At 70.0% G+C, this 114,295-nt stretch carries 99 protein-coding genes, 1 tRNA gene and 2 pseudogenes (2 of these 102 only partly in view); 40 read left to right on the forward strand and 62 right to left on the reverse strand.

Translation table 11 applies throughout. The annotated features are described in order from the left end of the window. From OHB49_RS19940 to OHB49_RS19960, 5 genes are all read left to right on the forward strand, one after another. A protein-coding gene (locus OHB49_RS19940) for a hypothetical protein (protein WP_329161914.1) crosses the window boundary here: on the forward strand, positions 1 to 704 show its final stretch. The gene continues 838 nt to the left of window position 1, outside the view; only the last 704 of its 1,542 coding nucleotides appear in the window; its start codon lies beyond the left edge, outside the window; its stop codon occupies positions 702 to 704. A gap of 37 nt (positions 705 to 741) precedes the next feature. Continuing rightward, on the forward strand, positions 742 to 4,716 hold the full coding sequence (gene eccCa / locus OHB49_RS19945; RefSeq protein WP_329161916.1) for a type VII secretion protein EccCa: 3,975 nt from the start codon (positions 742 to 744) through the stop codon (positions 4,714 to 4,716). An 88-nt stretch (positions 4,717 to 4,804) separates the two neighbouring features. Then, positions 4,805 to 6,223 (forward strand): DUF6177 family protein, encoded by a 1,419-nt coding sequence (locus OHB49_RS19950; protein WP_329161918.1) that lies wholly within the window; start codon positions 4,805 to 4,807, stop codon positions 6,221 to 6,223. 187 nt (positions 6,224 to 6,410) lie between these two features. Beyond that, on the forward strand, positions 6,411 to 7,754 hold the full coding sequence (locus tag OHB49_RS19955; protein ID WP_329161920.1) for an esterase-like activity of phytase family protein: 1,344 nt from the start codon (positions 6,411 to 6,413) through the stop codon (positions 7,752 to 7,754). Positions 7,755 to 7,970: 216 nt separating this feature from the next. Next, positions 7,971 to 8,840, forward strand: a complete 870-nt coding sequence (locus tag OHB49_RS19960) for a hypothetical protein (protein WP_329161922.1) — start codon at positions 7,971 to 7,973, stop codon at positions 8,838 to 8,840. Between the two features lie 297 nt (positions 8,841 to 9,137). On the opposite strand, the gene OHB49_RS19965 is transcribed toward OHB49_RS19960, so the two are convergent. From OHB49_RS19965 to OHB49_RS19985, 5 genes are all read right to left on the reverse strand, one after another. Further along, positions 9,138 to 10,598 carry a glycosyltransferase family 39 protein gene (locus OHB49_RS19965; RefSeq protein ID WP_329166558.1) on the reverse strand — a complete coding sequence of 487 codons (1,461 nt, stop codon included), beginning with the start codon at positions 10,596 to 10,598 and terminating at the stop codon, positions 9,138 to 9,140. A 209-nt stretch (positions 10,599 to 10,807) separates the two neighbouring features. Beyond that, complete coding sequence (locus tag OHB49_RS19970) at positions 10,808 to 11,458, reverse strand: ABC transporter ATP-binding protein (RefSeq protein WP_329161924.1); 651 nt, start codon at positions 11,456 to 11,458, stop codon at positions 10,808 to 10,810. A 43-nt stretch (positions 11,459 to 11,501) separates the two neighbouring features. Beyond that, entirely contained in the window at positions 11,502 to 13,619 is a 2,118-nt protein-coding gene (locus OHB49_RS19975) for a hypothetical protein (RefSeq protein WP_329161927.1), read from the reverse strand. Between the two features lie 134 nt (positions 13,620 to 13,753). Beyond that, positions 13,754 to 14,044, reverse strand: coding sequence for a lactococcin 972 family bacteriocin (locus tag OHB49_RS19980; protein ID WP_329161928.1), 291 nt, complete (start codon positions 14,042 to 14,044; stop codon positions 13,754 to 13,756). A 678-nt stretch (positions 14,045 to 14,722) separates the two neighbouring features. Further along, the gene (locus tag OHB49_RS19985; RefSeq protein ID WP_158711248.1) at positions 14,723 to 15,007 is read right to left on the reverse strand and encodes a hypothetical protein; all 285 of its coding nucleotides are present in this window, start codon (positions 15,005 to 15,007) and stop codon (positions 14,723 to 14,725) included. Positions 15,008 to 15,749: 742 nt separating this feature from the next. Here OHB49_RS19985 and OHB49_RS19990 point away from each other — a divergent pair. Then, entirely contained in the window at positions 15,750 to 15,911 is a 162-nt protein-coding gene (locus OHB49_RS19990; RefSeq protein ID WP_158711247.1) for a hypothetical protein, read from the forward strand. 263 nt (positions 15,912 to 16,174) lie between these two features. Here OHB49_RS19990 and OHB49_RS19995 read toward each other — a convergent pair whose 3' ends face one another. Beyond that, positions 16,175 to 17,599, reverse strand: coding sequence for an integrin-like protein (locus tag OHB49_RS19995; RefSeq protein ID WP_329161929.1), 1,425 nt, complete (start codon positions 17,597 to 17,599; stop codon positions 16,175 to 16,177). A 203-nt stretch (positions 17,600 to 17,802) separates the two neighbouring features. On the opposite strand from OHB49_RS19995, the gene OHB49_RS20000 reads away from it, so the two are divergent. Together OHB49_RS20000 and OHB49_RS20005 are read left to right on the forward strand one after the other, a co-directional pair. Next, positions 17,803 to 17,943 carry a hypothetical protein gene (locus tag OHB49_RS20000; RefSeq protein WP_329161930.1) on the forward strand — a complete coding sequence of 47 codons (141 nt, stop codon included), beginning with the start codon at positions 17,803 to 17,805 and terminating at the stop codon, positions 17,941 to 17,943. A 16-nt stretch (positions 17,944 to 17,959) separates the two neighbouring features. Beyond that, a pseudogene (locus OHB49_RS20005) lies at positions 17,960 to 18,401 on the forward strand (tyrosine-type recombinase/integrase); the annotation flags it as partial. Between the two features lie 45 nt (positions 18,402 to 18,446). Here OHB49_RS20005 and OHB49_RS20010 read toward each other — a convergent pair. Further along, positions 18,447 to 18,520 (reverse strand) — tRNA-Thr (locus OHB49_RS20010). 240 nt (positions 18,521 to 18,760) lie between these two features. On the opposite strand from OHB49_RS20010, the gene OHB49_RS20015 reads away from it, so the two are divergent. The 3 genes from OHB49_RS20015 to OHB49_RS20025 all read left to right on the forward strand — a co-directional run bounded on the left by OHB49_RS20015 (position 18,761) and on the right by OHB49_RS20025 (position 21,302). Beyond that, on the forward strand, positions 18,761 to 19,897 hold the full coding sequence (locus tag OHB49_RS20015) for an ABC transporter ATP-binding protein (RefSeq protein WP_313938491.1): 1,137 nt from the start codon (positions 18,761 to 18,763) through the stop codon (positions 19,895 to 19,897). A 234-nt stretch (positions 19,898 to 20,131) separates the two neighbouring features. Further along, positions 20,132 to 20,548, forward strand: coding sequence for a hypothetical protein (locus OHB49_RS20020; protein ID WP_030977825.1), 417 nt, complete (start codon positions 20,132 to 20,134; stop codon positions 20,546 to 20,548). A 34-nt stretch (positions 20,549 to 20,582) separates the two neighbouring features. Further along, on the forward strand, positions 20,583 to 21,302 hold the full coding sequence (locus OHB49_RS20025; RefSeq protein ID WP_030977824.1) for a nucleotidyltransferase family protein: 720 nt from the start codon (positions 20,583 to 20,585) through the stop codon (positions 21,300 to 21,302). An 89-nt stretch (positions 21,303 to 21,391) separates the two neighbouring features. On the opposite strand, the gene OHB49_RS20030 is transcribed toward OHB49_RS20025, so the two are convergent. From OHB49_RS20030 to OHB49_RS20060, 7 genes are all read right to left on the reverse strand, one after another. Further along, the gene (locus tag OHB49_RS20030; protein WP_030977823.1) at positions 21,392 to 22,984 is read right to left on the reverse strand and encodes a DoxX family membrane protein; all 1,593 of its coding nucleotides are present in this window, start codon (positions 22,982 to 22,984) and stop codon (positions 21,392 to 21,394) included. A gap of 380 nt (positions 22,985 to 23,364) precedes the next feature. Beyond that, positions 23,365 to 24,321, reverse strand: a complete 957-nt coding sequence (gene rlmB / locus OHB49_RS20035; RefSeq protein ID WP_030929505.1) for a 23S rRNA (guanosine(2251)-2'-O)-methyltransferase RlmB — start codon at positions 24,319 to 24,321, stop codon at positions 23,365 to 23,367. Positions 24,322 to 24,402: 81 nt separating this feature from the next. Further along, positions 24,403 to 25,806, reverse strand: coding sequence for a cysteine--tRNA ligase (cysS, locus tag OHB49_RS20040; protein ID WP_030977822.1), 1,404 nt, complete (start codon positions 25,804 to 25,806; stop codon positions 24,403 to 24,405). Positions 25,807 to 25,897: 91 nt separating this feature from the next. Beyond that, complete coding sequence (locus tag OHB49_RS20045; RefSeq protein ID WP_030977821.1) at positions 25,898 to 26,302, reverse strand: PPOX class F420-dependent oxidoreductase; 405 nt, start codon at positions 26,300 to 26,302, stop codon at positions 25,898 to 25,900. A gap of 231 nt (positions 26,303 to 26,533) precedes the next feature. Continuing rightward, the gene (ispF, locus tag OHB49_RS20050; RefSeq protein ID WP_329161931.1) at positions 26,534 to 27,031 is read right to left on the reverse strand and encodes a 2-C-methyl-D-erythritol 2,4-cyclodiphosphate synthase; all 498 of its coding nucleotides are present in this window, start codon (positions 27,029 to 27,031) and stop codon (positions 26,534 to 26,536) included. Continuing rightward, entirely contained in the window at positions 27,021 to 27,767 is a 747-nt protein-coding gene (gene ispD / locus OHB49_RS20055; protein ID WP_030977819.1) for a 2-C-methyl-D-erythritol 4-phosphate cytidylyltransferase, read from the reverse strand. Before ispD ends, ispF begins: the two co-directional genes overlap by 11 nt. 299 nt (positions 27,768 to 28,066) lie before the next feature. Then, positions 28,067 to 28,549, reverse strand: a complete 483-nt coding sequence (locus OHB49_RS20060) for a CarD family transcriptional regulator (protein WP_006380568.1) — start codon at positions 28,547 to 28,549, stop codon at positions 28,067 to 28,069. Between the two features lie 598 nt (positions 28,550 to 29,147). Between OHB49_RS20060 and OHB49_RS20065 the strand changes: the two genes are divergently transcribed. After that, positions 29,148 to 29,858 (forward strand): hypothetical protein, encoded by a 711-nt coding sequence (locus OHB49_RS20065; protein WP_030977816.1) that lies wholly within the window; start codon positions 29,148 to 29,150, stop codon positions 29,856 to 29,858. A gap of 72 nt (positions 29,859 to 29,930) precedes the next feature. Here the strand turns inward: OHB49_RS20065 and OHB49_RS20070 are convergent, their stop codons facing one another. Together OHB49_RS20070 and OHB49_RS20075 are read right to left on the reverse strand one after the other, a co-directional pair. Further along, a complete protein-coding gene (locus OHB49_RS20070; RefSeq protein ID WP_030977814.1) occupies positions 29,931 to 30,611 on the reverse strand; it encodes a response regulator transcription factor in 681 nt (226 codons plus the stop codon). Next, positions 30,608 to 31,882 (reverse strand): sensor histidine kinase, encoded by a 1,275-nt coding sequence (locus OHB49_RS20075; protein WP_329161933.1) that lies wholly within the window; start codon positions 31,880 to 31,882, stop codon positions 30,608 to 30,610. The genes OHB49_RS20070 and OHB49_RS20075 overlap by 4 nt, the downstream gene beginning before the upstream one ends. A gap of 195 nt (positions 31,883 to 32,077) precedes the next feature. Between OHB49_RS20075 and phoU the strand changes: the two genes are divergently transcribed. After that, the gene (gene phoU / locus OHB49_RS20080; RefSeq protein WP_030977810.1) at positions 32,078 to 32,755 is read left to right on the forward strand and encodes a phosphate signaling complex protein PhoU; all 678 of its coding nucleotides are present in this window, start codon (positions 32,078 to 32,080) and stop codon (positions 32,753 to 32,755) included. Between the two features lie 549 nt (positions 32,756 to 33,304). Here the strand turns inward: phoU and OHB49_RS20085 are convergent. After that, positions 33,305 to 34,609 (reverse strand): MDR family MFS transporter, encoded by a 1,305-nt coding sequence (locus tag OHB49_RS20085; RefSeq protein ID WP_037853470.1) that lies wholly within the window; start codon positions 34,607 to 34,609, stop codon positions 33,305 to 33,307. A gap of 195 nt (positions 34,610 to 34,804) precedes the next feature. Here OHB49_RS20085 and OHB49_RS20090 point away from each other — a divergent pair, with 195 nt between their 5' ends. The 4 genes from OHB49_RS20090 (at position 34,805) to OHB49_RS20105 (ending at position 38,376) form a co-directional block, all read left to right on the forward strand. Then, positions 34,805 to 35,566: a phosphoglyceromutase gene (locus tag OHB49_RS20090; RefSeq protein ID WP_030977807.1), complete on the forward strand. Its 762-nt coding sequence runs from the start codon at positions 34,805 to 34,807 to the stop codon at positions 35,564 to 35,566. Between the two features lie 312 nt (positions 35,567 to 35,878). Continuing rightward, positions 35,879 to 37,567, forward strand: a complete 1,689-nt coding sequence (locus OHB49_RS20095) for a serine/threonine-protein kinase (protein ID WP_329161936.1) — start codon at positions 35,879 to 35,881, stop codon at positions 37,565 to 37,567. Between the two features lie 321 nt (positions 37,568 to 37,888). Next, on the forward strand, positions 37,889 to 38,137 hold the full coding sequence (locus OHB49_RS20100) for a hypothetical protein (RefSeq protein ID WP_030929472.1): 249 nt from the start codon (positions 37,889 to 37,891) through the stop codon (positions 38,135 to 38,137). Continuing rightward, positions 38,134 to 38,376: a hypothetical protein gene (locus OHB49_RS20105; RefSeq protein ID WP_030977803.1), complete on the forward strand. Its 243-nt coding sequence runs from the start codon at positions 38,134 to 38,136 to the stop codon at positions 38,374 to 38,376. Before OHB49_RS20100 ends, OHB49_RS20105 begins: the two co-directional genes overlap by 4 nt. 43 nt (positions 38,377 to 38,419) lie before the next feature. On the opposite strand, the gene OHB49_RS20110 is transcribed toward OHB49_RS20105, so the two are convergent. Then, a complete protein-coding gene (locus OHB49_RS20110) occupies positions 38,420 to 39,205 on the reverse strand; it encodes a hypothetical protein (RefSeq protein ID WP_329161939.1) in 786 nt (261 codons plus the stop codon). 157 nt (positions 39,206 to 39,362) lie between these two features. Between OHB49_RS20110 and OHB49_RS20115 the strand changes: the two are divergent. After that, a pseudogene (locus OHB49_RS20115) lies at positions 39,363 to 40,374 on the forward strand (phosphotransferase family protein). 18 nt (positions 40,375 to 40,392) lie between these two features. Here OHB49_RS20115 and OHB49_RS20120 read toward each other — a convergent pair. The 3 genes from OHB49_RS20120 to mshA form a co-directional block, all read right to left on the reverse strand. Continuing rightward, positions 40,393 to 42,093: a glycosyl hydrolase family 28-related protein gene (locus OHB49_RS20120; RefSeq protein WP_329161941.1), complete on the reverse strand. Its 1,701-nt coding sequence runs from the start codon at positions 42,091 to 42,093 to the stop codon at positions 40,393 to 40,395. Between the two features lie 121 nt (positions 42,094 to 42,214). Then, positions 42,215 to 42,724 (reverse strand): YbjN domain-containing protein, encoded by a 510-nt coding sequence (locus OHB49_RS20125; RefSeq protein WP_030977795.1) that lies wholly within the window; start codon positions 42,722 to 42,724, stop codon positions 42,215 to 42,217. 102 nt (positions 42,725 to 42,826) lie between these two features. Next, positions 42,827 to 44,179 carry a D-inositol-3-phosphate glycosyltransferase gene (gene mshA / locus OHB49_RS20130; RefSeq protein WP_030977794.1) on the reverse strand — a complete coding sequence of 451 codons (1,353 nt, stop codon included), beginning with the start codon at positions 44,177 to 44,179 and terminating at the stop codon, positions 42,827 to 42,829. A gap of 181 nt (positions 44,180 to 44,360) precedes the next feature. On the opposite strand from mshA, the gene OHB49_RS20135 reads away from it, so the two are divergent. The 3 genes from OHB49_RS20135 to OHB49_RS20145 all read left to right on the forward strand — a co-directional run bounded on the left by OHB49_RS20135 (position 44,361) and on the right by OHB49_RS20145 (position 48,096). Beyond that, positions 44,361 to 45,137, forward strand: coding sequence for a class I SAM-dependent methyltransferase (locus tag OHB49_RS20135; protein ID WP_313938469.1), 777 nt, complete (start codon positions 44,361 to 44,363; stop codon positions 45,135 to 45,137). Between the two features lie 216 nt (positions 45,138 to 45,353). Then, on the forward strand, positions 45,354 to 46,433 hold the full coding sequence (locus OHB49_RS20140; RefSeq protein ID WP_329161945.1) for a C40 family peptidase: 1,080 nt from the start codon (positions 45,354 to 45,356) through the stop codon (positions 46,431 to 46,433). 313 nt (positions 46,434 to 46,746) lie between these two features. Then, positions 46,747 to 48,096 carry a PP2C family protein-serine/threonine phosphatase gene (locus OHB49_RS20145; protein WP_030977791.1) on the forward strand — a complete coding sequence of 450 codons (1,350 nt, stop codon included), beginning with the start codon at positions 46,747 to 46,749 and terminating at the stop codon, positions 48,094 to 48,096. On the opposite strand, the gene OHB49_RS20150 is transcribed toward OHB49_RS20145, so the two are convergent. From OHB49_RS20150 to OHB49_RS20160, 3 genes are all read right to left on the reverse strand, one after another. Further along, complete coding sequence (locus tag OHB49_RS20150) at positions 48,078 to 48,416, reverse strand: DUF2516 family protein (protein WP_030977789.1); 339 nt, start codon at positions 48,414 to 48,416, stop codon at positions 48,078 to 48,080. The genes OHB49_RS20145 and OHB49_RS20150 overlap by 19 nt on opposite strands. 113 nt (positions 48,417 to 48,529) lie before the next feature. Beyond that, the gene (locus OHB49_RS20155) at positions 48,530 to 49,144 is read right to left on the reverse strand and encodes a hypothetical protein (protein ID WP_030977787.1); all 615 of its coding nucleotides are present in this window, start codon (positions 49,142 to 49,144) and stop codon (positions 48,530 to 48,532) included. A 27-nt stretch (positions 49,145 to 49,171) separates the two neighbouring features. Beyond that, positions 49,172 to 49,612 (reverse strand): helix-turn-helix domain-containing protein, encoded by a 441-nt coding sequence (locus OHB49_RS20160; protein ID WP_030977785.1) that lies wholly within the window; start codon positions 49,610 to 49,612, stop codon positions 49,172 to 49,174. 401 nt (positions 49,613 to 50,013) lie between these two features. On the opposite strand from OHB49_RS20160, the gene OHB49_RS20165 reads away from it, so the two are divergent. Both OHB49_RS20165 and OHB49_RS20170 read left to right on the forward strand, forming a co-directional pair. Further along, complete coding sequence (locus OHB49_RS20165) at positions 50,014 to 50,370, forward strand: VOC family protein (RefSeq protein ID WP_030977783.1); 357 nt, start codon at positions 50,014 to 50,016, stop codon at positions 50,368 to 50,370. Positions 50,371 to 50,731: 361 nt separating this feature from the next. Continuing rightward, positions 50,732 to 53,122: an excinuclease ABC subunit UvrA gene (locus OHB49_RS20170; RefSeq protein WP_329161949.1), complete on the forward strand. Its 2,391-nt coding sequence runs from the start codon at positions 50,732 to 50,734 to the stop codon at positions 53,120 to 53,122. 163 nt (positions 53,123 to 53,285) lie between these two features. Here OHB49_RS20170 and OHB49_RS20175 read toward each other — a convergent pair whose 3' ends face one another. Beyond that, positions 53,286 to 53,846 (reverse strand): GNAT family N-acetyltransferase, encoded by a 561-nt coding sequence (locus OHB49_RS20175; protein ID WP_329161950.1) that lies wholly within the window; start codon positions 53,844 to 53,846, stop codon positions 53,286 to 53,288. 362 nt (positions 53,847 to 54,208) lie between these two features. On the opposite strand from OHB49_RS20175, the gene OHB49_RS20180 reads away from it, so the two are divergent. Continuing rightward, on the forward strand, positions 54,209 to 55,015 hold the full coding sequence (locus OHB49_RS20180) for an SGNH/GDSL hydrolase family protein (protein ID WP_329166559.1): 807 nt from the start codon (positions 54,209 to 54,211) through the stop codon (positions 55,013 to 55,015). Between the two features lie 98 nt (positions 55,016 to 55,113). Here the strand turns inward: OHB49_RS20180 and OHB49_RS20185 are convergent, their stop codons facing one another. After that, positions 55,114 to 56,496, reverse strand: a complete 1,383-nt coding sequence (locus OHB49_RS20185; RefSeq protein WP_329161952.1) for a DHA2 family efflux MFS transporter permease subunit — start codon at positions 56,494 to 56,496, stop codon at positions 55,114 to 55,116. Between the two features lie 175 nt (positions 56,497 to 56,671). Here OHB49_RS20185 and OHB49_RS20190 point away from each other — a divergent pair, with 175 nt between their 5' ends. From OHB49_RS20190 to OHB49_RS20200, 3 genes are all read left to right on the forward strand, one after another. Then, entirely contained in the window at positions 56,672 to 57,214 is a 543-nt protein-coding gene (locus tag OHB49_RS20190) for a winged helix-turn-helix transcriptional regulator (protein ID WP_329166561.1), read from the forward strand. Positions 57,215 to 57,328: 114 nt separating this feature from the next. Further along, positions 57,329 to 59,173, forward strand: a complete 1,845-nt coding sequence (locus OHB49_RS20195) for a S9 family peptidase (RefSeq protein WP_329161954.1) — start codon at positions 57,329 to 57,331, stop codon at positions 59,171 to 59,173. An 81-nt stretch (positions 59,174 to 59,254) separates the two neighbouring features. Then, positions 59,255 to 60,064, forward strand: coding sequence for an SURF1 family protein (locus OHB49_RS20200; protein WP_329161955.1), 810 nt, complete (start codon positions 59,255 to 59,257; stop codon positions 60,062 to 60,064). Between the two features lie 77 nt (positions 60,065 to 60,141). Here OHB49_RS20200 and OHB49_RS20205 read toward each other — a convergent pair whose 3' ends face one another. From OHB49_RS20205 to OHB49_RS20235, 7 genes are all read right to left on the reverse strand, one after another. Further along, a complete protein-coding gene (locus OHB49_RS20205) occupies positions 60,142 to 61,479 on the reverse strand; it encodes a hypothetical protein (RefSeq protein ID WP_329161956.1) in 1,338 nt (445 codons plus the stop codon). Next, positions 61,476 to 62,051, reverse strand: a complete 576-nt coding sequence (locus OHB49_RS20210) for a SigE family RNA polymerase sigma factor (protein ID WP_030929408.1) — start codon at positions 62,049 to 62,051, stop codon at positions 61,476 to 61,478. The genes OHB49_RS20205 and OHB49_RS20210 overlap by 4 nt, the downstream gene beginning before the upstream one ends. Positions 62,052 to 62,430: 379 nt before the next feature. Then, the gene (locus tag OHB49_RS20215) at positions 62,431 to 63,495 is read right to left on the reverse strand and encodes an aspartate-semialdehyde dehydrogenase (RefSeq protein WP_030977765.1); all 1,065 of its coding nucleotides are present in this window, start codon (positions 63,493 to 63,495) and stop codon (positions 62,431 to 62,433) included. After that, the gene (locus OHB49_RS20220) at positions 63,492 to 64,763 is read right to left on the reverse strand and encodes an aspartate kinase (RefSeq protein WP_030929402.1); all 1,272 of its coding nucleotides are present in this window, start codon (positions 64,761 to 64,763) and stop codon (positions 63,492 to 63,494) included. Before OHB49_RS20220 ends, OHB49_RS20215 begins: the two co-directional genes overlap by 4 nt. 219 nt (positions 64,764 to 64,982) lie before the next feature. Further along, a complete protein-coding gene (locus OHB49_RS20225; RefSeq protein WP_329161959.1) occupies positions 64,983 to 65,642 on the reverse strand; it encodes a DUF5063 domain-containing protein in 660 nt (219 codons plus the stop codon). Between the two features lie 89 nt (positions 65,643 to 65,731). After that, positions 65,732 to 66,331 carry a recombination mediator RecR gene (gene recR, locus OHB49_RS20230; protein WP_030929396.1) on the reverse strand — a complete coding sequence of 200 codons (600 nt, stop codon included), beginning with the start codon at positions 66,329 to 66,331 and terminating at the stop codon, positions 65,732 to 65,734. Between the two features lie 73 nt (positions 66,332 to 66,404). Next, positions 66,405 to 66,740 (reverse strand): YbaB/EbfC family nucleoid-associated protein, encoded by a 336-nt coding sequence (locus OHB49_RS20235; protein WP_078852974.1) that lies wholly within the window; start codon positions 66,738 to 66,740, stop codon positions 66,405 to 66,407. Positions 66,741 to 67,112: 372 nt separating this feature from the next. Here OHB49_RS20235 and OHB49_RS20240 point away from each other — a divergent pair, with 372 nt between their 5' ends. After that, positions 67,113 to 67,901: an SLATT domain-containing protein gene (locus OHB49_RS20240; RefSeq protein ID WP_443079664.1), complete on the forward strand. Its 789-nt coding sequence runs from the start codon at positions 67,113 to 67,115 to the stop codon at positions 67,899 to 67,901. Positions 67,902 to 67,967: 66 nt separating this feature from the next. On the opposite strand, the gene OHB49_RS20245 is transcribed toward OHB49_RS20240, so the two are convergent. The 3 genes from OHB49_RS20245 to OHB49_RS20255 all read right to left on the reverse strand — a co-directional run bounded on the left by OHB49_RS20245 (position 67,968) and on the right by OHB49_RS20255 (position 70,965). Further along, complete coding sequence (locus OHB49_RS20245) at positions 67,968 to 68,618, reverse strand: hypothetical protein (RefSeq protein ID WP_329161963.1); 651 nt, start codon at positions 68,616 to 68,618, stop codon at positions 67,968 to 67,970. A gap of 133 nt (positions 68,619 to 68,751) precedes the next feature. Continuing rightward, complete coding sequence (locus OHB49_RS20250; RefSeq protein ID WP_030977756.1) at positions 68,752 to 69,483, reverse strand: GntR family transcriptional regulator; 732 nt, start codon at positions 69,481 to 69,483, stop codon at positions 68,752 to 68,754. A gap of 99 nt (positions 69,484 to 69,582) precedes the next feature. Beyond that, the gene (locus tag OHB49_RS20255; protein ID WP_329161966.1) at positions 69,583 to 70,965 is read right to left on the reverse strand and encodes an aspartate aminotransferase family protein; all 1,383 of its coding nucleotides are present in this window, start codon (positions 70,963 to 70,965) and stop codon (positions 69,583 to 69,585) included. Positions 70,966 to 71,143: 178 nt separating this feature from the next. Here OHB49_RS20255 and OHB49_RS20260 point away from each other — a divergent pair, with 178 nt between their 5' ends. Continuing rightward, entirely contained in the window at positions 71,144 to 72,997 is a 1,854-nt protein-coding gene (locus OHB49_RS20260) for a serine/threonine-protein kinase (protein WP_329161968.1), read from the forward strand. A 30-nt stretch (positions 72,998 to 73,027) separates the two neighbouring features. On the opposite strand, the gene OHB49_RS20265 is transcribed toward OHB49_RS20260, so the two are convergent. Beyond that, positions 73,028 to 74,479 carry a helix-turn-helix domain-containing protein gene (locus tag OHB49_RS20265; RefSeq protein WP_329166563.1) on the reverse strand — a complete coding sequence of 484 codons (1,452 nt, stop codon included), beginning with the start codon at positions 74,477 to 74,479 and terminating at the stop codon, positions 73,028 to 73,030. Between the two features lie 364 nt (positions 74,480 to 74,843). Between OHB49_RS20265 and dnaN the strand changes: the two genes are divergently transcribed. Further along, a complete protein-coding gene (gene dnaN, locus OHB49_RS20270; RefSeq protein ID WP_329161970.1) occupies positions 74,844 to 75,983 on the forward strand; it encodes a DNA polymerase III subunit beta in 1,140 nt (379 codons plus the stop codon). 157 nt (positions 75,984 to 76,140) lie between these two features. On the opposite strand, the gene OHB49_RS20275 is transcribed toward dnaN, so the two are convergent. Further along, positions 76,141 to 77,022 (reverse strand): glycoside hydrolase family 19 protein, encoded by an 882-nt coding sequence (locus OHB49_RS20275; RefSeq protein WP_030977749.1) that lies wholly within the window; start codon positions 77,020 to 77,022, stop codon positions 76,141 to 76,143. A 442-nt stretch (positions 77,023 to 77,464) separates the two neighbouring features. Between OHB49_RS20275 and OHB49_RS20280 the strand changes: the two genes are divergently transcribed. After that, entirely contained in the window at positions 77,465 to 78,994 is a 1,530-nt protein-coding gene (locus OHB49_RS20280; protein WP_329161972.1) for a substrate-binding domain-containing protein, read from the forward strand. Positions 78,995 to 79,052: 58 nt separating this feature from the next. Here the strand turns inward: OHB49_RS20280 and OHB49_RS20285 are convergent, their stop codons facing one another. Further along, positions 79,053 to 80,336, reverse strand: a complete 1,284-nt coding sequence (locus tag OHB49_RS20285; RefSeq protein WP_030977746.1) for an adenylosuccinate synthase — start codon at positions 80,334 to 80,336, stop codon at positions 79,053 to 79,055. Between the two features lie 186 nt (positions 80,337 to 80,522). Between OHB49_RS20285 and OHB49_RS20290 the strand changes: the two genes are divergently transcribed. Continuing rightward, positions 80,523 to 81,380 carry a hypothetical protein gene (locus OHB49_RS20290; protein ID WP_030977744.1) on the forward strand — a complete coding sequence of 286 codons (858 nt, stop codon included), beginning with the start codon at positions 80,523 to 80,525 and terminating at the stop codon, positions 81,378 to 81,380. 84 nt (positions 81,381 to 81,464) lie between these two features. Continuing rightward, positions 81,465 to 81,737, forward strand: coding sequence for a DUF1876 domain-containing protein (locus tag OHB49_RS20295; RefSeq protein WP_030977742.1), 273 nt, complete (start codon positions 81,465 to 81,467; stop codon positions 81,735 to 81,737). 48 nt (positions 81,738 to 81,785) lie between these two features. On the opposite strand, the gene OHB49_RS20300 is transcribed toward OHB49_RS20295, so the two are convergent. Continuing rightward, complete coding sequence (locus tag OHB49_RS20300; protein WP_030977740.1) at positions 81,786 to 82,319, reverse strand: GbsR/MarR family transcriptional regulator; 534 nt, start codon at positions 82,317 to 82,319, stop codon at positions 81,786 to 81,788. A gap of 113 nt (positions 82,320 to 82,432) precedes the next feature. On the opposite strand from OHB49_RS20300, the gene OHB49_RS20305 reads away from it, so the two are divergent. Together OHB49_RS20305 and OHB49_RS20310 are read left to right on the forward strand one after the other, a co-directional pair. Next, positions 82,433 to 83,356 carry an ABC transporter ATP-binding protein gene (locus tag OHB49_RS20305; RefSeq protein ID WP_329161976.1) on the forward strand — a complete coding sequence of 308 codons (924 nt, stop codon included), beginning with the start codon at positions 82,433 to 82,435 and terminating at the stop codon, positions 83,354 to 83,356. Then, entirely contained in the window at positions 83,353 to 84,951 is a 1,599-nt protein-coding gene (locus OHB49_RS20310) for an ABC transporter permease (RefSeq protein ID WP_329161978.1), read from the forward strand. Before OHB49_RS20305 ends, OHB49_RS20310 begins: the two co-directional genes overlap by 4 nt. A gap of 248 nt (positions 84,952 to 85,199) precedes the next feature. Here OHB49_RS20310 and OHB49_RS20315 read toward each other — a convergent pair whose 3' ends face one another. The 8 genes from OHB49_RS20315 to OHB49_RS20350 all read right to left on the reverse strand — a co-directional run bounded on the left by OHB49_RS20315 (position 85,200) and on the right by OHB49_RS20350 (position 93,792). Continuing rightward, the gene (locus tag OHB49_RS20315; RefSeq protein ID WP_030977734.1) at positions 85,200 to 86,429 is read right to left on the reverse strand and encodes a cytochrome P450; all 1,230 of its coding nucleotides are present in this window, start codon (positions 86,427 to 86,429) and stop codon (positions 85,200 to 85,202) included. Between the two features lie 38 nt (positions 86,430 to 86,467). Continuing rightward, entirely contained in the window at positions 86,468 to 87,130 is a 663-nt protein-coding gene (locus OHB49_RS20320; protein WP_267003650.1) for a response regulator, read from the reverse strand. Further along, complete coding sequence (locus OHB49_RS20325) at positions 87,127 to 88,446, reverse strand: sensor histidine kinase (RefSeq protein ID WP_329161981.1); 1,320 nt, start codon at positions 88,444 to 88,446, stop codon at positions 87,127 to 87,129. The genes OHB49_RS20320 and OHB49_RS20325 overlap by 4 nt, the downstream gene beginning before the upstream one ends. Before the next feature lie 132 nt (positions 88,447 to 88,578). After that, the gene (locus OHB49_RS20330) at positions 88,579 to 89,454 is read right to left on the reverse strand and encodes an alpha/beta hydrolase family protein (RefSeq protein ID WP_329161983.1); all 876 of its coding nucleotides are present in this window, start codon (positions 89,452 to 89,454) and stop codon (positions 88,579 to 88,581) included. 108 nt (positions 89,455 to 89,562) lie between these two features. Then, positions 89,563 to 90,801, reverse strand: a complete 1,239-nt coding sequence (gene kynU, locus OHB49_RS20335; RefSeq protein ID WP_329161985.1) for a kynureninase — start codon at positions 90,799 to 90,801, stop codon at positions 89,563 to 89,565. Continuing rightward, positions 90,794 to 91,642, reverse strand: coding sequence for a tryptophan 2,3-dioxygenase family protein (locus OHB49_RS20340; protein ID WP_030977725.1), 849 nt, complete (start codon positions 91,640 to 91,642; stop codon positions 90,794 to 90,796). The genes kynU and OHB49_RS20340 overlap by 8 nt, the downstream gene beginning before the upstream one ends. Before the next feature lie 161 nt (positions 91,643 to 91,803). Further along, positions 91,804 to 92,217, reverse strand: a complete 414-nt coding sequence (locus tag OHB49_RS20345; protein WP_030977723.1) for a DUF3151 domain-containing protein — start codon at positions 92,215 to 92,217, stop codon at positions 91,804 to 91,806. Between the two features lie 57 nt (positions 92,218 to 92,274). Beyond that, on the reverse strand, positions 92,275 to 93,792 hold the full coding sequence (locus OHB49_RS20350) for an MFS transporter (RefSeq protein ID WP_329161986.1): 1,518 nt from the start codon (positions 93,790 to 93,792) through the stop codon (positions 92,275 to 92,277). A gap of 130 nt (positions 93,793 to 93,922) precedes the next feature. Between OHB49_RS20350 and OHB49_RS20355 the strand changes: the two genes are divergently transcribed. After that, a complete protein-coding gene (locus OHB49_RS20355; RefSeq protein WP_329161988.1) occupies positions 93,923 to 94,567 on the forward strand; it encodes a hypothetical protein in 645 nt (214 codons plus the stop codon). Positions 94,568 to 94,625: 58 nt separating this feature from the next. Here OHB49_RS20355 and OHB49_RS20360 read toward each other — a convergent pair whose 3' ends face one another. From OHB49_RS20360 to OHB49_RS20400, 9 genes are all read right to left on the reverse strand, one after another. Then, positions 94,626 to 95,816: a MalY/PatB family protein gene (locus tag OHB49_RS20360; protein ID WP_443079544.1), complete on the reverse strand. Its 1,191-nt coding sequence runs from the start codon at positions 95,814 to 95,816 to the stop codon at positions 94,626 to 94,628. A gap of 55 nt (positions 95,817 to 95,871) precedes the next feature. Beyond that, on the reverse strand, positions 95,872 to 96,894 hold the full coding sequence (fbaA, locus tag OHB49_RS20365) for a class II fructose-bisphosphate aldolase (protein WP_030977715.1): 1,023 nt from the start codon (positions 96,892 to 96,894) through the stop codon (positions 95,872 to 95,874). Between the two features lie 213 nt (positions 96,895 to 97,107). Next, complete coding sequence (gene pyrE, locus OHB49_RS20370; protein ID WP_267003667.1) at positions 97,108 to 97,647, reverse strand: orotate phosphoribosyltransferase; 540 nt, start codon at positions 97,645 to 97,647, stop codon at positions 97,108 to 97,110. A 40-nt stretch (positions 97,648 to 97,687) separates the two neighbouring features. Then, positions 97,688 to 98,485, reverse strand: coding sequence for an aldose epimerase family protein (locus OHB49_RS20375; protein WP_329161990.1), 798 nt, complete (start codon positions 98,483 to 98,485; stop codon positions 97,688 to 97,690). Between the two features lie 21 nt (positions 98,486 to 98,506). Beyond that, on the reverse strand, positions 98,507 to 99,439 hold the full coding sequence (locus tag OHB49_RS20380) for an SRPBCC domain-containing protein (protein WP_030977710.1): 933 nt from the start codon (positions 99,437 to 99,439) through the stop codon (positions 98,507 to 98,509). Positions 99,440 to 99,527: 88 nt separating this feature from the next. Continuing rightward, entirely contained in the window at positions 99,528 to 101,126 is a 1,599-nt protein-coding gene (locus tag OHB49_RS20385; RefSeq protein WP_329161992.1) for a polyamine aminopropyltransferase, read from the reverse strand. An 85-nt stretch (positions 101,127 to 101,211) separates the two neighbouring features. After that, positions 101,212 to 101,733, reverse strand: a complete 522-nt coding sequence (locus OHB49_RS20390) for a DUF2617 family protein (protein WP_329161994.1) — start codon at positions 101,731 to 101,733, stop codon at positions 101,212 to 101,214. 1,032 nt (positions 101,734 to 102,765) lie between these two features. Next, entirely contained in the window at positions 102,766 to 104,061 is a 1,296-nt protein-coding gene (locus OHB49_RS20395) for an MFS transporter (protein WP_329161996.1), read from the reverse strand. Next, a complete protein-coding gene (locus OHB49_RS20400; protein ID WP_329161997.1) occupies positions 104,058 to 104,597 on the reverse strand; it encodes an ArsR/SmtB family transcription factor in 540 nt (179 codons plus the stop codon). The genes OHB49_RS20395 and OHB49_RS20400 overlap by 4 nt, the downstream gene beginning before the upstream one ends. 539 nt (positions 104,598 to 105,136) lie before the next feature. On the opposite strand from OHB49_RS20400, the gene OHB49_RS20405 reads away from it, so the two are divergent. Beyond that, positions 105,137 to 106,495, forward strand: a complete 1,359-nt coding sequence (locus tag OHB49_RS20405) for an FG-GAP repeat protein (protein ID WP_329161998.1) — start codon at positions 105,137 to 105,139, stop codon at positions 106,493 to 106,495. Between the two features lie 202 nt (positions 106,496 to 106,697). On the opposite strand, the gene OHB49_RS20410 is transcribed toward OHB49_RS20405, so the two are convergent. Then, entirely contained in the window at positions 106,698 to 106,913 is a 216-nt protein-coding gene (locus OHB49_RS20410) for a DUF6243 family protein (protein WP_329161999.1), read from the reverse strand. 539 nt (positions 106,914 to 107,452) lie between these two features. Here OHB49_RS20410 and OHB49_RS20415 point away from each other — a divergent pair. Beyond that, positions 107,453 to 108,631, forward strand: coding sequence for a pyridoxal phosphate-dependent aminotransferase (locus OHB49_RS20415; protein WP_329162000.1), 1,179 nt, complete (start codon positions 107,453 to 107,455; stop codon positions 108,629 to 108,631). A gap of 126 nt (positions 108,632 to 108,757) precedes the next feature. Here the strand turns inward: OHB49_RS20415 and OHB49_RS20420 are convergent, their stop codons facing one another. Beyond that, positions 108,758 to 109,315, reverse strand: coding sequence for a YbjN domain-containing protein (locus OHB49_RS20420; RefSeq protein WP_030929311.1), 558 nt, complete (start codon positions 109,313 to 109,315; stop codon positions 108,758 to 108,760). A 258-nt stretch (positions 109,316 to 109,573) separates the two neighbouring features. Then, entirely contained in the window at positions 109,574 to 112,171 is a 2,598-nt protein-coding gene (clpB, locus tag OHB49_RS20425) for an ATP-dependent chaperone ClpB (protein ID WP_030977693.1), read from the reverse strand. A gap of 226 nt (positions 112,172 to 112,397) precedes the next feature. Here clpB and OHB49_RS20430 point away from each other — a divergent pair, with 226 nt between their 5' ends. Next, positions 112,398 to 112,820: a pyridoxamine 5'-phosphate oxidase family protein gene (locus OHB49_RS20430; protein WP_329162001.1), complete on the forward strand. Its 423-nt coding sequence runs from the start codon at positions 112,398 to 112,400 to the stop codon at positions 112,818 to 112,820. A gap of 119 nt (positions 112,821 to 112,939) precedes the next feature. Here the strand turns inward: OHB49_RS20430 and OHB49_RS20435 are convergent, their stop codons facing one another. Both OHB49_RS20435 and OHB49_RS20440 read right to left on the reverse strand, forming a co-directional pair. Next, positions 112,940 to 113,260, reverse strand: a complete 321-nt coding sequence (locus OHB49_RS20435) for a hypothetical protein (RefSeq protein WP_030929305.1) — start codon at positions 113,258 to 113,260, stop codon at positions 112,940 to 112,942. Further along, positions 113,257 to 113,445, reverse strand: coding sequence for a hypothetical protein (locus tag OHB49_RS20440; protein WP_329162002.1), 189 nt, complete (start codon positions 113,443 to 113,445; stop codon positions 113,257 to 113,259). Before OHB49_RS20440 ends, OHB49_RS20435 begins: the two co-directional genes overlap by 4 nt. Positions 113,446 to 113,555: 110 nt before the next feature. Here OHB49_RS20440 and OHB49_RS20445 point away from each other — a divergent pair, with 110 nt between their 5' ends. Beyond that, positions 113,556 to 114,295 carry the 5' portion of a helix-turn-helix transcriptional regulator gene (locus OHB49_RS20445; protein ID WP_329162003.1) on the forward strand. 265 nt of this gene lie beyond the right edge of the window, so 740 of the gene's 1,005 nt are visible here — the first part of the coding sequence; it begins with the start codon at positions 113,556 to 113,558; its stop codon lies off the right edge, out of view.

The following is a 114,295-nucleotide window of genomic DNA, read 5'->3' on the forward strand; positions in this document are numbered from 1 at the left end:
GCGCCGGCAAGACGACCGTCGCGGCCCTGCTCGGCACCACGTACGCGCACTACCGGCAGGACCCGGTCCTCGTCGTCGAGGCCGATCCGGCGCTCGGCTCCCTGCCGCTGCGTCTCGGCGCGGAGACGCTGCGCTGGACCATCGGCGACTTCGCGGACATCGTCGAACCGCAGATGTCACTGCTCGACATCACCGGCTACCTCGTCCAACTGCCGGGCAACGCCTGGCTGCTGCCCGGCAGCCAGGGGCAGATCGGCGCGATGCTGGGCAGCAAGGCGTACGAGGGCGTCATGGTCTCACTGCGCCGCTACTTCGGTGTCACGGTCGTCGACTGCGAGACGCTGCCCGCCGAGGTCGCCCGGGTCGCGCTCTCCGCCTCCCAGGCCCGCGTCCTGACCGCCCCCGCCACGCTGGAGGGCGTCACCAGTACGTACTCGGTGCTCCAGTGGATGCAGGGGCTGCCGCAGCATGTCATCGCCGGCACGGTCGTCGTGCTCACCGAACTGGTGCCGCATTCGGGGCTCGACCTGGCCGAGGCCGCCGACAAGCTCAGGTCCACCGGGGCGAGCGTCCAGGTCCTGCCGTACGACCGGCACCTCGCGGCCGGCGGCCTGATCCGTACCGAGCTGCTCGCCCACTCGACCCGGGAAGCCGCCACCCGCCTCGCCGCGGACGTCTTCCAGCTCTCCCAGAAGCGCCACTGACCCAGATGCCGAGCCCGACCGTGAGTGACGGACGCCGATGAGTACCCGACTGATCCACCGCCCGGCGAGGACCACCCGGCCCGCGCCCCCCTCCGAGGCACGCACCATCGAGGCGCCGCCCAACCTCCCCGAGGGGAAGTCGGGCAACATCGCGATGTCGCTGCTGCCCGTCGCCGGTGTCATGTCGTCCGTCGTGATGATGACCGTCGTGCGCAACAGCCAGTTCGCCGGGCTCGGCGCGATCATCCTCGTCGTCACCGTCATCGGCTCCGTCGCGCTCGTCTTCTCCCAGCGCGGCAAGGCCCAGCGCACCCGCCGCACCCAGCGCGAGGCCTATCTCGCCTATCTGGAGGACCTGCGCGAGGAACTCTCCGGCGAGGAACGCGAACGGCGCGAACGCACCGAGATCCTCACGCCGCCGCCGGACGCCCTGTACGACATAGTGCGCGACCCGGCCCGGCTGTGGGAGCGCCGCCGCCACGACGGCGACTTCCTGCGGGTCCGCGTCGGCACCGGCGAGATGCCCGTACGCGATCTGAAGGTCGCCCAGCAGGGTTCCTCGGTCCTCTCCCCGCCCGACCGCTTCATGCTCAACGAGGCATCGGCACTGATGTCCCGGTTCCGCACCGGCACCGAACTCCCGCTCACGGTCCCGCTCGACCGCGTCGGCAACGTCAGCGTGATCGGGCCCCGCGAGGACTGCCTGCGCGTCGCCCGCGCCCTGCTCGTCCAGACCGCCGCCACCCATGCCCCCGACGACGTGGCGATGGCCCTCGCCGTACCCGGCGACCGGCTCGCCGACTGGGAGTGGGCCAAGTGGATGCCGCATCTGCTCGACCCCGAGCAGCTCGACGGCCCTGTCGCCGCCCGACGCATCGCCCCGTCCGCACCCCAGCTCGCCCGGCAGATCGGAGCGGAGCTGCGCCGACGCGCCTCGTACGCGGCCGAGGTGCGCCGCGGCCTGTCGGGCAAGGACGCCCTGTCCATGACGTCACGGCTGCTCGTCGTCGCCGACGGACACGGCGAGGACGCCGTGGACCTGCCCTGCCCCGACGACGCGGTGGGCCTGCGCGAGATGAGTGTCACGATGCTCCACCTGCTCGAACAGCGGGTCCAGGAGCCCGGGCACGTCGGCGTACGCATCACCGTCGACGGCGACCAGGTGCTCATCGAGGACCTGCGCGAGCAGGAACCGATCAGCGCCCACGGCACCGTGGACGAGGTCAGCATCCCGTTCGCCGAAGGCCTGGCCCGGATGCTGGCGCCGCTGCGGCTCGCCGCCGAGTCCCTCGTCGACGCCCCGCTGTCCGGACCCGTCGACTTCGCCGACCTGCTCGGCATCGACGACGTCGCACAGCTCGACCTGTCACGCCTGTGGGCGCCGCGCGGCGAACGCTCCTTCCTGCGCGTACCGATCGGTGTCAGCGACTCCCGCGAGCCGGTACTCCTCGACCTCAAGGAGTCCTCCGAGCTCGGCATGGGCCCGCACGGCCTGTGCGTCGGCGCCACCGGTTCCGGAAAGTCGGAGCTGCTGCGCACCCTCGTCCTCGCCCTGGTCGCCACCCACCCGCCGGAGGACCTCGCACTCGTCCTGGTCGACTACAAGGGCGGTGCGACGTTCGCACCCTTCGCCGACCTGCCGCACGTCGCCGGTGTCATCACCAACCTGGAGAACCAGGCCGGCCTCGTCGAGCGCGTCCACGCCTCGCTCGCCGGTGAGGTCAAGCGCCGCCAGCAGGTCCTCAAGGACGCGGGCAACGTCGCCGACATCGGTGACTACGCCGCCCTGCGGTCCGACAAGCGGCCCGACCTGGACCCGCTGCCGCACCTGTTCGTCGTCATCGACGAGTTCGGTGAACTCCTCACCGCCAAGCCGGACTTCATCGACCTGTTCCTGTCCATCGGACGCATCGGACGCTCCATCGGTGTGCACCTGCTGCTGTCCAGCCAGCGCATCGAGGGCGGCAAGCTCAAGGGCCTGGACACCTACCTCTCGTACCGGCTCGGCCTGCGCACCTTCTCCGCCGACGAGTCCCGCACGGTCCTGGACACCACGGACGCCTTCCACCTGCCGCCACTGCCCGGCTTCGGCTACCTCAAGGTCGACACCAGCCACTACGAGCGCTTCAAGGCGAGCTACGTCTCCGGCGCCTACCGCGGCCCCGTACAGCGCGCGGAAGAGGTCGACACCGGGCCGCTCGCCCTCGAGTACGAAGCGTTCAACACCCTCGCCAAGAAGGAGAGTTCCGGCGAGCAGGAGCCGACCGTACGGCGTCGCGAGACCGGGCCGACGGAGATGGGTGTCATCGTCGGACAGCTGGAGAACGCCGCCGGTCCGGTACGCCGCATCTGGCTTCCGCCGCTGCCCGACGCCATCGCCCTGGACAAGGTCGCCGGCCCGCTGGACGTCGGCCCGCGCGGCATGCAGCTGGCCAAGCGGAGCGGACCGCTCCGAGTTCCGCTCGGTCTGCTCGACGACCCCACCAAGCAGTGGCAGGGCCAGTGGTACCTGGACCTCACGGTCGCGGGCGGCCACGCCGCCGTCATCGGTGGCCCGCAGTCCGGAAAAACCACCCTGCTGCGCACACTCGCCCTGTCGATCGCGCTGACCCACACCCCGCAGGAAGTCGGCGTCTACGGCCTCGACCTCGTCGGTGGCGGCCTCCAGGCACTGGCGGACCTGCCGCACGTCGGCGGCGTCGCAGGCCGCGCCGACCGCGAACGCGCCGGACGCACCGTCGAAGAAGTACGCAACGCACTCGCCGCCCGCGAGGAACTCTTCCGCGAACACGGCATCGACTCCGTCGAGCAGCTGCGCACCCTGCACGCGGCAGGCCGGCTACCCCAGCTGGCGTCCGCCGAGATCGTGCTCGTCATCGATGGCTTCGGCGCACTCCGCGACGACTTCGAGGATGTCGACGACGCCGTCGTCGACATCCTCAAGCGCGGCGGCGGCTACGGCATCCATGTCGTCGCGGGCATGCTCCGCTGGAACGACGTCCGCATCGCCACCCAGTCGAACTTCGGCACCCGCGTCGAGCTGCGCCTCAACGACCCCAGCGAGTCCAGCATCGACCGCAAGCTCGCCCAGACCCTGTCGCCCGACGAACCCGGCCGCATCCTCACCGACGGCAAACTCTTCGCACAGGTCGCGCTCCCCCGTACGGACGGTCTCCCCGACACGTCCGACCTCGGCGCCGTCCTGGAACGGACGGCCCGCACCGTCCGGGCCACCTGGAGCGGCGACGTCGCCCAGCCCGTACGGGTCCTGCCGCACGTCCTGGAACCGCACCTGCTGCCCGGCCCGGTCGCCGAGCCCAAGCGGGTACCGATCGGCCTGGACCAGACGGCCCTCGCACCCGTCCTGCTCGACCTGTTCCACCACGACCAGCACCTGCTGATCATGGGCGACAGCGAATGCGGCAAGACGAACCTGCTCAAGACCGTCGCCGGCGGACTCATCGAGCGCTACAGCGAGGACGAGCTGGTATTCGCCGTCATGGACCCGCGGCGCGGACTGCGCGGCGCGATCCCCGAGGAGTTCCGCGGCGGCTACGCGTACAACGCCAAGATGTGCGCCGGCCTCGCCGCCGGCATCGCCACCGAGCTGGAGAAGCGACTGCCCGACGACAGCGCGGGCACCGAGGACCTGGAGCCCGGCAGCTGGGGCAGCGGTCCACGGATCGTGGTCCTCGTCGACGACTACGACGTACTGACCACCGCGGGGCTCGCCCCGCTCGCACCCTTCCTGCCGTACATCCCCTCCGCGGTCGACATCGGGCTCCACTTCGTCCTGACCCGCCGCGTCGCGGGCGCCTCGCGCGGCATGTACGAGCCGCTGATGCAGGGCCTGCGCGAATCCGGCGCCTCGGCGATCGTCATGGCGGGCGACCGCAGCGAAGGCCAGCTGTTCCCCGGGGTGTACGCCACCCAGCAGCCGGCCGGCCGCGGCGTGCTCATCCGCAGAGGCCAGTCGAACCGCCTGATCCAGACCGTGTACACCGCCGGATGACGCCCCCGGGAACCGTCCCGCGCACGGCGCCCACAAGCGGAACCGCACCGACATCCACGCCCCGCACCACGAAGGACCGGACGACCACATGACCAAGGACGTCATCGCCCTCACCCGGAGAATGCCCGACCCGCTGACCGTGCTCGCGGGTCTGCTCTCCGGAGGCCCCGACAAGCTGGTGGAGACCGTGGGCGAGGACGCCGTCGTACGGCTCTGCGACGAGGAAGGCCGACCTCTCGTCTCCGTCGAGGCACCGCTGCTCGTACAGGTCGCCGGCGAGGCCGAGCGGCTGCTCGGGACGACCGCACCCGCCGTCCCGTTCTGGTGGACCGAAGCGCGCGCCACCACCGGCGTCGAGGAGGCCGAGCGGCTCGCGGGCACCTTCGCGGCCCGCCTCATCAGCCTCGCAGGGGGCTCCGCCTGGCCACCGGAGGCCGCCCGCTCCGTCGCCGTGGTGAAGACCGACGGCGTCAGCGTCGCGCCCACGCCCGCCGCCGCCCAGCCCGCAATCGACGCGCTCACCGACAAGGTGGCCGTCGTCATCCAGGACCGGCCGGTGGTCGCCATGACCGCCTGGCTCTCCGACGCGTTCCGGGCCACCGCCGACGCCGAACTCGGCCTCCAGATCGTCACCTCCCCGGGCACCACGCTCTCCCCCGCCGTACGCAACAGCCTCACCGGCTGGCCGTCGCGCTGGGTCGTGCAGGACGAGCGCGACGGCTACTACGACGGCCTGTCCGGCGCCGTGCTGCGCTGGCAGAACGGCATGTTCGCACCGGTCGAGGCCGCCGACGCGACGCCCGACGACCCACGCACCCCGGTGGCCGCCTCCTTCAAGGAGTTCGCCGACACCGGCGAGCGCCAGCTCGCCATCTCGTTCCGCACCGTCCACCCCGCCGACGACCGGCTGGTCCTCGGCGGCGCCCTGGAATCGGTATGGCGCGAGCTCACCGGCAACCCCCCGGCGGGCTGGGGAACCGCCGAGCCCGCCAACCTGCCCTGGTCACTGCGCCAGCTCACCGATGTCGCCCACGACAGGTCGCCCGCGCCGACCTGGGTCGTGGTGGTCGGCAGCCCGGAGCGGCCAGGCCTCGCCACGGTCCGCATCAGCCGTACGACGGGGGGCGTGGAGGAGGACGTCACGCTGGCGTTCGGCTACGGGGCCGGCGAAGAACCACCGGTGGACGCCCTGCCCCGGGTCGCGGAAATCCTCGCCACCCGCCACCACCTGCAGTCGATGCTGATCCAGATCCGCAAGGCCCGACGCGACCTGGCGGTACCGCCCCGCTTCGAAGGCCCGGGCGTACCGGTGGCGTTCGTGCTCGGCGCGGAGGAGGTCCGCGAGATGCCCGGCGACCGCGCCCGGCGCACCCCGCTGTCCGAGCCCCCGGTCCAGCTCGGCCCGAAGACCCGCCCCGCGCTGTACTACCCGATGCCCGGCGACCCTTCGGACCTGTCGGGCTGGCAGGACTTCGAACGCCTGATGCGGCATCTGAAGGGCTCCTGACCGGTCTCCCCAGGGCAACTCACCCTGCGGCAGCACGCGCGCGCGGCGACCACCCCACCGGTCCGCGCCCCCGGCGATCCTTATCGACAGGGGCGCGACGCCCTCGCTTCACCACTCCGCTGACGGATGTTCATCACCGGTGACCAGCCTGGCCCTTCACTGTTTCCACTTGTGGAGGTACCCACACATGACTCGACCGGCCCGCCGCCGGGTCGCCGTCGCGGCAGTCTCGGCACTCGCCGTTTCCCTGCTGCTGCCGGCCGCGGCTGACGCCACCACCCAGTCGGGACCCGAGCAGGGTGTCTCCGGCAAGGTCGTCCGGACATCCACCCTCCCGGACATCCCGCTCGCCACCTTCTCCAACGCCCTGCTGCACCACTCGGTGGCCGACGACCACGGCGTCGACCTGGGCGGCATCGGCAGCGACCTCTTCCCGGCCGGGCGACGCGGGGAGTTCTGGACCGTCACCGACCGTGGCCCCAACGGCCAGATCAAGATCGACGGTGTCAACCGGCGGACCTTCCCGGTCCCCGGCTTCGACCCCGCGATCGTCAAGGTCAAGGTCGAGGGCTCCAGGCTCGAAATCCTCAAGGCGCTCCCGATCCGGACGCGCAGCGGCGCACCCGTGACCGGACTGTCCAACCAGAGCGGCCGTGACGAGAACCCGTACACCTACGACGCCTCCACCCCTTTGGGGTTCAACCCCGACGGGCTGGACACCGAAGGCATCGTGCAATCTCACGACGGCACGTTCTGGCTGGTCGACGAGTACGGCCCGTCACTCGTCCACGTCTCGGCGACCGGCCGGGTGCTCACCCGGTACGTCCCCAAGGGCCTGGCCCTGAAGGGCGCCGACTACCCGGTGGTCGAGGGCCTCCCGTCGGTCTTCCTCACCCGCAAGGGCAACCGGGGCTTCGAGGGCCTCGCCCAACTTCCGGGCGGGGACCTCGTCATCGCCCTGCAGAGCCCGCTGCTCAACCCCTCCAAGCAGGTCGGCGAGGCGTCGGGGACCACACGTCTGCTGCGCTTCTCGCCCCGCCGGGGCAAGGTCACGGCCGAGTACGCGTACGCCTTCGACCCGGTCGGCACGGTGGACCCGGGCGAGGACGACCCGACCGAGCTGAAGGTCTCCTCGGTGGTCGCGACCGGCCCGGACACCCTGCTGGTGCAGGAGCGCACGGACCGGGCCTCCCGACTCCACCGGGTGGTGCTGCGGCCCGGGAACAACATCCTGGGCACCGCCTGGGACTCGACCGCCACCACCCCGTCGCTGGAGGCACTGCCGAACCCGGCGGCCGCGGGGGTGCCGGTGCTGTCGAAGAAGCTCGTCGTCGACCTCAACACGGTGCCCGGCGCGCCGAAGAAGATCGAGGGCGTCGCCGTCGTCGACTCGCGGACGATCGCGGTCATCAACGACAACGACTTCGGCATGACCGACGGGGCCGGCGCGTTCGGCCCCGACGGCCGCCTCGTCGACAGCGGTGTGGAGACCACGCTGGTCCAGATCCGCCTGGACGCACGGCTGCGCTGAGTCCCCGGTCGCCGACGGCGGTCACGAGAGGTCCCGGCCCACGAGAAGTCCCGGCCCGCGCGCGGGCCGGGACCACGTGCCCGCCGGGACCGTCCCGGCGTCACCACTGCCAACTTTCACAACTGGCTTACATTTCGCTCCACTTGGCGTCAGACGTTCATGCGGCACGCATCCGCCGGTCAGCCGGTGATCATCATCGGCCGGGATCGTCCCCCCATGACGATCATCTCCCGCACCGCCAGGATCCGCCCGCCCGCCGCCGTGACGATCGCCCTGGCCGCGTCCGCGTCCCTCTTCGTCGGCACGACGCCCGCGCAGGCCGCGTCCAACGCCGTTCCGACCTACGAAGTGAAGATCAACCTCACCACCGCCGCACTGGACGCGTCGCACACCCCGCTCGCGGCCGTGAAATCCGCCTTCGGCATCACGGGTTCCGCCAAGGCCCGTTCGTACACGTACTACGACACCAGCGCCCAGGCCTTGGACACCCAGGGCTGGAGCGTCCGGCTCCGGCACAAGAGCGGCTCCTCGTTCGAGGAGAGCTACAAGAAGCGGTTCACCGTCACCGACGGCGACATCGACGGCGCTCTCACGACAGCCAACGCCGCCGGATTCGACGGCAGCGACACCAACTACGACGCCGAGGTCGACTGGGGCTACGCCAAGCAGACCCTCAGCTTCAGCAACGAGAAGTCCCACAGTGCCTCCGGCTACTCCGGCACGGCCATGCCGAGCAGCAGCACCGGTCTGAGCTGGCTGGTGAACGAAATCCCGGGCAAGCTCCAGGACTGGAACGCCGACAACTGGGGCAAGACCGCCCTCCAGGCCTCCCGGTCCCACGGTCCGGTGACCTCGCAGGTCTGGGAAGGCGCCTGGGAGGCGTCCGACGACGCCGGCATCGAGGTTCTCCCGGTCGTCGGGGCGAGCGGTTCGGGCACCGAGTACGTCGTCGAACTGTCCTTCAAGGCGGACAACTACGACGACGCGGCGAAGCTGCACACCGACGCCATCGACGTCGCGGAGTCCCACGGCTGGCTGTACCACGGCGACATCCTCAAGACCGGGCTGATCCTCGACCGCTACTAAGGGCTGTCCCGTCGGGCCGATATCGGGGTCGGCACGTCGCGGTGCCGGTGAGGCAGGCGCAGGAGCAGACCACGAGCCTGCGGCCCACGGGCCCACCCGGTAAAGGCCCGAGGCCGGCGCCGCGTCCTTCGGGGCCCGGGCCGCTCGCCGTAGGGTGCAGAAGGCGCCCGCGACGGAGACGCAGGTCGCCGTCAAACGCCATATGACTGATGGATGGGGCCACGTAATTCGTTCCGCATCCTGGAGCACCACGCCCTTCCCGGCGTCCCGCCGCCGAGTCGTCAAGCGCGTGGGCGCTCAGGCGTCCGGCCTCTTCCCGCGCCGGTCGTACACGGTCACCCGCCGCCCTCGGACCAGCTCGTCCGCCACCACCGTGAAGTACTTCTTCAGTACGGCAGTCTTCGCCTTGTCACGCCGCGCCGACACCGGCCGTGCCACCTCGGGCGCATCAGTGACCAGCAGGATCCGCTCTTGCGCCAACATCGCGGTCCGTATCCGGCCCGGACCGGTCTCCTCACCATTCAACGTCCCGGACGCCACGGGGCCCCTCGCCAGCGCGATGTCCCGCAGGCCGACGAAACCGTCGGGGGAGACCAGTGCAGTATCGCGCCGAGCCGCCGGTATGAAGAGCACTGCGTCCCCGGCCTTCTTCAACTGCCTCACGTGCGCCGCAACCGCCAGAACGTCATCCACGCGACTCGTCGGCGACCGTTTGGCCAGCGACTGCGGCAAGAGCGCCACCATCGCCGCCACCACCACTCCCAGGACGAGCCACCGCGATGCTCGCGGGAACCGCGGGCCGGTCGCCTCGACCGCAGCATTCAGCGCCGCGCCGAGCAGAAGGGCCAAACCCAACATGCTGAACAGCACATAGCGGTCGAGGAAGAGCGGCTGAATCAATGAGAGGGCGATCAGACCGACCTGTGGCGCTACCAGCAGCGGCAGAGCGACAGTTGCCAACGAGAGTCGACCCGTCCTCGGCCGGTCCAGCAAGGCCCCGACAGTACCCATTGCCAGTAGGACTGCCGGACCGATCATCATGTGCCACGTCAGCGGTGGGATCCAGGAAACCTGCTTGGACTGGCTCCGGCTGAACAGAATCAACGGCAATGCTGCTGCTATGGCAACAGTCGCGCTCGCCACCCAGGGGACCCACGTACTTCGCCCTGCCTTCGTCCAGATCAGGGTCATCAAGTGCGCGGGCAGAATGAGCAGTGACAGCCAGTTCAACAGCGCGCACACGAGGACAGCGCCTCCGTATGCCGCCCAGTGCACCGTTCGGCCACGCCCCTGCAACTGATTGACCAGCAGCAGTGTGGAAATACCGGCCCCCGCCGCGACAAGGGCATATGGGCGCCCCTCTTGGAGGTAGAACTGCACGGCCGGAAGCAACCCGAAGGCCAGTCCTCCTCCCAGGGCCGCCCAGGCCCCGGTCAGCCGCCGGCCGATGACCGTCACACATGCCGCGGCCATTGCCATCGCGAGCACGGAAGGCAGACGTAGTGTTGTGATGCTGGGACCGAAGCATTCGAAAAGTCCGTGCATCAGCAGGTAATAGAGCCCGTGCACAGCATCGACCTGCCCCAGCATGATCCAGATGTCCCCGACGGACCGTCCGGCCACCTGCCAGGTCGCGGCCTCGTCCCGCCACACGCTCTGTTGCCGGGACAACCCCCACAGACCGAAGACGAGGGTCGACAGAAACGGGATCAACCAGATGGGCAGACGGCGCCGGAGAATTGTTATGTGGCAAGCCATGGAGGCGGTCGGGTCCTTGGGGTGGCGGCGCGGACCGAAGTCAGAGTCCGGATGCATCGCAAGCGCGATCCGGAGGACGGTCGCGTGTGTGGAAAATGCCCCCGATCGACAGGAATTTGGATCGGTGGGATCCTTCTCCACTTCGGCCAGGGGCACTTGGCAGGTGATGAAGCCCGGCTGGTCCGTCCCGAGCGCGCGCGAGGCGACAGTCAAGCAACGAGAAGATTCTCATTGACTGCGAAGACGGCATCGCACCGGTCGCGGACGCGATCGTCATGGGTGGCAATAACAACGGCGCATCCGGAATCGCTCATCTCACGGAGGATGCCGATGACCGCCGTGGCATTGGTATGGTCAAGGGCTCCAGTCGGCTCGTCAGCGAGAACCAGGGCCGGCTGCTTGACCATGAGCCGGGCGAGCGCCACACGCTGCTGCTCCCCGCCGCTCAGATGATGGATCTTCTCTTCCTCTCGCCCCGCAAGACCGACGCGATCGAGGGCTTCGCTGATACTCACGCCGGTCGCGCCTTGCAAGGCCCGCCTCGGTTTGACAGCAACCCCCAGGTTAACGGCGACAGTGGCATTCTCGATCAGGGCGTAGTTCTGAAAAAGGTATCCGAGAACATCGCGACGGAATCGCCGGGTCTCGCCCCGCCCGAACCGAGTTATGTCCTTTCCTTCGTAACGAATTTCTCCCCCGTCCGGCTTGTCGAGGAGACCGATGCAGTTGAGAAGAGTTGACTTTCCAGATCCGCTGGGCCCGACAATAGCGACCATCTCACCACGATTAACGGTGGTGGTGACATCGGACCACAAGGTTCGAGTTCCGAATTTCTTGGACAGCTTCAAAATATCGATCACGACTGTACTCCTACTTGGACGGGGGATTTCATCTGCGCGGGACTCAAGTGGCGGTTGCCCCTTCCTTGACGATGCGCCGGTGAAACACTCCAAGAGCGAGAAGGACAGCGCAGAATTCAATGACAACCAGCCCGCCGATAGCGCTCAGGTCCAACACGGTAATCTGGACGGGCGGGAAGGGGGAAGGAATACCTCGAGAGGTGAATTCCTTGACGTCCTGATGCTGCTGCCACACCTGAATCGGCACCCACCAGGCAAGGAAAACTGCAACGAGACCTTCCACTGCGAGTACGAAACGGTGGGTTGCAGTGAATCTCCAACCGCTGATGTGCTGTGCGAACACGGCCTGAGCATTCTTGCGTGAGTGAATTATGCAGACCCCGAAGCCGGTAATGAGGAGCACGGCCACGGATGCAATGAGGTTGAAGAAAAGCAACCGAGCCTCGTTCACGGCTTCCCTCAGCCTCAGTGCAGCGTTCTGCCCCACTGGATTCACCGCTGCCACATAGGCTTGCAAACCATTTTTGTTTGCTTCAAGCGGTTTCAGGACGTCGCCAGGGTGAGGAAAGACGATCCCATCCTGCGTCGCGAAGGTGGTGTAGGCATCGTTGGTGAGGATATTCGAACCATTAGGGACCACGACGAGGACCGGATCGCGAAGCAAACTCCGATCATCGTCCGGAGTGTATGCGACATTGGGGCTTCGATCACCGGAGTTATACCCGAACACACGCTGACCGCTTTTGGCCTGGAGCGTCTCCACCTTGAGCCGCCGACGTACATCCGGATCCAGTCTGCCGAATACATCAGGGACCGTCGCCCTGATGTCCGACGTATGGCGTCCTAGAGTTTCGGGGATGATCAGCCGAACCGAACCGGCTTGTGCGTCCCTCTTGCCGCGCGGCACTGGCAAGTACCGCTGCCCCTTCAGCCCGAAGACCGGTTGTTCGTCGAGGAAGTTTTCATTGACGATGAGCATCTCGCCCTTGGGCAGGCGAGCTTTCGAGGAGATGTTCTGGAGATCTTCGCGCCCGGCAACAATGATCTCGCCTGCCGCATCGGCTCGCCGCAGCCAGCGCCCCACCTGCGCGACCACCGGCTTCGAGTCGCCACCCCAGCTGCCGTTGAGCCGGATGGTGACGGCATCACCCGCCTTGACATAGATGTCCTGGTTGTCCTGCCGTGCCATGACGTGCTGGCTCGCCAGTGTGACGTCCATGGCAAAGCCAAGGGCAAGCAGCACCGCGGGGATGCGCACCAGGTACGTAGCGACGAACGCCGTTCTGGCAGGCAGCTCACCCTTGAGGGCTCGCAGCACACCCACCCTGAAGGTGAGAGCGAGCGCAGCAGCATGGGCAACCAGCACGAACAGGATGAGCAGGCCGGCGAGGCACGCAGCCACCAAAGTGAACAGACCCAGCCAGGCGAGACCGTTGTAGAGGCCGAGGATGCCCAGCACCGCAGCCCCGACAGCGCCTGCGGCCAAGGTCCAAAAGGTCGCCAGCTGCCTGAGATCACGAGCAAGGAGATCCATGAAGGACTTGCCTTGCAGGCGTAGTACTCCATAGTTCTTGGCACCCAGCAGCACACTCGCGCCAGTCATGGTCACCGCAGCGAGAGCGACCACCCAGAAGGACCAGAGCAGATCATCGCCTGAGAAGAGAAGGGCCAGCTCGCTGTACGCAAGAGGATGCTGTGCACTTGCGCCCAAGCCTAGATCGGCGAACTCCGCCACCAACGCGTCTGCGGCTTCGGGCGATCCGAAGACGTAGTAGAAACCCCGTGGGTCACGCTGTCCGATCTCGACGATCGGATGCACATGTGTGGTCACATGCCCGCTGAACGCCGGGTAGCCCTCCTTCAGCCATGACGCTGCCTCGGATTTCGAATCACCCGAGGCCAGATACAGGTGCCGGTGGCCATCCGGATTCTTCACATCGGGTAGCTCGCGAGCCACGGCCACCCCGTACTCATCCGAGAATGCGGCAATCGCCCGAACAACCTGAGCGCCGCTCACCGAATCGTCGGAGTCGGACACCCAGATCTGAGCCGAACTGCCCAGCACCAACTCCTCGTCCAGTCCTCGAACGAACAGAAAGGACATCATCGCCGAGAAGACCAACACGGCGGCATGGACGAACTTGATACCTCGGTGGAGCATCAGTCACCTAGGCTCGGGCACTCCGGGAGCGCGCATTTCACGATAATTGAATGTAAAGACCTGGCTGCGGGGCGAAAGAACAATCCCGCAGCCAGGAGCAGCAGCTCAGGATTCAGCGCCGCGTGTACCAGGCATTAGCACGCCGGGTCGTAGTACGCCTTACTGACCGTCAGAGCCTTCTCCGCCGACGCCTTGGACCACAGCTTCTCCTTGGTGCAACCGCTCTTCGCCCAGTACTTTCCCTCGACTGACGAGGCGTGGTAATTGTCCTTGTGATAGTAGTTCGAGTACACGTAGTCGCCGCCAACGGCGTGACTCCATCTGCCGCCACCAGCGTCTTCGGAGACGGCCAGTGCGGGAGCCGCAGCGGCCACGATTATGAGGCTCGCGGCAGCAACAGTCTTAATTCCGTTCATCATCTTCATAATTGACTCTCTTTCGCATTTCGGTCTGGCTGGAATTTTCATCTCAGAGCACATCACAGAGATGACCGATAGGTCCCCTGCCCTCTGAAAGATATTGCTATCGATCGGCATCTTGCCAGACATTTTCCGCCTTAGCAGTTGTGTGCCGCCAAGTGCATCAGGAATGGCCGGCTCGCCCGGCGCCCGGCGCCCCACGCTGGGGAGAACCGCTCAGAGCTCACCCCGAGGGCCCTTTCCACATGGATTGCCGACCTCCGCGCGATGTGCGGTAATTTTGCTACGGCGTTCCGCCAAAAGGACGGACCGCGAGAAACAACTCAGGCAGCAACCCATGGAACGGGACAGATATGGGGGGCCATGCCTTCCGGGCACAAAGCCTTGATCACTGCCTTACGGATTGACCGCCATGTCCTCAGAGAGCACACCAAATGGACGCACAGCTCGACCGGTTCCCGGGCGCCGCTGCTCTGGCCGGGATGCTCCGAGGCCCACTGTTCCGCCAGAAATTCGTACGCGTCAGCGGTCTTCAGTTCGCTCCCGAAAACCGTGTGTGCGGCCCTCACTCCGACGATCCGGGCGCTGCGGAAAGCGACGGCCTCCTCAACGAGCTGTCTGGCCCGGGCCAGCCCTTGCTCATCTGCGTACAGGCCGAAGTTCAGCGTGCGCGTCCTCATTGCGTCAGCCCTTCACGATCTTCTTCTTGTCACAGTGCTTTGCGCGGTAGCCCTGGGGCATCTGGTCGTTGGCGTCCTTGAGAGCCGCCTTCCACGCGTCCGGCTGTGTCTTGGCCCAGCCGTGCCCGTTGAAATATCCATGGGCGGAGCTGTCTGAGATGCGCCACTTAACGCACTGCACGGTCGCATTCCATCCCCCTGCCGCCTGCGCGGGTGCGGCAACTCCAAAGGCGAGCGCAGCCGATATAGCAGCGGTGACGAGGCGGGAGACCGAAAGCATCTTGCGCATGTGTGTTTCTCCAGGAGCTCGACGTGCCAAATGGCAGGGGGCGGTTACGTTGCTGTGGCCCACACCTGCCCTGCTACTGCTAGGCACGTCAGATAGCGCCTCGGCCGCACAGGCCAGGCGAAATCTGAGAGTTGGTCCCCCTACCCCCTGGGTTTCACCCGCTGTCGGAGGTCAGCCGACCGGGTGAGCATGCCAAAACCTACGGGACGTGAAGGCCATTTATCAAGCGATCACCAATATTTGAATTCTCAACCTCGTTCCACGCAAGCGGACTTGGGTGTCCTCCCTGCGTAGGTAGTGCAATCTGCAACGAATTGATGGTTCATCACTCTGCACTCCTTCCGGCCAGGGGATCGACGTGATCGCCCTGTTCGGCGAACTTCCTTCCGCCGTAAGCGTGAACAACGGGGCTTGCTGTCCTGCTCATTCATCCCGACCCGTAGATTGGTGCAGCCCTACGCCAGGTGGCACCCGCCGGCACCGGCGGCTGACCCGCGTTCGGATTCCTTGGCCGCCGGGTGTGGCGGACGTCCTGGCAGTGTGTGAGCGGTGGCCCTGCCGGCCAGAGGCCGCTCTGCAGAGTCGGGGACCGCCGCGTGTACATCGCCGGCCAGGCTTCGGCGGGCCTACCAGGGTCTGATCGGCGGCGAAGCCCGATTCTCCCTTGTGGCCGTGCTCGGCGGCGGTCTCCTGGAGACGGACGTGTTCCTCGCCGATGAAGCCCAAGGAGCCAACGCAGTGGGTGCGCTTGTCACCGGTGAAGCGGCGGCTGGTGGGCTGTGCGCTCCTCACGGCGGGCTCGCCGGCAGCGCGCACGCGGCAGGAGGATCTCGTACTCGGTGGTGTGGAGCCGGTCCGGGTCGGGGCCTCCCTCGGCCACGTCCTTCTGGTCCGGCGCCCCTAGCGCTGGGCCCGCTCCGCCACTCCCCGGGCGGAGATCCCGAGTACCGGCCATGAGTCGGACTCCGGGTACTACCGGCTCCACCCCCGCCGTGGAAGTCCGCATCGGCCCGGCAAATGCCGAGAAGCAGCATCGACAACCCCGCTCGAGCCGGTGTGCCGGGGCGACGCCAGCGGCGTTGTCGGCGTCGACTGGGTTGGATGACGGAGCGCCTGGGTTCACTGTCAAAGGACACCCAGGTGCACGGGTCCCGGTCCGGGCCTGGCTTAGTCGAGCAGCGTCTCCCCGAGCCGTGATCCGCTCGCGAGGCCGAAGTCGGCGGAGCTGAGGGACTTGGAACCGGAGCCGGTGAGGCCAGACGAACTACCCGGCAGGGTCCACAGGCCTCCGCTGCGGTCGTTCTCAAAGGAGGCGGTCACCGCCAGGTCGGCCTTGCCGTTGTTGTTGTAATCGGCGAGCCGGACCTGGGCGCCGAAGAGGTCATCGGTCTCGGCGACGCCCGGAACGCCAGCGGTGTCCTGGGAAATGCGCACGACTCCGGACTGCGAGACACCAGAGGCGGAGCCGCGGAACACTGTCACGTCGCCGGCGTTCTTCAGGTCGCCGAGCCATTCGCCATTGGCGCCGACCACCAGTTCGGCCTTGCCGTCGCCGGTGATGTCGCCGATGGCTACCGAGGATCCCCAGTTGTCGCCGTCCTCGTCGGCGCCGGGGACACCGGTGCTGTTCTGGTGCAAGGTCACCGGGTCGCCGAAGCCCGTCCGGCTGCCGTACCGGACGGTCACGTAACCGGAGCCGTTGCTCGGGTCGTCGACGTAGTAGGAGTCGGGCCAGGTGAGGGAGGTGGCCATGTCGTCGAAGCCGTCGCCGTTGATGTCGCCGAGGGCGACCGCGGTGCTGCCGTCGTCCACGCGCTGTATGCGGTTCGGCCGGCCTTCCTGGCCTGTGTAGATGTCGGTGCCCGGGCGTCCGGTGCCGGGATCGCCGGTCACGGCCAAGTCATCCTTGCCGTCTCCGTTGACGTCGCCCACGGCTGCTTCCCAGTTGCGGAGCTGGGCACCCGGGACCGTCATGGTGTAGGCGGAGGTTGTCTGGCTCGCCCGGGAGTAGCCGCCCTTGTATAGGACGACCGCGTCCGGCTCGATTACGGCGAGGTCCGCGCCGCTGTCACCAGTGAAGTCCCCCACCGCCACGTCCAAGCCATGACTCTGCCACTGGTGTGGGTTGTCCACCGTGGTCGTGGTGCTGCTGGTGAACGGCTTGGTGCCGCCCCAGAGGATGGTCACGCTGCCCTGGCCCTCGTTGCTGGCCACATCCTCACCGTCGGCGCCCACGACGAGGTCCGCGTATCCGTCCGCGTCCAGGTCTCCGCTGGCGATCGACATACCGAAGCGGTCGCCGTCCTCCGGCGTCCCCGGAACCCCGGTCGAACTCTGGTTGAGCCCGACCCGCTTGGTGGTCAGACCGGTTGCGGAGCCGAAAGTCACGATCACGCCGCCCGCGGCCGGGGCCCCGTTGATGGTCTTGTACGGCATGCCGATCGCGAGGTCCCGGTGTCCGTCGCCATTGAAGTCGTCGGCGTATTTGGCGGGGGCGGCGGACGCCGGTGCCGCGGTTACAGCGGTGAACAGGCCACCAGCCAGCGCGGTTACGGTCGCGGCGGCGACAACGGTGCGGAAGGGCAGGGACATGACGGTCTTCTCCTTGGAGCAGTGCCGGGCGGTGCCGTAGACGAGCCAAGGGGTTGAAGGGTTGTACGAGACAGGGAGTACGTTTGCGCAACCTGACCGACGCGTCCGATTCCGCCGCCTTTGGGTCCGCGTCTATGGGCTCCCCTCACATTCCGCCCAGGCTGTCGGCTGACAATCCGGAGGGGACCGAGATCAGAGACCTTGTGGCGCGGGACACGCACAAGGGAGGCCCCAAGAAGCAGCTGCGCGAGCTGCGGCTCGTCCTCGGATGGGACATCGTCTCGCACCGGACCAAGGAGAACGGCGTCACCGCGGTGACCGATGAACGGCAGCGCCTGATCTAGTGGCTCGAGGCCGACTTCGCGGCCCTGCGCAGAAGAGCACCAACCCGGTACACCGATCCCGCCCGCCTTCATTCCCTACCTGATCGCGCACAAGGCACAGCAGGACGAACTACGGGAGGCAGCCGGCGAACTCTGGCAGGAGCACCAGGCCGTGTTCACCTGGGCCGACGGCCGAGGCGGGCATCGGTGACCGTCGCCTCTACGACGGGAGCCGCCACACGGCTGGCACGATCCTGAACGAGCTGGTCGTGGACATGCCCACGATCATGGAGATCCTTCGGCACACCCAGATCAGTCAGACGCGTCGCTACGTCAAGGGCCGCTCGCATCTCTCGAAGGACGCCATGCGTCGCATGGGAGACGCCTTCCTACCCGCTCCGGAACCGGCGCCTGAGCCCGCGACTGAGACTGAGAACCGCCGCGCGGCCCGCTCCCGCGCCCGCCGCCGCATCCGCTGACGACAAAAGCCCAGGTCAGAGCACATCTGACCTGGGCTTCACCTGAGCCCCCTGTCGGATTCGAACCGACGACCTACGCATTACAAGTGCGTTGCTCTGGCCAGCTGAGCTAAGGAGGCAACGCGCACGCCAAAGCCGCGCGCGCAAGTTCCCACACTCTACACAGCGGCCCACCTCCTGATCCACGACGTTCTTCCGCACCCGTGACCAGCCGGAAGTGCGAGATATCCGTCCCCCTCGAACTACTGACAGATTCTTAATGGCCAGGTAGCGTCGCTAAGGGTTCACTCAAGTGGACCAGACCACTCCCTTACTCGGATCGTCCGGCACGTTCCTGCCGGTGGAGGAGAAGATTCAGCATGGCCAGTGTCACGTTCGACAAGGCGTCCCGCGTCTACCCCGGCTCCACCAAGCCCGCCGTGGACCAGCTGGAGATCGACATCGCGGACGGTGAGTTCCTCGTCCTCGTCGGTCCTTCCGGTTGTGGCAAGTCGACCTCCCTGCGCATGCTCGCGGGTCTCGAGGACGTCAACGGCGGCGCGATCCGCATCGGTGACCGCGACGTCACGCACCTGCCGCCGAAGGACCGGGACATCGCCATGGTGTTCCAGAACTACGCGCTCTACCCGCACATGTCCGTCGCGGACAACATGGGCTTCGCGCTGAAGATCGCCGGTATCAACAAGACCGAGATCCGGGCGAAGGTCGAAGAGGCCGCCAAGATGCTCGACCTCACCGACTACCTGGACCGCAAGCCGAAGGCGCTCTCCGGTGGTCAGCGTCAGCGTGTCGCGATGGGCCGCGCCATCGTGCGTGAGCCGCAGGTCTTCCTCATGGACGAGCCGCTGTCGAACCTCGACGCCAAGCTCCGTGTCTCCACCCGTACGCAGATCGCGTCGCTCCAGCGCCGCCTCGGCATCACGACCGTGTACGTCACGCACGACCAGGTCGAGGCCCTCACCATGGGTGACCGCGTCGCGGTCCTCAAGGACGGTCTGCTGCAGCAGGTCGACTCGCCGCGCAACATGTACGACCGCCCGGCCAACCTCTTCGTCGCCGGCTTCATCGGCTCCCCGGCCATGAACCTGGTCGAGGTCCCGATCACCGACGGTGGCGTGAAGTTCGGCAACAGCGTCGTCCCGGTCTCCCGCGAGGCGCTCACCGCCGCCGCGGACAAGGGTGACACCACGGTCACGGTCGGCATCCGCCCGGAGCACTTCGACATCGTCGAGCACGGTGGCGCCGCCGCCAAGTCGCTCTCCAAGGACAGCGCCGACGCCCCGGCCGGCCTGGCCGTCTCGGTCAACGTCGTCGAGGAGCTCGGCGCCGACGGCTTCGTCTACGGCTCCGCGCAGGTCGGCGGTGCGGACAAGGACCTCGTCGTCCGCGTCGGCGGCCGCGCCGTGCCGGAGAAGGGCACCAAGCTGCACGTCGTGCCGCGCCCGGACGAGCTGCACGTCTTCTCGACCTCGACGGGCGAGCGTCTCGTCGGCTGACGTCGCGCACAACGCCGTACGACGGCCCCGCATCCCTCGTGGTGCGGGGCCGTCCGCGTATCCGAGCACATGTTGAGGTTTGAGCGAAGAGACTCGGGGACAGGGCCAAATACCCCGGTACTTCGGTCATTTCACCCGTGGTCGTCAACACGGAATTCGAAAAGCACCCTCGAACCATCCCCCGCGAGGGTGACGAAATGTCGCCAAATCATCACTGCCCGCTACGCTCGCTGCGTGACCCACACCGCGCGCCGCATCGGCCGAACTCTCGCTCTCGTCCTGCCCGTCGTCATGGTCCTCTCCGGGACCCTCGCGGTCACCCGTGTGCCGTGGGCAGCGCACAACTCCGAGTCGCAGGTACTCACCGCGTCGGCGGAGACCGTATCGAAGAAGCCCGCCGCGGCGCGCGCCCCGCAGGACGTGCTGCGCGACCGGCTGCTCGTGGAACTCCGGCAGAAGGACCCGGGTACCGCGCTGACGGACCTTCAGCGGACCGTCGAGGGACGCCCGTCGCTCGCCCGGCACTGCATGTCGATCGCCAGGGCCCTGGGCCGGGCCGCAGTCGAGCAGTACGGTCCCGCGCGGGCGCAGCGGTTCTCCCGTCCCGTCTGTGACACGTCGTTCGCCTCGGGTGTCGCTCAGTTCAGCTGACCGGTGCGGACGGGCACGGCATATCGTGCCTGGCATGCATACGTATCCGACGCAGGCCGTGATCCTGGCGGGTGGCCAGGGGTCACGGCTGCGCCCGTACACCGATGACCGCCCCAAGCCGATGGTCGAGATCCCGGGCACCGGGACCCCGATCATCGGCCATCAGCTTTCCTGGCTGGCCGCCGAGGGCGTGACCGATGCCGTCGTGTCGTGCGGTCATTTTGCCGAGGTGCTCCAGGAGTGGCTGGCCGAGGCCGTGTTGCCACTCCGGGTGACCACTGTGGTGGAGTCGGAGCCGCTCGGTCGTGGCGGCGGTCTCAAGTACGCCGCCACCCGGCTGCCGGATCCTTCGGAGCCCTGGTACGCCACGAACGGCGACATCTGGACCCGTTTTTCGCTGCGTGAGATGGCGGCGTTCCATGCGGAGCGCGATGCGACCGCCACGCTGGCCCTGGCCCGTCCGCGGATCCCGTGGGGTGCCGTGGAGACGGACGCGTTCGGGCACATCACCGACTTCATCGAGGCGCCGCCGTCGCCCTACCTGATCAACGCGGGTGTGTACGTCTTCTCGCCGACGTTCACGACGCTGCTGCCGGACCGGGGCGACCACGAGCGGACGACGTTCCCGCGGCTGGCCCGTGAGCGTCGGCTGGCCGGGTACCCGCTGCCGCTGGGGGCGTACTGGCGGGCCATCGACACCGCGAAGGACCTCACGGAGGCGGCGCGGGAGCTGGACGGCCCGCAGGCCCGCTGAGGTGGACGGAAGTGCGACGGGTACGGAGGAGGGGCGGTCGCCGGGTTTCCGGTGGCCGCCCCTCCTCCATGTCTGCCGGACGCCGGGCCTCAGCCGAGCAGGCCGCCGATCGGGTTGCGGCCGCCGCTCGACGTGCCGCCGGACGTCGAGCCGGTGGAGCCGCCGTCGGTCGAACCGCCGCCGGTGGAGCCGCCGCCCGTGCCTGTGGAGCCGGACGAGGTCGGTCCGGAGCTGGTGGCCGGGGGCTGCTGCGGAGTCGTCTGCTGCGGGGGCTGCTGGCCGGTGCCCTGCGTCTGGCTGGGCTGGCCGGCGCCGGCGGCCTGGCCGGCCTCGCGGACGGTGTCCGTACCGGGCGTGGACGCCTGCGCGGACGGGGTGGCGGAGCTGGACAGCGACGGTGACGGCTTCTGTCCGGCGGGGGTGTGCGACGCCTGGCCGCCGGTGGACTTCTGCGGGAGCGGGGTTCCGGGCAGCTGGTTGGTCGGGTTGCCGTGGGGGCCGGGCACGGTGACGACCTCGGAGGAGCGGACGGCGCCGCCGAGCATCGAGCCGACCAGAAGTGTGAGCCCGACGACGACGGTGGCGACGACTGCGCCGCGGCGCAGTACGCGGCGGCGCAGGTCCCAGATCGAGGAGCGCGGGCCGAGCCTGCGCCATGCCTCGCCGGCCAGCCGTCCGTCGACGGAGTAGACGGGGGCGCCCGCGATGATCAGTGGGCTCCAGGCGGCGAGGTAGATGATGTCCGGCGCGTCGTAGACGGCGACGGTGCGCCAGCTGACGGTGACCAGCAGCGCCGCGGAGAGCAGGGCGCCCACGGAGGAGGCGACCCGCTGCCACAGGCCGAGGACGGTGAGGACCCCGACGACGACCTGGAGGAAGGCGACGGTGAGCCCGGCGCCGACGGGGTGGGAGAGCGCGAAGTCCCGCAGCGGTTCCGCGAGCGCCCAAGGGCGCAGTGACGTCAGCCACTTGACCATGGAGCCGCGGTCGCCGCCGTCGAAGTACACGGGGTCGCAGAGCTTGCCCATGCCGGCGTAGATGGAGATGAAGCCGAGGAAGACCCGCATGGGAAGGAGTACGACCCCGAGGTTCATCCGGCGGCCGGGGTAGTACGCGTGCCGGACGGTGTCCGTGCCGTGGCGGTGCGACCGGCTCCCGACGGTCTCACCGAACTCGCCGTCCTCGTACCGCTCTTCCTCGTACGGCTCCGGCCCGTACGGGCCGGTGTCGACGGCGTCGTAGGCGCCGACCGCCTGCCGCATCGGCGGCAGCAGCGGGCCGTTGCCGGTCCGGCCGGGCTGGTGGGGTGCAGTGATGACGGGGTTCGGCTGGGTCTCGTCCAGGCGCGGGATGACCTGCGTGGCGCCCGGACCTCGATCGTCGTCGAACTCGGAGCCGTACGAGTTGTACGAACCGTACAAGCCGTCGGGGCGGCCCGCGGTGGAGTTCCGTACGGCCTGGAGGAGTCCGGTGGCGCCGGGGTCGCCGGGGGCGGACTTGCCGCTCCACACGACGGGCGAGCGCCGGCCGCGTCCCGCACCGGGGCCGCCCATGGCGGGGATCCTGACCGAACCCGCGGGAGCGGCACCACGCAGCCGTGCTTGCCGGCCGGGTGCGAGCTGCACCCGGAAGCTGGCGTGGTTGACGATGACCTGCGCAGGGTCGCAGTCCACCTTGGTCATACTCAGGGCGGGTAGCTCGTCGAACCGAGGCGTTCTGGTGTCCACACTCATCTAACCGAGTGATGTGTGTTTAGGACACTGCCTTGACGGACCCGATGTGTCCGAGGCCCGTCAACAGGTGGTGGCGGGTGCACCCTCCGTCGGCCGACGTCCGACCGGGTGCTTTTCCGTGGAGCGATTACTCGCGATACTGCGGCAGGCGTAGGGGAATTGGCACTCCCGCCCCGTCGGCGCAAAGGGCACGTCCGATGGCGGCCACTGCCTGCGGTCTCCCGGCGCAGCGGTTCGTTCCTGTCGGCAGACCCTGCCGACAGCGCCACACCGACCGTCGGGAGGCTTCGCTGACCGGTCCGGTCGGCCCGGACCGGTCACCCGGCGTGTCAGGCGCGGCGGCGTGCCGTCTCGTACAGCACGATGCCTGCCGCGACACCCGCGTTCAGCGACTCCGCGCCACCCGGCATCGGGATCCGCACCCGGTAGTCGCAGGTCTCGCCGACCAGGCGGCCCAGGCCCTTGCCCTCGCTGCCGATCACGATGACGACGGGGCCGCCGAGGGCCTCCAGGTCCTGCACGGTGTGCTCGCCGTCCGCGGCGAGGCCGACGACCGTGATGCCGGCCTTCTGGTAGCCCTCCAGGGCGCGGGTCAGGTTCGTCACCCGGGAGACCGGCGTACGGGCCGCCGTACCCGCCGAGGACTTCCAGGCGCCCGCCGTCATCCCGGCCGCGCGGCGCTCCGGCACGACCACGCCGTGGCCGCCGAAGGCGGAGACGGAGCGGACGATCGCACCCAGGTTGCGCGGGTCGGTGACCCCGTCGAGCGCGACGATCAGCGGGTCCTCGCCGTTGTCGTACGCGGCGGCGGTGAGGTCCTCCGGGTGCGCGTACTCGTAGGGCGGGACCTGGAGGACGAGGCCCTGGTGGTTCAGGCCGTTCGTCATCCGGTCGAGCTCGGGGCGCGGCGCCTCCATCAGGTTGATGTTGCCGCGCTGGCCGGCGAGCTGGAGCGCCTCGCGGACCCGCTCGTCGTTGTCGATGTACTGCTGGACGTAGAGAGTGGTCGCCGGGACGCCGTCGCGCAGCGCCTCGTAGACCGGGTTACGGCCCACGACCATCTCGGACGTGCCCTTGGCGCCACCGCGCCGTGGGGCGGGTCGGCGAACTGCGGCCTGCCGGGCCTGGGCGTTCGCCACCCGGTTCTTCTTGTGTCCCTTGCGGGCGGAGGCGGGCGGCGTCGGTCCCTTGCCTTCGAGACCACGGCGTCGCTGGCCACCGCTGCCGACCTGCATGCCCTTCTTGTTGGACGTGCGGCGGTTCCTGCGCTGGCTGTTCCCGGCCATGACCTACCTGTTTCGTTGCTTCAGACGTGCGTACGTAATGAAAGTGTGCCGCCCGGATCGCCGGGCGGCACACGGTGAGGACTACTGGCGCGGGCCGAGCGTCCATCGTGGGCCGGTCGGGCTGTCCTCGATGACGAGGCCCGACTGGTTGAGCTGGTCTCGGATCGCGTCGGCGGCGGGCCAGTCCTTGCGTTCGCGGGCCGACTGACGCTGGTCCAGGACGAGGCGCACGAGCGTGTCGACGACCCCGTGCAGGTCCTCGCCGCGGTCGCCCTCGCCCGCCCAGTGCGGGTCGAGCGGATCGAGGCCGAGGACGCCGAGCATGGCCCGTACCTCCGCGAGCCTCGCGACGGCCGCTTCCTTGTCGTCGGCGGCGAGAGCGGAGTTGCCCTGCCGGACCGTGGTGTGGATGATCGCGAGCGCCTGCGGGACGCCCAGGTCGTCGTCCATCGCCTCGGCGAACGCGGGCGGCACCTCGGAGGCGGCCGCGACCTCGCCGCCCGCCTTCTCGATGACGCGCTGCACGAAGCCCTCGATCCGCGCGAACGCGGACTCGGCCTCGCGCAGTGCCTCCTCGCTGTACTCGATCATCGACCGGTAGTGCGGGGTGCCGAGGTAGTAGCGCAGCACGATGGGGCGCCATGCCTTGACCATCTCGCTGACCAGCACGGAGTTGCCGAGCGACTTCGACATCTTCTCGCCGGACATGGTGACCCAGCCGTTGTGCACCCAGTACTTCGCGAATTCGTCGCCGTAGGCCTTGGCCTGGGCGATCTCGTTCTCGTGGTGCGGGAAGATCAGGTCGATGCCGCCGCCGTGGATGTCGAAGGCGGTGCCGAGGTACTTGTGCGCCATGGCGGAGCACTCCAGGTGCCAGCCGGGCCGGCCGCGGCCCCACGGGGTCTCCCAGCTCGGCTCGCCGTCCTTGGCGACCTTCCACATCGCGAAGTCGCGCTGGTCGCGCTTGCCGGTCTCACCGTCACCGGACGGCTGACGCAGATCGTCCAGGTCCTGGTTGGAGAGCTCCAGATAGCCGGGGAACGACCGCACGTCGAAGTAGACGTTGCCGTCCGCCTCGTAGGCGTGACCGCGCTCGATGAGGCCGCGCATCATCTCGATCATCTCGGTGATGTGGCCGGTCGCGCGCGGCTCGTAGGTGGGCGGGAGGCAGCCGAGGGCGTCGTAGCCGGCGTTGAACGCGCGCTCGTTCTCGTACCCGATCGACCACCAGGGTCGGCCCTGCTCGGCCGACTTGTTGATGATCTTGTCGTCGATGTCGGTGACGTTCCGGATGAACGTGACGTCGTAGCCGCGGTACTCGAACCAGCGGCGCATGATGTCGAAGTTCAGCCCGGACCTGATGTGCCCGATGTGCGGGGCGGCCTGGACAGTCGCGCCACAGAGGTAGATCGAGACACAGCCCGCTGTGAGCGGGACGAAGTCACGGATCTGCCGGGCGCTGGTGTCGTACAGGCGAATAGTCACCCCTCAAGGGTAGTGGGCCCGCACCAGTGCCCCGCGACCCATTGGGAATCGCGAGGACAACTTGTGACAGGGACGATCCCCGAACGGGTCCTCAGATACGCCCGACGATCTTCTGCGGGGTGATCCGGACGACGACACGCTCGTCGTCGTCGCCGGAGGCGGGGTTGAATTCCACGTACTTCTTGCCGGTGTACTTCACGGACAGTTCGTCGATGAGTTCGTCGCCGCCCTCCGTGGTGAGAGCGGCGACACCGCGGATCTCGGCGTAGGTGTACGGAGCGGCGAACGGCTGGACGACGACGGAGACGCGCGGGTCGCGGCTCAGGTTCTGCTCCTTGCGGCGGCCGCGGGTCGTCGAGAAGAGGACGTCGTCGCCGTCCCTCTTCACCCAGACAGGGGACAACTGGGGGCTGCCGTCGGGCTGGATGGTGGCGACGGTCACGAAGACAGGGGTGTCGAGAAGCGACCTGAGCTCGGCGGAGAGTTCGGCGGTCATGGCGTACGTCCTCCAGGAGACGGGGGTGTGCAGTGCTCCTACACGTACCCCGACCGGGCAACGCCGCCCCGCCTTCCCGCACCGCCCACCCGGAAGGTGGCCACCCCGACCGGCGCACGTGACGGGTCGGTCTTCGTCGCCGGTTCCCGCGCCGGTTCCGAGGAGACACCCCGAAGGGGCGCCGACCGCCACCCATCGGGCAGCGGCGGCGGCGCCCGACCGGACTCGCCGTCAGCCTGTCCGGTAGACCAGGGCCGTCGCGAGCCCCGCGAGTCCCTCCGCGCGGCCGGTGAAGCCGAGACCGTCCGATGTGGCGGCCGACAGCGAGACGGGGGCGCCGATCGCCGCCGACAGCACCTTCTGCGCCTCGTCGCGCCGCTTGCCGATCTTCGGCCGTACGCCGATGACCTGGACCGCGACGTTCCCGATCTCGAACCCCTCGGCCCGGACGATCCGTGCCGCCTCGGCCAGCAGGGTGACGCCCGCGGCGCCCGACCATTCCGGACGCCCTGTGCCGAAGTGCTGGCCCAGGTCACCGAGGCCGGCCGCGGAGAAGAGCGCGTTGCAGGCGGCGTGGGCGACGACGTCGGCGTCGGAGTGGCCGGCGAGACCGGGGCCCTCGCCCTCCCAGAGCAGGCCCGCGCACCACAGCTCGCGGCCCTCCTCGAAGGCGTGGATGTCCGTGCCGATGCCGACCTGCGGAATCACCGGTGCGTGCTCAGAACCCATCGTTCGCCCTCCTGCGCGCGAGAACCGCCTCCGCCAGCACCAGATCCAGCGGCCGGGTCACCTTGAATGCCTCTTCGTGCCCGGGTACGACGACGACGGGCGCCCCGAGCTGTTCGACCATGCCCGCGTCGTCGGTCGCGCCCTCGCCGTCGAGGGCGACCGTCGCGTGGGCGCGGACCAGGGTGTCCCGGTCGAAGCCCTGCGGGGTCTGTACGGCGCGCAGCCTGGCCCGCACGGGTGTGCCGAGCACCGGTTCCGGCTCGCCGGGCGCGCCGGGCTCGACCTCCTTGACGGTGTCGGCGAGGGGCAGTGCGGGTACGACGGCGGGCGCCCCGTCCCGTACGGCCTCGATCACCGCGTCCACGGTGTCGACGGGCACCAGCGGGCGGGCCGCGTCGTGGACGAGGACGACGGAGATGTCCTCGGGCAGGGCGTCGAGGCCGAGCCCGACCGATTCCTGGCGGGTGTCCCCGCCCGGCACGACGACGTAGTCGGTGCGTTCGGGCAGGGCGTGTTCGTCCAGCAGGTTCTTGACCTCGGGCGCGCCGTCCGGTGGCGCGACCACGACCACCAGGGAGACGGACCGGGACGCCGCCATGGCTCGTACCGCATGGATGAGCATGGGCGTACCGCTCAGCGCGCGGAGCGCCTTGGGGGCGCCCGGGCCGAGCCGTACGCCGCGACCGGCGGCGGGAATCACCGCGGCGGTGCGATACGGACGCGATTGATCAGACATCGGTTGCACTCCGAAGCATCAGCATGTTTGTTTCCACGGCCGACATGGGTATGGCCACAAGCGAGCCGGGCGCGACGCTTGACTTGACCGGGACCCTTTCCGTGATCCCCGGTCGGTGGGGCAGCCGCATCGGCCGCTCGGGGTCGGCTGTGCAAGATCGCAAGCAAGATATCGAAAGGTATCGATGGGGTGGTCCGGAGACCGGTTCCGGACATGCCGCAGCGCCCGACGACACACCGTGAATACGGCTGGTCAGCGGGCACCGCGGCACATTTATTTACGACCGGTGCGATCCCGGGTCAGGACGCGAGGACCTCGTCGAGCAGAGCCTCGGCCTTGTCTTCGTTCGTGTTCTCCGCGAGAGCGAGCTCGCTCACCAGGATCTGCCGTGCCTTGGCGAGCATGCGCTTCTCACCTGCGGAGAGTCCACGCTCGCGCTCACGACGCCACAGGTCACGCACCACTTCGGCGACCTTGATGACATCGCCGGAGGCGAGCTTCTCGAGATTTGCCTTGTAGCGCCGGGACCAGTTCGTCGGCTCTTCGGCGTACGGCGCGCGCAGCACCTCGAAGACCCGGTCCAGTCCCTCCTGCCCGACTACGTCGCGCACACCCACGAACTCCGCATTGTCCGCCGGCACACGAACCGTCAAGTCGCCCTGGGCGACCTTGAGCACCAAGTAGGTCTTGTCCACGCCTTTGATCTGGCGAGTTTCGATAGCCTCGATCAGCGCGGCCCCGTGATGGGGATAGACCACGGTGTCGCCAACCTTGAACGTCATGTGACAGGTACCCCTTCCGTGGCTATCCAGAGTAACACGAGAACGGCTTCTCCTGAATGGCGTTTTCGCAGGTCAGGGCATATCTCGGGGCTTGACAACAGCAACACGAACGTGCTGCGGAAGGCTTCCGGGAGACGGTATTCGCAGGTCGGAGCGGCTGTACGGGCGAGGCGAAACGTGCGCGTTACGCATCCTCGAACCCACTCCGAAGTGGTTGAACGTCCCGGTTTGCCGGATTCCAGATGGCGGACTTTCCCTACTCCGTTCGGAGATCGATCACCCGTACGGACGTAAAGTACCGATGGCCAATGAAATTGATCACCGCCCGGCCGCTGCGGAGATTATGTGCAAGGAATGCGTCAAGGTCCGGGGAATTGATCAAGCCCGTTATGTGAACGGCGCGCAAATCGCGAGGCGGCGACCGGCGTGGGGGCCCGGTGAGGGCTCCGGTGGTGATGCCCGGAGCGGTAGGGGCGGGTCGGGTGCGGGGCGGGGACGGCGGCTCGGTAACCTAAGGCCGCTGACACACCCTTAGGGCGGCTTTACGTCGCTCGCCCCTCCGTCCGTGAAGTCGTACGTTCAAGGAGTTGCCGCAGCCGTGAGCCGCAGCCTTCGACGCGGCGCCCTTGCCGCCGCCGCCATCGTGATCTCGATCGGTGCACTTTCCGCGTGTGGTGCCGGCAATGACGCGCAAACGCTCGAGATCAAGCCGGACAACGCTGCCACCACCCTCGGTGACATCAGGATCCAGAACGCGAACGTCATCACCCAGCCGGAGAAGGGCGCCGAGGGTCCGGCCGTCATCGCGGCGACGGTGTTCAACAACGGCACCAAGCGCCAGACGCTCGACGCCATCACCCTGCCGGGCTCCGACGTCTCGGTGCAGCTGCACGCCGCCGAGGGCGCGGGACCGGTCGTCGTCCCGGCCGGCGGCAGGGTCGTCCTGGGCGGCGAGGGCAACGCGTCCGCCGTGATCGAGAACGGCCGCGAGGCCGCGCAGAACGGCAACGTCCAGGCGGTCGTCTTCAAGTTCAGCGAGACCGGTGACGTCCCGCTCGGCGCGTTCGTCGTCCCGGCCACCAGCTTCTTCAAGGGCTTCGGCCCGAGCTCGCTGCCGAAGGCACCGGCGGAGACGCCGTCCGCCTCGCCGTCCGCGTCCGGAACCCCGGGCGCGCCGTCGGGCACCCCGTCCGAGGAGGCCGGCGCCGCGGGCAGCGAGGAGGACGCGGGCGCCGCGGGCAGCGAGAACGAGACCACTCCGACCGACGCGGCCTCCGCGTCGGTGTCGGCGGACACGTCGACCGACTGATGTGACGCACGTATGACGCAGGCGCCCCCCGGATCCGGGGGGCGCCTGCGTCATGTGGGCGTGCGGGCCGGTTTACGGCTCGAACTTGTACCCCAAGCCGCGCACCGTGACCAGGAAGCGCGGCGCCCCCGGGTCCGGCTCGATCTTGGCGCGCAGGCGCTTGACGTGGACGTCGAGGGTCTTGGTGTCGCCCACGTAGTCCGCGCCCCAGACGCGGTCGATCAGCTGCATCCGGGTGAGCACCCGGCCCGCGTTGCGCAGCAGCATCTCCAGCAGGTCGAACTCCTTGAGCGGGAGGTCGACCTTGCCGCCGGAGACCGTGACGACGTGACGGTCCACGTCCATCCGGACCGGACCCGCCTCCAGGGCGGCCGGCGTGACCTCCTCCGGCTCGCCGCGACGGCGCAGCACCGCGCGGATGCGGGCGACGAGCTCCCGCGAGGAGAACGGCTTGGTCACATAGTCGTCGGCTCCTATTTCCAGGCCGACGACCTTGTCGATCTCGCTGTCCTTGGCCGTGACCATGATCACGGGGACGTTGGACCTGCTGCGCAGCTGGCGGCAGACCTCGGTGCCGGGCAGACCGGGCAGCATCAGGTCGAGGAGGACGAGGTCGGCGCCGTTGCGCTCGAACTCGTCGAGCCCGTCCGGGCCGGTGGCCGCGATGGCGACCTCGAAGCCTTCCTTGCGAAGCATGTAGGACAGAGCGTCGCTGAAGGATTCCTCATCCTCGACGACAAGCACTCGGGTCACGGAAGGACCTCCGGGGCAGGGAATGTTTCAAGGGTGTCGGGGTTGGCGGTCCGATAGGTCCCGTCGCCACCGTTGACGATGAGCGGTCCGCCGGTTGCACGGTCTCGGTCCCGTACGGAACCCGCTTCGGGCAGCCGCAGGGTGAAGGTGGAGCCCTGGCCCTCCGAGCTCCACACGGTGACCTCCCCGCCGTGCGAGGCGGCCACATGCTTGACGATGGCGAGGCCGAGACCGGTGCCACCGGTGGCCCGTGAGCGGGCCGGGTCGACGCGGTAGAAGCGTTCGAAGACCCGCTCGCGGTCCTTCTCCGAGATGCCGATGCCCTGGTCGGTCACGGCGATCTCGATCTCGTCCCCACCCGGAACGGCCAGGCGCCTCGCGGCGATGCCGACACGGGTGCGAGCGGGGCTGTAGTTGACGGCGTTCTCGACGAGATTGCCGAGTGCCGCGGCGAGCTGGCCGCGGTTGCCCCAGATGCGGAGCTCCGCGGTGCCGCCGGCCGCCATGGTGATCTGTTTCGATCCGGCCTGCTGACGGCAGCGGTCGATGGCCTCGGCGACCAGTTCGTCCACCCGGACCGGCTCGGCGTCCTCCAGCGGGTCGTCGTTCTGCACCCGGGAGAGGTCGATCAGTTCCTGTACGAGGTTGGTCAGCCGGGTCGCCTCGATCTGCATCCTGCCGGCGAACCGCTCCACCGCCTCCGGGTCGTCGGAGGCGTCCATGACCGCCTCGGAGAGCAGCGAGAGCGCACCGACCGGGGTCTTGAGCTCATGGCTGACGTTGGCGACGAAGTCGCGCCGTACCGCTTCGATACGGCGCGCCTCGGTGAGGTCCTCGACCAGCAGGAGCACCAGCCGGGAACCCAGCGGAGCGACCCGGGCGGAGACCGCGAGGGCCTCGCCGCGGCCCGTACCGCGCCGCGGCAGGTCCAGTTCGACCTGCCGTATCTCACCGTCCCGGCGGGTGTCCCTGGCCATGTGCAGCATTGGCTCGACGGCCAGCCGGCCGCCCCTGACCAGGCCCAGCGCATACGCGGCGGAGCTGGCCTTGACGACGCTGTCGCTCTCGTCGAGCACGACCGCGGAGGAGGAGAGGACGGAGAGGACCGTGTCGACTCCGGGGGGCAGTGCCCCGTTGCTGTCGGGCCGCAGAGACGTGCGCGTCGGTTTCTTCTGGTCGCGCTCGCTCCAGCGGAACGCCAGCATGGCGATCACACCGGTACACAACCCGGCGATCGCTGCAGCTGCGGCGACCGCCGCGTTCACGTCCATACCTAAAGGTTAAGCGGGTCCGAGCCCACTCTCCCAGCCGTCCGGGTGCCTACTCGAACACTCGTCGCCCAGAGTTCACCGAGGGGCAAGCGTTGGTTCACTTGGTCGGCCGGATCCGGACGCGTACGACACGCAGGGTGAGAGCGTGGGGTTCAGACCTGGCCCCGGGCTTAGTGAGGACTGGAGAGGACTTCCATGCGCGACGCTTACCACGAGGAACTCGACTCGATCGGCGAAGGCCTCGTCGAAATGGCGCGGCTCGTCGGGTCGGCGATCGGGCGGGCGACGACGTCCATGCTCGACGCCGATCTCAAGCTCGCCGAGAGCGTGATCGCTGCGGACCAGAAGGTCGACGACCTGCAGCACGACCTGGAGGCGCGGGCGATCGCCCTGCTCGCACGCCAGCAGCCTGTGGCGACCGACCTGCGGATCGTGGTCACCTCGCTGCGGATGAGCGCCGATCTGGAGCGCTCGGGCGACCTCGCCCAGCACGTCGCCAAGCTGACCCGGCTGCGCTTCCCGGAGTCGGCGGTGCCGAACGACCTGCACGCCACCATCCTGGAGATGGGGCAGCTGGCGCAGCGGCTGATGGCCAAGGCGGCCGAGGTGATCATTACGAAGGATGTCGACCTGGCGCTCCAGCTGGAGCAGGACGACGACGAGATGGACCTGCTGCACCGCACGCTGTTCCAGCACCTGATGGACGACCGCTGGAAGCACGGCATCGAGACCGCCGTCGACGTCACGCTGCTCGGCCGTTACTACGAGCGTTTCGCCGACCACGCGGTGTCGGTCGCCAAGCGGGTCGTCTACCTGGTGACGGGCGAGCACGCCGATGACCTGCAGACGCAGACCCCGGTGGAGGGCGCGTAGCGAAGATCGGGCGGCTTCTGCGCTAGTGCGCCGTCGGTGCGCCGTTCACGTGCGGGCCCGTTTGGGCATGCAATGGGGTGGGGCGGCACGCCGACGTCGTACGCCCCGGTCGTACGTCGTCGTCAGTCGTACGGCCCTGTCGTACGCCTGGATGTACGTCCTTGAGGAGGAACGATGTCCGACTCCCCCACGACCGACCCACAGCAGGAGACACCCGCTGAAGTGGTCCATCTGACGGTGCTCGGTGCCTGTGGCTGCGGCTCGGGCTGCGGGTGCGGCTGCCAGTCGGGCGCCCCGTGCCAGTGCGGCGGCTAGCCGAGACTGACCGGACGCAAGCGTGCAGACGGCGCCCCGTGCGGAACTCCGCGCGGGGCGCCGGTCATGCCCGTTTCAGGCGGCGGTGACGACACCGGTGTTCTGCCTGTGGGCCCGCCGGGGCGAAGCGGCGCCGGTCCCCGACCGGCGGGACGCACCGCGCGAGCCGGCGGGCACCGCGTAGCGAACGCCGTGCGGGGGCGAGCACACCCGCACCCGCACCCCGATCGCCGGTCAGACCGCCGGCTCCACCACGCCCTGCGGCGCACCCGAGGCCGCATCCGGCTCGGCCTCGGCAGCCGTCACCACCCCGGTCACCTTCTCCTCCGGCGAAAGCCCACGCATGAGCATCCAGTACCCGAGCGCCGCCACGGTCCCCAGCACCCCGCACATCCCCCACAGCCACTTCGCCCCGTAGTGGTCGATCACCAGACCGGACATCAGCGGAGCGACCAGCGCCGCCGCCGACCACGACAGCGTGTACATGCCCTGATAGCGGCCCCGGCCGTGGGCCGGGGAGAGGCGGACGACCAGGTTGCTCTGGACCGGTGCGTTGATGATCTCGCCGATCGTCCAGACACAGATCGTCAGCGCGTACACGGCCACCGATCCGGCGAACGCGGTCAGCCCGAATCCGTACCCCGCCAGCAGGGACGACACGATCAGCAGCCGACGCGGGTCGCGGTGCTGGATGAAGCGGCCGACCGGGATCTGGAGTGCCACGATCATCACACCGTTGACGGCGATCGCGGTGCCGAAGTCGGAGCTGGAGAGCCCGTCCGTACCCATCGCGACCGGCAGCCCCACGTACCCCTGCTGGAAGATCAGCGCCACCACGAACGACAGCCCGACGACGCTCATGAACCGGCCGTCGCGCAGCACGGTGGACAGCCGGACGTCGGGCTCGGCCGGCAGCGTGCCGCCGGCCGCCGCGGGCGCCTTCTGCGGCCGGGACTCCGGCACCTTCAGGAAGACGACGACCGCGCAGAACAGCGTCATCGCGGCCTCGACCATGAACCCGGCGAGATAGCTGTACTCGGCGATGAACCCGGCACCGGCGGAGGAGACCGCGAAGCCGAGGTTGACCGCCCAGTAGTTCAAGGAGAACGCACGCACCCGGTCCTCGGGGCGGACGATGTCGGCCATCATCGCCTGGACCGCGGGCCGCGACGCGTTGCTGGCCATACCGACGACAAAGGCGACGGCGGCGATCGCGACCGGATGGACCATGAAGCCGAGCACGGCCACCGACACGGCGGTCGAGCTCTGCGCGATCAGCATGGTGGGCCGGCGCCCGAGCCGGTCGGTCATCACCCCGGCACCGAGCGAGGAGATGACCCCGCCCAGTCCGTGCAGCGCGGCGACCAGACCCGCGTACGAGGCGGAGTAGCCGCGGTCCAGAGTCAGGTAGAGCGCCATGAAAGTGGCGACGAACGCCCCGAGCCGGTTGACCAGGGTGCTGGTCCACAGCCACCAGAACTCTCTGGGGAGACCGGAGACGGTCTCGTGTGCGGCCCGTCTGAGACCGGCGACAGACATACGGGTTCCCCCAGGGACGTGCGGGACGGATGCGGTCGGTAAGTGTCCCGGCCGCAGTCCGAACATTACGAAGCGGGGGTTCCCGACCGCCACTCGATTGACGCGCGCCGTCAATCGTCCCCGGCCGCCCCCTCGCACTGTCCGCCCTGTGACCGGGGGAGCGAGGGCCCGGAGGCTTCGATTACGCTCGGGCTCATGGCCGACGCACCGTACAAGCTGATCCTCCTCCGCCACGGCGAGAGCGAATGGAACGCGAAGAACCTGTTCACCGGTTGGGTGGACGTCAACCTCACCGAGAAGGGCGAGAAGGAGGCAGTCCGCGGCGGTGAGCTGCTCAAGGACGCCGGTCTGCTCCCCGATGTCCTGCACACCTCCCTCCAGAAGCGCGCCATCCGCACCGCCCAGCTCGCGCTGGAGGCCGCGGACCGCCACTGGATCCCGGTCCACCGCTCCTGGCGGCTGAACGAGCGCCACTACGGCGCCCTCCAGGGCAAGGACAAGGCGCAGACGCTCGCCGAGTTCGGCCAGGAGCAGTTCATGCTCTGGCGCCGCTCGTACGACACCCCGCCGCCGGCCCTCGAGGACGGCACCGAGTTCTCGCAGAGCGACGACCCGCGCTACGCCACGATCCCGAGCGAGCTGCGCCCGCGGACCGAGTGCCTCAAGGACGTCGTCGAGCGCATGCTGCCGTACTGGTACGACAACATCGTCCCGGACCTGCTGACCGGTCGCACGGTCCTGGTCGCCGCCCACGGCAACAGCCTCCGCGGCCTGGTCAAGCACCTCGACGGCATCTCCGACGCCGACATCACGGGCCTGAACATCCCGACCGGCATCCCGCTCGTCTACGAGCTCGACGCCGACTTCCGCCCCCTGAAGCCGGGCGGCACATACCTCGACCCGGACGCGGCAGCGGCCGCCATCGAGGCCGTGAAGAACCAGGGCAAGAAGAAGTAGCCTTTTTTGATCATGCCTCCCACCTGCGCAATCGGCGCGGTTGGGAGGCATTTTCGCGGCCCGGGCACTCCGATCAGGGCCCTCAGCGGCCCCGGATCGGAGTGTCCGGGCGGTACGGCCCTCGGCAAACCGTCTACGAGCGGCATCGCCGCCGGAAGGCCGACGCCACCTGGAAAGCCGTGCTGAGCGGCACTCCGGCCATCGCCGCGATCGTCATCCGGCTCCGCGACACGGTCCAAGAACCGAACGGCCTAGGCTACTTCCCGTCGGTCAGCAGCAACTCACTTGTTGACCAGGGGATCAGGGGGACGAATGGCGACGTGCGATGCGCCTGAAGTGTTCCAGCCGCTGCAGGCGGACGATCCGTCCGTGGTGGCCGGTTATCGTCTGGCCGCGCGGCTCGGTGCAGGCGGCATGGGGCGGGTCTACCTGTCGCACACGCAGGGCGGCCGGCCGGTGGCGATCAAGGTCGTCCGGCCCGAACTGGCCGACGACCCCGCCTTCCGGCGGCGTTTCCGCCGGGAGATGGAGGCCGCCCGGCGGGTCAGGGGCGCGTACACCGCGGAGCTGATCGACGGCGACGCGGACGGCGCACCGCCCTGGCTGGCCACGCTGTACGTACCCGGACCCTCGCTGGCGGAGGCTGTCGGACGGGCTGGGGCGCTGCCGGTGCCCGCGGTGCTGTGGCTGATGGCCGGAGTCGCCGAGGCTCTCCAGGCCATCCACGGTGCGGGGATCGTGCACCGCGACCTGAAGCCGTCGAACGTCCTGCTCGCGTCCGACGGCCCGCGCGTGATCGACTTCGGCATCTCGCTGGCCGCGGGCGTCAGTTCGTACACCGCCACGGGGTCCACCATCGGCACGCCTCAGTTCATGGCTCCCGAGCAGGCGTCCGGGGGCGAGGTCACGGCGGCGACCGACGTGTTCGCGCTCGGCCAGACCGCGGCGTTCGCGGCGCTCGGTGAGCCGCTGTACGGGGATGGTCCCGCGGTCAGCGTGCTGTACCGGATCGTGCACTCCGAGCCCGATCTGTCGCTGCTGCCCACTCGGCTCCGCCCGTTGATCGCCCGCTGCCTGGCCGCCGATCCGGCGGAGCGTGCCACCCTGGCGGAGGTCGTGGAGTGGTGCCGCCAGGAGCTGGGCGGGGACGCCGACGCGGGCGCAGGGCCGACCGTCTGGCGAGAGGTCATGGGGCCGGAAGTGACGGTGCCGCCACCCGTGTCCGATCCCACGCCGGCACACACGCTGCCGCTGGTCGCCACCGGGCCGCAGCAGGCGCGGGATCCGTGGGCGGCGCCGACGGACCCGGGCAGGGCGCCCTCACGAAGACGCGGGACCAGGCCGGCCATGGGCGCGGCTGTGACGGCGGTCGTGCTGGTGCTCACGGTCCTGGCGTGGACGGTCATGGACGCGACGGGCGTGTTCCGTGGCCGGGACGATGGCCGCTCGGGTGGTACGGGCTCGGCGGCGGCGGCCGGTCCGGGGACGACCGCGGAGGCGTCCACCTCCCCTTCCCCGTCCGCCCCTGGGGCGAAGTCGGGGGCCGATGGCGATGGGGCGGGCGAGGGGCCGGGCGAGGCGTCGGGAGCAGCCAACCCCTCAGCGACCGCACCCGCGTCGACGCACGGCGAACCGTACACCGGGCAGTGGCTGGACGCGAAGAACTCACTGAGCTTCAAGAAACCGGTCCAACGCAAGGACCGCAAGGGGGACATCCGTTTCACCTGCGCGAAGGACGCCGGCTGCACGCTGGAGAGCGACACCAGCGTGTTCACCATGGTCTTCGGCGATCCGGTCGCGGGCCCCGACGAGTGCCGCCTCCTCACCAACGGTCAGACGGCCCATCGCCTCCCGCTCGCCGCGGCGGCGTCCGGCAGGGAGATCTGCGTCCAGCACCGCAACGGGGACATCGCGCTGCTCGTAATCGTGACGAAGTCGACCGCGATGCCGGACATCGCCTTTGTGACCGCGGACATGACGGTGTGGCGGCGGGCGGGCTAAGGGCTGTCCCGTAACCCCCGGCGGGCGCGCGACGACAGCTACGGCACCTCGCCGCGTTGTCGGAACGCCCGAATACGCCCACTATGAGGACGCCCCTCCGCCTTGCGATGCACCGCATCTGACGCCGCGCGCTGATCCACCAGGGATTAAGGGACATCCCTTAGGGCTGTCAGCCCGATCATCGCTGAGGGGAAGTCGTTGGCACCGAGTCCACAGTTACTTGGCTCTGCGTCCACACCGACCTGACCATTCCCTGTCGCACTGAAGGGCGTTACAGCCCCTAGATTGGGGCGCGCGCGTTGAGAGATCGGGAGAACGAACATGGGTGAGCCTCTGAAGACCTTTGTCGGCGGCACCGAGGTCGAAGTGCCCAACAGCATCCCGGACATCCGTGCCACGCTCCCCGAGGACAGACGCGAGGAGTTCGACCACGCCATCAACGAGGCCGGGGTGCACGAGATCCAGGCCGTCATGCGGCACTGGATGCTGGAGGCCGTGCCCGATCCCGAGGCCGAGCGGATCCTGGACCGGCTGGCGCAGGACGAGGCGGAGAGGCGGAGCGTCTCTTGAGTTTCCGCATCTCATACGCCCCGCCCGCCGACGACACCCTGGCCAAGATGCGGGAGAGCGGTACGTTCCGCGACGAGATGGCGCGGACCTTGGGGCGCGACCCGTACGCGCACGGGTCGTCGGCCGTCAAGAGTGAGCACGACCGCCGCGAGGCGACGGTCCTCGGGGCCATCGTGCTCTATTACGTGTCCGGGTCCGTTCTCACGGTCACCGTGGTGCGGCTCGTCCCGCTTCCCTGAGGCCGTTCGCCCCGGGCCCGTTCGCCCGGACGGGTCCCGCTGTTCAGGCCAGCTTCGCGAGCTGCGCGTCGACCACCGCGGTCGGCAGCGGGTAGTCCTTGCCGGTGCCGGACGCCGCCAGGTTGAGCGATGTGAACGAGGCGATCGTGGCGCCCTGGCGCACGACCACGAGTTTGAACGGGGCCTTCTCGCCGCCCTGTTCCACTGTCACCGTCCAGGCCGCGGCCTCCTCGCCGCCCGAGATCTTCTCCTCCTCGATCTTGACGACCTTCTGCTTGTCGCCGGCCACGGTGAGGCCGAAGCCGCCGGAGCACGCGGTGGCCGCGGTGCGCAGGCCGTCGATCGTGTCCTGGGCGCCCTTGCCGTCGTACGAGGAGAGGGACGCCATCGTCGTCGTGATGTCGAAGGCCGCGATGAACGCCTCCTCCGCGTCCGCGCTGTCCTGCTTCTCCTTCTGGTCCTTCTTGGGCTCGCTGACGACCTTGCGCTGGTTGGCCGCCACGGGCTTGCCGACCCGGGCGCCCAGCAGTGCGTCGGCGAAGGTGTCACAGGCCTTGTCGTCCACGGTGACCGCGGACGCGTCGACGGCGTCGTCCTTGCCCGCCTTGCTGACCTTGTGCCCCTTGACGTCGCCCTGGACCAGCGCCGCCTTGTCCAGTTCGGCGGCGGTCAGCGCCTTGACCGCGGCGGGCTCGGCCGCAGCGCTCTCCTTGCCCTTTCCGTCCGCGCCCCCACTGCCGGAATCCGAGCCTCCGCAGGCGGTGGCGACCAGAGCGAGGGAAGCCGTGCAGGCGGCAACGGCGGCGCGACGTATGACAGTAGGTCTCATGACCCAACTCTATGAGTCAGCAGTGGTTTGACGATCAACCAATTCGGGCACAGGAGTTGATCGTAATTGCGTTGTGATCATCCGGTGAAGACGCCGGGCGGGTACCCGGGTCGGCGCAGAACCGTCCGGTCCACAACCGGCGCGAAGGGGCACGCACATGCAGAGCCGAGCAACCGTCTCCACCGTCCTCGACGACATCGGAATCGGGGCCGGCCGCATCGCGGCGTGCGGCCCGCTCACCGGTGGCACGTACAACGCCGTCACCCGCGTCACGCTCACCGACGGGCGGGACTGGGTGGTGAAAATACCGCCGCCGCCGACCGCCGCGGCGATGACCTACGAGCGCGACCTCCTGGTCAATGAGGTCACCTTCTACTCGGCGGCGGCAGCGATGGGGGACGTCGCGGTCCCCGGTGTCGTGCACAGCCGGCTCGATCCCGGCTCCGCGACCGGACCGTACCTGATCATGTCGGCCTGCCCCGGGCAGCCCTGGTACGGGATCAGCCCGGCCCTGGCGGACGGCGAGGAGCGGCGGCTCAGGCACGAGCTGGGGCGGCTCGTCGGGCGGCTGCACTCCGTCACCGGGCCCGGCGGATTCGGCTACCCGGCCCAGGCGCTGGGCCCGTTGGCCCCGACCTGGCGGCAGGCGTTCACCGCCATGACGGACGCCGTGCTTGCCGACGCGGACGCGTACGGTGCCCGGCTGCCGCGCCCGACGGACCCGATCCGCGCGCTGCTCCGCTGCGGCGCCCGTCCTCGACGACGTCACCCGGCCCGCCCTCGTCCACTTCGACCTGTGGCAGGGCAATCTGCTCGTCGACGGGGAGCCGGGGGCCCGGACGATCGGCGGGATCATCGACGGGGAGCGGATGTTCTGGGGCGACCCGGCCGCCGACTTCGTCTCGCTCGCCCTGCTCGGGGATGTGGAGAAGGACGAGGATCTCCTCGCCGGGTACGCGTCGTCGGCGGCGGACGGGGCCGTGGTGTTCGACTCGTCCCTGCGGCTGCGGCTCGCGCTCTACCGCTGCTATCTCTACCTGATCATGCTGGTGGAGACCGTCCCCCGCCGCTCCCCCGCCGAGACGCGGGAGTGGGTATGGCGCGAGGTCGGGCCGCAGCTCGAATCGGCGCTGGTGGACGTCGAGTCGGCGCTGCGGACCCGGAAGTGACCGCAGCGCCGACGCCCGTCAGCGCACCAGGGCGCGCTGTGCGTCGTGCAGGTTCGGCGGCCACACCGCTTCCGGTGTGCCGTACGCCTCCAGCCGCGTGTGCAGGTCGCCGGTGAAGTCCGGGACGTCGATCTGGTCGAACTCCGTCACCTCGCTGACGCCGACCGTCGCGCTGTACGGGGCGAGCCCGTCGATCCGCATCAGGCCGGCCCGCCCGTTGGTGACCCGGATGTTCCAGTGCGTGAAGCGGGCGCCGAAGAGCGGTCCCGCGCTCGCGTCGCCGCCGTGCCGGCCGTTGTTGTTCACCGTGATGTCGGTGCGGACGTTGGCGAACGGCATCCCGCGGTGCGAGTCGAACGTCCCCATCTCCATCTCGCCGCGCGACCAGACGTTGTAGCTGGACAGCCCCTCGACGTTGATGCCGTGCAGCTGCGTCCCCGCGGGCGCCGGGACGGTGCGCTGAGCGATCGTGAAGTCCTCGATCAGGTTGTCGTGCGAACCCTCACGGCAGTAGTACGGGTGGTGGGAGCCGCGGCCCTCGACCCGTGTGCCGCGCAGGGTGCAGGCGGACGCGCCGATCAGCCCGAAGCCGTTGTCGACGTGGCGGACGGTGATGTCGTCCGCCCAGCAGTCGTACGCGCACTGGAAGGCGACCCCGTTGTATCCCTTGTCGAGCAGATGCAGCGACTGCGGGGTCTCGACCGCCTCGAGGGTGAGGCCCTCGACGCCGGAGCCGGTCAGCGGGGTGGCGAGCGTGGTCAGGCGCGGGTCCCACTCGGGGCGGACATCCAGCGGGAGCGGACGCTCCAGGGTGACCTTGTGCCCGTGTACGGCGGTGATGCGGACCGGCCACTCGTAGGGAACGTACGAGGTCAGCTTGGTCTTGTCGTCCCAGTAGTACTCCTCAGGGCCGGGGCCGCCGCCCGCCATGTGCTCCAGGAGGGTGTGGTCGGCGTCGTCGGCGAGGCGGAGCAGGACGAGCCCGCCGCGCTTCAGCTGCTTCGTGGACTCGACGGTGATCGACCGGTCGCCGCGGCGGGCGGCTGCGACCGTCGTCAGGGTCTGCCACTCGTCGCGCTTGTTGCCGGTCCAGCCCTCGAAGGGCCAGGCCTTCGCCTTGATGGCGTCGGTGAGCGAGGTCCAACGGTCCTCGGGGCAGAGCCAGATGAGGCCGCCGGCCCAGGACCAGCTGGACTTGTCGCCGCCGTAGCGGCTGCCGTACACGCCGATCAGCTCGGTGAGGTTCTTGGTCGCGTACAGCTTCGTACGTCCGCTGCCCGCACCGCGCACCACCACATTGCTGTGGCCGATCCGGATGATGTCGTCGATGCGGTACGTGCCTGCGGGAATGAGCACCGTGCCACCGCCACGCTCTCCGGCAGCGGCGATGGCACGGTTGATCGCGGGGGCGGCGTCGGCGGAGCCGTCCGGTTCGGCGCCGTAGTGCAGGACGTTGGCGACGACTTTGCGGTGCCGGGGGAGGTCGGAGCCACCCCGGTAGCCGGCCCGGCCGATGAACGGAACCTGGGCGTGGGTGAAGGGGGTGGCGGCGAACTCGCGCCAGAGGGGGGTGACGCCGCCCGAGGCGTGGCCGCCCTGCGCGCCCTGCGTGGCCGCCCGGGCGGTGCCCGCGCCGATCACGCCGGTCGCCGCGGCTGCGGCCACGGCCACCGCGCTGCCGAGCAGTCCACGTCTGCTGATGTTCCCCACAGAAGCCATCGAACCGACCCGCCTTTCATACATGTGAACGACGTTCATGTTTGCGTCGGCGGTGAGCATGCCACGGCGCGACGGCGCAGCGAAAGAGTCGTGCGCCGCCGAATTGGGTGGACCGAGAAGGTCAGTTGGCGGGGCGCTGGGTCAGATGCGTGAACGCGTCCAGATTCCGCGTGGACTCGCCGCGCGACACCCGCCACGCGTACTCCTTGCGGATCGCGCTCGCGAAGCCCAGCTCCAGCAGTGTGTTGAAGGAGCCGTCGGCCGCTTCGAGGACGACGCCGAGCAGCCGGTCCAGCTCCTCGGGGGTGACCACGGAGAGCGGCAGCCGGCCGACGAGATAGATGTCGCCGAGCCGGTCGATCGCGTAACTCACGCCGAAGAGCCGCAGGTTGCGCTCCAGCAGCCAGCGGTGGACCGCCGCGTCGTTCTCGTCCGGGTGGCGGATGACGAACGCGTTGAGGGAGAGCGAGTGCGCGCCGACGATGAGGGAGCAGGTGGTGGACAGCTTGCGGGTGCCGGGCAGCTTCACGACGTAGCTGCCGGACTCGGGGCTCTCCCACTCGAGCTCGGCGTCCTTCAACGTCGCCTCGATGACCTGCGCGGTTGCCGCTGCGGCGGATACGTCAGCCATGGGGTGAGCGTACGTCAGCCGGGATGCACGCATGGGCGCGGGCGCGGGTCGCGTGGGTCTGCCGTGGCGCTCGCGCACCTCGGCCATGGGCTCGCGCCTGCTTCAGCCTTGGTGCACGCGTACGCGACGGCGGTGCTCGTGAAGGGCGGCCGTGTAGACGTCGGCGGTCGCGGACGCCGCCGTGTCCCAGCCGAAGCCCTGCGCATGCGCGGCGGCCGCCGCACCCATCCTGGCGACGAGTTCCGGCGACTCGGCGAATCGGGCCAGCTGCTGCGCGTACGCCTGCGGGTCGTGCCCGGGGATCAGGAAGCCGCTCGCCCCGTCCCGTACCGCCACCGGCAGTCCGCCGACGGCAGCCGCGACCACCGGGGTGCCGGCCGCCTGCGCCTCGATGGCGACCAGGCCGAACGATTCGCTGTACGAGGGCATGACCAGCACGGACGCCGCCCGGAACCAGTCGGCGAGCTGGTCCTGCCCGACCGGCGGGTGAAACCGTACGACATCCGCGATCCCGAGCCGCGCCGCCAGCTTCTGCAGGCCCTCCGGCTTGGCGAGCCCGCTGCCGCTGGGGCCGCCGACCACCGGTACGACCATCCGGGTCCGCAGCGACGGATCGCGGTCCAGCAGCACGGCCACCGCGCGCAGCAGCACATCGGGGGCCTTCAGCGGCTGGATACGGCCGGCGAAGAGCGGGACGAAGGCGTCCTGGGGCAGTCCGAGGCGGGCCCGGGCGGCGGCCCGGCCGTCGGCGGGGCGGAAGCGTTCCAGGTTGACCCCGGGGTGGACGACGGCGACGGCCGCCGGATCGGCCTCGTAGAAGCGGACGAGCTCGTCCGCCTCCTCCGCGGTGTTCGCGATCAGCCGGTCGGCGGCGCTGACGATCTGGGTCTCGCCGATGACCCGGGCGGCCGGCTCGGGGGTGTCACCCTCGGCGAGCGCCGCGTTCTTCACCTTCGCCATGGTGTGCATGGCGTGCACGAGGGGGACGCCCCATCGCTGCGCGGCGAGCCAGCCGACATGGCCGGAGAGCCAGTAGTGGGAGTGGACCAGGTCGTAGTAGCCCGGGCGCTGGCCGGCCCAGGCCTGCATCACCCCGTGGGTGAAGGCGCAGAGCTGGGCGGGCAGGTCCTCCTTGGCCAGACCTTCGTACGGCCCCGCGTCGACGTGCCGCACCAGGACGCCGGGCGCCAGTTCGACCGCCGGAGGCAGGGCGCCGGTGGTGGCCCGGGTGAATATCTCCACCTCGATGTTGATCGCGGCGAGCCGTTTGGCCAGCTCCACGATGTAGACGTTCATGCCGCCCGCGTCGCCCGTACCCGGCTGGTGAAGCGGGGAGGTGTGCACGGAGAGCATCGCGATGCGCCGCGGTTTGCGGTGACTGCCGGGGAAGGCACCGGGAAACCTCAGGCGTGGCGCCATGCGGTTGCTGCCGAGCCGAGAGACGTACTGGCTCACGTCGTCCGGTCCTCCTCGCTCGGGGCATGACACTGAAGGGGCATGCGCCCCCTCGGACCCTGAAACAGCGGAACGCCTCCTTTCATTTCCGCTTCCGTTTCCGTTTTGCCAAATCATTACGATCAGCTACGGCGCGTCACCGCGGCCCGCCCGGGTCCGCGGGATCGTTAGGCTCGCTGTCATGCGCCCCATCGGCACCGCGACCCGCGGGACCACCAACCCGAACCGGCTCCGCCGCATGGACCGCTGGATCGCCGCCACGCACGGCCCCGCCCTGCGCCGCTCCGACGCCCCCGTCGCGGTCGACCTCGGATACGGCGCCGCCCCCTGGACCGCCGTCGAGCTGCTGCAACGCCTGCGCACCGCCGAGCCGCGCACCGCGGTCGTCGGCATCGAGATCGACCCGGACCGGGTCGCGGCAGCGAAGCCGTACGAGCGCGAGGGCCTCACCTTCGTCCACGGCGGCTTCGAGATCCCGCTGCCCGGCCGCCCCGCCCTCATCCGGGCGGCGAACGTGCTGCGCCAGTACGACGAGGGTGAGGTCGCCGCGGTCTGGCGGCGGCTTTGCGCCCGGCTCGCCCCCGACGGGCTTCTGGTGGAGGGCACCTGCGACGAGATCGGACGGCGCCATGTGTGGGTGGCGCTCGGCCCGGAAGGCCCGCGCACGGTCACGTTCGCAACCCGCCTCGGCTCCCTCGACCGCCCCTCCGACCTCGCGGAACGCCTCCCCAAGGCGCTGATCCACCGCAATGTGCCGGGCGAACCGGTCCACGCGTTCCTGCGCGACTTCGACCGGGCGTGGGCCGCAGCGGCTCCGTACGCCTCACTGGGCGCGCGGCAGCGCTGGATCACCGCGGTGCGCACGCTGTCGGGGGACTGGCCGCTGACGGACGGGGTACGACGGTGGCGGCAGGGCGAAGTCACGGTGGAATGGTCGGCGTTGCGGCCCGAGCGGTAGCCGGACAAGCGCGCAGCGGTGGCCCGACGGGCGCCGAGCGACGGCCCAACAGGCGCTGAACAGGTGCGGTCCGGGGCGCAACCGGGAACACGGACGCGACGCCGTTCGTCCGGGATGAAGGGGAATGCCTCTGTTGCTTTTCGGTACGGCATGGCACGATCGCGACGCCACGAAAAGTTACTGACGGTAAATCAGATCCGCTCGGAGGGGGAGCTTGTGAACCGACGTCACTGTGCCGCTGCCGCGATCACTCTGGTCTGCGCTCTGGCCGTACTGACCGTGCCGACCCAGGCCTTCGCCACACCCGCACCACCCTCTCCCTCCCACTCCTCCTCCCCCACCGCACCGGCAGGTCCACAGGGGAAGAGCCTCGAAGAGGTACGCGAGGAGATCGACGCCCTCTACCGCAAGGCCGGGGCGGCCACCGACGCGTACAACCTCGCCGAGGAGCAGGCGAAGAAGCAGTCCGGCGAGATCGTCAAGCTGGCGCAGGCGATCGTCGCGGGACAGGCGAAGATCGCCGACCTCAAGAGCCGGGCGGGTGCCCAGGCCCGCGAGCAGTACCGCACCGGCGGGCTGCCGCCGGGCGCGCAGATGATGCTCAGCGACGACCCGCGGCTGTTCATGGACGGTGTGAACAAGGTCTGGCAGGGCCAGCAGGCCGCCAAGGGGGTCCTCGGCGAACTCACCAGGACCCAGCAGGACTTGGAGGCGTACACCAAGGACGCGAGCAGCAACTGGAAGAAGCTCGAGGCCAATCGCCTCAAACAGGCCAAGGCCAAGAAGCGGATCAACGGGCAGATCGCGGCGGCGAAGAAGCTGGAATCACAGCTGGAGAAGGAGGAGCGGGCACGCCTTCTCGAACTGGAGCAGGAGGCGGAGTACAAGGCGCAGACCGCCTGGCTCGGCTCCGGCGCGCTCAAGGAGATCAACCGCGAGGCGAGCGCCCGCGGAAAGAAGGCGGTGGCCTTCGCGACGGCCCAGATCGGCAAGCCGTACGTCTGGGGGGCCGAGGGCCCCGGATCGTACGACTGCTCGGGCCTGACGTCCCAGGCGTGGGCGGCGGCGGGACGGCCGATCCCGCGCACCTCGCAGGAGCAGTGGCGGCAGCTGCCGCACATCGCCGTCAAGGACATGCGCCCCGGCGACCTGATCATCTACCACGGTGACGCCAGCCATGTGGGGATGTACATCGGCGACGGTGCCATCGTGCACGCACCGCGCCCGGGGCGGAACGTGACACTCGCGGGGGCGGGCTCGATGGAGATCCTCGGGGTGGTTCGCCCGGACCGGTGACCGGGCCACGCCGTACGGACCCGGGCCGCCGCGCGCGAGTGACCCGGACCACGCGCTCGCCCCGCCGCGCCGTGAGGCACGCCACCCGCACCCATACCGCAGGGGTGATGTTCGTCATGACCCTCGGACCGCCCAGGGGTGCGGATTTCTCGCCGGATCCGTGACGGGACGCGGCTTATGGCTCCGCATATGCCAGCGGTCGGATGACATTCGCCATTCCGTTCGCATGTCCAGTACCGCTATGGTCCCGGTCTGGTGGGTCGTCGATCGTCGTTCCGCCGCGCCCTCGGGGGGAGGGAAGGAAACCGAACCTATGCCCGTACCCGTACCGCAGCAGCGTGTCGCTCCCACCTCGGAGGCCACCCACGTCGCCCACCTCACCCTCCTGGTGATCGAGGACGACCCGGCGGGCACCTTCACCGTCCCGGAGCTCCCTGCCGCGGCCGGCACCCGGGTCCGCATCCGGACCGCCCGCAATCTGACCGAGGCGGGACGGCTCCTCACGGACGACGTCGACTGCATCCTGCTGGACCTGGCCCTGCCGCCCAGCAGCGAGGCTCGCGTCGACGAGGGTGCCGAGGGGCCCGCGGAGCTCGCCACCCTCAAGCACGTCCTGCGGGTCGCACCGCGCCACGCCGTCCTCGCGCTCACCGCGGAGGACGACACCGAGCTGGCCGCCGAGGCGGTTCGCGTCGGCGCCCAGGACTACCTCTTCCGCGGCGAGCTCGACGGGCGGCTGCTGACGCGCGCCATCCGCTACGCCGTCGAACGCAAACGCGCCGACGTCGCGCAGCACCAGCTCACCGAGTCGAAACTGCGCGCCCAGGAGAACGCCCGGCTGGAACGCGGCCTGCTGCCCACCCCGCTGCTGCAGGGCTCCGATCTGCGGTTCGCCGCCCGCTACCGCCCCGGCCGCAGCCGTGCGCTGCTCGGCGGGGACTTCTACGACACGGTCCGTACTCCCGACGGCACCGTCCACGCGATGATCGGTGACGTCTGCGGCCACGGCCCGGACGAGGCGGCGCTCGGTGTCGAACTGCGCATAGCGTGGCGGGCGTTGACGCTGGCAGGGCTCTGCGGGGACGAACTGCTCTCCACGCTCCAGCAGGTTCTGGAGCACGAACGGGAGAGCGAGGAGATCTTCGCGACGCTCTGCACCGTCGACATCACCCCCGACGGCCGACGCGCCGGGCTCTGCCTGGCGGGCCACCCCGCCCCGCTGATCACTCGCCACGGACGGGCCGCTCAGCTGCTCCCGTACGAGGACGGCGGCCCGGCGCTGGGCCTGCTGCCGCACGCCCGCTGGCCGCGCCGCCAGGTCGAACTGGGCGGGTCGTGGAGCCTGATGATGTACACGGACGGGCTGATCGAGGGTCGCGTCGGGCCGACCGGAACGCAGCGGCTCGGCCAGGAGGGCATGGTCGCGATGATCAACCGCCAGCTGACGGAGGGGCTCAGCGGCGAGGCGTTGCTGGAGGCGGCCGTCGCCGAGGTGCGCGAGCTGAACGGCGGCGAACTCACCGACGACGTCGCGGTCCTGCTGCTCGACCGCGACCGGAGCACCGACCGGAGCCGCAATGGTGATCGGGGCCGGAGCGCGTCCCTTCCGCGCCCCCGCCCCGGATCGGCGTCACCCGTGAGCGCTCAGCGCCCGCCGTTGTAGGGCCCGTACGGGCCGTCGCTGCTGGAACCACCGCGCCGGCCGCCGCCGCCACCGGAGACCGCCTTCAGCGCGGGCCGTACGTCGACCATGAAGACGATCGACGCGACCGCGCCCGCAAGCTGCAGGAACAGCATCGGCACGAAGAGGTTCACGGCAACGGTGATGCCGAGAATGATCAGCCAGAAGGACTTCTTCTGCTTGTCCGCGGCGCGGTACGCATCCTCGCGGGCCGTCGCGGCCAGGAACAGCGCGACCACGGCCAGGACGAGCATGATCAGGTAGAGCAGCCAGACAAGTGTGCTGAACCCCGTGAGCAACATGGTGTGCACCGCCTAATGAATGGATGAGCGCCTCGCCGCCAAGGTACCGGGACAACGAGCCGGCCACCCCGAAAGGTGCCCGGCCCGCGCCCCGGTACACATCGGCCGCGGCGCTACTTGGCGGTCGGCGGCGTGGTCTTCTTCGCTACGGGCTTGCGCACGGGCGTCGGCGCCTTCTTGGCGGGCGTGCCGGGGGTCCGGGTCTCCGCCTTGGCGGCGCTCTTCGGCTCGCTCTTCGCGGCAGGCGCCGGCTTCGGCTTCGGCTCGGACTCCCGCCGCGGCTCGACCACGACGGCGATCTCCACAAGATCCTCGGCGGTCTCGCCACGCCACGTCTTCACGGTCTGCTCGCCGCGCTCGGCGACCTTCTCGTACGTCTCCCGGGCCCGGACCGCGTACTCCGCGGCCACACCCAAGCTCCGCAGCGCCAGGTCCTGAGCGGACTCGCCGAGCTTCTTCAGATCGGTGTCGAGCGAACCGAGCACCTCGGTGACCTTGGCCTGCACGGTGGCCTGCGCCTCCTTGGCCTGCGTGGTCACCTTCTCCTGCACGGCCCGCGGGTCGGCGTTGCGCACAGCCTCGAACCGCTCGGGCGCCTCGGCCCGCAGCTGCTCGATCAGCGCCGGGACCTTCCGCGCCTGCTCGACGGCGAGGTCGGCCGTACCGGCGGCGAAGTAGAGAGGGGTCGGGTCGGTGAGGGTCTTACGCAGGTCATCGGTGATGGCCATGACTGTGGTCCTCCCGGATCATCAGACTCAGTTTGAGGGTGGTGAAGGCTTTGAAGCTGTATCGGCATCTGTGCCGTCGGCGCTGAGGCCGGATTCGTCATCGGTGTCGCCGGAGCCGGATTCGAACCCGTTCTCCTTGCGGAAGGAGTCGTAGATCTGCAGCAGCACGTTCTTCTGCCGCTCGTTTATGGACGGATCGGCCAGGATGACCGCCCGGGTCTCCAGCTCCTCCCGCTCCCGCTCGTCCAGAATCCCGGCCCGCACATAGAGGGTCTCCGCGGAGATCCGCAGCGCCTTGGCGACCTGCTGCAGCACCTCGGCGCTCGGCTTGCGCAGCCCGCGTTCGATCTGGCTGAGATACGGATTGGACACCCCGGCGGCATCGGCGAGCTGCCGCAGCGAGAGCTGCGCAGTGCGGCGCTGCTCGCGCAGGTACTCGCCGAGATTGCCGACGTTGAGTGATGCCATACCTCGATAGTGCGCCATCACCGCTAACTATTGCAAGCACGTGCTTGCAATAGTGTTCCACATCACGGTACGTGACCGAGTGACCCCGAGTGTCGTATGCGCCGTTGGCATCGGCGGCCGGCTTCCGGCCGGGGTCGAACGCAGCGCGCCGGATCTCGGCACCGAGTGCGGGGATCCCGTCGTGCGTCGCGAAACAGGTGCCCGGACCGATCAGGATTCGAGAAGCGCGGACCCCCGGGCCGCAGTTAGCGTGACCGCGCGGAGGTGGTTCCGGTGGTTCTCCTTCTCTTGCGGGCTGGGCCCGGTCAAGACGAACGGCCAACGGAGAAATCACCGTCCGAGGCGATCGGGCTGCCGATCGCCGGACAAACCCGACCGGACCCACGACTTCAGGAGTGACCATGACCGGCTCTTCCACCCAGGGCATCAAGACCGTGCTGCACCCCGTTTCCGACCTGGCGGCGGCCAAGAAGGTGTACGCCGCCCTGCTCGGCGTACCGCCGCAGGCCGACGAGTCCTACTACGTCGGCTTCGAGGCCGCGGGCCAGCACATCGGGCTGGTGCCGGGCGGTGGACCGCAGGGCATGACCTCACCGGTGGCCTACTGGCACGTGCCGGACATCGAGGCGAAGCTCGCCGAGGTGACCGCCGCGGGTGCCACCGTGCAGGAGCCCGCTCACGATGTCGGTGGCGGCCGGCTGGTGGCCACCGTCACCGACCCCGACGGCAACGTCCTCGGGCTGCTTCAGGACCGATGAGCGCCGACTGAGTACCGGCCCCCGCTCCCGCGCCCTGGTCCACCCGCGAGGTGTCCTTGATCGGGAGTGGAGTCGAGGTCCTCGGGATCGACGGCCCGAGAGGCAGGAGCGGGGGGGCCGGTTCACCGCGCACACCGGCCTCGGCCCGCGTGCGCCGGCCACCCTGCACCTCGTTCCGCATCGCCCCGCGTGCCGCCGGCTGGTCCGACACGTCGGCGGGCGGGACGCGTCGCCTGGAACTCGAGGTTCCACGGGCCGAAGCAAAAGAGAACCGGACGTACTGCTCGAACTTTGGTTGGATCGAGCCAGGCGACACCGACGGAGACCGCGAAGGCGGGCCCGCCCGACAGATGGAGACACCATGAGCCCGGCCAAGAGGAAGAACACGCAGTCGCCTGCGCCGCACGCTGCCGACAGCCACGATCTGCTCCGCGTGCACGGTGCGCGCGTGAACAATCTCAAGGACGTCAGCATCGAGATCCCCAAGCGCCGCCTGACGGTTTTCACCGGCGTCTCCGGCTCGGGCAAGAGCTCGCTGGTGTTCAGCACCATCGCCGCGGAGTCGCAGCGGATGATCAACGAGACCTACAGCGCCTTCGTGCAGGGCTTCATGCCGACGCTGGCGCGGCCGGAGGTCGACGTACTCGAAGGGCTGACGACCGCGATCATCGTCGACCAGCAGCGGATGGGAGCCGACCCCCGCTCCACCGTCGGTACCGCCACCGACGCCAACGCGATGCTGCGCATCCTCTTCAGCCGGCTCGGCAAGCCGCACATCGGCCCGCCCAGCGCGTACTCCTTCAACACCGCCTCGGTCCGGGCGAGCGGTGCGATCACCGTCGAGCGCGGTGCCAAGAAGACGGTGAAGGCGACCTTCAACCGCACCGGCGGCATGTGTACGCGCTGCGAGGGCCGGGGCACGGTCTCCGACATCGACCTCACCCAGCTCTACGACGACTCCAAGTCGCTCGCCGAGGGCGCGTTCACCATCCCCGGCTGGAAGTCGGACAGCCAGTGGACAGTGGGGCTCTACGCCCAGTCGGGCTTCCTCGACCCGCAGAAGCCGATCCGCAGGTTCACCAAGAAGGAGATGCAGGACTTCCTCTACGGCGAGCCGACCAAGGTGAAGGTCAACGGCGTCAACCTCACCTACGAAGGGCTGATCCCCAAGATCCAGAAGTCGTTCCTGTCCAAGGACAAGGAAGCGATGCAGCCGCACATCCGTGCCTTCGTGGAGCGCGCGGTCACCTTCACGACCTGCCCCGAGTGCGACGGCACCCGGCTCAGCGAGGGGGCCAGGTCGTCGAAGATCAAGCGGATCAGCATCGCCGACGCCTGCGCGATGGAGATCCGCGACCTGGCCGAATGGATCCGCGGCCTCGACGAGCCGTCGGTGGCGCCGCTGCTCACCGCAGTGCAGCACACCCTGGACTCGTTCGTGGAGATCGGCCTCGGCTACCTCGCGCTCGACCGGCCGTCGGGCACGCTGTCGGGCGGCGAGGCGCAGCGCGTCAAGATGATCCGCCACCTCGGCTCCTCGCTCACCGACGTCACGTACGTCTTCGACGAGCCCACCATCGGCCTGCACCCCCACGACATCCAGCGCATGAACGACCTGTTGCTGCGACTGCGGGACAAGGGCAACACGGTGCTGGTCGTGGAGCACAAGCCCGAGGCCATCGCGATCGCCGACCACGTCGTCGACCTCGGCCCCGGCGCCGGTACGGCGGGCGGCGCCGTCTGCTTCGAGGGCACCATCGAGGGGTTGCGGGCCAGCGGTACCGTCACCGGCCGTCACCTCGACGACCGGGCCGCCCTCAAGGAGACGGTGCGCAAGTCCACCGGCACGCTGGAGATCCGCGACGCCACCCGGCACAACCTGCAGGGCGTCGACGTCGACATCCCGCTCGGGGTGCTGTGCGTCGTCACCGGCGTCGCCGGCTCCGGCAAGAGCTCACTGATCCATGGCTCCGTCCCCGCATCCGCGGGCGTGGTGTCGGTCGACCAGGCGCCCATCCGCGGCTCGCGACGGAGCAACCCGGCGACGTACACCGGACTGCTCGACCCGATCCGCAAGGCGTTCGCGAAGGTCAACGGCGTGAAGCCGGCCCTGTTCAGCGCCAACTCCGAGGGCGCCTGCCCCAACTGCAACGGCGCCGGCGTCATCTACACCGACCTGGCGATGATGGCCGGTGTGGAGACCCCCTGCGAGGACTGCGAGGGGAAGCGGTTCCAGGCATCGGTCCTCGAATACACCCTCGGCGGCCGCGACATCAGCGAGGTGCTCGCGATGTCGGTGACCGAAGCCGAGGAGTTCTTCGGCGCCGGCGAGGCGCACACGCCGGCCGCGCACAGAATCCTCGACCGGCTCGCCGACGTCGGGCTCGGCTACCTCAGCCTCGGGCAGCCGCTCACCACGCTGTCCGGCGGCGAGCGGCAGCGGCTCAAGCTGGCCACCCACATGGCCGACAGGGGCGGCGTCTACATCCTCGACGAGCCGACCACCGGCCTCCATCTGGCCGACGTCGAGCAGTTGCTCGGCCTGCTCGACCGGCTCGTCGACTCCGGCAAGTCGGTCATCGTCATCGAGCACCACCAGGCGGTGATGGCGCACGCCGACTGGATCATCGACCTCGGCCCCGGCGCCGGTCACGACGGCGGCAAGATCGTTTTCGAGGGCACACCGGCCGACCTCGTCGCCGACCGGTCCACCCTCACCGGTGAACACCTCGCGGACTACGTCGGCGCCTGACCGAGGCCTGGCTGACATCGCCCGGGGCGAAGGAGTTCATGACGCGGTCGGACGAGATGTGGGGCGCCGCGGTTGCCGCCTCGGGCGCGGACGCGGGGGTGGTGACGGCGACGACGGCAGCGACGATCGGGTCCTGCACGGGGGGTAGGTGGGGGCGCCGGGCTCAGGACGCCTGCTCGCCCGCACGCCACTCCGGTGCGAGCACCGACCAGATCTCCTCGTCGTGCCGCTTCCCCCGGTACAGGTAACTTGCCCGCAGCACGCCGTCTCTGGTCATCCCGAGCCGCCGGGCCACGGCGATGCTGGCCTCGTTCGTCGCCGAGACCCACCACTCCACGCGGTGGATGCCCCGCTCCTCGATGGCCCAATCGATGATCACACGCGCGGCCCGGGTCACCAGCCCCCTGCCCACCGCCGACGGCTCCAGCCAGCAGCCCGCTTCGGCGGTGGCCTGCTCGATGTCCATGGTCCGGAGGAGGACCGCGCCGACCAGCTTGCCGCCCGTCCAGATGCCGTGGAGCCGCCCGGCGTCGGCGGCGGCCTTCTCCGCGTACGCCTGGAGGTACGCCCGGCTCGACTCCAGGTCCGTGACGACGTCGGGCAGCGCGTTGTGCTGCCCGATGAACTCCCGCCCTCGGTCGATGTGGGCCAGGAACTCCTCGGCCCGCCACGGCTCGAGCGGGCGCAGCTCGGCGCCGTCGTCGCCCAGGGATATCGCGTACATCGTCACCTTCGACAGTCGGAACCGGCCCATTGCGAGGGGATCTTCCCACGGTCGGCTTCACCGGCGACCCCTCAGTCGGGGCCGGCCGGGATGCGGATGGCCGGGTCGGGCCTCCGGCCGGCCGGCACGACGTCACCGCCCCCTCCGCGTCACGCGGAAACTTGGCCGCACACCCCACCAGGCTTTATTTCAGGGGTAGTTGGAGGTTTATCTACGCGCGGAGCTATGCCTACCGAACGATCATTCGGGCATATCCGGCGAGTTCCTGCACGGCTATTACCGGCCGGTACCCACAGCTGCTAGAAACGTGCTCGCTCACCCAACCCCCCACCCACCCCCCACACTTCGGAGGGCTGACAGTGATGTCAGTACGGAGATTATGGGCGTCCGCATCCACTCTGATCCTCGCAACCTCGGCCGCACTGGGCGTTGCCCAGCCGGCCTCGGCAACCTCCGCGGCCGCCGCCGGCGGGTACGTCGCTCTCGGCGACTCCTACTCGTCCGGCGTCGGCTCGGGAAGCTACCTCTCCGACAGCGGTGACTGCCATCGGAGCACCAAGGCCTACCCCTACCTCTGGGCCACCCGGAACTCACCGTCCTCGTTCGCCTTCGTGGCCTGTTCGGGGGCCACGACGGGTTCGGTGGCCAGCAGCCAGCTGGGATCGCTGAGCTCGTCCACCACCTTGGTCAGTGTCACGGCGGGCGGCAACGACGTCGGCTTTGCCGATGTCATGGAGGACTGCGTCCTGTACAGCGAGGCCACCTGTCTGAGCAGCGTGAACGCGGCTGTCTCGCAGATGCAGAACGCACTGCCGTCCGGCCTCGGTTCGCTCTACGGCTCCATCCGGTCACGCGCCTCACAGGCCCATGTGGTGGTGCTGGGCTACCCGCGCTTCTACCAGCTGAGCGGGGACTGCATCGCCGGCCTCTCCGAGACCGAGCGCTCCGCCATCAACAACGCGTCCGACGTACTGAACGGCGTCATCGCCCAGCAGGCGGCCGATGCCGGGTTCACATTCTCCAGCGTGGTCGACGAGTTCACGGGGCACGAGCTGTGCTCCGGCAGTCCGTGGCTCAACAGCGTGACCGTCCCCGTCTACGAGTCGTACCACCCCAAGTCCGCGGGGCAGTCGGGAGGCTATCTGCCCGCCTTCAGTTCGGTGGCGTAATTCGCCCGCACGCGACCCCTGTTCGGGATGGCGGTCCACCGGCACGTCACCGGTGGACCGCCATCCCCCTGTCCCGCTTCCGTTCCGCCGGGTACGTGTCAGGCGCGGCCCGCGGCGCCCGGCCGGGGCAGTGCGAGGGCCGCCGCCGCGGCCAGTACGGCGGTGGCGGCCGCCGCCCACCAGCCGTGCCGGAACGCGTCGAGCACCTCGGCCGGGCCGTCCGGGGTGGCGAGCAGCGTGACCATCACGGCGACGCCGAGGACCGAACCGGTCTGGCGGGCCATCGTGGTGACGGCCGATCCGGTCGCGAACCGGGTGGGCGGCAGGGCCGCCGCGGCCGCACCGACCAGGGTGGGCAGAGCGAAGCCGACGCCGATACCGGTGATCAGCATGCCGGGCAGGAGTCCGGCCGCGTAGTGCGGGGCCGTATCGAGCGCGACGGCCCACCAGCCGAGGCCCACGGCGAACAGCAGACAGCCGAACGCCGCCGTGCGGCCCGCGCCGAAGCGGCGGACCACGGGGCCCGACGTGACGGTGAGCACCGGTACGACCAGGGGCCCGGGAGCGATGGCCAGTCCGGTACGGATCGCCGAGTATCCCCACACCTGCTGGCACCAGAGCACCGACGTCAGCAGCATCGCCGCGAACGCGACGGAGAAGAGCAGCGCGGCAAGGGTCGCCGCCGCGAAGGCCGGGGTGCGCAGCACGGGCAGTTCGACGATCGGGGCGCTGTGCCGGGCCGAGCGCAGCCAGAACGCCCCGGCGAGGACGACCGCCGCGACGAGCGAGCCGATCAGCTCCGGCGAACTCCAGCCCCATGCGTCCGCCTTGACCAGGCCGAGCGCGAGTGCGCCGATGGCGAGCGTGAGCAGCGCGGCACCGACCAGGTCCGGCAGCCGCCCATCGCGGTCCGGGCGGGCATCGGGCAGCAGCCGGGCCCCGGCCACCAGGCCGACCGCACCGACCGGCACGTTGACGAGGAACACCCAGCGCCAGTCGGCCTCCACGAGCAGCCCGCCGATCACGGGACCCAGACCGGCCGCGATGCCTCCGATCGCCGCCCAGCTGCGGATGGCCTGTGGCCGGCGCTCCGGCGCGGTGTTGACCAGCAGCAGAGCCAGCGAGGTGGGCATCAGGGCGGCGGCTCCGGCCGCCTGCAGGGCACGGGCGGCGACCAGCCAGCCGACCCCGGGGGCGACGGCGCACAGCACGGAGGCCACGGTGAAGGCCGCCAGGCCGAGGAGGAAGCCGCGCCGGTGCCCGTACCGGTCCGCGAGCCGGCCTGCGACGACGAGCAGCGCGGCGAAGGCGATCGCGTACGCGTTGAGCACCCAGGACAGCGAGGCGAGCGAGCTGCCGTCGAAGGAGTCGCCGAGGGCGGGTACGGCCACGTTGACGATGAACAGGTCGAGGTTCACGACGAAGACCCCGGCCGAAACGATCCAGGCCGTCGCACGGGATCCAGTGGATGGACTCTTCACGGACCCGTTCGCCGAGCCCTTCGCGGGCCTGTTCGCCGTGGGCGGCCCAGGCTCCGTGGGCGGGGCGGGCGGCCCCGGGTCAGCCGCGTCCGCGAGTGGGTTTGAATTTCCAACTGTCATGACGGCAAGGTAGCGCCAGTAAGTTTGAGATGGCAACCTTGTAGGGGTGAGTGCAATGAATGATTCCGGCAGCCGTATCGACATCGGCGCACTGCCCGGCCGCCCGTGTTCCGCCGCCGCCACACTGCAGGTGGTGGGCGAGAAGTGGGCGCTGCTCGCGGTGCGCGAGATCTTCTTCGGCAATCACCGGTTCGAGGCGATCGCCCGGAACACCGGTGCACCCCGGGACCGGCTCGCGGCCCGGCTGCGGTCACTGGAGCACGCCGGGGTGGTCGAGCGGCGCCTGTACAACGAACGGCCGCCGCGGCACGAGTACCACCTGACCGAGGCGGGCCGGGACCTCGCCCCGGTGATCCGGGCCCTGCTGAACTGGGGCGACCGCTGGGTGCACGAGGAGCCGCCGATCGTCATGGTCCATGGACCGGTGGCCGCCACGGACGCGGAGAGCGAGGACGACGGCGCACACGGGCACGACCTGGACGCCGCGTGGATCTGCCGCACCTGCGGCGAGGAGGTCGCGATGGGCGCCCTCACCGTCGACGTCCGCTCCCCCGGCTGGGACCGGGCCGGCCCCACACCCACACCGGCGGCACCCTGACGACTCGTCAGCCGGTCCATGTGCGCGACGCCGTGCCCGGGCCGGCCAGGGAGTTTTCCACAGGCTGCGGACGATGCGAGCCGAGTGTCCGGCCCCCGGCGCAGAATGGGGGGCATGACTGAGATCACTGGCTCGACGACCGATTCCGTTCCGGCGCCGACGACCGAATCCGTTCCGGAGTGGGAGCAGCGCTTCCGGGCGCCCCGGGTGTCGTTGCCCGACTGGGCGGAGGACGCGCCGGACCGTGCGCTGTTCGTCTCCAACGCGACGGGGACGTACGAGCTGTACGCGTGGGACCGGTCGACCGGGGAGCAACGGCAGGTCACCGACCGGCCGAACGGGACGACGGACGGGATACTGACGCCGGACGGCGAGACGATCTGGTGGTTCGACGACACCGACGGCGACGAGTTCGGTGTGTGGATGCGCCGGCCGTTCCACGGCGGTGGGAGCGGAGGGGCGGCGGACGAGCCCGCGGCTCCCGGGCTCGAGCCCTCGTACCCGGCGGGGCTCGCGATCGGGCGGGACGGGACGGCGGTGGTCGGCCGGTCGACCGATGAGGACGGGACGACGATCCATGTCGTACGCCCCGGGGCTCCGCCCGTCGAGATCTACCGGCACCGCGAGTCGGCGGGCGTCGGGGACCTGTCGCACGACGGGACGCTGATCGCCCTGGAGCACACCGAGCACGGCGACGCGATGCATTCGGCGCTGCGCGTGGTGCGGCCGGACGGGACGACGGTCGCCGAGCTCGACGACACCAAGGGCGGTACGCAGGAGCTGGGCCTGTCGGTGCTGGGCTTCGCGCCGGTGGCCGGGGACACCCGGCTGCTGGTCGGGCATCAACGGCGCGGCCGCTGGGAGCCGATGATCTGGGACCCGGTGGCGGGGACGGAGACGGATCTTGCGATCGATCTGCCCGGTGATGTGGGCGCCGAGTGGTATCCGGACGGCTCCGCGCTGCTGATCGTGCACGGCTTCGAGGCCCGCAGCGACCTGTGGCGGTACGAGCCGGGGGCCGACAGCGCCCCGGTGCGGGTGGAGACACCTGCCGGATCGGTGTCGGGGGCCACGGCCCGGCCGGACGGCACCGTGGAGTACCTGTGGTCGTCCGCTGCCCAGCCCCCCTCCGTGCGGTCCACGACGGGCGCGGTGGTGCTCGATCCGCCGGGCGCGAAGGCTCCGGTGTCCGTGCCGGTGGAGGACGTGTGGGTGGACGGGCCCGGTGGCCGGATCCATGCGCTCGTGCAGCGGCCCGCCGCCCCGGCCGAGGGTCCGTTTCCGACCGTTTTCGAGATCCATGGTGGCCCGACCTGGCACGACAGCGACGCCTTCGCGTCCGGGCCCGCCGCCTGGGTGGACCATGGCTACGCGGTCGTCCGCGTCAACTACCGCGGCTCGACGGGGTACGGGCGGGCCTGGACGGACGCGCTCAAGCACCGGGTCGGCCTGATCGAGCTCGAGGACATCGCGGCGGTCCGGGAGTGGGCGGTGAAGTCCGGGCTGGCGGACCCCGCGAAGCTGGTCCTGGCCGGGGGCTCGTGGGGCGGCTATCTGACGCTGCTCGGCCTCGGTACGCAGCCGGATGACTGGGCGCTGGGCCTGGCCGCGGTCCCGGTCGCGGACTACGTCACGGCGTACCACGACGAGATGGAGGCCCTGAAGGCGATGGACCGCACGCTGCTGGGCGGTACGCCGGAGGAGGTGCCGGAGCGGTTCGAGGCCTCGTCCCCGCTGACGTACGTCGACGCCGTGCGGGCCCCGGTCTACATCTCGGCGGGGGTCAACGACCCGCGCTGCCCGATCCGCCAGGTCGAGAACTACGTGGACCGGCTGAAGGCCCGGCAGGCGGCGCACGAGGTCTACCGGTACGACGCGGGGCACGGCTCGCTCGTCGTCGAGGAGCGCATCAAGCAGGTACGGCTGGAGCTGGACTTCGCCCGCCGCCACCTCGGGTAGCGGGCTCCCCGGCCACCGGGGGTGGTGACGTCGGCGGCACCCCGCTCCGGGGTTCCGGAGCGGGGACCGTACCGTGGAGGGGTGTACCGGTTCCTGCTGACCCCGCGATGGTGGGGGATCAACCTCTTCGCCGTACTGGCCATCCCGCTCTGCGTCTTCATGGGCACCTGGCAGCTCGGCCGCTTCGAGGACCGCGTGCAGTCGCACGAGCAGGCCGCGAAGCAGCCGGCCCCGGGGGCGCGAGCGGCAAAACCTCTCGATGATCTGCTGCCGGTCGACACGGTGACGTCCGGCCGGCCGGCCACCGCCACCGGCCGGTACGCCGACCAGTTCCTGGTGCCCGGCCGGGAGTTGGACGACAAGAGCGGCTTCTACGTCCTGAACATGCTGCGCACCGACGGCGGCAAGGCCCTGCCGGTGGTGCGCGGCTGGCTGCCCGGCAGGCCCGGGCACACCCCGGTGCCCGCCGCGCCGACCGGCGAGGTCACGGTGACCGGCGACCTCCAGGCGTCCGAGAACACGGGCACCGACGGCGTCGACACGGCGGGAGGCCTCCCCGACGGGCAGCTCGGCATGATCAGCGCCGCGTCCCTCGTCAACCTCGTGCCGTACGACGTGTACGACGCATGGGTGACGCTCCAGGACACCGACAGCAACGCCGCCGCCGAGGACAGCACGCTGCGCCCCGTACCGGCCGTGGCACCGCAGGGCAGCGGTCTCGACCTGAAGGCGTTCCAGAACCTCGGCTACACCGGCGAGTGGTTCGTCTTCGCCGCCTTCGTGCTCTTCATGTGGTTCCGGCTGGTCCGCCGCGAGGCGGAGGCCGCGCGGGACGTGAAGCTGGGCCTCGTGCCCGACACGGACACGGACGCGGGTACGCGCACAGCCTGAGCCGTCCCGGCGTACGCACATGCGTGAGGGGGCCCACCGGTCGAAGCGGTGGGCCCCCTCACGTATGCGTCATGGCGCTAGGTCGTCGGTGCGAGCACGCCCGTCCGGTAGATCGTGCCCGCGCAGGCGTTGGGGATCTTCGCCTCGGCGACCGGCGCCCCGGGCTCCGGGGTGTGCGTCACAGCGACGCTGCCGTCGAGCGTCGTGCCGCCGTCCTCGCTGCCGAGCTGCACCTCCGCCTGCGACGTGCTGTCACCGGTGCCGTCGGAGGTACCCGCAGCGCCGTCGGTCGCGGTCGGGGTCGGCGATCCGCCGGAGGTCGGGCAGGTGTCCTTCGGGACCCAGGCGAACTGCACCTCGTACGCCATGGCCGGCTTCAGCAGCACTGTGCCCTCTTCCTGCGAGGGGTCGGGCAGTCCGGCCGCCGCGTCGCCCGCGGTGTGCTGCACGACGTCGATCTTGGCCGGGTCGGCCGCGCCCATCGCCTGGAAGCCCACGGTGCCGCTGGTGGTCACCGAACAGTCCTTGCCGGACACGTTGGAGATACGGAAGCTGCCGTACACCGTGCCGTCGGCACCGGCCGCGCCCGTCTCGGCCGAGGCGACGCCGAGCTGGCCCGGGTCGCAGACCGGCATCGAGGCCGCCGAGCTGTCGGCGGGGCCCGCACCGCCGTCGGCCGCGTCGCCGTCGGTGCCCTGGCCCTCGGTGTCCGAGGGGCTGCTGGCGCTGTTCGGGTGGCCGTTGCCGCCGGTGCCCTGTCCGTGGGCCGCGCCGCCACCGGCCTGCTCACCGGCTGCCGAGCCGGTGTCGGAGCCGCTGCCGCCCTGTGCCTGCTCGCCGTGCGCGGCGATGGCCGGGTTGGCGGTACTCGAGCCGTCGGAGTTGGCGACGTGTACGAACGCGGGGATCGCGGTGCCGATCAGCAGCACCGCCGCCGCCGCTCCGACGACGGCCTGCCGCTTCCTGGCACGCCGGGCGGGGACGGCGCGCTTCAGATGGTCGAGGGTGCCGTCGCCGGGTTCGAGGCCCTCGACAGCGCCCCGCAGCATACGGCGCAGGACGACCTCGTCCAGGTCCGAACCGGCACCGTCGAAGTCGTCGGAACCACCGGAGCCGCCGGAGCCGCCACCGGCACCCCGGCCCGATCCTGCCCCCGGGCCCACGCCCGGTACCGCGCCGAAGAGCGCCGTCAGGCCGGCGAGCCGTTCCGTTTCGGCGGTGTCATCTCCCCCGCCCTGCGTTTCCGGCACTCCCTCGACGGACACGGCTTCCGCATCCGGGTTCCCGTCCGAGTTCACGTTCGGCGCGTTCGCCGTGTTCTCCGGCCCGTGGTTCACAATTCCGTTTCCAGTCCGGTCGATCTCACGCTTGTGCGTATGTTCCTGCGCGGGGTCCTCGTGCTCGCGCCGACTCATGCCTGGGCCTCCATCACGGCGCGCAGCGCCGCGATACCGCGGGAGCCGTACGCCTTGACCGAACCCAGGGAAATCCCCAGCGTCTCGGCCACCTGGGCCTCGGTCATGTCTGCGAAATAGCGCAGCACCAGCACCTCCCGCTGGCGCCTTTGCAGCCCCCGCATCGCTTTGATCAGCGCGTCCCGCTCCAGCTGGTCGTACGCGCCCTCCTCGGCGCTCGCCATGTCGGGCATCGGCTTGGAGAGCAGCTTCAGCCCGAGGATGCGGCGGCGCAGCGCGGAGCGCGACAGGTTGACGACCGTCTGGCGCAGGTACGCGAGTGTCTTCTCCGGCTCCCGTACCCGGTTCCGCGCCGAGTGCACGCGGATGAACGCCTCCTGCACCACGTCCTCACACGACGCGGTGTCATCCAACAGCAGGGCCGCGAGGCCGAGCAGCGAACGGTAGTGGGCGCGGTAGGTCTCGGTCAGATGGTCGACCGTGGTACCGGCTGCCACGATCTCCTCAGCACCCCCGCGCTGCGAAGGCAGCTGCGCCGGGCGCGCAGCCGGCATGGGCGCAATCACCGGCATACCGCCGGGTGCGCGGGGCCGCCGGAGCGGACGCACGGAAGCGCCTCGCAACGGGCCCACCACTGTGATGTCGAGAACCTCTGCCACGCCAGTTGGACACGCGTCCCCCCGTCAGGGTTGTACGCGTGCGGCACCGCGTTTGACGCTGTGCGACATGCCCTCATACGTACCTGCTCTTCCACAAATGCCCCGTTTTCGCGCCCCACCACCCGCGAAGTGACGGCATAGACGCGCGCTGCCCGACTACTGGTTCCAGCGGGCCGAAAGGTCATCGTCGGACACCGCAACGCCCCAGCTCAAGAGGTTCAGACCAGCAACTTGCTCACAAGGGCTTCACAGAGAGTACAAAACAGGTTCGATCGTGAACCGTCGGGCCGGATCAGGCGCGGGGGAACTCGGCAGCCACGGATTCGGCGATCTGCGCCACGTTCAGCGCCGCCCCCTTGCGGAGGTTGTCGCCGCATACGAACAGCTCCAGGGCGCGTGGATCGTCCAGCGCCCGCCGCACCCGCCCCACCCAGGTCGGGTCGGTGCCCACGACATCGGACGGCGTGGGGAAGTCGCCGGAGGCCGGGCTGTCGAACAGGACCACACCGGGTGCGGTCGCCAGGATCTCGTGCGCCCGGTCGACCTCGACCTCGTTCTCGAAGCGGGCGTGCACGGACATCGAGTGCGTCGCGACGACGGGTACGTACACACAGGTCGCCGCCACCGGCAGGTTCGGCAGGTCCAGGATCTTGCGGCACTCGTCGCGGATCGCCAGTTCCTCGGACGACCAGCCGTCCCCGGCCTCCGTTCCGGCCCAGGGCACGACGTTGAGGGCCACCGGAGCGGCGAACGGCGAGTCCTCGGTCTCCCCGACGGCCCGGCGTACGTCTCCGGGCTTGGTGCCCAGTTCCGTACCCGCGACCATCGACAGCTGCTCGCGCAGCGCCGCGACGCCCTCTCGGCCCGCTCCGCTCACCGCCTGGTACGAGGAGACCACGAGCTCCCGCAACCCGAACTCGGCGTGCAGCGCACCGACCGCGACGATCAGCGACGCCGTGGTGCAGTTGGGGCTGGCGACGATGCCCCGGGGCCTCATCCGTACGGCGTGGGGGTTGATCTCGGGCACGACCAGCGGCACATCCGCGTCCAGCCGGAACGCCGCCGAGTCGTCGACGACGACCGCGCCCTTGGACGCGGCGATCGGTGCCCAGCGCGCGGACACGTCGTCGGGCACCAGGAAGAGGGCGACGTCCACGCCGTCGAACGCGTCCTCGGTGAGTTCGAGGACTTCGGTCTCCTCACCGCGTACGACCAGCTTGCGGCCGGCCGAACGCGGCGAGGCGATCAGCGACACTTCGCCCCAGACGTCCGCGTGCTGCGAAAGGATCTGGAGCATGACGCCGCCGATCGCCCCGGTCGCTCCGACGACCGCGAGCGAAGGGCGGCGAGGTGTCATCGGCCGGTGCCCCCGTACACGACGGCCTCGTCGGAGTCGCTGTCGAGGCCGAAGGCCGTGTGCACGGCGCGCACGGCCTCGATGACGTCGTCGGCGCGGGTGACCACCGAGATGCGGATCTCGGACGTCGAGATCAGCTCGATGTTCACACCGGCGTCGGACAGCGCCTCGAAGAAGGACGCGGTGACCCCGGGGTTGGTCTTCATACCCGCGCCGACCAGGGAGATCTTCGCGATCTGGTCGTCGTAGCGCAGCGACTCGAAGCCGATAGTGCCGCGGGTGCGCTCCAGGGCGTCGATGGCCTTGCGGCCCTCTGCCTTCGGCAGCGTGAACGAGATGTCGGTCAGACCGGTCGACGCGGCGGAGACGTTCTGTACCACCATGTCGATGTTGACTTCCGCGTTCGCGATGGTGCGGAAGATCGCGGCGGCCTCGCCCGGCTTGTCGGGCACGCCGACGACGGTGACCTTGGCCTCGGAGACGTCATGGGCGACTCCGGAGATGATCGCGTGCTCCACCTTCTGGTCCCCTTGCGGCTCGTTGCTGACCCAGGTGCCACGCAGTCCGGAGAAGGACGAGCGGACGTGGATCGGGATGTTGTAGCGGCGTGCGTACTCCACGCACCGGTGCAGCAGCACCTTGGAGCCGGACGCGGCCAGCTCCAGCATGTCCTCGAAGGAGATCCAGTCGATCTTCCGGGCCTTCTTCACGACCCGCGGGTCGGCGGTGAAGACACCGTCCACATCGGTGTAGATCTCACAGACCTCGGCGTCCAGCGCCGCCGCCAGTGCGACGGCGGTGGTGTCGGACCCGCCGCGGCCGAGGGTGGTGATGTTCTTGCCCTCCTGGCTCACCCCCTGGAACCCGGCGACGATGGCGATGTTGCCCTCGTCGATCGAGGTCCGGATACGGCCGGGCGTGACATCGATGATGCGCGCTTTGTTGTGGACCGAGTCGGTGATGACGCCGGCCTGGCTGCCCGTGAACGACTGGGCCTCGTGGCCCAGGTTTTTGATCGCCATCGCCAGCAGGGCCATGGAGATCCGCTCTCCCGCGGTCAGCAGCATGTCGAACTCACGCCCGGCAGGCATCGGTGACACCTGCTCGGCGAGATCGATCAACTCGTCCGTCGTGTCGCCCATCGCCGACACCACGACAACCACCTGGTTGCCGTTCTTCTTGGCATCGACGACTCGCTTGGCGACACGCTTGATGCCTTCGGCATCGGCTACGGAGGAGCCTCCGTACTTCTGCACGACAAGGCCCACGTGCGCTCCTCGCTCATTCCATTGCTTCGGTCCGCTCAGTTTAACGAGCAGTCCGGAAACGCCCCGCAGATATCACATCGTGAGATGTCCCGCTCACCACGTGATCTCGACGTGCCGTCCCGAACTGCTCGTACCGGGCTGCTGCCCGGCGCACCGGGATCCACTCCTGTATGTGCCCCACCCCACACGCCGGGCCGGCCGATCGGTGCGGCCGAACGGCTACTTCACCGGGCGCAGGCCCAGCGGTCCCGCGATCTCCTCCGCCATGACCCGGCCCGCCTCCTCGGCCAGGTCGTCCTCGCCCGCGTCCTGGTCCGTGTCCAGCCCGTCCAGCTCCTGGAGGGGCTGGTTCAGGCGGATGTGGGCGACCAGGGACTGGATGGCACGCAGGGTCGCGGAGGCGGTGGAGCCCCAGTTGGAGAAGTACGAGAACTGCCACCACCACAGCGCCTCGGTCGTGCGGCCCGCCTCGTAGTGGGCCAGGCCGTGGCGCAGGTCCGTGACCAGGTCGGCCAGGCCGTCCGAGATGCGGCACGGGACCGGGGCCTTGCGGGGCTCGTACGGGTCGAAGACCTCGGAGTAGACGTCGATCGGCTCGAGGAGGATCGCGAAGCGCTCGCGCAGGCCGTCCGCGTCCGGTTCGGCGCCCAGGTCCGGCTCGTAGCGCTCGTCCGGGACGATGTCCTCGTACGCGCCGAGCCGACCCCCCGCCAGCAGCAGCTGGGACACCTGGAGAAGCAGGATCGGGACGGCCTGTTCCGGCTCGTCGACCTTGGACACCTCTGTCACGGCGACGATGAACGACTTGATCTGGTCCGCGATCTGGACGGCGAAGTCGTCCGGATCCTGCGTGACGGAGTTCAGCGTGGCGTCAGACATCGAGGGGACCTCCCGGCACGGTCACGAACGGTGAGTAGAACATAGCGTCGCTGAACGTAAAACCGTCGTGAGACGTGGTGGTACGGGTGCTACACATCGAGCAGCCGCCTCCCCTCGAACGCGCGGCCCAGGGTGACCTCGTCCGCGTACTCGAGGTCGCCGCCCACCGGCAGGCCGCTGGCCAGCCGCGTCACCCGCAGACCCATCGGCTTGATCATCCGCGCCAGGTACGTCGCGGTGGCCTCGCCCTCCAGGTTGGGGTCGGTGGCCAGGATCAGTTCCGTGACGGACCCGTCGGCGAGCCTCGCCAGCAGCTCACGGATGCGCAGATCGTCCGGACCGACGCCCTCGATCGGGCTGATCGCCCCGCCGAGGACGTGGTAACGGCCGCGGAACTCACGGGTCCGCTCGATCGCCACGACATCCTTCGGCTCCTCGACCACACAGATCACCGTCCGGTCGCGACGCGCGTCGCGGCAGATCCCGCACTGCTCCTCCTGCGCGACATTGCCGCACACCGAGCAGAACCGGACCTTGTCCTTGACCTCCAGGAGGGCATGGGCGAGACGGCGTACGTCGGTGGGCTCGGCCTGCAGGATGTGGAAGGCGATCCGCTGCGCGCTCTTGGGACCGACGCCGGGCAGCCTGCCCAGTTCGTCGATGAGGTCCTGGACCACGCCTTCGTACAACGGAACGCCTTCCTGAGGTGGGACCTGCGGCTGTCGCCGTCGTGGTACGTACGGTAGTTGGTGTGCTGACGGATCAGAAGGGCAGACCGGGCATGCCGCCCAGTCCCTGGGCCAGCGGGCCCAGCTTCTGCTGCTGAAGCTGCTGCGCGTTCTCGTTCGCTGCCTGGACGGCGGCGACGACGAGGTCGGCCAGCGTCTCGGTGTCCTCGGGGTCGACGGCCGCGGGGTCGATGACCAGGCTGCGGAGCTCGCCGGAACCGGTCACGGTCGCCTTCACCAGCCCGCCGCCCGCCTGCCCCTCGACCTCGGTCCTCGACAGCTCCTCCTGGGCCTCGGCGAGGTCCTGCTGCATCTTCTGGGCCTGCTGCAGCAGCTGCTGCATATTGGGCTGACCACCACCGGGAATCACGGTCACTCCTGGCATTTCGACGACAAATGTTTCGGTATGCCGAGCCTACGTGGTCCCCGGGCACCACGCCCCACCCACTGGCGAGCAACTCTTTCGGGTGAGATCCCGTCAACGACAGCGAGACTCCTATACCTGATCACAGGCCCTACCCCCCCAGAGATACCGCGATTTCGACCCCACGGCCCACCATTCGGCGGTAGGAAGGGCATGCGTATCAGTACGCACACGTGCACCGCCCGTCACGCAGGGTTACGTAAGCGGGACAGGTCGGCCACGTCGAAAGTCCGCCCGCCGTCGAGTGCACGCGTCGAAGCACGCGTTGGTACGTCGATACGCAGAGTGCAGAGGAGTGCCCCGGTGAGCCAGCCGGAGATGCAGCCCGAGGGGGCGCCCCGCAACGAGCCCGGTGCGCCGGGTTCGGCCGTTCCACCGGATTCGGGCCCGGAGACGAGCCCGGGTCCGGGTTCCGGTGCGCGGGGCGGGGATCTGACGGGGCAGCCGTTCCCGCTCGGCGACTGGGGTGAACCCGCGGAACGCCTCGACGAGCTGTACCGCTATGTCGAGGCCGACGCGCTGCGCACCGCCGGCTGGTACCTGGCCGACCGGGTGTGGAAGCGGCGCGGCGCAAGGGCGCTGCGGATCGGCACGGCGGCCGGGGTGGTCGCGGGCGCCGCGCTGCCGCTCCTCGATCTGACGGGGGCACTGGACGGCGCGGCCGGCTGGGGCTATCTGTCGCTGTTGCTGGGCGCCGCGTGCATGGCCTGCGATCGGTTCTTCGGCCTGACCTCCGGCTGGATAAGGAACCTCGCCACGGCCCAGGCCGTGCAGCGACGGCTCCAGGTGCTGCAGTTCGACTGGGCGTCGGAGTGCGTACGGGAGGTGCTCGGGCCGACCGAGGGGACGGCGAGCGAGGCGGCGGAGCGGTGCCTCGGGGTGCTGCGACGGTTCTCGGAGGACGTCACGGAGCTCGTGCGGTCCGAGACCGCGGACTGGATGGTCGAGTTCCGGGCCGGGCCTGCGCCGATAGGGATGCAGGCACTGGTGTCCGGCAGCGGGGTCGGGGGGCGTACGGACCATTGGGCGCCGCCGGGGCGGTTCCCGCTCCAGTCGATGGCCCGCCCGAACATGCCGCGGCAGCGGCCCCCGGAGCCACCGCGCTGATCGGTGACCGGCGATCGGTGGCTCCGGGCGGGCTCGTGGTTCCGGGGCGGGGGCCCGGCCGTCGCGTCAGCTGAAGATGATCATTGAGCCTTGGGCGAGACTTCGGGTCACCGCCGCGTGCAGGCCCAGCCAGACGTGCCGTTCCCGGGCGAACGGACTGTCGTCGTACGGAATCGGGCTCGCCGGTTCCTCCAGGGAGGTCGGTGCGGCGGGCGGCGCGGGGGCGGCCGGCGGGTTCGCCGGGTCGATGCCGATGGAGGGGGCGACGAACTCCAGCTCCCGCAGCAGCCCGTGTGCCGAGCCCAGCGGGCCGCCACCCTCCAGCAGCTCGTCGTTGGTGAGCGGGGAGGGGAAGTCCACGGGGACGTACGCCCCCGCGTGGTCGTAGTGCCAGACCAGATGGGACTGCTGCGCCGCCGGCTCGAACATCTCCAGCAGCTGCTCGTAGTCCCCGCCCAGTTCGTCGACGGGTGTCACGGCGAGGCCACTCAGCTGGAGCAGATAGGCGCGGCGCAGGAAGTGCAGGGCGTCGTAGTCGAAGCCCGCCACGGGGGCCACGTCGCCGGTCAGGCCCGGCATGTAGGCGTAGACGGGTACGGCCGGCAGTCCGGCATCGCCCAGCGCCTTGTCGTAGATGGCTATCTCTTCGGCGAACGGATTGTCGGGGCTGTGGCACAGCACATCGACGAGGGGGACCAGCCACAGGTCACAGGCCACGAAGTCTCGCTCTCCAACGGGTTCTCGCAAGGGTGCGTGCGATGGTCGGGACAGCGTAATGCGATCGGCACGTTGCGCACAGTGGTCCCTCATGACCGGCTCGGGAACACCTTGTTGCCGGGGCCGGTCGCCCCTACGGCGCCTCCGGCGTCCCGCCGTGCCCCGGGTGCGCCGGGTTGCCGGCCGCGAGCCGGTCCGCCCACATCAGCGCGCCGGCGTTGTAGTCGTCGATCACCGCACGAACCGCGTCGTGCTCGCCCAGCGTGATGGCCGCGACCAGGGCGGGATGGCCGTTCCAGAGCCACTCCCGTACGTCCACGTCGCTGCGCAGGTACGGCACGGCGAACACCCAGCACTGGACGCGCAGCCGGTGCAGGAAGTCGGTGATGTACGGGTTGCCGACGAGCGCCCCGAGCTCACGCCAGAAACGCAGGTCGTAGCCGATCAGGATGTCGAGGTCGCCGCCGCGCGCCGCCCGTGCCGCCTCATCGGCTCTGCGCCGCACCGAGACCAGTGACTCTCGGTACTTCGCCGCCTGCGCGCGCGAGGGCGGGGGTCCGGAGAAGATGTCGCGGATGACTCCGTCCATGACCAGGGTGCGGGCCTCGACCATCGCCCGGTAGTCGGCCACGGTGAACTCGTGCACCCGGAATCCGCGGTGCTGATCGGATTCGAGCAGGCCCTGCGCCGAGAGGTCGAAGAGCGCCTCACGCACGGGCGTCGCGGACACCCCGTACTGCTCGGCGATCTGCTTGACGGTGAACTCCCGCCCCTGCTGCAGACGCCCGGCGAGCACCTCGTCACGCAGCGCGTCCGCGATCTGCTGCCGCAGCGTACTGCGGGTCACAGCTCCCCTCGCGCCCATGGCGACCCTCCCTCTTCGGCTGCGGCCACCTTAAGCCAGGGCCGGTGTGCCCGGTTCCGGGCAGGGGGAGGGGCGCCATGCGGGATGCGGACGGATGCGTCAGACGGTGTGCTCGTCCGCGACCGACAAGGCCACGTCCAGTGCCGCCAGTCCCTCCTTGGCCTCGGCCTCCGTGACGTTGCAGGCCGGAACGGCGTGGGTGCGGTTCATGTTGATGAAGGGCCACAGGCCGTTCTTCTTGCACGCAGCGCCGAAGGCCGCCATCGGAGCGTTGGCCTCGCCCGACGCGTTGTACGGGACGAGCGGCTCGCGGGTCTCCCTGTCACGGACCAGGTCCAGCGCCCAGAACGCGCCGAGGCCGCGCACCTCACCGACCGACGGGTGACGCTCGGCGAGCTCGCGCAGGCCGGGACCGAGGACCGTCTCGCCGATGTGGGCCGCGTGCTCGACGACCTTCTCGTCCTCCATCACACCGATGGTGGCGACGGCGGCGGCGCAGGCCAGCGGGTGACCGGAGTAGGTGAGTCCGCCCGGGTAGGGGCGGGTCTCGAAGGTGGCGGCGATCTCGGCGGAGACGGCGACGCCGCCGAGCGGCACATAACCCGAGTTGACGCCCTTGGCGAAGGTCATCAGGTCGGGCGTGACGTCGAAGTGCTCGGCGGCGAACCACTTGCCGGTGCGCCCGAACCCGGCCATCACCTCGTCGAGGACGAAGACGATGCCGTACCGGTCGCAGATCTCGCGGACACCGGCGAGGTAGCCGGGCGGCGGCGTCATGATCCCGGCCGTGCCGGGGATCGTCTCCAGGATGATCGCTGCGATGGTGGCGGGGCCCTCGAAGGCGAGGGTGTCCTCCAGGTGCTGGAGAGCGCGGGCGCACTCCTCGGCCTCGGTCTCGGCGTAGAACGGCGAGCGGTACAGGAACGGGGCCCAGAACCGGACGACGCCCGCCGAACCGTTGTCGGACGGCCAGCGGCGCGGGTCGCCGGTGAGGTTGATGGCCGTCGAGGTGGCGCCGTGGTACGAGCGGTAGGCGGAGAGCACCTTCGTACGGCCGGTGTGCAGCCGGGCCATCCGGACGGCGTTCTCGACGGCCTCGGCACCGCCGTTGGTGAAGAAGATCTTGTCCAGGTCGCCGGGGGTCCGCTCGGCGATGAGGCGTGCGGCCTCGGAGCGGGCCTCGACGGCGAACGCGGGGGCGAAGGTGGCGAGCTTGCCCGCCTGCTCCTGGATCGCGGCGACGACGGTGGGGTGCTGGTAGCCGATGTTGGTGAAGACGAGGCCGCTGGTGAAGTCCAGGTAGCGGTTGCCGTCGTAGTCCCAGAAGTACGCCCCCTCGGCGCCGGCGACGGCGAGCGGGTCGATCAGGCCCTGGGCGGACCAGGAGTGGAACACGTGCGCACGATCGGCGGCCTTCACGGCCGCACCGGCCACGGAGTCGACCTGCGGAGCGTGGGATCCATGGGAGGCATGAGGGGTCATGCGGCGAGCGTAGGTCGTGCGGTGAGCGGCTCGACATGGCCATCTTGTATGGCGTGGGGCGGTTTGGTGGGCAGGGTGTCGGGTCGGCGGCTCGCGGTGTCCCGGCCCGGTCTTCCGCCGGACGCTATTCTCATGCCGCATCGGCGGCGTGTCGCCGGAGGGGGAAGGACTGCACACCATGGACAAGCTCGGCTCCGGGGATCCGCAACGCATCGGCGCATACCGCCTGCTGGGGCGGCTGGGCGCGGGCGGCATGGGGCAGGTCTATCTGGCCCGCTCCGACCGGGGCCGTACGGTCGCGATCAAGCTGGTACGCCGGGAGCTCGCCGAACAACAGGAGTTCCGCGACCGCTTCCGTCAGGAAGTGCGGGCCGCCCGCCGGGTCGGGTCGGCCTGGACGGCCCCCGTACTCGACGCCGACACCGAGGCCGCGGTGCCGTGGGTCGCGACCGGGTACGTCGCCGGGCCGTCCCTCCAGGCCACCGTCTCCGGTCGTGCGGGCGCCCCGGCGGGCCCGGGCCCGGGGGCGTACGGTCCGCTGCCCGAGCGTTCGGTCCGCATCCTGGGGGCCGGGCTGGCTCGCGCGCTCCGGTCCATCCACGCCGCCGGACTCATCCACCGGGACCTGAAGCCGTCCAACATCCTGCTGACGATCGACGGTCCGCGGGTCATCGACTTCGGTATAGCCCGGGCACTCGACACCGTCACCGACGGGGGTCTCACCCGCACCGGCTCGATGGTCGGATCGCCCGGCTTCATGGCGCCGGAGCAGGTGCGGGGTGAGCGGGTGACCGCGGCGTGCGATGTGTTCTGCCTCGGCTCGGTGCTGGCGTACGCGTCGACGGGCCGGCTTCCGTTCAGTGGGGCGGACAACGAGATCCACGCCCTCCTCTTCCGGATCGCACAGGAGGAGCCGGACCTGACCGGTGTCCCGGTGGACCTGGCCGACCTCGTCCGGGACTGCCTCCGCAAGGACCCGGCCGACCGGCCGACCACGGACGCGATCCTGGAGCGGCTGGTGGAGGGCGAGACGGCCGAACCGTGGCTGCCGGGCGCGCTGATCGCCCAACTGGGCCGCCACGCGGTGGAGTTGCTGGACTCGGAGGACCCGGAGGAGTCGGCGGGGGCCGCGGGGCCGCAGGACGCGGTGCCGCCCGTGGGCGATTCGCAGCCTCCGCCGGCCCAGGCGCCCGGCGCGGTCCACGCGCTCCCCACGGTGGTCGGCACCCAGCCTCCCGCGCCGGTCCCGGGCCCGCACCCGGTCCCTGGGTTCGGACCTCCGCCGCCCGGGCAGCCCGCCCCCGGCTACGGCTACCCGCACCTGCTCGCCCAACCGCACCCCGGCCAGGGCTACGGCTACCCGCAGCAGCACCCCGGCTTCGGCTCCACACCCCCGTACGGCCCGCTCCACCCCACCGTCGCGCCCGGCGCGCAGCCCGCGCCGACTCGACGCAGCACGGGGTCGACCATCGCGCTCGTCGCAGTCGCGGTGCTCGTCGCGATCGGTGCGGGCGGCTCGGTGTACGCGCTCATGAGCGACGACGGCAAGAAACCCGCCGCGTCACCCACCGCATCCCCCACCGCCTCCTCCGACCCGTCGGACTCCCCCGCCCCCGACGACTCCCCGTCCTCCACAGACCCGTCCCCCGGCGAGGAGTCGAAGAACGGCGACGGCACCGTCCCCGAGGCCTACCTCGGCACCTGGTCCGGCGCCATCGACAACGCCACGGGCCACTCGACCCGCGAACTCGTCATCCAGCAGGGCAAGGTGGGCCAGGCCGTCCTCACCCTCACCGCGGAGGGCCCCATCGACGGCGGCGGCACCTACCGCTGCGTCTTCCAGGCGGACCTGACCTCCGAGCCCTCCCCCGACGAACCGATCCACATCGGCCCCTCCACGGTGACGCTCGGCGAACCCATGTCGTCCTGCACCCCGGGCAAGGCCACCACACTCACCCTGCTCCCCGACGGCACCCTGCGCCGTGAGAACACGGAGACCGGCGAGCAACTCACGTACACGAAGAGCGACTGACTCCCCGTCGGACCGGCCCGGCGCCGGTCCTCACGCCGTGCCGGTGCCGTCCGCGACGTCCAGCGCGTGGAACGCCAGCCACAAGTCGTAGCGTGCACTGGGGGTTTGGAGCAGCGAGCGTTGAAGTATGCCTTCGAGTCGCGTGAGGCGTTTGCGGATACCTGGTACGGATATGCCCAACGCGGCTGCGGTCGGCCCGAGTTGGGCCTCGCACTTCAGCCAGGTACGCAAGGTGGTCTCGGAGGCCGCACCGGTCGCGGCGAGCGGGCGCAGCTGCTCGGCCGCCCACTGCCCGACGGCGGGACGCCGCAGGATCTCGTCCAGCGCGCCGGCCGGCACGGGCTCCGTGGACCGGGCGGCGCGCGCGGGTACGGCCCGGATGCGCAGGGCCAGGTCGAGCGCGGCCTGATCGGCGACCCGGTTGAGGTCCAGGCCGAGCAGCTCGCCGATCAACCGCAGTCGTGCGGCAAGGGTGTTGCGGTGGATCTTCAGGTGCTGCGTCGCATGCGACGAGAACGCCAGCCAGGAGGCGAGGGTTGCCGCCAGCTCCTGGCTGCCGGGGTCCTGGCTGCGTCGTGGCAGGTGGGTGAGCAGCGGTGCCAGCAGGGCGTCGGCCCACTGCGCGCCCGCCTCGCCGACGACCACGGCCGGTTCCGGTGCCGAGCCGAACCGGGCGTGCCGCGCGGGCATTCCGCGCGCCACGGCCAGGGCGTGGAACGCCTGCCGGTATCCGGTCGCCGTGTCGCTCAGCGGCACGTCCTCGCTCACGCCCACGACACAGTCGTCCACCACGGCGGCGACGTCGAGGCCGAGTCGCGGATCGGCGCCGTCGGGCCCGGCGGGCACGATGAGGATCAGGTGGCGTGCGTACACCGGGCAGCGCACGATCCAGGACCGGCCGCCGGAGATGTCCGCGCACACCCGCGCCACGTCGTCCCGCCGGCCGCCCGAGCACTGCACCACACAGACCTGGACGGGGTCCGGCAGCGTGGGTTTGAGCGCGCCCGCCACCTGATGGGCGATGGAGAGCTGTCCGGTCATCAGCAGATGCAGCACCGCTTCCCGGCCTCGGGACTCGGCGAGATCGACGCGGCGGCGCTTGCGTTCGACCGTCTCGGCCGCCCAGCACATGGTCAGGGGCATCGCCACATCGGCGAGAAGCGTGGCCAGTCCGTCCGGCAGTGGCCGGCGGACGACGACGGCGAGGATCGGTGCGGGGGCGTCGGGAGTGCCGTCCAGGGGGAACAGCAGGGCGGTGTCCGGGCCCTTGTCGAGAGCGAAGGAGCGGCCGCGGAGAGCCGTCAGCTCCTTCACGCCCTCGGTGGCCAGCGCGAGGGCCGAGGCGCTCGTGAGGTCCGGGGTGCGGGCCACGCCGCGCAGGACGGTGCCGTCACTGTCGAGCAGACCGGCCCAGCCGCCGGCCCGCCCCGACACCCAGCGCAGCAGCTCCGGTGAGCCGCCGGCGCGGGCCAGGCGGTACATCCGCAGCACGTCGTCGGCACGTTCCCCTGCTCGCACCGGTCCCCCGCTCCCTCCTCGTTCTGCACTCCGCAGAAAAGCGGAGTGCAGCGTACCGGTTTGACTGTGCGAACTGATACCCCTGCAACGCCCACACAGTGCGAATTGAATCTCCCTGCCGTCTACCCACAGTCCTAGAGTCCGAACGTGTTCCGGGGCGTCGGGGGAACACGCGGCCGCCTCGGACTCGGGGGACGACGGGGCGGCACGGCGGCAGCGACCCACGGGGGTGGTCGCTGTCGTCGGCCGCACCGGCCCCGGGCCGATTGTCAGTGGCACCGCCTAACGTCGGGTCATCACCTGGACCGACGGAGAAGGGCACCCCGCCATGGAGTTCCGTATCGATCGCAGTGCACTGACCGATGCCGTGGCCTGGGCGGCCCGCGTGCTGCCCACTCGCTCGCCCGTGCCGGTGCTCGGCGGGCTGCTGCTGGAGGCGGACGGCGGGTGGCTGCGGATCTCCGGCCTCGACTACGAGGCGTCCGCCCGCATCGAGGTCGAGGCGGAGACCGTACGGGCCGGGCGGGTGCTGGTCATGGGGAGACGGCTGCTCGATGTGTGCCGGGTGCTGCCCGAAAGTCCGGTGGTGTGCGCGGTGGAGGGTTCACGGTTCGCGGTGACCGGCGGCGGCGCCCGGTTCGGGCTGTCGGTGCTGCCGCTGGACGACTATCCGGCGCTGCCGCCGCTGCCCGGGGTGCTGGGGGCAGTGGACTCGGAGGAGTTCGCCGCGGCCGTCGCCCATGTGGCGGTGGCCGCGGGCCGGGACGACACACTGCCGACCCTCACCGGGATCCGGGTCGGACTCGACGGCGACACGATGACGCTGGCCGCCACCGACCGGTACCGCTTCGCGGTGCGCACGCTCGCATGGAAGCCGGCGACGGCGGATGTCTCGGCCGATGTGGTGGTGTCGGCCCGGCGCCTGACGGAGATCGCCCGCTCCTTCGGCCGGTCCGGCATGGTCAGCGTCGCCCTGGATGCCGGATCGGCCGGCTTCGAACTCGCCGGAATGCGCACCACGGTCCGGCTCCTGGACGGCCGGCTCCCCCGGCACGACAAGCTGTTCGCGATGGCGGACCCGACGACCGCGGTGACGGACCGGGCGCCCCTGGTCGAGGCCGTCAAGCGCGTCGCGGTGGTCGCGGACGGCGACAGCCCGCTCCAACTGGCCTTCTCCGGCGACTCGGTGCTGCTTCAGGCGGGGTACGAGGACGATGTCGCGTCCCAGCGGCTGCCTGCCGTCCTGGAGGGTGCCGATGAGCTGACGGTCGCGTTCAACCCCTCGTACCTGATGGAGGCCCTCGCCTCGTTCGACACACCGGTCGTCCAGTTCGGTCTGATGGGTCCGGGCCAACGCGCCATGATCACCGGCCGGGCGGCCGAGGGCGGCACGACGGGGCCGGACCAGGTCGCCGCGCCTCGTCCGACGCACCGGCACCTGTTGATGTCGGTGAAACCACTGGTCTGAGGCCGGCGAGACAGTGACCGGACTCCTGCAAACCGGAACCTCCGGCGAGCCTCGCGGAAGACCGGAGCGGGGGCGTGTCCGGGCCGTGGCCGGACACGCCCCCCGCCGGGCGGAGGGATCCACAGGTTGTGGACCGGTGGGTCGGTTCAGCGGCGGATCAGCAGCTCAGGTTCGAGCCGGGGGTGGTGCCGAGGATCTGCACGAAGGCCTGGTACCGGTCGATGCGGCTCTGGACCTGGGCGGGGTTGCCGCCGTTGCACTCCAGCGAGCCGTTGATGGAGCGGATCGTCTCGCCGAAGCCGGCGCCGTTGACCATCGCGTTGTGGGCCGTCATGGTGCCCGGGCCGTTCTGGGTGTTCCAGTACCAAAGACCCGTCTTCCAGGCCACGGACGCGTTCTGCTCGACCAGGTACGGGTTGCCGAGCAGGTCGATGCCGAGTGCGTCGCCCGCTGCCTTGTAGTTGAAGTTCCAGCTGAGCTGGATCGGGCCACGGCCGTAGTACGCGGACTGTCCGGCCGGGCAGCCGTAGGGCTGGCCGGTGTCGCAGTAGTGCGGGTAGTTGGCCGTGTTCTGCTCGACCACGTACACCAGTCCGCCCGTCTCATGGCTGACGTTGGCGAGGAACGCCGCCGCCTCCTGACGCTTGACCGTGTCGCTTCCGGTGTTTGCGAAGCCCGGGTAGGCACTCAGGGCCGCGGTCAGTCCGCTGTACGTGTAGAAGGGGTTCCGGCTCGGGAACATCTGGTTGAACTGCGCCTCGCTGACGACGAATCCCGACGGGGTGCCCGGATCCGTGCCGCCACCGCAGCTGCCCTGGTCCGCCCAGACGTCGGAACTGCCCGGCCGCTCGTTCTGGGTCCACCACTTCGCGGTCCAGTTGTGCCCGTTGTACGAGGCCGCTCCGCCGCCCGTGTAGACGGACGAGGCGTTCCAGGGTGCCGCGCACTCGGCCGCCGAGGCGGTGGAGGCGGGGAGAACGACGAGCATCGCGACGACCGCGCCCAGCGCGGCCAGCATGCCCATGACGCGTCTCATCATGAGATCACTCCTTCGGCGCGGTGCACCGAGTTCATCGGTGCACCGCCATGGGGGGTGACCGTCACTCAAGCGCCGCTGGTCTGTACCTGTCAAGGTCTAGACCAGCGCTTGAAATCTTTCCGAAGAGGCGCCGCGGAGTGCGTTCACGGCGAATGCGCTGTGCCGAAGCGGCCCCCAACAGGAGTAATTCCGGAAGTAGTTCATCCGGATCAAGGGGCAGGCAGGCGGCCGGTCCCGAACGAAAAACCTTCGGGCCCGTCCAGCATGCGGAACGGCGGACCGGCCGGACCGCGAATCCCGCCGCTGCGCGAACGGCAGGCGAACGTCAGCCGAAAGGATCCGGCTGCCCGCCCCAACTCCCCTACCGCACACATACGGTGACCCGAACCGGGGACCGTGGTGCACGCGTGCACGCGTTCGACGAGGGGAGCGCGAGGAAGCCGTGGAGTGGTTCAGCGCCGAGAACGTCGTGGCCGTGTGCACCGCAGTGCTCGGTGTCCTGGCCTCCATCGGAGTGCTCTGGTACGAGCGCCGCGTACCCCGCCGCAAGCGCATCGGCTACCGGGTCCAGATGGACACCCCGATCGGCAGCGACGTCAGCGAGGGCCGGGCCAATGTCCGGCTCGGGCTCTTCAGCGAGACGCCCGACATGGCCGATGCCACGCTCGTCCTGCTGCGCGTCGAGAACGACGGCTCGCAGTCCATCGCCGACAACGACTACACGGGCCGTGAACTGCACGGGCTGACCGTGGAGTTCACCGGCCGCACCGTACGCGGCATCGCGGTCACCCAGGCACCCGGCGCCGACCATCTGATGGAGCACTTCACCCCGGCGGGCGGGATGCGCCACAGCGGCCGGCTCATCCGGCTGCCGCGCGTCCCCCTCAACCGGGGCGAGCACTTCAAGCTGCTGGTGCTGCTCACCGGGTCGCACGTGGGCAGCCCCATCAGGATCACCGGCGGCATCCGGGACGGCGAGGTGACACCCAACACCGCCGCCCGCCCCGACGAGAAGCCCCCGATGTTCGGCCGGGCCGCCCGGCTCATCACCGTGGCACTGACCGTCTGCGTCGTCACCCTGGCCTCGATCATCCTGGTCCGCGACGACACCCCGCCCCCGGTGGGCTGCGCCCGGGGCACCCTGACAGTGACCGGCTCCACCGCCTTCGAACCGGTCGTGCGGGAACTGGCGCAGAAGTACGAGAAGGAGTGCGAGGGTTCCAGCGTCACCGTCGACGCGCACGGCAGCAACGCGGGGATACGGGAGCTCGCCGACCGGGGCGCCACCGCCGGGGAGTCAGGCTCCCCCGCGCTGATCGCCCTCTCCGACGGCCCCAAACCGGACGGCTACCCGCAGCTGCGCGAGAACCGGGTCGCGGTCTCACTCTTCCGCCTGGTCGTCAACGACCGGGTGCCTGTCAAGAACCTCTCCCTGGCCACCGTCCGGAAGATCTACCGGGGCGACATCCGCAACTGGAAGACGCTCGACGGACCCGACCTGCCCATACTCCTGGTCAGCAGGGATGCCAACTCCGGCACCCGCGAGGTCTTCCAGCGCCGCGTCCTCGGCCACAACGAACCCGCCCAGTCGTCCCGCGACTGTGTCACCAAGGACGACGCCGCGGCCCGCGTCATCCGCTGCGAACTCGACTCCACCGACCAGGTCCTGGCCACCGTCGGCCGGCTCGACGGCGCGATCGGCTACAGCGAGCTGCGCTCCGGAACCGCACTGAAGGGCGCGCACCAGCTCGCCATCGACTCCACCGTCCCGTCCGTCGACACGATCGGCTCCAGCACCTACCCGTACCGGGAGATCGAGTACGCCTACACGTACGGCCAGCCGCCGGCCGACTCGCTGGCATCCAGCTTCCTGGGCTATCTGAGCCGCGGCAACGGCCAGGACGTCATCCGTACGCACGGACATCTGCCGTGCGCGACGCCGAAGGGGCTGCGGATCTGCGGGGAGGAGTGAAAGCGCGGAGGGGGGCCGGGGCAACAGCCGCCCCGGCCCCCCTCCGCGTTGTCCCGTCCTACAGGAACGAGTTGATCTCGATGGTCTCGGTACGGCCGGGGCCGACACCGATCGCGGAGATCGGCGCGCCGGACATGTCCTCCAGCGCCTTCACGTACGCCTGCGCGTTCTTCGGCAGATCGCCGAAGGTCTTGGCCTTCGTGATGTCCTCGGACCAGCCCGGCAGCATCTCGTAGACCGGCTTCGCGTGGTGGAAGTCCGTCTGGCTGTACGGGAGTTCCTCGACCCGCTTGCCGTCGATCTCGTACGCGACGCACACCGGGATCTGCTCCCAGCCGGTCAGCACGTCCAGCTTGGTGAGGAAGAAGTCGGTGAGACCGTTGACCCGGGTCGCGTACCGCGCGATCACCGCGTCGAACCAGCCGCAGCGGCGGTCACGGCCGGTGGTGACACCGCGCTCGCCGCCGATCCGGCGCAGCGCCTCGCCGTCCTCGTCGAGCAGCTCCGTCGGGAACGGGCCGGCGCCGACGCGCGTGGTGTACGCCTTGAGGATGCCGATGACCCGGCTGATCTTCGTCGGGCCCACGCCGGAACCGGTGCAGGCGCCGCCCGCGGTCGGGTTCGAAGAGGTGACGAAGGGGTACGTCCCGTGGTCGACGTCGAGCAGCGTGCCCTGACCGCCCTCGAAGAGGACGACCTTGCCCGCTTCGATGGCGTCGTTCAGGATCAGCGTGGTGTCGGCGACGTACGGCTTGATCTGATCCGCGTACTGGAGCATCTCCTCGACGATCTTCCCGGCCTCGATGGCGCGCCGGTTGAAGACCTTGGCGAGGAGCTGGTTCTTCTGCTCCAGCGCAGCTTCGACCTTCTGCTCCAGGATCGACTCGTCGTAGAGGTCCTGGACGCGGATGCCGACCCGGTTGATCTTGTCGGCGTACGTCGGGCCGATGCCTCGGCCGGTCGTGCCGATCTTGCGCTTCCCGAGGAACCGTTCCGTCACCTTGTCGATCGTGACGTTGTACGGGGTGATCAAATGAGCGTTACCGCTGATCAACAGCTTGGACGTGTCCACGCCGCGGTCGTTCAGCCCACTCAGCTCGGAGAGCAGGACGGCCGGGTCGACGACGACACCGTTACCGATGACCGGGGTACACCCCGGTGAAAGGATTCCGGAGGGGAGGAGATGAAGTGCGTACTTCTGGTCACCGACGACCACCGTGTGGCCGGCATTGTTGCCGCCCTGGTAACGCACCACATAGTCCACGGATCCACCGAGGAGGTCGGTGGCCTTTCCCTTGCCCTCGTCACCCCACTGAGCACCGAGCAGCACAAGTGCGGGCACAGGCGTACACCCCTTCCGGGCGGGGCATGTCCAAGGTCAGGGGGCGTACGTAAACGTCGTACACGCCGTACGACGATGTACGACGAAGCCTGAACCGTCGAACCGGGTGCCCCGGAATAGACGAAGCCCCTGGCGCAATAGCGCAAGGGGCTCTTGCACCAAGATGCTACCCGAGGAAGGACCGAGGTGTCGGCTGCCCAGCCCCCCGGCAACGGTGCGCACCAGCTGCTGGTGGTGATCGACCCGGTCGCCCGCCGGACCGACGGCGAGTCCGTCCGTATCGCGAAGGACGTGCTGAGCGCGGGTTCGCACGCAAAAATCTGCCTCCCGGACGGGCCGGAGGAGTTCGCGCGGGCCTTGTCCCGCCGAGGCAATCGGCGTCCGGTGGTCGTCGGCGACGACCGAACACTGCTGCGCGCCGTGACGCTGCTGCACCGGGACAGGGAGCTGACCGGTGAGGCGCTCGCACTGGTTCCGGTGGGCGCGGCGGCAATGCTGCAACTCGCGCATTCGCTCGGCGTGCCCATGGGTGCGGTGGCCGCGGCGCGCGCCGCGCTGGACGGTGCCGTACGCCGTCTCGACCTGCTGGTCGACGACAGCGACGGCGTCGTCCTGGGCGCCCTGCGCATCCCCGCCCTGCCCACGACGCCGGGCTCGGCGGCCGCGCACACGGGGGTCACGGCGGTCTGGGACACCTGCCGCTCCCTGGTGCGCACCCTGGTCCGCCCTGCCCCGCCCACCTCACCCGCCACACCTCGCACCCACCGGCTGCGGGTCGAGACGGACGGGGTGGTGCTGAACGATCTGGACAGCCCGGTCGAATCGGTGACGGTGACCTCGCAAGGCGGCGGCGGAGGCCTCGCGGACGTGGTCGTCCACACCGCGAAGGGGGAAGCGCTGACGGCGGAGGCGAAGGCGGTCACGGTCTCCGGCGCGGACTTCCGCTACCGGGCGGACACCCAGGTCGCCGGCCCGGTCCGGACGCGGACCTGGACGGTGCGGGCGGGCGCGTGGGGACTGATGCTCCCGGTGGCCGAGGGGTAGCTCCACGCGTCGCGGGGCCGACCGTGCGCGGGCGCGGGAACGGGAACGGGCGCACTCTGGTAAGAGGTCCCGGAGGTGATGGTCATGATGAAGACCGCTGTCGGATGGCACATCGAGCTGGAATTCGAGGAAGACAACCACCGCACCCGCGCCGCCGCCCTCGTACGGCTCCCTGACGGGAACGAGGTACGTGCGCACGGGTACGCCAGCCGCCACCCCTCCGACTCCCAGCAGCCGAGGGTCGGCGAGGAGATCGCAGGAGCAAGAGCGATGAACGAGCTCGCGATGAACCTGCTGACCAAGGCGCACGACGAGATCGACGAGGCGTCCGGCCGGACGTCGCACCCGCTGATCTGAGCCGCCCCACAGGGCTCAGGGGCCGGCGCTCCGTCCCCAGCCGTTCCGTCACGGGAGGTCGAACTTCTTGCGGTAGTCGCGCCAGCGGTCCATCAGGTCGACCAGCTCCGTCTGCAGGAACTCGAAGAACTCCGCCGTCTCCGCGAGCCGCGCACCGGCAGGCGTGTCCTGGCCCAGGGTTCGTGCGCCCTCCCTGAGGGTGTGCTCCCAGCGGGTCAGGACACGGTCGCGACTGGCGAAGGTGGCGTACCAGATCTCGTTGTGCAGACGGTAGCGGTCCCGGCGCGAGCCGGGGTCGCGCTCGCGGCCGACCATGCTGACCTGGGTCAAGTAGTTGATCGCCCCGGACACCGCCGCCGGGCTGATCTGCAGCTGTTCGCTGAGCTCCGCCGAGGTCATGGAGCCGTCGTCGTCCGCCAGCAGTGCGGCGAAGACGCGGGACGCCATCCGCTGCATGCCCGCCTCGGTCATCTCGGCCGCGAAGCGCTCCACGAACCGCGACACGGCCTCCTCGTCGCGGCCCTGCTCGGGCTCGCGCCCGGGTTCGTGCGCACGCCCGCCTGCGCCGGTTTCGCTGCTCATCGCCCCATCGTCTCCCCTGAATTCCGGCGGGGTTCCCCGGCCCCGGACCACACCTCGACTTTATACGTTTCCTTAACTTCACAACTTTGTGAAACTAGCGTACGTTCAGAAACATGACGAAGGCAATCACCGTGGCCGGACTGCACAAGTCGTTCGGGCGGACACACGCACTGGACGGCCTCGACCTCGCGGTCGAGACCGGTGAGGTCCATGGCTTCCTCGGTCCCAACGGTTCCGGGAAGTCCACCACCATCCGGGTCCTGCTGGGTCTGCTGCGGGCCGACTCCGGCGCCGCCCAGCTGCTCGGCCGCGACCCGTGGAAGGACGCGGTCGAACTGCACCGCCGGGTGGCGTACGTCCCCGGTGACGTCACCCTGTGGCGCAACCTCTCCGGCGGCGAGGTGATCGACCTGTACGGGCGGCTGCGCGGCGGCGGCCTCGACAAGCAGCGGCGCGCCGACCTCATCGAGCGGTTCGAGCTGGACCCCACCAAGAAGGGGCGGACGTACTCCAAGGGCAACCGCCAGAAGGTCGCCCTGGTCGCCGCACTCGCATCCGACGTCGACCTGCTGATCCTTGACGAGCCGACCTCCGGGCTCGACCCGCTGATGGAGGAGGTCTTCACGGATTACGTGCGGGAGGCCGCCCGCGAACGCGGCCAGACCGTACTGCTCTCCTCGCACATCCTGAGCGAGATCGAGACACTCTGCGACCGCGTCAGCATCATCCGCAAGGGCGTCACGGTCGAGACCGGATCCCTCGCGGACCTGCGCCACCTGACCCGCACCAGCGTCACCGCCGAACTGGCCGCCGAACCGAACGGGCTCGCCCAGTTGCCCGGCGTCCATGACCTCGACGTCCAGGGCAGGCGGGTACGGCTCCAGGTGGACACCGACAAGCTCGACGCCGTGCTGCGTTCGCTCACCACCTCGGGCGTACGGTCGCTGATCAGCACCCCGCCCACCCTGGAGGAGCTGTTCCTCCGGCACTACCAGGACGATGCGGCCCCGGTCGCGGAAGAGGCGATGTCGCGATGACTGCGGAACTCGCGGTACGCGGCGGCGCCGGCCAACTCGCAGGAATCAATCCGCTGTTCAGGCTCGCTCTGCGCCGGGACCGCATCATGCTTCCGGTGTGGGTCCTCGTGCTCACCCTGATGGTCGTCAGCGGCGGCTCGTCGATCGAGCAGCTCTACGACACTCCGGCCGCCCGCGCCGAGGTCGCCGCGTCCATGAGCGCGAACAGCTCCTTGCGCTCCATGTACGGACCGGTCTTCGGTGACTCGATCGGAGGTCTGGTGGCCTGGCGGTTCGGCGTATTCGCCGCCACACTGGCCGCCGTGATGAGCCTGATCATCGTCATCCGGCACACCCGCGAGGAGGAGGAGACAGGCCGTCAGGAACTGCTCTCCTCAGCAATGGTGGGGCGGCGCGCCCCGCTGACATCGGCCCTGCTCACCGCCCTGGTCGCCAACGCGCTGGTCACGCTGTTCGTCACGGGCGGCCTCGCCGCACAGGGCGGAACAGGCGCGCTGGCGCTCGGGCTCGCCGTCGGCGCGACCGGAATGCTCTTCGCCACGATGGCGGCGATCGTCGCGCAGCTCACCGAGAGCGCGCGGCTCGCCAAGGGGATGACGGGCGGCGTGCTCGGCCTCGCCTTCCTGCTGCGGGCGGCCGGGGACTCCGGTGTGAACGACGGATCGTCCGTACTGACCTGGCTGTCGCCGATCGGCTGGGCCGAGAACATGCGGCCGTACGCCGGCGAGCGCTGGTGGGTGCTGCTGCTCTTCGTGGCGGCAATCGCGGCTCAGGCCGCGGCCGCCTACACACTGGCCGGTCGGCGCGACATCGGCATGGGCTTCCTCCCGGCCCGTCCGGGCCCGGCCGAGGGCCGACTCGCCACCGCAGGTGGCCTGGCCTGGCGGCTGCAGCGCGGCACACTGCTCGGCTGGACCGTGGGCTTCGCCGTCGCAGGCGTCGTCTTCGGCGGCATGGCCGAGGGTGCGGCCGACCTGGTGGGTGACAACGAGCAGGCCAAGGAGATCTTCGCGCGGATGGGCGGACAGGAGGGCATGACCCAGGCCTTCCTGGCCACGATGGTCGGGATGCTGGGGATGATGGCCGCGCTGTATGTGGTGGCATCGATCCTGCGCCTGCACAGCGAGGAGACCTCGCAGCGCGCCGAACCGCTGCTCGCGAACCGCCTGGGGCGGTTGCGGTGGGCAGCCGGGCACCTGGTGATCGCTTTCGGCGGCGCGGTCGCCATCATGCTGATCGGCGGGCTCGGTCTGGCCGTCGGATACGGCAACGGGTTCGGCGCCGTGCTCGGGGCGTCGCTGGTCCAGGTGCCCGCGATCTGGCTCCTCGGCGGTCTGGCGGTCCTGCTGTACGGAGCGCTTCCCAAAGCGGCTCCGGCGGCATGGGGTGTGGTGGGAGCGTGCCTGCTGATCGGGTGGATCGGCCCGGCGCTCGACCTGCCCCAGTCAGTGATGAACCTGTCACCCTTCGGCCATCTGCCGAAGCTGCCGGGCACCGAGATGCAGTGGGCTCCGGTGCTGCTGCTCACCGTGATGGCGGTGGCGCTGACGGGCGCGGGACTGGCGGCGTTGCGGCGACGCGACCTCCTGACCTGAGCAACGGTCCGGCCGGACCGGGACCGGATGAACCGCATGCACGGCCGGAGCTCCAAGCGGCCGGCCCCCGGAAAGGCAGAACTCTTCCGGGGCCGGCCGCTGCCTCCCGGAGAAACGTGGGGCCCGGCCCTCTCCTGTGCCGTGGCCCTGCTTGCGCCCGCCGCCTTCGGTGTCGCCTTCGACGTCCTGGAGAGAGACCGCTCGTCGTGTGCCGCCCGGCGTGCCGAGCAGCGCTCGGCGGCTTCCCGTCACAGCTCCACGCGCAGCTCCCGCAGGCCCCTGATCACATACCCCGGGTTCCACTCCGGTTCGGCCGCCGGCCGCATCCCGGGCGCCCGGCGCAGCAACTCGCCGAAGGAAGCCGAGAGTTCGACCCTGGCCAGCGGCGCACCCAGGCAGAAGTGGATGCCGGCGCCGAACGAGACGTGCGGATTCTCCCGCCGGGACAGGTCCAGCGTCTCCGGGTCCGTGAAGCGGGCCGGGTCGCGGTTGGCGGAGCCGAAGAGCAGGGCCACCTCCGCGCCGCGCGGGATGACCGTGCCGTCGATCTCGATGTCGTCGAGGACCCAGCGCTCGAACATCTGCAACGGAGTGTCGTACCGCAGCAACTCCTCCACCGCCGTGGGCAGCAGCCCGTGGTCGGCGCGCAGGGCCGCCAGCTGTTCGGGGTGACGCAGCAGCGTCCACCAGCCGTTCACGGTGGTGTTGACCGTCGCCTCGTGGCCCGCGTTCAGCAGCAGCACACAGGTGGAGACCATCTCCTGCTCGCTCAGCCGCTCCCCCTCGTCGTGCGCGGCGATGAGCGCGGAGATCAGATCCGCACCGGGGTTCCTGCGGCGCTCCGCGATCAGCTCGCGCAGATAGGCGGAGAATTCCTCCGAGGCGCGAACGGCGGCGCTCGCGGTCTCCTCGGACGGGTTCAGTTCGAACATCCCGCAGATCGCCGCCGACCAGGGCCGCAGCGGAGCGCGGTCGGACGCGGGGATGCCCAGCATCTCGGCGATGACGGCGACGGGCAGCGGTTCGGCGATCGCGGTGAGCAGGTCGCCGCCGCCCGCCTCGACGAAGTTGTCGACCAGCTCGGCGGCCAGCCGCCGCACCGTCGGGACGAGTTGCTCCACCGTACGCGGGGTGAACGCCTTGGAGACCAGGCGCCGGATCCGGGTGTGGTCGGGGGCCTCCAGGTCGAGGAGCCCCTGCCCGTTGAGGGTGGTGAAGGGTTCGTACGCGGCGGGCGGGGGCGTGCGGCCGAACTCCTCGTGGGTGAAGCGGTGCAGATAGGTGCGGCCCAGGCGCCGGTCCCGCAGCAGCGCCGACACATCGGCGTGGTGCGGGACGAGCCACTGGTCCGTGGGCTCGAACCGGTGCACCCGGCCGGTGGCCCGCAGCGCGGCGTAGGCGGGGTACGGGTCGGCGACGAACACCGGCGACCAGGGGTCGAACGAAGCGGCGGACTCGGGCTGCGGAGACGGGTGCATGGAAGGACGCTAACCGCCCGGCCCACCGGTGGGGCAGCTCAGGCCGGGGTGACCAGCCTCGCCTCGTACGCGAACACCGCCGCCTGCGTACGGTCCCGCAGCCCCAGCTTCACCAGGATGCGGCTCACATGCGTCTTGATGGTGGACTCGGCGACCACCAGATGCGAGGCGATCTCCGCGTTCGACAGGCCCTGAGCGATGAGGACGAGCACCTCCGTCTCGCGCTCCGTCAGATCGCCGATCCGGGCGAGCGCGGGCGGCCGCGGGGCCCCCGCGAGCCGGGAGAACTCGGTGATCAGCCGCTTTGTGACGGTCGGCGCCAGCAGCGCCTCCCCGGCCGCCACCACCCGTACCCCGTCGGCGAGCTGCCGGGCGGAGGCGTCCTTGAGCAGGAACCCGGACGCCCCGGCGCGCAGCGCCTGGTACACGTACTCGTCGAGGTCGAACGTGGTCAGCACGAGCACCTTGGCGGCCGCGTCGTTCGCGACGATCTCACGGGTCGCCTCGATGCCGTTGAGCTCCGGCATCCGGATGTCCATCAGCACCACGTCGGGCCGCAGCGCGGCGGCCTGGGCGATGGCCTGCCGGCCGTCGACCGCCTCGCCGACGACCTCGATGCCCGGCATCGCCCCCAGGAGTACCGAGAACCCCTCGCGGACCATCATCTGGTCGTCGACGATCAGGACACGGATGTCGTTCATGAGGTCTCGCTCTGCGTCGGTTCCTGGGCCGGCGGTACGGGGATGAAAACGGCGATCTCGTACCCGCCGTCCGTGGTCGTCTCGGCGGTCATCTCGCCGTTCAGCATGGCGACCCGCTCCCGCATCCCCGTGATGCCGTGCCCGGCGCCCGGCGAGGGCTTCACCGGGCCGGTCGGCGGTCCGTTGACGACCCGCAGTCCGAGTCCGCCGAGCACATAGCCGATCTCGACCTTGGCGGTGGCGCCGGGCGCGTGCCGCAACGTGTTGCTGAGGGCTTCCTGGATGATCCGGTACGCCGACAGCTCGACGCCCTGGGGCAGTTCGCGTACCGCACCGGTGACGGTCTTCTCCGCCACCAGGCCCGCGTCCGCCACATTGGCGAGCAGTCCGTCCAGCTCGGCGAGGGTGGGCTGCGGGGCGTCCGGCGCCTCGTAGTCCTCGGCCCGTACGACGCCGAGGACCCGGCGCAGTTCGGTGAGGGCGGCGACGGCGTTCTCCCGGATGGTGACGAAGGCCTGCTCCAGCTCGGGCGGCGGGTTCTCCACCCGGTACGGGGCGGCCTCGGCCTGGATCGCGACGACCGACATGTGGTGGGCGACCACGTCGTGCAGCTCGCGGGCGATGGTGGTGCGCTCCTCCAGCAGCGTGCGCCGGTCGCGTTCCACGGCGGTGACGGTGCGCTGCACGGTCACCTCGCGCTCCGCCTCCCGGCGGGTCTGCACGACGGTCACCACGAGCAGGGCGAACGCGGAGGCCACGGCCATGGGCCCGGTGGTCGACGAGTAGTGCCAGCCGAAGTTCTCCAGGAAGCTGCCGAGCACCAGGGTCAGGAGCCACATCCAGGCGGCGGTACGCGGCCGGGTCCGGGCCGCGACCACGACGAGCACCACCAGGTGCGAGAAGAACATGCTCGGCACCCACGGCCATTCGCCGCCGGCGATCGCGGCGGTCACCGGAGTGAGCGCCATCGACATCCAGAACGCGCCGACCGGCCGGAACAGCGTCATCGCGACGGTCAGCGCCGGGAGCAGCCCGGCCAGGACGATCTCGATCCCGGACCAGGGCCCGGCGCCGCCCGCCGCGCCGATGCCTATGAGGGCCGTGATCAGCGCGGCCAGCCCGACCAGTGCGTGCGGCGTCCGGGCGGCCCGCGCGCGCATCCGCTCGGACAGCCGCCGGGTCAGCGTCCCGTCGGTCCGCATGGGCGGCAGCGGACGGTAGTCGAACGCGTCATGGAAGAGGTCCTGCCGCAGGCCGCCTATCGCCCCTGCGGCCAGCCGGAACTCTGGGCTTCTGGTCTTGGTGGTCTCGGTCACCATCCCAAGGTAGGTGGCCGGGCCCGCGACGTCGTCAGCAGTGATACGGATCCTGCGGCATCCGTCGCAAGGACTACCGGACCCGTGAGATCGGTGACGAGCGCGACTGCCGGATGCCCCCGGCGCCCCCTGTCACCACGCCAGCTGGGCGATCTCCTCCGCCACCACCGCACAAGCGTCCGCCGCCGGATCGATCAACGGGAAGTGCCCCACCTCCTCCAGCAGCGTCAGCCCCACCGTCTCGCCCGCCTTGGCCGCCGCGTCCACGAACGCCTCGGCGACCGCGTGCGGCACGGTCAGATCGGTGCGTCCCTGTACGACCGCGGTGGCGATCCCGGTCGGCAGCAGCGCGGCCGGATCGGCGTACGGACTCCGCGCGGCGAAGTCCGCTTCCCGCCCCAGGAGTTGACCCACCGCGCCGGTGCAGACATCCAGCTCCACCGCCGTGGCGAAGTCGGCGATCGGCGCGAGGGCGACGACCCCGCGCAGCGGCGGCGCCGAGGCAAGCCGCCATGGCGACCCCTGCGGCAGTACGTGCCGGGCCGCGGCCCACAGCGCCAGCTGCCCACCCGCGGAGTGCCCGGTGACGACGATCCGTCGCGCATCGGCCTCCGGAAGCGCGACGGCCAGCAGTCCGGGCAACGCGTCCATCGCCGCGGCGACATCGTCGAAGGTCTCCGGCCAGCGGCCCGCGACCGGGCCGGAACCCCGCTGCTGCGGGAGCTCGCTGCCCCGCCGGTACTCGACGTTGGCGACGGCGAACCCGCGCCGGGCCAGGAAGTCCGCGAACGGCGTCACATGGAGCCGGTCGTACGGCCCCCGCCACGCACCACCGTGCAGGACGACCACGACGGGTGCCCCGGCCCGCCCGTCGCGCGGAGCGTAGAAGTCGATCACCTGGTCGGGATGGTCGCCGTAGGCGGCCGAAGCGTCGGGGGCGACGGCCGGATGCGAGAAGGCCGACTCGGTCTCGACTGCGTCCCGATCACGCGCGGCGGAATCCGACATGCTGCTCCAACCATCCGACAGAGGTGCCCAACTGGCCTGACCAGCGGGGACGGTATCAGCACGCGGCGCCGCGTCCCCACGGGGTTCACCGTGGGGACGCGGCAGGCGTCACACCTCGCCGAGCACCCCGTCGAGCGCCCGGCCCGACACCTCGCTCAGCACCTCACCCAGCACCCGTGCGGCCCGCTCCACATCCGCGAACCCCACGTACAGCGGCGTGAACCCGAACCTCAGCAGATCCGGCCGCCGCAGGTCCCCGACCACACCCCGCGTGATCAGCGCACGCATCACCGGCTCGGCGATCCCCGCGTCCACGCAGCGCAACGACACCTGGCTGCCGCGCTCCGCATGCGCCTGTGGCGTGACCGGAACGACCACGCCCTCGGGCGCATACGCCCCGACGCACTCCAGGAAGAAGTCCGTCAGGGCCAGCGACTTGGCCCGTACCGCCTCGACCGGTACCCCGTCCCACACGGCCAGCGCCGCTTCGAGCGCCAGCATGGACAGGATGTCGGGGGTTCCGACCCGGCCACGTACGGAACCGTGCGCGGGCGCGTACCCGGGATCCATCGCGAACGGGTCGGCGTGCGACGTCCACCCCGGCAGCGGCGAGTCGAAGGCCGCCTGATGCCGCTCGGCGACGTACAGGTACGCGGGCGAACCGGGCCCGCCGTTCAGGTACTTGTACGTACAGCCGACCGCCAGGTCCACCCCGTGCGCGTCCAGTCCCACGGGCAGCGCGCCCGCGCTGTGGCACAGGTCCCAGACGGCGAGGCCGCCCGCGGCGTGCACGGTGGCGGTGAGGCCGGGCAGGTCGTGCAGCCGGCCGGTGCGGAAGTCGACGTGGTTGAGCAGGACGACCGCCGTACGGGGCCCGACCGCGCCCGGCACGTCCCCCGGTGCGACGGGGACGAGCCGGTGCCCGGTCATCCGGGCGGCGGACTCGGCTATGTACCCGTCCGTGGGAAACGTCGTCGCGTCGACGAGGATCTCGTCGCGCCCCTCCGGCGCCAGCCGGCTCGCGGCGACGACGGCCTTGAAGACGTTCACGCTCGTCGAATCGCCGACGACGATCTGTCCGGCGGCGGCCCCGACGAGCGGGGCGATCCGGTCGCCGATCCGCTCGGGCGCGGTCCACCAGCCGCTCTCGTCCCAGGACCGGATGCGCAGCTCGCCCCACTCACGGGTGAGGACCTCCTGCACCCGGGCGGGTACGTGTCGCGGCAGCGCGCCGAGCGAGTTGCCGTCGAGGTACACCCCGTCGTCGAGAGTGAACAGCTTGCGCAGATCCGCGAGTTCGTCGGCGGTGTCGAGTGCCGCGGCCCGCGCGGCGAAGGTCTCAGACATGGCTGCGCGCCGTCCACAGTTCGGGGAACACGTTCTTCGTGGCCCGCTTCTCCAGCCACGCGACCCCGGCGGAGCCGCCGGTGCCGGTCTTCGAGCCCATCGCGCGCCGGGTGGCGACGAGGTGGTCGTTGCGCCAGCGCCACACGAGTTCGCCGACGTCGGTGAGCGCCTCGCCGAGCCGGACGAGATCGTCGTACCGCTCGGGGTCGGAGTAGATCTCCGTCCAGACGGCCTCGACCTCGGGGGACGGCTCGTACTTCTGCGTCAGGTCGCGGCCGAGCACGGACTGCGGCACCCCGTGGCCGCGCCGGGCGAGCAGGGCGAGCACCTCGTCGTACAGGCTCGGCTCGGCGAGCGCCTTCTCCAGCTCGGCATGGACGCGGGGCGCGCCCCGGTGCGGTACGAGCATGGACGCGGACTTGTCGCCGAGCAGGAACTCCATCCGCCGGTACATCGCCGACTGGAAGCCGGAACCCTCGCCGAGTGCGGCGCGGTAGGAGTTGAACTGGGCGGGGGTGAGCTGGGCGAGCGGCGTCCAGGACGCGTTGAGCGCCTCCAGTTCCCGTACCGACCGCTTCAGCGCATCGCGCGCGACCGGCAGCCGGTCCTCCCGCAGGGCGTGCGCCGCGGTCTCCCACTCATGGACGATGACCGTGAACCACAGTTCCATGACCTGGGTGGTGACCAGGAAGACCATCTCGCCCGGATCGTCGGAGCGCAGGTGCTGGAGGTGGGTCAGGACATCCGCCTGGACGTAGTCCTCGTACGGAGTCGTTCCCGCGAAGTCCAGGTGCGGGGTGTCCGCACCGGTGGCTTCGGGGTCGGGGTGGATCGTCGACATTGCTGTCTCCTCGACACGAGCTTCCGGGTAGCGGTCCGCCCCTTCCGTGAGGTGATGGAGCTCCGGTCCCCTGCCCGCATCCTAAGCGGACCCCGGGGAGACGTGCAGGCCCCGCAGACGGCGGTGCGTCCGCGGGGCCTGGGAACACCGTCCCGGAGGTCCTAACCCAGGATCTCGGCGGCGGTCGGCGACGAGTCGCGGAGGAACGTCGAGCAGCGCTCGTACTCCTCCTGCTCACCGATCGACTGGGCGGCGCGCGCGAGGGCGTGCAGGGCACGCAGGAAGCCGCGGTTCGGCTCGTGCTCGAACGGTACGGGCCCGTGGCCCTTCCAGCCGGCCCTGCGCAGTGCGTCGAGGCCACGGTGGTAGCCGGTGCGGGCGTAGGCGTACGACTCGATGACACGGCCGCCCTCGAACGCCTCGTCGGCGAGCTGCGCCCAGGCCAGCGAAGAGGTCGGGTACTTCGCGGCGACATCGGCCGGGGCCGTGCCGTTCGCGAGGAGCTCGCGCGGCTCGGGGTCGTCGGGCAGGTGGGTCGGGGGAGGTCCCCCGAGCAGGTTCTCGTGGATGGACATGGGTTCAAGTGTGCCTGGCACATGCGCGCCGGGGGTAGCCGGGCGCCCTCGGACCCGTCAGGTCCGGCCGGGGCCCCCGTTCTCGTCCCGAGCGGGCTCCAGGGGAGGCGCCTCGACAGCGCAGTGCACGGTGCATGCGGGACGCGCCTTGCTCTTCCGGACCGCGGGCGGTGTCCGTACGGTCGCCCAGGCGATCACCGAGCCCAGCACCATCAGGCCGGCACATATCGGCATGGCCCGCTTGAAGGCCGCCGCGAACTCACCGGCGTCGCGGTACGCCTCCGGGCCCATCCCGGCCAGCAGCGGCAGCGCGGCCACGGCCATCAGGCCCGCGGCCCGGGCGGCGGCGTTGTTGATCCCGCTGGCCAGCCCGGCCCGCGCGGTGTCGACGGAGGCGAGGACGGTCGCGGTGAGCGGCGCCACCAGGGTGACCAGGCCGAGGCCGAGTACGGCGACGGCGGGCAGCACGTGCTGCAGGTACGCGGAGACGGTGGCGTCGCCGGGTCCCACCCGCAGCATGAGCAGCATCCCTGCGGCGGCGAACAGCGGCCCGACAGTGAGCGGGATACGGGGCCCGATCCGCTGCCCCAGCTCGCCCGACGAGGCGGAGAACAGCAACATCAGCACAGTGGTCGGAAGGAGGGCGGTCCCGGCGCCCAGGGCGGAGTACCCCGCCACGACCTGGAGCTGGATGGCGGAGAGGAAGAAGTAGCCACCGAGCGCCGCGTAGACACAGAACGTGACGATATTGACGGCGGTGAACTGGCGGGACCCGAACACCGACGGCGGCAGCATGGGGTTCGCCCGCCGCCGCTCCACCTGCACGAACGCCACCGCGAGCAGGACCCCGCCCACGGCCGACCCGATCACCGCGGCGGACGCCCCCCGGCCGGGCGCCTCGATCAGCGCATACGTCACCAGGGCAAGAGCCAGCGCGCCGAGCACGGCCCCCAGAACATCGAAGCGCCCGTGTGCGTGGGGGTCCCGCGACTCGGGTACGTGACGCAGCGCGACCGGCACGCAGACGGCGGCCACCGGCACATTGATCAGAAACACCCACCGCCACCCGGGGCCGTCGACGAGGTACCCCCCGACGAAAGGCCCGATGGCGGCCCCCACCCCACCGAACCCCGACCACAGCCCGACCGCGCGCGCCCGGTCGTCCGGATGAAAACTTGCCTGGATCAGCGCCAGCGACCCGGGAGTGAGGAGCGCCCCGCCCACTCCCTGGAGGGCGCGGGCACCGACCAGAACGGCGGCATTCGGCGCAATGCCGCACAGCAACGAGGCACTGGCGAACCAGATCACCCCCACGACGAAGACCCTTCGCCGCCCGTACCGGTCCCCGAGCGCCCCACCGAGAAGGATCAGCCCGGCGAGCGTCAGCATGTAGGCGTTGACGGTCCACTGAAGGGCGGCCAGGTCGGTGCCGAGGTCCTTGCCGATGCGGGGCAGGGCGACGTTGATGACGGTGGAGTCGAGCATGGCCATGCTGGACCCGAGGACGGTGGTCAGGACGACCCAGCGCCCGGGTGCGGAGGCAGCACGGATCTCACCGGCCGGTGTCTCACCCATGCGAGCAGCATCGCCGCTACGGGGCACTCCGGCCAGTCCGGGTCCGGCCGCCCCGCTCGCCGCCCGCACCCGCAGCGCGTGAGCGCTGAGTAATGTGTGCGGAAATGTCCCGGTTCCGGAGATGGATTCCATGGATGACGACGAGACCCGCTCCGCCAACGCGGGTGCGGCCGCGGGTGCGGGTGCGGGTGCGGGTGCGGGTGCAGACACGGGCCCCCGCCGCGGCCGCAGCGCCGCCATCGGCCAGGTGGTGCCGAGGACCGCCGTGATCGCCGGCGGCGGAGCGCTGGCGATCTGGGAGCCCGCCTTCACGCTCGGCGCCTACAACGTCGTCTTCTACTACCAACTGCTCACCCTCTGGGCCGTGTCGACCGCCGTGATGCTGACCGCCCTGCTGATGCGCGAACGCGGTCCGCGGCACGGCTGGATGTACTGGGCCTGCCTGGCCCTGCCCAGCGTGTGGCTCGTCATCGCCGCCGTCGTGCCCCGCCACGACGGCTGGCCGGACAAGACGCTGTTCCTGGCGGGCGGCATCCTCAGCATCATCGGTACCCCGCTGCTGGTCTGGGTGCTCCTGCACCTTCTGCTCTTCGGGGAGTCGGAACTCTCCGCGCGCGAGCGGAGGACAGTCATCGGCGTCGTCGTGGTCGTCGGCGTGCTCGCCTACGGGCTCGGCCAGTTGAACCACGTCTTTCTCACCTGCGGGGACTTCGACATCAGCGGAAACAGCGTCCCGTCCGGATGCCGGCCGGGCCACGCCTCCCCGCTCGGCTGACGCACGGCGCCCCCAGGGAACGCGTTCGCCCCCGGCCGCCGGGCGGGGCAGCCGTCCGCTACCTCACGGCCTCCAGCGCCCGCACCAGCGCGTCCACGCCCGCCTCGACCTTGCTCCGCGGGCACCCCACGTTCAGCCGCAGGAACCCCTCGGCTCCGTACACCGCACCCGGCATGATCGCGACCTTCTCGCGCTCGATCAGCACCCGCTGCAGCGCCTCGTCGTCCACACCCAGGGGGCGCAGATCGATCCACGCCAGATAGCCGGCCTGCGGGGGCTGCCAGGACAGTTCGGGGAACGCCGCGTTCAGGCGCTCCGCGACCAGGGCCAGGTTCCCGGCCACGTACACGCGTACCGCGTCCAGCCACGGCCCGCCCTGCCGGTACGCGGCTATGTGCGCGGTGAGCGACAGCACCGCCGGGGAGGCCAGGCCCTCCGCCGTTTCCATGCGGCGCAGGAACTCCGTCCGGTCGGCCGGATCGCCGATGATGCCGTACGAGCCGGTCAGCGCCGGGAAGTTGAAGGACTTGGACGCGGACGAGATCACCGCCCAGCGGGCGTCACCGGCCACCCGCGTCCACGGCACATGCCGGTGGCCGTCGTGCACGAAGTCCGCATGGATCTCGTCGCTGATCACCGCGACCCCGTGTTGCGCGGCCAGAGCGGCCATGTCGACCAGCTCGGGCTCCGTCCACACCCGGCCCGTCGGGTTGTGCGGCGAGCAGAGCACCAGCACCTTCGCGTCGGGGCGGGCCAGTTCCCGTTCCAGTGCCCCGGTGTCCCCCAGCGGCACGCCCCGCAGCTCGCGGCCGAGGCCGGTGATCGCCTTGCGGAAGCCGTCGTACGTGGGGGTGTGGACGACCACGCCGTCGCCCTCGGCCGTCCACATCTGGAGGAGCTGCGAGAACTGGCTGAGCACGGACGGGCCGTAGACCAGCCGGCCGGTGTCCAGCTCGGTGCCGTACCGGGTCTCGTACCAGTGCGCGATCGCCGACCGGAAGTCGTCCTGCTGCCAGCTGGTGTAGCCGAGTACGCCGTGGTCGAGGCGGGTCCGCAGTGCGGTCAGGACCTCGGGGGCCGTCTCGAAGTCCATGTCGGAGATGGTGAACGGGAGCAGCCCGTCGACACCGAACCGGTCGGCGACCCCGTCCCACTGGACACACCAGGTGCCCCTGCGGTCGATGACGGTGTCGAAGTCATAGCGCGCGTTCGCTTGCACAGTGGGCTCCTCGTGCTCGTTCGCGGACATGCCGTGGGCCCGGCACCCCAGGGAGCACCGGGCCCACGGCCGCCGTTCGTACCTACTACTTCAGCTTGGTGCCGGTGGACCGCAGGTTGGCGCAGGCCTCCGTGACGCGCTTGGCCATGCCCCCCTCGGCGGACTTGCCCCAGCTGCGCGGGTCGTAGACCTTCTTGTTGCCGACCTCGCCGTCGACCTTCAGCACGCCGTCGTAGTTGCGGAACACGTGGTCCACGATCGGGCGGGTGAAGGCGTACTGGGTGTCGGTGTCGAGGTTCATCTTCACGACGCCGTTCTCCAGCGCGGTGGCGATCTCCTGCTCGGTGGAGCCGGAGCCGCCGTGGAAGACGAAGTCGAACGGGGACGACTTGCCGTACTTGGCGCCGACGCCCTCCTGGAGGTCCTTGAGGAGTTCGGGACGGAGCACGACGTTGCCCGGCTTGTAGACGCCGTGCACGTTGCCGAAGGAGGCGGCCAGCAGGTAGCGGCCCTTCTCGCCCAGGCCGAGCGCCTCGGCGGTACGCAGCGCGTCGTCGACGGTCGTGTACAGCTCGTCGTTGATCTCGTGGGTGACGCCGTCCTCCTCGCCACCGGTCGGGGTGATCTCGACCTCGAGGATGATCTTGGCGGCGGCGGCCTTGGCCAGCAGCTCCTGGCCGATGGCCAGGTTGTCGGCGAGGGTCTCGGCCGAACCGTCCCACATGTGGGACTGGAACAGCGGGTTCAGGCCCTTGGCGACACGCTCGGCGGAGATGTCGAGCAGCGGACGTACGTAACCGTCCAGCTTGTCCTTGGGGCAGTGGTCGGTGTGCAGCGCGACCGTGACGTCGTACTTGGCGGCGACGATGTGCGCGAACTCGGCGAGGGCGACGGCGCCCGTGACCATGTCCTTGTTGTACTGGCCGCCCAGGAACTCCGCCCCACCGGTGGAGATCTGGACGATGCCGTCGCTCTCCGCCTCCGCGAAGCCGCGCAGTGCAGCGTGCAGGGTCTGGGTCGACGTCACATTGATGGCCGGGTAGGCGAACTTGCCTGCCTTCGCCCGGTCGAGCATCTCGGCGTAGACCTCGGGGGTTGCGATGGGCATCTGTCCGCTCCTTGGGATGTGCGGGTGTGCGTTGCTGGTTCCCTGACCTGGGGGCGACGTCATCGTCGCCCCCATCTTCCCAGACTCTCGCTTCGGCTCCACCCGGCGTACTCCCTCAACGTTCCGGCCGGGGAACTGAAGGCATACGACAAGGGCGGACGGTTTCACGTGAAACCATCCGCCCTCGAAGAAAATCGCAGCTCAGGCCGGCAATCAGGCCAGGTCGAGGTCCGCCACCGTGTAGGCGTGGACGTACGGGAGACCGGCCTCGGCAATGGCCGGAGCGGCACCCCGCTCCACGATCGTGGCCACGGCGACGACTTCGCCACCGGCCTCGCGCACCGCCTCGACGGCCGTCAGCGGCGAGCCGCCGGTGGTCGAGGTGTCCTCGACCACCAGACAACGGCGGCCCTTCACGTCCGTGCCCTCGATGCGGCGCTGCATGCCGTGTGCCTTCTGCGCCTTGCGGACGACGAACGCGTCCAGGGTCTTCCCGCGCGCGGCGGAGGCGTGCAGCATCGACGTGGCCACCGGGTCGGCGCCCAGCGTCAGCCCGCCCACGCAGTCGTAGTCCAGCTCGGCGGTCTCGTCGAGCATGACCTGACCGACCATCGGAGCGGCCGTACCGTCCAGCGTGATGCGACGCAGGTCGATGTACCAGTCGGCTTCCAGACCCGAGGAGAGGGTCACCTTGCCGTGCACCACGGCCTTGTCCTTGATCTGCTGGAGCAGCTCAGCGCGTACGTCAGTCATGGCTACGAGCTTAAGGGCTGTCCCGTAGGGCGTGTCCGGCTCAGAGCCTGCGCCAGCTCCAGGTCGTCGCGATCTCCAGCGGCTCGATCGGGGTCACATACCGGGGCGCGGTGTTCAGTCCGTTCGGCGGGCCCGACTGCGGCTCCACGCAGACCGCCTCGGCCTGTTCGTCGTAGACGACGACCCATCCGGCCCGGCTCTTCACCTTCAACTCCAGTTGCTCCGGCCAGGTGAGCGTCACATCGACCCCGTCGGGCATCCCGAAGCAGTCGTCCCACGGGCCGGGCATGGCCGGGATCCGGCGGCCGGTCGGCAGATGGTCCTCGCCCCGCTCCTCCTGCCAGGCGGCGTCGAAGGCGATCTGTACGTCGCCGCCGGTTCCGAGGTTCCGCAGGAACCACGGGTGCCAGCCGGCCTGCGCCGGGAACGAGTCCCCGTACGTCTCGACACCGAACGCGAGCGTGAGTGAGTCCTCGGCCAGTTCGAAGGTCTGGGTCACCCGGCCCGGATACGGCCACGGCTCGGCGAGGTCGTAGTAGAACGCGGCCTGCGACTCGCCCGCCTTGGCGGTGCGCCAGGCCGTGTCACGGCCGGTGCCGTGAATGGCATGCGGCGGGGAGTTCACGGGCAGCTGATGAGGCACATCACCGTTGAGGAAGTGGCCGTACCCGGTCCGTCCGCACCACGGCACCATCGGGAAGCAGCCGTACCGCTCCCCCTGCCGCAGCAGCTCGGTACCGCCGATCCGGAGGCTGCTGATCCGGCAGCCGTTGGCGGGGTTCACGGTCAACTCGGCGTCGCCGACGGACAGCCGGACGCTCTTCTCGCTACTGCTCACACCACGACACTACTGGCGCCGCTACCTCCGGCGCCGCAGCGCCCGGCCCACCACGACCGCGGAGGCGAGCGCGAGGGCGGCCGCCGGAGCCACCCAGCGCAGGGTGGCGCCCGCAGTGGTCGGGTCGGGCGACGGCACGGGGGCGTACCGCCCGCGCGGCGGCGCGTGGTCGACCTCCTCGGCACTGCGCCCGATCATGGTCCGGCGGGCGTGCGCGGCCTCGGCGGGCGGTTCGTCGGGGACGGTGAACTCCATGTCCGCGACGGGGTCGAGCGACGGCGGGGGGACGGGCGCGTCGAAGACCGAACCGGTACCGGGGAGCGACCCGGCGTCGTCGTCCTGGGCGGGCCCGCCCTCGGGGGACGACTCTTCGGGGGACTCCCGCACCGTCGTCTCGTCCGCCGTCTCCGCGGCCTCCTCGATCGCCCGGTCCACGGCTTCGTCGACGGGCAGGTCCACGACCGCCTCGGCCGGTCCGCCGGACTCGCCCGCCGGTCCGTCGGCAGCCGGTCCGTGGGACGCCAGCGTCTCCGTCACCAGCTGCTGCGTGAAGCGGTCCAGCAGCCGGAGGGCCGCCGCGAGCGTCGCCTCGCGGTCCAGTTCCACGATGCGGCCCTGGCCGCCCGCCGAGCCCGTGAAACCGATCGTCGTACCGCCGTCCGTCTCCGTCAGGCGGATCGTCAGGGCGAGCTTCGCCGAGCCGCCGCCCCGCGCCTCGACGCCCTCGCCCTCGACGGAGATCCCGGCCCCGTCCGGCAGCGCGGCCGAAATCAGCGTGCCGCGGTATGTGATCGTGTGGCTGCCGATCCGGACCTTGAGCCGGCCTGACAGGGGGCCCGCCGACGCGTCGGCGTCCTGCTGGAGGCCCGGTACACAGCGCGCGACCCGGGCAGGATCGCCCAGCGTCCGCCGAAGGGACAGGACCGGAACCGGAACGAACACCTCATGCTCCATGGAAACCGAGCCTACTCAGGCGCGGCCGCCCCGTCAGCGCTTCCGCACCCGGAAGCGGCACTCAGCACCCAAGACCTCCCCCGCCCCCTCACGGCTCCTCCCAGTACCGCGGATGCACCAGCGTCGACGCCTGCTCCGGCAGCCGCCCCCGCTCCGCGTACCGGGCCGCGCCCGCGAGTACCCCTTCCGTCAGGGAGCGGAGCTTCGGTGCCCGGGGGGACAGGCCCAGCGCCGGGGCTCTCGGCCCCAGGCGGGCGAGGACGAAGCCCCAGCCGTGCGGGGCCTTCGCCCGGTCCGTCGTGCGGTCCGGGCCCGCCGCGAAGCCGGTGCGGCGACCGCTGACGCCGTACGGGCGGGTGCTCAGGCCCGCCGCCCGCACGGATGCCTCGACCGTCCAGAAGGTCCGCGGCCGGGCATTCGGCGGCCCCCCGTGCACCACCAGGCGGCCGCCCGGGGCCAGGGCCTCGGCGACCAGGCCGTAGAACTCCGCGGAGTACAGCTTCGTGCTCGCCGTGATGCCGGGATCGGGCAGATCGGAGATCACCACGTCGAATCCGCCGCGCCCCGCCCGCAACCAGTTGAACGCGTCGGCCGTCACGGCCGTCAGTCGCGGGTCGCGGTACGCGTGCGCGTTCAGCGCGGAGAGCGCGGGGTCCGTACGGGCCAGTCGGGTGACGCCGGGGTCGATCTCGACGAGCGTGACACTCCGTACGTCCGGGTAGCGCAGCACCTCGCGGGCGGCCAGACCGTCGCCGCCGCCCAGGATCAGCACCCGCGCGTGGCTCCCGTCCATCGCCGGGTGGACCAGCGCCTCGTGGTACCGGTACTCGTCCTGTGCGCTGACCCGCAGCCGCCCGTCCAGATAGAGGTCCAGGGATCTGCGGCCCGTCCCGGTGAGGACCACCTCCTGCACATCGGTCTGCACAGCGACCCGCACCTCGTCCCCGTACACCGCGCGCCGCGCCGCCCGCTCGAAGTCGTCGTCCAGGAGCGTGGCGGTGGCCAGCAGGGCGATCACCGACACATTGACGACGATCAGCAGCCACCGCGAGCGCGGGGTGAGGTCCCGGCGGAACACCCACAGCACCAGCGCCCCGCCCGCCGCCGCGTTGACCATGCCGGTGAGCAGCGCCCCGGTGAGCTGCCCGAGGACCGGCAGCAGCAGGAAGGGGAACGCCAGTCCGCCGACGAGCGCCCCCACATAGTCGGCGGCGAACAGATCCGCGACCGTCCCGCCCGCGTCCTGCCGGTCGACACGCTGGATCAGGGTCATCAGCAACGGGATCTCCGCACCGATGAGGACGCCTATCGCGAGCGAGAACCCGACCAGCGCGAAGCGGGACTCCCCGATCCAGGCGAACGACGCGTACAGCACGAGCGCGGAGGAGCCGCCGATCAGTGCGAGCCCCGCCTCGATCAGCCCGAAGCCCACTGCTGCGTGGCTGCGTAACCGTTTCGCGAGCAGCGAGCCGATACCCATCGCGAAGACCATCACGGACAGCACCACGGAGGCCTGGGTGACGGAGTCCCCGATCAAGTAGGAGGCGAGCGCGACCAGTTCGAGCTCGTACACCAGTCCGCAGGCGGCGCAGATGAACACGGCGGCCAGCACGAGGAGCCGGCCGGTGCGCGGCCGCACGGGGATTCGCGCCGCGCCCCCTCGCAGCGACACCTGCTGGTCGATCATGATGCGAACGCTACGTCACGACGGCGTCGCCACCTGTCACCCACAAGGGTGCAAGTGCCGCGCACGCAACGGTGTTCAGGAAATTTCAGTGAGCCACCGCCGGCGTCCGCACACCCACGCGGGTGCGGGTCACCACCAGCTGCCCCTCCTGCGGGTACGCATGCCAGGTGCGCCACCACACCTCCCCCTCCGTCCGCTGCGCGAGCATGGCGGTGAAGGCGTGCGGACTACCGGGAAACGTCCCGGCGAGCCCGTGCGGATGGTCGGTCACCAGCGCGAGGAGTTCCTGCGCACGCCCCGCGAAGGAGTCCGCGGAGAGCGTCTCGACGCGCGCCGCGAATTCGTACTCCCACTCCCCGAGCCGTTTGGCGACTCCGAGCGGCAGCGGTGTGCTGCTGCCGGGGATACAGGCCACCGTCTCGGAGCAGCTGCCGCCGTCCTCCTCGAGAAGCACCTGATGGGAGGCGCCGAGCAGACGCAGTTGCAGCTGGGCACCGCCGAGCTGGAGGTCGAGCACGGCCAGGGCGGGGAGCGGTTCGCGCCCCAGCGCCCAGGCCAGGTCGGCAGCACGGGTGTCGGAATAGGGCGTCTGGACGGTCGTGAGCATGGGTCGGCTCCGCAAAACACGCGTGGACACATGGACAGGGGACGCCCCCGTGGCGATGTACGTGGGAGGTGGGGAGCGCCCGATCAGGTCCAACTGGGGTCCGAGGGCTGGATGTTCTCTCCAACGAGGGAATCACGAAGTGCGACGATCCACAGCATTTTTGCCCAACTTGACGTGGTTTCCATCCCCTCGGGGGCCCTACGGTTCACGTGTTCACCGGGTACGCGCTGCCTGACCCAACAAAAAGGTACCCGGCGGGAGTTCACCCGCCGGGCACCCGGTGACGCGGACCAGCTGCCCCGTGTCAGCTGCCTCCGCCGCATCCGCCCCCGCCGCCGCACGACGAACCACCGCCGCACGAGGAGCCGCCCCCGCACGAGTGACCACCGGAGTGACCGCCCGAGTGACTGCTGCCTCCGCAGGACGCGCCGCCGCCGGAGTCACCTCCCGCCCACCAGCTGCCACCGGCGGCCGCGCCGCCACCCGCGCTGCGGCGCCCGGAGCGCCGGGAGGACAACGACTTGCTGCTGTTCGCCGACCGCAACATCACGACGACACAGCCGATCACAACGATCCCGGCCACAACCCCGAAGAAAGCCCCCACCGACCTCACGTCCTTCCGTCCCCCGAAGCGAGGTCCCCCGCTTCATGTTCCTTCCGCTACTTGCGTGAGTGGGGGATGCCCCCGGCCCCTCAGAGCCAAAGCAGACTTGAGCAACTTCAGAGGGTTCTATCGGGGAAACGGCCCCTGACCTGCACGTAAGCGCAGGTCAGGGGCCGCCCGGGGCTCACTGGGCCGTCTGTGGGCCGTGATCTTCCCCGAAGATGCGCTGAAACACCGAGACGATGGCGCGGCGGGCGGGCTCGCGGCCGTCAGGCATCAGGTGGCCATATGCGCTCTCAGGGATTCCGCCACGTAGTCGGGCAGCGGCACGTCCCGCGTCTTGCCAGCACCACCGACCGCCCCAGCCACTCGTTGCGCCCCGCGGGGGGCCTGGCACCCGACTTGTCGTGACGCCTTCGCGGCAGGCGTCACAACACGTCGGGTGCATTCTCCTGAGCGGGACCCTTGGATGCCGGGTGATCCGGACCGCCGGCCGGGGCGGCGGCACGCAGCGCCGCTTCGACCCGGCGGTTGCTGGTCATGGATGCCGTGACGGCCGTCATCGCCAGGAGGAGGCCGGCGGCGGCGTAGAGCGGGGTGCGGATGTCGTAGGTGGTGGCCAGCCAGCCGCCGAGGAAGGCCCCGATGGGGGCGGCGCACATGGCCAGCATGCGGGAGGTGGAGGCGACCCGGCCCATCAGGTGGGCGGGGACGATCGCCTGTCGGAGGGAGGGCGCGAGCACCATCGTGGCGCCCATGCCGGCCCCGCAGACGGCGAGCGCCAGCCCGGCGACGTACGGGTTCGGGGCAGCGGCCAGGCCCAGAATGGCAAGCCCTTCGACGGCGGCTGTGCAGGTCAGTGCGGTGCCGGTGCCGAGTCGTCGGCCAAGGTAGGAGGCGATGCCTGCACCGAACAGGCCGCCGGTGGCCTCCGCTGTGAGGAGCAGGCCGAAGCCGTAGGTGTCGATGCCCAGGCGGTCGTGCGCGAAGAGGGCGAGGACGGTCTCCACAGCGAGGAAGGCGACGTTCCCGACCGCCGGGCGGAGCGCCAGCCCGAGCAGCACCCGGTCCCGGAAGACGTACGAGGCCCCGGCCCGCGCTTGCCGAAGCAGCGACTCGCGGACCTCCGGCACGGGCCGGGGCATGGCGGGCAGCGTACGGACGAGCAGCGCGGAGAACAGGAACGACACCGCGTCGGCGAGCAGCGGAACCGCCCGCCCGAGCGCGAGCAGCGCACTGCCCGCAGGCGGCCCCGCGAAACCGGACATGGCGGTCTGGGCGCCGCGCAGGCGGGAGTTGGCGCGCTCCAGGAGCGCGGGGTCGCGGCGGAGCAGATCCGGCAGGTAGGCCGTGGCGGCCGTATCGAAGAACAGCCCGCCGAGGCCGAGCAGGAAGGCGACGGCCGCGAGCAGCGGAATGCTCAGCACGTCGAGCGCGGCCGCTGCCGCCGGTATCGCGAGCAGGACCGCACGCGCCGCGTCCGCGACCCACATCGTGCGCCGACGGTCCCAGCGATCCACCAGCGCACCGCCGAGCACCCCGAAGAGCAGCCACGGCAGCGTCCCGGCGGCCGTGACGACGGCGAGTGCCATCGGATCCCGCGTCAACGTCAATGCGAGCAGCGGCAGCGCGGCATGCGTCACCCCGTCACCGAGCGAGGACACCGTCTGCGCAGTCCACAGCCGTCCGAACCCGGTCGGCAACTTCCGGACGTCTGAGGTCACTTGGCGCCCCCTTCGGCCTGCTCGCGCGGTGTCGGGTGGAACAGTGCGAAGACGAGTGACGCGTCCGGCAGCGACGGATCGGACAGCTCCCGGTACTCGTCCGCCAGTGCCTGCAGCCGCGCCCCCAGCTCCGCGAACTGCTCCTCGGTGAGCCGCAGATGCGCCATCCGCACGTGCCGCTCGCGGTCCGCCGGCGACGCCTCCAGGTCCGCCACCGCATGGCGCATCAGCACATCCGGCCCTCCTTCGCCCGGATCCGGCAGCGCGATCGCCCGCGCGGCCATCGCGTAGTACCGCTCGGTGACCCCCCGCACCTTCCGTGTCCGTACCACCTTCACCAGGCCGGCCCGCTCCAGCAGCCGCACGTGATAGCTGGAACTCCCCTTCGCAAGGCCCACCCGCTCGGCGATCTGCGTAATCGTCGCCGGCTCGAAGCGGAGCACGGCCATGATCCGGTGGCGCGTGAGATTGGAGACGGCGCGCAGCTGCTCGTCAGTGGTGACGTGAAACGTCTCGGGAAGATCGTCGGTAGGCATGCGAGCAATGGTCAACGACTCTTGACCATTGCGCAAGGGATTTCGCACGGACTTCCAGAATCTGCCGTCCGGCGCGCGAGACCTTCCGTCAAAGCCCCCCACCCCGCTGCCGATCCGGGGAGCTGTCAAAAAAACCTTCGTCTTCTGAAGATCTCTCCCGATGGGTCGCCCAGCCCCCTCGGAGCCTTCAAAAAGCCCTTCAAAAACCTCGGGCATTCAAGAACCCCGGACCACCGTTTTCTGACACGATCCGGGGCCATGACGACCACTCAGGAGCCGGCGCACGACACCGGAGGTGTTCTGGGTCAGCTGCACATCAGCGTCTGGCATCAACGTCGGCACACACAGGCACACGCCGGCGTACAAGTGCATCCTGGCCAACAGGCCCCGGTGGCCGGGTGATCCCTCTGCGCACCCGCCTCACGTCGTGACGCCTCTCAAAGGCTTCACCGTCGCCGTACAACTATTCGTTCTGCTCGTCCGTCTGGTAGTGGACCTGCTGGATCACTCACCGTCGAAGGGCTGTTATGCGTACACATGTGACCGCGGCTCTCGTGCCCGTCCTGATCGCCGGCCTCACTCCGCTGCTGGCCTCCCCGGCGGGTGCCGTCGGGGCGAGGTACGCCGACGACTTCAACGGCGACGGCTACCGCGACCTCGTGATAGGGACGCCGTACGGCTCGCCGAACGGCGTCGACCGGGCAGGTTTCGTCAGCGTGGTGTACGGCTCGGCGACGGGCCTCGGTCCTTCCGAGCCTGCTGTGATCAGCCAGAACAGCGCCGACATCCCAGGCGCCGCGGAGGCGGACGACAATTTCGGAAACGCCTTCACCAGTGCCGACTTGGACGCAGACGGCTATGCCGACCTGGTGGTCGGCACCCCCTACGAGGATGTCGGGACCGTTCGGGACCAGGGTGCGACGACCATCCTGTGGGGCAGCCGAACAGGGCTGAGCGGTGGAGCCGGCGTGGCCAACAAGGCCGCGGCCATCGACGGCTACTTCGGCGACGTACTGGCCGCGGGAGATTTCACCGGCGACGGCTATCCGGATCTCGCGGTGGTGCAGCGGGACTACACCCTGCGCCTCTACAAGGGGCCGTTCACCCGAACCGGCGCACCCAAGGCAATCATCACCAAGAAGCTCACCATCGGCGCGGAGAAGGCGATCGCAGGAAAGATCAACAAGACGGGGGGTGTCGATCTGGTGACGGTGAACTCCGACACCACGCAGGTTCTCCTCGGCACATCGACCGGTTTCAGCGCCACCAGCAAGACCATGACCGGCGGCGAATCGGCCACTGTCGGCGACTTCGACAAGGACGGTTACGGCGATGTCGCGGTGGGGAGAGGCTGGGCCGACGTGGGGGGCGTCACAGCGGCCGGCCGGGTCGGTGTCGCATACGGCTCCTCCTCCGGACTAAGCACTACGCGCAGCACCTGGAGTATCAGCCAGTCCTCGGCCGGAGTGCCCGGGACGCCGGAGCAGTACGACCACTTCGGCTCCGACGTCTCCGCCGGTGATGTGACGGGTGACGGATACGCCGATCTCCTGGTCGGCGTCAGTTCGGAGAACAACCGAGGCGGGGCGACCGTCCTTAAGGGATCGGCAACCGGATTGAGCGGCTCCGGCGCGTGGTGGATCTCGCCGGACGCCGCAGGCATGCCGTACGCCTACGGCACCGACTTCGGCAACAGCGTGCGCATCCGGGACACGAATGGAGACAGCAGGCCGGATACGGCGATCGGCGACTGCAGCGCCAACGGGTGGCGGGGCGCGGTGTGGTCGCTGCCCTCGAACGCCACCGGTCCTGTCACCACGGGCTCGAAGATCATTCATGCGCCCGGCACCTCTGCCGGATCCGACCTGTCGACGGAGTTCGGCATCCTGCTCGGCTGACCAAGTCGCCCACTGCCGCACGAGCCGCCGAATCTGCGGCTGCCCCGGGTGGTCGGGGGAGACGCGGGTGGTCGGCCGAGAGGCTGAGCGGGACCGGCCGCGCCCGGTACGGCAGCAGAGCCCCGATACGGCAGCAGAGCCCGGACCGCGCGTCACGGTCCGGGTCCTGCCCCGTGCGGTGCCGCCCTGCGGCGGCGCTGCGTCAGCCCTGTGCGGCGTCGTCGCCCGCCTGCCCGGCGCCCTCAGCTGTGCTTGCCTTCTCGCGCATCTTGCGCACCAGCTCCGCCTTCCGGTCGGCTGCACCCTGGCGGTCGAGGTTGCGGTGCGGACCGTTGTTCTGCCGTTCGGCGCGGGACAGCCTCTTGCGCTGGCCGCCGCCCATGCCCACGGGGTTGTTGATGTTCTTGCTCACGGTCACGGGTTCTCCCGGTAATGATGTGAAGTGATCTACGGATTCATCGGTGGGGGACGGGCGGCGACGTCGAAGGGCGTCAGCAGGGGCCCATCACGCTCTCACTCGTAAATCGGCGTCTGGAAGAACATGACAAAGACGTTACCCGGTTCCGTCGGCCCCGCACACCAACCTTTCCGCCGCCCCGGCGTCGGCCGGGCCTTCGGCCAGCGCCCGAGGTCAGCCGTTTCCTTCCGGGAATCTCGGCACCCGCCGGCACCCGCCGGCACCCGCCGGTGGTCGCCGCCCGCCCGGGGCAGGTCCAGATGGACGTTACTGGGCCGCCGCGGGCGTTGTCAGTGGTCGCGAGCACACTGACGGCTGGGCCCACTCCACCGGCGGGCCGGGCCGTCTGTGGGCCGTCCGAGGGCGGCCGACGACGACGGACAACGACAGCTACCGACCGCTCTCGCCCTGCTCAGCGACGGTCCGGTAGGTCCCGCCGCAGGTGCCAATTCCCGAAGGTAAGTTGAGCAACTCCAGAGCTTCGGCACAGGATGGCGGTCATGACACAGGGACGACCGCTGCTCAACCGCCGCCTCGCCGAATTCGGCACGACGATCTTCGCGGAGATGTCGGCGCTGGCCGTACGAACCGGCTCCATCAACCTCGGTCAGGGCTTCCCCGACACCGACGGCCCAGAAGAGATCCGGGAGGCCGCGGTCCGCGCACTGCGCGCCGGACACGGCAACCAGTACCCGCCGGGCCCCGGGGTTCCCGAGCTGCGCACCGCGATCGCCGCCCATCAGCAGCGGCGGTACGCGCTCACGTACGACCCCGACTCCGAAGTTCTCGTCACGGCGGGCGCCACCGAAGCCATCGCCGCCACCCTGCTCGCCCTCGTGGAACCCGGCGACGAGGTCATCGCCCTGGAGCCGTACTACGACTCGTACGCCGCCTGCATCGCCATGGCGGGCGGCGCCCGCGTCCCGGTCACTCTGCACCCGGACGCGGAGAGCGGTACGTACCGGCTCGACCTCGACGAGCTGCGCGCCGCCGTCACCCCCCGCACCCGGCTGATCCTCCTCAACACCCCGCACAACCCCACCGGCACCGTCCTGACCCGCGAGGAGCTGACGGCGATCGCCGAACTCGCCTGCGAGCGGGACCTGCTCGTCGTCACCGACGAGGTGTACGAGCACCTGGTCTTCGAGGGGGAACACCTGCCGATCGCCGGGTTCCCCGGAATGCGCGAGCGGACCGTGACCATCGGTTCGGCGGGCAAGACGTTCTCGTTCACCGGGTGGAAGGTGGGCTGGGTGACCGCGAGCCCCGGGCTGGTGACGGCGGTCCGCTCGGCCAAGCAGTTCCTGACGTACGTCTCCGCGGGCCCGTTCCAGTACGCCGTCGCCGAGGCGCTGACCCTCCCCGACAGCTACTTCGAGGGGCTGCGCGCGGATCTGCGGGCCAAACGGGATCTGTTGAGCGGCGGGCTCGCCGAGGCCGGTTTCGAGGTGTACCGGCCGGCCGGGACGTACTTCGTCACCACCGACATCCGCCCGCTCGGCGGCGGGACCGACGGCTTCGCCTTCTGCCGCGCGCTGCCCGAGCGGTGCGGGGTCGTCGCCATCCCCAATGCGGTGTTCTACGACGATCAGGAGGCCGGCCGCAGCAAGGTCCGATTCGCCTTCTGCAAACGCGAGGACGTCCTGCGTGAGGCCGTTTCACGGCTCAAGGGCCTGTAGCCCCAGAGGAATTCACCATGCCGGAGCTCGCCTCCGTCCGGCGTGCGGAGCGACAGAAGCCCGGCCGGAGGCGGCGGTCGTGGTGACCGTCGCCCTGGCCGGGCTGTCGTGCGCAGGCGCTCCGGATCAGGCGCTCGGCGCCGCGTCGTCGCCGTCGGTCTTCTTCTCGGCCGGCTCCAGGCCGAGACGCTCCAGCAGCCACTTGTCGAACTCGATCGAGGCCCGCACCCAGCTGACCGTCGACGAGACGAAGTGCTCCAGGCTGACGCCCGTACCGATGAGCATCTGCGCCTCACCGATCAGACGGACCGAGGTCTCGGTGTCCTCGGCGCCTTCCTCGGCCTCGTGGACGTGCGTGTAGACCTTCGGCCACAGCGTGCGACGGTTCCAGTCGTCGATGGCGTCGAGGAGGACCGGGCGCTGGTCCATGGCGTGGGGACGGTCGTAGAACGTACGCACCGAGAAGACCTGCTGCTCGTCCTCACCACGGAACATGAAGTACGTGCGGAACTCTTCCCACGGCGCCGCGAGGTCGCCCTCGTCGTCGACGACGTACTTCAGCTCCATCTGCTCGAGGAGCTGCTTGACGAGGTCCTGGTCAGGGACGACGGGGCCCTCCGGTCCTGCCGCCTGCGGTTCGGGCTGGCCCCCGAAATTCGGAATCGAGGACGGGTCGATGCTCACCGTGAATATCCCTTCGTACGGTTGCCGCCATCCTCCCCCATGGCAGGCGGGGGATGGCAACCCCCAGCTGGGCCGATCAGCTACAGGCTGACACGATCCGGCCCGCGCGGTGCCCCGGGGGTGCCGGTCCGGAGGGGGGAATGTCATGGATGGAACACCCGGACGGACTCACGAGGGCCCGGACAGTCGTGTACGAGGACGGGGGACACCGCCCTCGTACACGTCAGCCCGTTCGGCGTGCGACGCCCGCCGGGTCCGTCACCGCACGGCGCCCACGATCAGGCCGGCCTCCTCGTCCTCCCCGAACACGTCCACCCGTACGGTGTCCCCGTCCCTGACCTCGCCCGCGAGGATCTCCTTCGCGAGCCGGTCACCGATCGCGGTCTGGATCAGGCGACGCAGCGGCCGCGCCCCGTACGCCGGGTCGTTGCCCTCCTTCGCCAGCCAGGCCAGCGCGGCCGGAGTGACGTCGAGGGTGAGCCGCCGGTCGGCCAGCCGCTTGGCGAGCCGGCCGATCTGGAGCGCGGCGATGTGCGCGAGCTCGTCGCCGGAGAGGGCGGAGAAGACCACCAGGTCGTCGAGCCGGTTGAGGAACTCCGGCTTGAACGAGGCGCGTACGACGTCCAGAACCCGCGCCTTCTTCTCCTCCGGCTTCATCAACGGATCGACCAGGAACTGGCTGCCCAGGTTCGACGTCAGGACCAGGATGGTGTTTCGGAAGTCCACCGTCCGGCCCTGGCCGTCGGTGAGCCGGCCGTCGTCGAGCACCTGGAGCAGGATGTCGAAGACCTCGGGGTGGGCCTTTTCCACCTCGTCCAGCAGGATGACGCTGTACGGACGGCGGCGGACCGCCTCCGTGAGCTGGCCGCCCTCCTCGTACCCCACATAGCCGGGCGGGGCACCGACCAGCCGGGCGACGCTGTGCTTCTCGCCGTACTCGCTCATGTCGATGCGGACCATGGCCCGCTCGTCGTCGAACAGGAAGTCGGCGAGCGCCTTCGCCAGTTCGGTCTTGCCGACACCGGTCGGACCGAGGAAGAGGAACGATCCGGTGGGCCGGTCCGGGTCGGCGATACCGGCCCTGGTGCGGCGTACCGCATCCGACACCGCCTGCACGGCCTCGGCCTGGCCGATCAGCCGCCTGCCCAGCTCCTCCTCCATGCGCAGCAGCTTCTGCGTCTCGCCCTCCAGGAGCCGGCCGGCCGGGATGCCGGTCCAGGCGCCGACCACATCGGCGATGTCGTCCGGGCCGACCTCCTCCTTGACCATGGTGTCCTTGGCGGCCTCCTGCTCCGCCTCGTCGGCCTCCGCGAGCTCCCGTTCCAGGCCCGGGATCTCCCCGTACAGCAGCTTGGAGGCGGTGTCGAAGTCGCCGTCGCGCTGGGCGCGTTCGGCCTGGCCGCGCAGGTCGTCGAGGCGCTCCTTCAGCTCACCGACGCGGTTGAGGCTCTGCTTCTCCTTCTCCCAGCGGGCGGTGAGGCCGCGCAGCTCCTCCTCCTTGTCGGCGAGGTCGCGGCGGAGCTTCTCCAGACGCTGGACGGAAGCGGCATCGGTCTCGTTCTTCAGTGCCAGCTCCTCCATCCGCAGGCGGTCGACGGCGCGCTGGAGTTCGTCGATCTCGACGGGCGAGGAGTCGATCTCCATGCGCAGCCGGGACGCCGCCTCGTCGACCAGGTCGATGGCCTTGTCGGGAAGGAAGCGGGAGGTGATGTAGCGGTCGGACAGGGTCGCGGCGGCGACCAGCGCGGAGTCCGCGATCTGCACCTTGTGGTGTGCCTCGTACCGTCCCTTGAGCCCGCGCAGGATCGCGATGGTGTCCTCGACGGACGGTTCGGCGACCAGAACCTGCTGGAAGCGGCGCTCCAGCGCGGCGTCCTTCTCGATGCGCTCGCGGTACTCGTCGAGCGTCGTCGCGCCGACCATCCGCAGCTCACCACGGGCCAGCATGGGCTTGAGCATGTTGCCGGCGTCCATGGCGGAGTCCCCGCCCGCCCCGGCGCCCACGACGGTGTGCAGCTCGTCGATGAACGTGATGATCTGCCCGTCGCTCTCCTTGATCTCGGAGAGGACGGACTTCAGCCGCTCCTCGAACTCACCGCGGTACTTGGCCCCGGCGACCATGGCCCCGAGGTCCAGCGAGACGAGCCGCTTGTTCCTCAGGCTCTCGGGCACGTCGCCCTTGACGATGCGCTGAGCGAGCCCTTCGACGACGGCCGTCTTGCCGACGCCGGGCTCGCCGATGAGCACGGGGTTGTTCTTCGTGCGCCGCGACAGGACCTGCACGACGCGCCGGATCTCGTGGTCACGCCCGATGACGGGGTCGAGCTTGCCCTCGCGCGCGGCCGCCGTGAAGTCGGTGCCGAACTTCTCCAGGGCCTTGTACTGGCCCTCCGGGTCGGGTGTGGTCACCCGGCGCCCTCCCCTGCTCTTCTCGAATGCGTCCAGCAGCTTCTTCGCACTGGCTCCCTGCTGGGTGAGGATCTCACCGGCGCGGCCGCCCTCGGCCGCGATACCGATCAGCAGATGCTCGGTGGAGAGGTAGTCGTCGCCGAGCTCCTTCGCGCGCTGCGCGGCGTCCGCGATGACGGCGAGCAGCTCACGGTTGGGCTGCGGCGGCGCGACGGTCGCCCCGGTGACGCTGGGCAGCGACGCGAGCAGCCGGTCCGTCTGGGTCCGTACGGCGACCTGGTCGGCGTCGACGGCGGCGAGCAGGTCGGTGATGTTCTCGTTGTCCTCGCCCTCCAGCAGAGCGAGCAGCAGATGCCCCGGGGTCAGATCGGCGTGCCCGTCCTTCACGGCCCTGCTGGTGGCCGCATTGATGGCGTCCCGGCTCTTGTTGGTCAGCTCGGCGTCCACGTGCGCTCTCTCCTCCTTGCGGTGGCTGGTCCGTCCACTTCTTTCACGACAACTGACTCAGTCAACGTCCACAAAGTTGAGTCTATTCCACTCAAGGCTGGATCCTGACGAAAACCACCGGACTCCGGCGGCAACCGCCGACAGGAACCCGCTCGTGTCCGAGTCAACCGGCCGGACAACCCCTGCGCCACCGCAGGACCGGGCGACGGCTGCCTACCCTTTGTCCATGGCCGTAGACGTACGCAACCCCAGCCCCGAGTACCTCGCCTTCTGGCGCGAATACCACGTGTGCACCCTGACCACCCTCCGCCCCGACGGCACACCTCACGTGGTGCCGGTCGGTGTGACGTACGACCCCGAGGCCGGGCTCGCGCGCATCATCACCAACAAGAGCAGCAGAAAGGTCGCCCACGTCCTGGCCGCCGGCCCGGACGGGGCACGGGTGGCGGTCTGCCAGGTCGACCGGGGCCGCTGGGCGACGCTGGAGGGCCGCGCGACGATCCGCACGGAACAGGACGTGGTCGAGGACGCCGTACGCCGCTACGCGGAGCGCTACGAGCGCACCCCGGCACCCAACCCGGACCGGGTCGTCATCGAGATCACCCTCGACCGGGCCCTCGGGAGGGGCGCACCGGTCCGCACGGCCTGACCGCCGGCAGCTCCCGGCCGCCCGTCCCCGGACAGCACAGCGGCGCCACCGTGTTCAGGTCACGATGGCGCCGCTGTGTGGGGGAAGTGTCTGAGCGACATGGAACGACGGGGGATCGCTCAGGCACTGCGGGGGGTGGCGGTGATGGTTTCGGGTTCGATCAGCTGGTGGTCACGCTGATCGAGGTTGACGAAGATCATTCCGTACCGGATGGCACAACGAACGGGCTGCGGCGCCCCGCGGGGGCGACGAAGGCATCGGTAGGCGCGGACCTCTTCGTCGTCCTCCAGGACGACGACGATCGGCTCCCCGAGCAGGGTGACCATCAACGAATCGCCATGGCGGGGGAGTGCCGTGAGCAGATCGATGAAGTGCCACCCTGAGCGGTATGCGGAGGCCATCTCCCGCCGGAAAACCCGGTCGTCCGGCGGGATGGTCATGCGCCCGCCAGATTCACCGGGATGGTGTCCCAAGCCAGGTCGGGCGGCGCCACGGCTTGAACCTGCACGCCCGCAGTCTCACTGGGCGTACTGTCCCAAGCCAGGTCCATGGCGCTCAGCGCTCCGAACGTCAGCCCGGCGGAGAAGGCCGCAGCAAGCACCGAGCGAAGCATTTTCTTACCCATAGTCGGCTTCGTCCTCACTTCCAAGGTTTCCTCTCCCCCGCAGAACAAGACGATTGCTCATCCAGGCACGTCAATGCCACAGAAGCGATGCATCATGTTCCTGCTGATTCATGTTCCTGGGGGGTGGAGAATTGACCACAAAAAGCAAAAATGCGACACATCCCCACCCTGTCAGCGCTCTGTGTGACGAGGGGGCACGGCTTTACGCGAGCGCACTGAGCGTGGGCAAGATAGCTCGCACCGAGGTGGGGTCCGCTCCCTGCCTCCTGGAATTCGCGCTGCTTCATCCTGATCCCGATGACGCCACCTGGCTCCGGCCGGTGCCGCCGGCCGCCGCACTGACACAGCGACTGCACCCGATAGAGCGGGAGATCCAGGACCGAAGACGTCTCTCGGTAGAGCTGACTGATGCTTTTGAACCGTTCATGGCTATCAGCGCCCAGACACCGCCGACCACGCATGCGATCACGGTGCTCGAAGGCATCGACCGCATCAATGCGTCCATCGAACTCGCCATGGCCGAGTGCCGGTCGGAAGTACTCACCATCCAGCCGGGTGGCGGTCGCAGCGAGGGCGCCCTCAACATCGCAGTGGAACGCGGGAACATGCTCACCCAGCGTGGCGTAGGCATGCGCTCCCTCTACCAGCACACCGTTCGGCACAGCCACGGAACCCTCAGCTACGCGGCGCGCATGGCCTCGGACAAGGTGGAGATCCGCACCCTCGAAGAGCTCATCGAACGGCTGATGATCTTCGACCACACGGTCGCATTCATCCCTGCCACGGACGACCGGCAAGTGGCGCTGGAGCTAAGACACCCGGGCATGGTGGAGTACCTCGTCAAGGTCTT

Origin of the sequence: Streptomyces sp. NBC_01717 (assembly GCF_036248255.1) — a bacterium.
Lineage (GTDB): Bacteria > Actinomycetota > Actinomycetes > Streptomycetales > Streptomycetaceae > Streptomyces.

What these genes read in the sequence shown, in the direction of transcription:
- OHB49_RS20160 (WP_030977785.1), bottom strand. Translation starts at nt 49,612, where the DNA reads ATGGCATCACTCAACGTCGGCAATCTCGGCGAGTACCTGCGCGAGCAG.
- OHB49_RS20015 (WP_313938491.1), top strand. Translation starts at nt 18,761, where the DNA reads ATGGCCAGTGTCACGTTCGACAAGGCGTCCCGCGTCTACCCCGGCTCC.
- OHB49_RS20210 (WP_030929408.1), bottom strand. Translation starts at nt 62,051, where the DNA reads ATGCCGGTGATTGCGCCCATGCCGGCTGCGCGCCCGGCGCAGCTGCCT.
- OHB49_RS20380 (WP_030977710.1), bottom strand. Translation starts at nt 99,439, where the DNA reads ATGGAGCATGAGGTGTTCGTTCCGGTTCCGGTCCTGTCCCTTCGGCGG.
- OHB49_RS20300 (WP_030977740.1), bottom strand. Translation starts at nt 82,319, where the DNA reads ATGAGCAGCGAAACCGGCGCAGGCGGGCGTGCGCACGAACCCGGGCGC.
- OHB49_RS20250 (WP_030977756.1), bottom strand. Translation starts at nt 69,483, where the DNA reads ATGGGCGCGAGGGGAGCTGTGACCCGCAGTACGCTGCGGCAGCAGATC.
- OHB49_RS20045 (WP_030977821.1), bottom strand. Translation starts at nt 26,302, where the DNA reads ATGACCGCCGAACTCTCCGCCGAGCTCAGGTCGCTTCTCGACACCCCT.
- OHB49_RS19955 (WP_329161920.1), top strand. Translation starts at nt 6,411, where the DNA reads ATGACTCGACCGGCCCGCCGCCGGGTCGCCGTCGCGGCAGTCTCGGCA.
- OHB49_RS20075 (WP_329161933.1), bottom strand. Translation starts at nt 31,882, where the DNA reads ATGGACGTGAACGCGGCGGTCGCCGCAGCTGCAGCGATCGCCGGGTTG.
- pyrE (WP_267003667.1), bottom strand. Translation starts at nt 97,647, where the DNA reads ATGACTGACGTACGCGCTGAGCTGCTCCAGCAGATCAAGGACAAGGCC.
- OHB49_RS20330 (WP_329161983.1), bottom strand. Translation starts at nt 89,454, where the DNA reads ATGTCGGATTCCGCCGCGCGTGATCGGGACGCAGTCGAGACCGAGTCG.
- OHB49_RS20030 (WP_030977823.1), bottom strand. Translation starts at nt 22,984, where the DNA reads ATGACCAAGGTGGACTGCGACCCTGCGCAGGTCATCGTCAACCACGCC.
- OHB49_RS20025 (WP_030977824.1), top strand. Translation starts at nt 20,583, where the DNA reads ATGCATACGTATCCGACGCAGGCCGTGATCCTGGCGGGTGGCCAGGGG.
- OHB49_RS20310 (WP_329161978.1), top strand. Translation starts at nt 83,353, where the DNA reads ATGACTGCGGAACTCGCGGTACGCGGCGGCGCCGGCCAACTCGCAGGA.
- OHB49_RS20190 (WP_329166561.1), top strand. Translation starts at nt 56,672, where the DNA reads ATGAATGATTCCGGCAGCCGTATCGACATCGGCGCACTGCCCGGCCGC.
- OHB49_RS20165 (WP_030977783.1), top strand. Translation starts at nt 50,014, where the DNA reads ATGACCGGCTCTTCCACCCAGGGCATCAAGACCGTGCTGCACCCCGTT.
- OHB49_RS20340 (WP_030977725.1), bottom strand. Translation starts at nt 91,642, where the DNA reads ATGTCGACGATCCACCCCGACCCCGAAGCCACCGGTGCGGACACCCCG.
- eccCa (WP_329161916.1), top strand. Translation starts at nt 742, where the DNA reads ATGAGTACCCGACTGATCCACCGCCCGGCGAGGACCACCCGGCCCGCG.
- dnaN (WP_329161970.1), top strand. Translation starts at nt 74,844, where the DNA reads ATGGAGTTCCGTATCGATCGCAGTGCACTGACCGATGCCGTGGCCTGG.
- OHB49_RS20360 (WP_443079544.1), bottom strand. Translation starts at nt 95,816, where the DNA reads ATGTCCGCGAACGAGCACGAGGAGCCCACTGTGCAAGCGAACGCGCGC.
- OHB49_RS19995 (WP_329161929.1), bottom strand. Translation starts at nt 17,599, where the DNA reads ATGTCCCTGCCCTTCCGCACCGTTGTCGCCGCCGCGACCGTAACCGCG.
- OHB49_RS20430 (WP_329162001.1), top strand. Translation starts at nt 112,398, where the DNA reads ATGGCCGTAGACGTACGCAACCCCAGCCCCGAGTACCTCGCCTTCTGG.
- OHB49_RS20135 (WP_313938469.1), top strand. Translation starts at nt 44,361, where the DNA reads ATGCGCCCCATCGGCACCGCGACCCGCGGGACCACCAACCCGAACCGG.
- OHB49_RS20440 (WP_329162002.1), bottom strand. Translation starts at nt 113,445, where the DNA reads ATGGGTAAGAAAATGCTTCGCTCGGTGCTTGCTGCGGCCTTCTCCGCC.
- OHB49_RS20255 (WP_329161966.1), bottom strand. Translation starts at nt 70,965, where the DNA reads ATGACCCCTCATGCCTCCCATGGATCCCACGCTCCGCAGGTCGACTCC.
- fbaA (WP_030977715.1), bottom strand. Translation starts at nt 96,894, where the DNA reads ATGCCCATCGCAACCCCCGAGGTCTACGCCGAGATGCTCGACCGGGCG.
- OHB49_RS20145 (WP_030977791.1), top strand. Translation starts at nt 46,747, where the DNA reads ATGCCCGTACCCGTACCGCAGCAGCGTGTCGCTCCCACCTCGGAGGCC.
- kynU (WP_329161985.1), bottom strand. Translation starts at nt 90,801, where the DNA reads ATGTCTGAGACCTTCGCCGCGCGGGCCGCGGCACTCGACACCGCCGAC.
- OHB49_RS19960 (WP_329161922.1), top strand. Translation starts at nt 7,971, where the DNA reads ATGACGATCATCTCCCGCACCGCCAGGATCCGCCCGCCCGCCGCCGTG.
- OHB49_RS20260 (WP_329161968.1), top strand. Translation starts at nt 71,144, where the DNA reads ATGGACAAGCTCGGCTCCGGGGATCCGCAACGCATCGGCGCATACCGC.
- OHB49_RS20125 (WP_030977795.1), bottom strand. Translation starts at nt 42,724, where the DNA reads ATGGCTGACGTATCCGCCGCAGCGGCAACCGCGCAGGTCATCGAGGCG.
- OHB49_RS19980 (WP_329161928.1), bottom strand. Translation starts at nt 14,044, where the DNA reads ATGAAGATGATGAACGGAATTAAGACTGTTGCTGCCGCGAGCCTCATA.
- OHB49_RS20305 (WP_329161976.1), top strand. Translation starts at nt 82,433, where the DNA reads ATGACGAAGGCAATCACCGTGGCCGGACTGCACAAGTCGTTCGGGCGG.
- OHB49_RS19950 (WP_329161918.1), top strand. Translation starts at nt 4,805, where the DNA reads ATGACCAAGGACGTCATCGCCCTCACCCGGAGAATGCCCGACCCGCTG.
- OHB49_RS20085 (WP_037853470.1), bottom strand. Translation starts at nt 34,609, where the DNA reads ATGTCTGTCGCCGGTCTCAGACGGGCCGCACACGAGACCGTCTCCGGT.
- OHB49_RS20175 (WP_329161950.1), bottom strand. Translation starts at nt 53,846, where the DNA reads ATGTACGCGATATCCCTGGGCGACGACGGCGCCGAGCTGCGCCCGCTC.
- OHB49_RS20180 (WP_329166559.1), top strand. Translation starts at nt 54,209, where the DNA reads ATGTCAGTACGGAGATTATGGGCGTCCGCATCCACTCTGATCCTCGCA.
- OHB49_RS19975 (WP_329161927.1), bottom strand. Translation starts at nt 13,619, where the DNA reads ATGCTCCACCGAGGTATCAAGTTCGTCCATGCCGCCGTGTTGGTCTTC.
- OHB49_RS20345 (WP_030977723.1), bottom strand. Translation starts at nt 92,217, where the DNA reads ATGTCCATCCACGAGAACCTGCTCGGGGGACCTCCCCCGACCCACCTG.
- OHB49_RS20400 (WP_329161997.1), bottom strand. Translation starts at nt 104,597, where the DNA reads ATGCCTACCGACGATCTTCCCGAGACGTTTCACGTCACCACTGACGAG.
- OHB49_RS20110 (WP_329161939.1), bottom strand. Translation starts at nt 39,205, where the DNA reads ATGAGACCTACTGTCATACGTCGCGCCGCCGTTGCCGCCTGCACGGCT.
- ispD (WP_030977819.1), bottom strand. Translation starts at nt 27,767, where the DNA reads ATGTCTGATCAATCGCGTCCGTATCGCACCGCCGCGGTGATTCCCGCC.
- OHB49_RS20205 (WP_329161956.1), bottom strand. Translation starts at nt 61,479, where the DNA reads ATGAGTCGGCGCGAGCACGAGGACCCCGCGCAGGAACATACGCACAAG.
- OHB49_RS20355 (WP_329161988.1), top strand. Translation starts at nt 93,923, where the DNA reads ATGGATGACGACGAGACCCGCTCCGCCAACGCGGGTGCGGCCGCGGGT.
- OHB49_RS20295 (WP_030977742.1), top strand. Translation starts at nt 81,465, where the DNA reads ATGATGAAGACCGCTGTCGGATGGCACATCGAGCTGGAATTCGAGGAA.
- OHB49_RS20195 (WP_329161954.1), top strand. Translation starts at nt 57,329, where the DNA reads ATGACTGAGATCACTGGCTCGACGACCGATTCCGTTCCGGCGCCGACG.
- OHB49_RS20320 (WP_267003650.1), bottom strand. Translation starts at nt 87,130, where the DNA reads ATGAACGACATCCGTGTCCTGATCGTCGACGACCAGATGATGGTCCGC.
- OHB49_RS19965 (WP_329166558.1), bottom strand. Translation starts at nt 10,598, where the DNA reads ATGGCTTGCCACATAACAATTCTCCGGCGCCGTCTGCCCATCTGGTTG.
- OHB49_RS20275 (WP_030977749.1), bottom strand. Translation starts at nt 77,022, where the DNA reads ATGATGAGACGCGTCATGGGCATGCTGGCCGCGCTGGGCGCGGTCGTC.
- OHB49_RS20120 (WP_329161941.1), bottom strand. Translation starts at nt 42,093, where the DNA reads ATGGCTTCTGTGGGGAACATCAGCAGACGTGGACTGCTCGGCAGCGCG.
- OHB49_RS19985 (WP_158711248.1), bottom strand. Translation starts at nt 15,007, where the DNA reads ATGCGCAAGATGCTTTCGGTCTCCCGCCTCGTCACCGCTGCTATATCG.
- OHB49_RS20215 (WP_030977765.1), bottom strand. Translation starts at nt 63,495, where the DNA reads ATGACACCTCGCCGCCCTTCGCTCGCGGTCGTCGGAGCGACCGGGGCG.
- OHB49_RS20225 (WP_329161959.1), bottom strand. Translation starts at nt 65,642, where the DNA reads ATGTCTGACGCCACGCTGAACTCCGTCACGCAGGATCCGGACGACTTC.
- OHB49_RS20100 (WP_030929472.1), top strand. Translation starts at nt 37,889, where the DNA reads ATGGGTGAGCCTCTGAAGACCTTTGTCGGCGGCACCGAGGTCGAAGTG.
- OHB49_RS20315 (WP_030977734.1), bottom strand. Translation starts at nt 86,429, where the DNA reads ATGCACCCGTCTCCGCAGCCCGAGTCCGCCGCTTCGTTCGACCCCTGG.
- OHB49_RS20150 (WP_030977789.1), bottom strand. Translation starts at nt 48,416, where the DNA reads ATGTTGCTCACGGGGTTCAGCACACTTGTCTGGCTGCTCTACCTGATC.
- OHB49_RS20390 (WP_329161994.1), bottom strand. Translation starts at nt 101,733, where the DNA reads ATGCTCACGACCGTCCAGACGCCCTATTCCGACACCCGTGCTGCCGAC.
- OHB49_RS20060 (WP_006380568.1), bottom strand. Translation starts at nt 28,549, where the DNA reads ATGACGTTCAAGGTTGGCGACACCGTGGTCTATCCCCATCACGGGGCC.
- OHB49_RS20435 (WP_030929305.1), bottom strand. Translation starts at nt 113,260, where the DNA reads ATGACCATCCCGCCGGACGACCGGGTTTTCCGGCGGGAGATGGCCTCC.
- OHB49_RS20095 (WP_329161936.1), top strand. Translation starts at nt 35,879, where the DNA reads ATGGCGACGTGCGATGCGCCTGAAGTGTTCCAGCCGCTGCAGGCGGAC.
- OHB49_RS20415 (WP_329162000.1), top strand. Translation starts at nt 107,453, where the DNA reads ATGACACAGGGACGACCGCTGCTCAACCGCCGCCTCGCCGAATTCGGC.
- OHB49_RS20350 (WP_329161986.1), bottom strand. Translation starts at nt 93,792, where the DNA reads ATGGGTGAGACACCGGCCGGTGAGATCCGTGCTGCCTCCGCACCCGGG.
- OHB49_RS20385 (WP_329161992.1), bottom strand. Translation starts at nt 101,126, where the DNA reads ATGATCGACCAGCAGGTGTCGCTGCGAGGGGGCGCGGCGCGAATCCCC.
- phoU (WP_030977810.1), top strand. Translation starts at nt 32,078, where the DNA reads ATGCGCGACGCTTACCACGAGGAACTCGACTCGATCGGCGAAGGCCTC.
- OHB49_RS20170 (WP_329161949.1), top strand. Translation starts at nt 50,732, where the DNA reads ATGAGCCCGGCCAAGAGGAAGAACACGCAGTCGCCTGCGCCGCACGCT.
- ispF (WP_329161931.1), bottom strand. Translation starts at nt 27,031, where the DNA reads ATGGGTTCTGAGCACGCACCGGTGATTCCGCAGGTCGGCATCGGCACG.
- OHB49_RS20090 (WP_030977807.1), top strand. Translation starts at nt 34,805, where the DNA reads ATGGCCGACGCACCGTACAAGCTGATCCTCCTCCGCCACGGCGAGAGC.
- rlmB (WP_030929505.1), bottom strand. Translation starts at nt 24,321, where the DNA reads ATGGCCGGGAACAGCCAGCGCAGGAACCGCCGCACGTCCAACAAGAAG.
- OHB49_RS20155 (WP_030977787.1), bottom strand. Translation starts at nt 49,144, where the DNA reads ATGGCCATCACCGATGACCTGCGTAAGACCCTCACCGACCCGACCCCT.
- OHB49_RS20265 (WP_329166563.1), bottom strand. Translation starts at nt 74,479, where the DNA reads ATGTACCGCCTGGCCCGCGCCGGCGGCTCACCGGAGCTGCTGCGCTGG.
- OHB49_RS20240 (WP_443079664.1), top strand. Translation starts at nt 67,113, where the DNA reads ATGCAGCCCGAGGGGGCGCCCCGCAACGAGCCCGGTGCGCCGGGTTCG.